Source organism: Bacillus sp. FSL K6-1560 (assembly GCF_038592935.1).
In the GTDB taxonomy this organism is placed as follows: Bacteria; Bacillota; Bacilli; order Bacillales; family Bacillaceae; genus Bacillus; species Bacillus subtilis.
The window spans coordinates 1,137,797-1,253,139 of the sequence record NZ_CP151946.1 but is presented as its reverse complement, the minus strand read 5'-3'; the positions used below and the strand labels follow the sequence as shown (position 1 = coordinate 1,253,139).

Below are 115,343 nucleotides of genomic sequence, written 5' to 3'. Positions count from 1 at the left end.
TTTCGTGTTAAAGTCATGCTCATCGATTGTCGGACTTAACCGAACTTCTTTTAAGTTAATGATTTTTTGATTCTTGCGTGCTTCTTTTTCCTTTTTCTGCTGCTCAAATCGGAACTTACCGTAGTCCATGATTCGGCAGACAGGCGGTTTTGCATTCGCTGCAACTAACACAAGGTCAAGATTTGCGCGGCCGGCGATTTCAAGTGCTTCCTGACGGGACTTGATTCCAAGCTGGTCGCCATTTTGTCCGATTAAACGGACCTCACGTGCACGGATACCCTCATTAACCAATTGATCTTTGCTAATAATGAGCCACCTCCATAGTTTCTTCGAATTGATTCACAACTCATTTTGAATGCATTTTGCAGGCAAACAAAAAGTGTGGGCATTATAAAACACCCACACTACGAACATCTGTATCAATAAAAATGTACGGTCAACCTGCCAACTACATGCATGTGTCAATCAGGTGAGAAGCGGGTGCTTCTGCTTGTGATTTATATTCAATTCAATAACTATTCTACACAATACCGGATCTTTAGTCAAGGACGACTTATCCGGAACAACTTTTACATTGTAACATGGGTTTTCTATGAGCGCAAGAGAGAAAAAGAAAATCTTTCATCCCCACCCAGAATGCAAAGAACCAACAATTCCCCCCTTATTTCGCAATTTACAACAAAACCACCGACAGGAAGAAATGTAAAACAAAGTTAATCTCTGACCGATATAAGAAGCAGAAGGGAGCCTGACACATGAACAAACTGATACAGCTTGCTTTATTTTTCACATTGATATTAACCGGTTGCTCGAATAGCAGCACATCTTCCGAATCAAAAGTCGAAACTGTTAAGACAACTGCAGCATTTCCTCAAAAGGGGCTGGAGAAAGAGCTAAAAAAACTAAAACCCGTTTCATTGGACATGAAGTTCGAGAGTCCACTTGCTACTGAGTTAGGAAAGCGGAAGGCAAAAGAAGAAGCTGAAAAGCAAAGACAAATCGCCGCAGAGAAAAAGCTTGAAAAAGAGCGGGAGGCGAAACGAAAGAAACAGCAGGAGGAAAAAGCAGAGAGACAGCGATTAGCAGAGCAGCAGGCGGCAGAGAATCAGCGATTAGCGGAAGCAAAAAGACAAGCTGAACTTGAAAGACAGCGGCAGGCAGCAATCCAAAAAGAGCAGAAAGCGAACGCTGAGAAAAAGCGGCAATCACAGGCACAACGGCAGCAGACCGAGGCACCCTCATCTAATAGTAAAAATCCACCATCTCCCTCGAGTCAGACAGATAAAACCATTCAACAGCCAGCTTCAGAGCTTCCTGATGACGATGGTTATGGTTATGAAGAACGAAAAAAGTGGCATGACGATCAAGTAGAATGGGGCATTAAACAAGGGTATATCGATCCCGAAGACGCACCATAAAATAAAAAAAGCCAAGGCATTCAGCCTTGGCTTATCCTCCGATCAGCTGCACGAACACAGGGATGACCAGAACCGTTACCACTCCTACTACGACAACAGCAATACTTGCCATCGCAGCTTCAACTTCTCCCATCTCAATCCCGACCGCTACACCAAGTGCATGTCCGGATGTTCCAAGAGCCAATCCTTTAGAAATCGGATTTTTCACTTTAAACACCTTCAAGAACAATGCTCCGAGCGCATATACGATGACAGCGTTAAAGATGACCGCAAAGGCTGTGATGTCGCTGATGCCCCCGATGCCTTTTGATAAAGGAAGCGCAATTGCCGTTGTAGCCGCCTGCGGAAGCATGCTTTTCATTACGGCCGAATCGAGATGAATGCCTTTAGCAAGCAAATAAACAATCGTGACAGAGCAGATAGAGCCGGCAATAATGGAGGCCATGATTTGCCACCAGTATTTTTTAAGCTTATCTCTTTGTTTGTACAAAGGAATTGCAAATGCGATCGTTGCCGGTTCAAGGAAAAACTTAATGATCTCTCCCCCGTTATTATAATCCGCGTAGGAAAAACCGCCGATTTTTAAAAATGCGATCCCCAGCACCATGGCAACAAACAAAGGAGTGAAAAGGAAGAAGCCTTTCGTTTTCTTAAATAAAAAGGTGCCGATGCCGAATGCAGCAAGTGATACGACAATCCCAAAATAAGGACTCATTGTGCTTTCCATGTGAAGAACCTCCTGTTTCCCTTAATGGTGAACGAGTTCGTTATTGTTCTGCGGGCTTTGCACTGTTTTTGTTTTCATGTCCGCTGCGGTTTTGCGTTTTCCGCTCAGCGACAGAATCAGCTGAGAAAACAATCCCGTAGCCCCCAGCAGAATAATCGTTGCGAGCAGAATGACAAGAACAATTTGCAGGCCGTATTGCTGCATCACACCAAGCGAATTCATAACAGATATACCTGACGGAACAAATAAAAATCCGATCAGAGAGGTTAAAGACGTTCCGAGCGTTTCCACTTGTTCCAGTTTAATGACTTTCAAACATAATAGGAGAAATAATAAGACCAACCCTACAACCGATGCCGGGATAGGTATTGGGACAATAGCGGCAATCATATTTGAAACCAGCATAATGACGGCAAAAATAAATGCTTGTGTTAAAAACCCGTACACTTTTTTAGCACTCATTTTCTTCACCTCTTTCTCTTTGGTACCCTCATTATAAATAAGAATCCCCTGTTATAAAGCGCTTACAAGATAACATGCCGAATAGCGTGTCTGAGTTGCAGAATCAAATGGCTGAAATGCAAAAAGCCGCCCATCAAATATGGAGCAGCTTTTTCAATTCCTTCGCATATGTCCGGCTGACCGGTATTTTCGATCCGTCTTTCATGATCAGATTATACGTTGAATTAAACCATGGCTGAATTTCTTTAATATATTCGGTATTCACGACAAAGCTCCGATGGACGCGGATAAAATCAGAATCCGGCAGCTTTTTCTCAATCACAACGAGTGTATCGCTGACCGTATAAGAATGATCGAAGGTTTTTACATTGACATGACCATCTTCTGTTCCGGCATAGATAATGTCCTTCGTATCCACAATCACAATCGATTCCCCCACAGATAGCGCGAGCTTGTGCTGGCCCGCATGGCTGTTTTGCTCTATTTCTACAATATCCCGATTGACTTTTTTATATTTTTTCAGCGTTTGCTGAATTCTTTCTTCATCGAAAGGCTTGGTTAAATAATCAAGAGCGTCCACCTCAAACGCTTTGAGCGCATACTGGTCATACGCTGTCGCAAACACAACAGCAGGAGGATGCTTCATTTTCTTCAATCGCTTTGCGATATCAAAACCGTTTTCTCCGGATAAATCAACGTCTAGAAACAGCAAATCAGGTTTTTGATCCATCATTTGGTCAAAAGCGGATTCGATATTTTCCGCTTCATTGATTTCCATTTCCTCATTGGTCCGCTTAAGCAAGTAAGCCAGTTCATCTCTTGCCAGCATCTCATCATCAACTATTAACACCCTGAGCATGTTCTTCTCCCTCTTTCATCTGTTGCATTGGCACTTGAAAGGAAACCTCTGTCCCTTTATGAACCTCACTGCTGATATGCAGTGCAGCCTGCTGTCCGAATAAACCGATCAGCCGCTGATTTAGGTTATAAAGCGCTGTACCGGTTCCCTCCTTAGACGGAAACGGTTTCTTTCCCAGTTCCGGCAAGACGTCCGGCGGAATTCCGCGTCCGTTATCCGCCACCTTCATATAGACGGATGCATCATCAGATAAGACACAGACTGTAACCTTGCATATGTCTTGTTTTTTCGGAAACGCGTGCCGAAGCGCGTTCTCGACAAGCACCTGCAAAACAAACGGAGGGATTTCAATCTGCTCCAGTCTTGTGTCGATCTTAAGCTCAATTTTATATTTCCCGGGAAAACGCGCCTGTTCTAATGACAAATAGGCGTTAAGATGGTTCAGCTCCTTTGAGAGCGGAATCAGCAGCTGTCTCGCTCCTTGAAGGTTTGAACGAAAATAAACACTGAGCTGCAATAGGAGCTTACGGGTTTTTTCAACATCTGTACGGCATAGCGCAGAAATCGTGTTGATCGCATTAAATAAAAAATGCGGATTCACCTGTGCTTGAAGCGCTTTAATTTCAGCATCCTTGAGAAGTTTGCTTTGCAGCTCTGCTTCCCCAAGCTCAAGCTGTGTCGAAAACAGCATGGCCAGCCCCTCGGCAAGTTCCTCCTCTACCTGACTCAGGCCTGCCGGGCTTTTAAAGTACATTTTCAAGGTGCCGATTGTATTGCCGTTCGATGTCAGCGGCAGAACAATTGCAGCGTGCAAAGGGCATTCAGCATGCGTGCATTCAATCTCTTCCTGCGAAATCGCCTTCATAATATGCCCTGTTTTAATCACCTTTTTGGACAGGCCGGTGATCAAACTTTTCGATGGGATGTGGTGATCCATTCCCGCACCGACATGCGCAAGGATCTTTTCTTTATCAGTGAGAGACACCGCATCTGTTCCTGTCAGCTTATGGATAATAGCCGCTACACTTTTACAGGAGTTTTCATTTAATCCTTGGCGAAAAAATGGAAGTGTCTGATCAGCAATCGTCAGCACTCGATGCGTTTCGAGAGCTCTTGCCTGTTCTTCCTTGCGAATGATCGCTTGAATAATAGACAGAAAAATAAAACTGCCTGTTCCATTGATGAGTATCATCGGAATTCCGATCATGCTGACAAGCTCCCAAGCGTCACTGAACGGCTTTGCCATCAGCAAAATAATGATCATTTGCAGTGACTCCATGCCGATTCCCACAAGAGCGGCGATACGCGGTGTCGGCATTCGATATCGCTTCGTAAAATACCGGCCGATCAAGCCTGCAAGAACACCCGCTAAAATAGATGATACGGCACAGCTTAAAGCCGTGCTGCCACCGAGTGAAAAACGATGCAGGCCCGACAGTATGCCGATCCCAGCCCCTACAAACGGACCTCCGAGAAGGCCCCCGATTTCCACGCCCAAAATACGGGTATTCGCGATAGAGCCCGATGGATCTATCGTAAACACCCAGTCATTGTTTACAATCATATTTCTTTGAATTTCGATGCCTGTATAATTGCTGATGATGCTGAAAAGAGAAAAAATTGAAATTAAAATCGCTTTTCCTTTATAGCCGTCCTGATTCTGAAGAGCTTGTCTGAAAAGTTTCGTATGGGCGAGAATAAACCCTAATATAACAATAATCCCCACTCTCTCCAGCATCATAATCATTAAATGAATCATTCATGTCACCTGTTCTTTCCGTTTTCATTCTAGCATGTTTTCGTTTTACGGCTGACTGTTTTTTTAAAATCGTCTGAAAACATATTTCACAAGGCTTTTATCTATTGTAAAATAAAACATGAGCCTTTTGGCAGAAAGATTTGAATCTGAAGCAGAGGAGAAGATCATGAAAGCCGTATTTTTTGATTTAGATGATACACTACTTTGGGACGAAAAAAGCGTCAGAACAACATTTGCAGAAACTTGCTTACAGGCGGAGAAAAAATATGGCCTTGACCCTGAGGAATTCGAAGCAGCTGTTCGCGAAGCGGCGAGAGAATTGTACATGTCATATGAGACGTATCCATATACAGTGATGATCGGCATTAACCCGTTTGAAGGACTGTGGTCCAATTTCTCAGAGCCAATCAGTGAAGGCTTTCAAAAGCTGAACAAGATTGTGCCGGAGTACAGAAGAAATGCATGGACAAACGGACTGAAAGCGCTTGGGATCGATGATCCTGCATATGGCGAATACTTGGGAGAGTTTTTTGCGGCAGAGCGCAGAAAACGCCCGTTTGTATATGATGAAACTTTTGCTGTACTCGATCAATTAAAAGGCAAGTATGAATTATTGCTTTTGACAAATGGCGATCCGAGTCTGCAAAAGGAGAAGCTTGCCGGCGTACCTGAGCTCGCTCCTTACTTCAATGAAATCGTCATCTCGGGCGCATTCGGCAAGGGCAAGCCGGATGTTTCAATTTTTGAACACTGCCTTAAGCTGATGAATATTGAAAAAGACGATGCCATCATGGTCGGCGATAATTTGAATACTGATATTTTAGGCGCTTCAAGAGCCGGAATCAAAACCGTTTGGATCAACCGGACTGATAAGAAAAACGAAACTGACGTAACGCCTGATTACATCATCAGCAGCCTTCATGATTTGTTTCCTATATTAGAGAAATAAAAAAGCATGATCTCTTCAAACGAGATCATGCTTTTTATTTTATTTTTTCGCTTCAGCTACTGCCTTTTTCACAAACTCATCAAGTGAAATGGTTTCAGAGTTCTGTTCTCCGTATTTACGCACGTTTACCGCTCCGTTTTCTGCTTCTTGGTCACCGACCACCAGCATGTACGGGATTTTTTGCATTTGCGCTTCACGGATTTTGTAGCCGATTTTTTCATCGCGGCTGTCGACTTCAACACGCAGGCCTTCACGTTGCAGGCGTTCCTGCACTTTTTTCGCGTAGTCTAAATGCACAGCCGGAGAAACCGGGATGACTTGGAACTGAACCGGTGCAAGCCATGTCGGCAGCGCGCCTTTGTGTTCTTCGATTAAGAAGGCAACAAAGCGTTCCATTGTTGAAACGACACCTCTGTGAATGACAACCGGACGGTGCTGCTTGCCGTCCTCACCGATGTATGTCAGGTCGAAACGTTCCGGCAATAAGAAATCAAGCTGAACCGTAGACAGTGTTTCTTCTTTTCCAATCGCAGTTTTCACCTGAACATCAAGTTTAGGGCCGTAGAATGCCGCTTCACCTTCTGCTTCGTAATAGTCGTGGCCGATTTCGTCCATTGCCTCTTTCAGCATGGATTGCGCTTTGTTCCACATTTCATCGTCATCAAAATATTTCTCTGTATCTTCCGGATCGCGGTAAGACAGACGGAATGTGTAATCACTTAAACCGAAGTCTTCATAAACATCCTGAATTAAACGGACTGTACGGATAAACTCATCCTTAATTTGATCCGGGCGCACAAAGATGTGTGCATCATTTAACGTCATTCCGCGTACCCGTTGAAGCCCTGACAGCGCACCTGACATTTCATAGCGGTGCATCGTTCCAAGCTCTGCAATACGAATCGGAAGCTCGCGGTAACTGTGAATGTCTTGTTTGTAAATCATCATATGGTGCGGACAGTTCATCGGACGCAATACAAGTGTTTCATTGTCCATTTCCATCGGAGGGAACATGCCTTCCTGATAATGATCCCAGTGTCCTGATGTTTCATACAGCTCTTTGCTGCCTAGCACAGGTGTGTATACGTGCTCATAGCCGAGGCTGATTTCTTTATCAACAATGTAGCGCTCGATGACGCGGCGGATTGTCGCGCCTTTTGGCAGCCAAAGCGGCAGGCCTTGTCCGACTTTTTGAGAGTTCGCAAACAGCTTTAATTCTTTGCCGAGCTTTCTGTGGTCGCGTTCTTTCGCTTCTTCTAGCATACGAAGATGCTCTTCAAGATCAGCTTTTTTGAAGAAAGCTGTGCCATATACGCGCTGAAGCATTTGGTTTTTGCTGTCACCGCGCCAGTATGCGCCTGCAAGGCTTAACAGCTTAAATTCTTTGATTTTTCCGGTTGAAGGAACGTGGACGCCGCGGCACAGGTCAAAGAATTCGCCTTGCTCATAGATCGAAACGGTTTCTCCTTCAGGAATCGCATCCAATAGTTCAAGCTTCAGGTCGTCGCCGATTTCCGCAAAACGGGCTTTCGCTTCTTCACGGCTGACTTCTTTTCGAACGATCGGAAGGTTCGCATTAACGATTTTTTTCATTTCTTTCTCGATTTTCGGCAGATCCTCCGGTGTAATCGCTTCGTCCATTTCTACATCGTAGTAAAACCCGTTTTCGATAACCGGACCGACGCCGAATTTAACATCCTTGTAGATGCGTTTAATCGCTTGAGCCAGCAAGTGAGCCGTACTGTGGCGCATAATTTGAAGACCTTCTTCTGAGCCTTCTGTAATGATTTCCACTGTACCGTCTTCATTGATCGGCGTTCTCAAATCGATTTCTTTTCCGTTCAGTTTTCCGGCTAATGATTTTTTCTTTAATCCCGGACTGATGGATGCCGCGATATCTTCTGTTGTTGTTCCTTTCGCAAACTCCTTGACTGCTCCATCAGGAAATGTGATTTTTACCATATCTGACATCTTTGTCACTCCTTTTTTTGCATATAAAAACCCCGCCCCCTATGAAAGGGACGAGGTTGAATAAACGGAATCGTGGTTCCACCCTTTTTTCCGCAAAGCCAATACGGCACCTGCGGCTCTAAGCTCTGTAACGGGAGTTCCCGTCAGCCATTACTGTTCCTTTTCAAGAGGTTCACAGCTGAAGTTCAAAGGCGGTAAAGCGAATGGTCCTTAGCTGGGAAGCTTGCAGCCAGGGCTTCCCTCTCTTTGAGCCGGTATCATTCCTTCGTGTCCTTATCAATACGTGTGTCTTTCTTAATCTCCTATGTATTATAAATTGTTCAATCCAAAAAATCAACACGATCGCGTTTCCTTTTTTTAAACCGACAGCCTTATATAGACAGGCTGCCGGCCCTCATCCTTCCGAGTGCTTCACCGGTATTTCTGCATCTGTAAAAGCATGCAGCGGGAGCATTTCCACTCTCTCTTGAAATACGTTTTGAATGGTCCTTGCCATCATGTGCTCGGGCTGGTCGGTATAAAGCACGACTTCATCAGGCGCAATGGAAATCAGCGGCGCGAGCAAATGAGAATCAATATACATAGGATGATCCCGGACAAATCTTCTGTCTATGTATTTCATTTTTTCCCGTTCCGGCACATAGCGCAGCTCCCATAATGTAAAGGAACCATCATGGACAATATGCACTTTTTTGATTCGCGGCTGTTTGGCGTTCACATAGTCTCTGAGTGTTTGAATAAAGTTTTGATATTCCTGTTCCATCTTATATTCATCAATCGCTGCTTCTGTAATATCTCTCAGCTGCTTATAGTATGATCCAAGTCGGAAGGTCTGAAAGGAGCGAATGTAAAATACTCCTTCCTCTAAACAGATCGTTTGGAGTTCATCCAAAATAGATTGTTTCCGTGAAAGCTTCAGCGGCTCAAACGGAAGATCGTCTGCTTCACCTTCAATAATACTGTGTGCGAGCTGAAGGATTTGCTGCTGTTCATCCTGGTCCGTGAAACAATAAGTTTCCTCAATCAATGACAGCATATGCTCGTCTTCTTTGCATTCCAAAAAAAATTTGACCAGAATCGGCTCCATAAAACGCTGAATAGGAAAAGCCGGATTCGCTTTTTCAATCCCGATTTTTCGTATGCCTTCACGGACAATGATATTGTTCCGATCGTCCGAATGCTGAATGAGATGTAAAAAAGCGGCTGCATCATGGTCATCTTCAAAGATTATTTCAAGCATGTTTGTCCCCCCTTACGGCATCTGTTACAAGTATATGGGGGATGTTTTTAAAATAGACGTAAAGGTCATTGGCAAATCTTAATTTGATTCTTGGAACAAGTTTTGCATTTTCTTTCTGAGGATGAATGGCAGCGAGATAAACACGATATACAGAGCTAGGACAAGAAAGAAAGCGGGCAGATTGCCAGCCAAAAAGCTCGCACCCAGCACATTAAGCGCAATCGTCCCAGGAATGATACCCACAGCCGTCGCCGCAAAATACGGCAGCGCTTTGACATTGGAAAGGCCTGCCGCATAGCTGACGAAATCAAAATTGATCGGCAGGATTCTCAAAAAAAAGATATAGAAAAATCCGTTATCCTCCATTTGCTTCTGTATGGCTTCAAGCCTTTCGTAATGCCCGTTCTTTTTCGCCGAAAACAAACCGGCCGCAAAAAACGAAACAGCTGAAGCGCACATCGAACCGAATAACGTATAAAGCGTGCCGAGAAGCGGGCCAAACGCAAGTCCGCCAGCTATTGAAATAACAGACACCGGAAATAAAACAAGTGGCCTGACGATGGATATCCCGATAAACATCAGAGGTGCAAAGACTCCGAACGACAATACCCATACCCTGATTTCTTTCGGCGATACATTCAAATACGTTTTATTTCCCCAATAGAGTAAACCAGCACCTGCAAGCATTGCCAGCCATTTGACAGCGGTTTTTCGTTTCATACCCTCAGTTCCTTCCCCTTTGAACCACAGCAATTATGGATGTCGGCGGTTTTCTCCGTCAAGGCGGATCGGAGCAGCCAAATATAATATCCGCTCCATTAATCTTGCAGCTTTTACTTCTTCTTTTTCTCCCCTCTGCGAATACGTAAAATGATGCTTCAGCTCGTCAGGTGAGAAATTAGAAGAAAAGAACGTTGGCAGCTGCTGGGACATTCTGTGCTGAAGCACCGTTCCGATGACTTCATCCCTTACCCAGCTTGTCATTGATTCTGCTCCGATGTCATCAAGCATCAATACGGGTGTGGTCTTTACCATATTGAGCTTCTCTTCCAATGTCTGGTCTTGCAGCGAATTTTTAAGCTCTCTCACAAATTCAGGCACATAGACAATCATGGAGGAGTACTCTTTTTCCGCCAGCTCATTGGCAATTGCAGCGAGCATAAACGTTTTTCCTACCCCAAATTTCCCGTATAAATATAATCCTTTCCCTTTTCCCGTCTCATTATAGCTTTTCAGGAAGTCTGTAACATGCTGAAACATCGCGAGCCTGCTCGGGTCACTGATATCAACTTGTTGGAACGTCGCTCCGAGAAGATCCTGCTGGATATACATGCTTTTCATAAGAGACTTTTGTTTCTTCTGCTGGTCGAGCTTCCGTTTGACTGGACATTCATAATACTCGATATCAATAGACCGCCCATTGACAACAAGTTTCGGATGGTAGCCCTCCAACAAATTGTTGCAGTTTTCATCTTCCGAACAATAGGAGCAATTCTTGCTTTGTTCAATATATTCATAAAGCTTATTTAAGCTCTTTTCGATCATTTTTTGGTCAATCACTTCTTCGTTTTCCTTCAAAAATGCTTGAACATCTTGATCTTTCATGACTTTTTCCTTCATTTGTTCAAGACGTTTTTGGAAATCCGGCCTGCCGGTTACGCCCTGCAGGGAACGGCCGATTGGTTCCATCTATTCCTTCACCCCGCATCTCTGTCTTTAATAGGCAGAGTATTTTTTCAGTTTTTGCATTTCTTCCATCATCTTTTTCTTCTGTTCTTCCAAATCCTGCGGATGCAGCTTCTGCTGTCCGGATTCTGAGTCAGACGCTGTTTCCTTTTCTGTCATCCAATCAGGAAGCTTTTCTTCACGAATCACTTTTTGGTTTCGTTTCGAAGACTTTGTTTTTCCTTCAGCCCATTCAAGATACTGGCGGTTTTCTTCTATTGCGAGCTTCATCGCTTCCCTGACCGTTTTTACCTTTTTGCGTGCCCAATGCGAAGCGATTTTTTGGATATAGTTTTTCGACAGCTTCATGTCGGTTTTCAGCATGACATAATAAATTAACACATTTGTGACGCCTGGCTCGAGCTTCTGTTCGAACATAATTTCTTCTATGATCTTCAGATCAGCTTTTGACGGCTCTGTTCCGTCAGCAATGTCCTGCAGAAGCTTCTTCGGGGAAATCGTCTCCAGCAATGCGATCAGCTTCCCATCCAGAGAATCCTCTTCTGCCGGTTTTTCGCCTTCACGCAGATGCACCGGCTGTGTTTTTTCCACCAAATCGGGCAGCTGTCCGTTTCTTTCAATTTGATACCAGTCGCTCGCCGCTTTTCTTAATGCCTCCGTCGTAATGACGTCACGCTCATCAATTGCGCTCATTACAACATTTTGCATTTGCAAAGGGTCAATTCCGTACAGATAAGAAAGCTTTTTGATTGTGTCCCGCACCTGCTGGGTCATCGCTTTTCTCGGTATCATCGTCTCAGAAAGTCCCGCTAAAAACAAATCAAAATCAAATACATCCTCCGTTATGGTGTAGGACGGAGACTGTCCGACAGAAGTATACTCGGACCCCTCGGCAAGCCTTACCGTTTCCTCCATATCGGATGTGAGCTTCCATTCACTCGGCTGCAGCGATTCAAACGCATGATTAAACGGACGCGTAATGTCCTTCGCATCTTCTGAAATGGCCGGGTGCGTAAAAAATTGTTTTAATTGCTGATATTTCGTTTTTCCGACTCTATTATACAGAAAAACATTCAGCATTCCGTCTTCAAAAAATTCATTCGGTCTGAGCGGCGGAAGGAGTTCATATATAAAGAGGCGCTCCTGCCGCTCGGATTCTTTCATATATACTTTCAGCAATCCGATGCCCTCGAGCTTCCCCTGTTCCTGATGGATCGTTTTTAAGTTGGACTGTGTCATCCCCATCAGCTGTCTATGTGTGGACTCTCCGCCCCACAGACGGTTTTGTTCAAGCTCTCCCCACAATGTCATATAAAGAGAGAATGCAACAGGGCCGATTAAGGGCTGGTACAGTTGTGTAATAATTTGTCTGTCAATATCCTGCAGCATCGATCTGCTTTTAACCACATACGGGTCTACAGGCAGTACATCTTTCCAATAGTCAGCCATACATTCTCAAACCTTCCGAATTTGTTTCTACCTTTCATTTTACACCGTTTCTTATATCTATCAAATGCCAATTTTGCACATGAGAAAAGAGCTAGAAGAATCCTCTTAGCTCTTTTAACGCTCTTTCTTTATTAAGTCTTTTAATTCGTCGATAAAGACGTTTATATCTTTAAACTGCCGATAGACGGACGCGAACCGCACATATGCGACTTCGTCAATCTTAGCCAGCCGGTCCATGACCATTTCTCCGACGAGCTCACTCTTCACCTCAGAGCAGCCTTGATTGCGAAGCTCTTTTTCAATATCAAAGCACATGTCTTCAAGCGTTTTGAGTGAAACAGGCCTTTTTTCACATGCTTTTATGAGGCCGCGCAGCATTTTTTCTCTGCTGAATTCCTCACGCACACCTTCTTTTTTCACAACGATGAGCGGGGTTTCCTCCACTTTCTCAAAGGTCGTAAACCGGTAGTGGCAGGATTCGCACTCGCGTCTTCGGCGAATCGACTTTCCGTCATCCACAGGCCGTGAATCAAGGACTCGTGTTCCGTTATGCTGGCATGAAGGACATTTCAATAAAATCAGCTCCCAACTATATCGTTCCCTGCAATGTATTTTCGGCAGCCTCCGCCTTTTAAAAATAGATGTGACAGCATCTGTCGGGAGAGCCGTTGTTAAATTTGTTTCTATAGCATTAGGTGGTTTGTGAAAATCTCCTTCTTATTTTACAAAAAAAATGAAAAAAGAAAAAGCTGACACTCTCGTTTCTTTATAAAAATAAAAGGAGCATAAGCTAAAAAGCGCATAATGGCTTTCTAGCTTCAGCTCCCTTTGTGTTCGCAATTTACTTTATAGTACTTTCGCTTGCGCCTGTTTAATTTGCACAGGCCCCATTCCTCTTGGTATTTCAATGTTTTCTCTTGTATCAGCATGTAATGCCTCTGCAATGTAATCAGCAGCGACATTAGGATCTAAGTCTCCACAAGTATAAACATCAATGCTCGCATATCCGTGCTCAGGAAAACTGTGAATCGTTAAGTGTGATTCAGAAATAATCACAACTCCGCTTACGCCTTGCGGTGCAAATTTGTGAAATGCAACCTCGCGCACCTCAGCACCTGATTTTAGAGCAGCATTTACAAACGTTTTTTCAATAAAATCCATGTCATTCAGCTTATCAAAATCGCATCCCCATAGCTCGGAGATAACGTGACGCCCCATTGTTTCCATAGTCATGGACCCCCCTTAACAAGAATTAAAAAGTGAAATTCCAACAACTGGGTCGGCCATTTACCACGGGGGAAAGTTAGTCCGGAGAGGTCCTAACCCTTTAAGTAATTCCGAAACAGTCTCAAGCAAGAAGTTCACGAAAAATAGTATACTGTGTTTAAGTCTAATTTGCAAGGTGCGTTTTTTCAGAAATATGTTGTTAAGGGTTTTTTCTTTAAAATGTGTCCATGACCTTATTTTATACAGCAGAAGGATGTTTCATTCGTGCCGCTACATGGCGGATCAGATCAACAACTCTGCAGGAGTAGCCCCATTCGTTGTCATACCACGCCAGCACCTTTACTTTCCTGTCTTCCATTACCATTGTTGTAAGCCCGTCAATGACCGCTGAATGCGGATTCGTATTATAATCAGTCGAAACGAGCGGTTCATCTGAGTAATCAAGTACACCGTACATCGACGTTTTGGCAGCGCGTTTAAATGCCTCGTTTACTTCTTCAGCCGTAACATCCGTTTTCAGATCAACAACGAGATCAACCAATGAGACGTTCGGAACAGGGACACGCAAGGCGAGGCCGTGAAGTTTTCCTTTCAGATGCGGCAGCACAAGCGAAAGCGCCTTTGCCGCTCCTGTTGTCGTCGGAATGATGGATTCACCGCAAGCCCGCGCCCGACGCAAATCTTTGTGCGGGTTATCAATATTTTTTTGGTCATTTGTATACGCATGAACTGTAGTCATCAGACCGCTCTCAATGCCAAACTCTTCATCCAGCACTTTTACAACAGGCGCAAGGCAGTTTGTCGTGCATGACGCATTTGAAATAATGACGTGGCGCTCAGCGTCAAATTGGTCCTCATTTACGCCCATCACAATGGTAACGTCTTCATTTTTTCCCGGAGCGGTCAAAATCACTTTTTTTGCGCCTGCTTCTATATGGCCCATCGCTTTATCTTTAGCATTAAACTTCCCTGTTGCTTCGACGACTATGTCAATATCATATTCCCGCCAAGGCAGCTGTTTTGGATCACGGCTGTTTAACAAAAGCACTTTCTTTCCATTTACGATCAGGCTGTCTTCACCAGCCACAACTTCTTTGTCGTATCTGCCGTGAATTGTGTCATACTTTATTAAATGAGCCAGCGTTTCTGCGGAATAGCTGGCGTTAATGGCCACTATTTGAATTTGATCGTCTAACATCGCTTTTCTAAAAACCATTCTTCCGATTCTTCCAAACCCGTTGATCGCTACTTTTACCTTCATGTTGGACACCCCTTATCAATTATGCCATCCTAATTTGTTACTATCTAAAATTAGTATAACACATTAAAACGAATTCGCCAGTACATATTGATAAAAATCAACGATTATAACGCTAATTTATGATGCATCTTATGTTTTCTTGCACAGAATATCAGGCGTAAGAACCAAAAAGCAGCCAGCGCTCCGCACTGACTGCCCTCATGCTTTATGATTCCTGTTTTAACTTATCATTGAGCACACTTTCTTCTAGCACAGAAAATGTATCCCCGTACACTCTGTTAATATGATTCGCTCCCCAAGCACACAGCATATCTAAAATTCCTTCTAAGCTGCGGCCGTATTCGCTGAGCTCATATTCCACTTTGGGAGGAACTTGATTATATACGATTCGTTTAATGACACCGTCCGCTTCCAGCTCGCGCAGCTGCTGAGTCAGCATTTTTTGCGTGATGTTGGGCATTAGGCGTTTTAATTCGCTTGTGCGTTTTTTTCCGTGCGTCAGATGGCATAAAATGACGCATTTCCATTTCCCTCCAATCACTTCAAGAGTCGCTTCAACAGAAATGTTATATTTTTTCTTCTCCATACAATCCATTCTCCTCACAGGCACCAAAAAGTGACTATAGCACTTCAAAGTACGTACTTTTATTTCTTAACGATATGTTTCATAATCACATTTGCCGGCTGATTTGAATCTGCTCTTTTTTATTTATATAGCTTACTCGGCAGAATTTCAATCATACAACACATCTTACAAAGGAGGAACATCATGACTTCAGCCAAAAGCAGTATTCCTGCACTACTGGCTTTGGCCGTAAGTGCATTCGCAATAGGGACAACTGAATTTATCAGTGTCGGCCTTTTGCCGCTCATTGCTGATGACCTGCATATTCCAGTCACGACAGCAGGATTAACCGTTTCCCTTTATGCGCTCGGCGTTACATTTGGGGCACCTATATTAACTTCATTGACCTCAAGCATGTCACGTAAGACACTATTGCTTTGGATCATGTTTATTTTTATTGCCGGTAATACGTTGGCAGCAACCGCTTCAAGCATCGGGATTTTACTAGCAGCACGTGTGATATCGGCATTTTCGCACGGTGTGTTTATGTCGATCGGTTCGACAATCGCAGCGGATATTGTCCCGGAGGATAAAAGGGCTAGCGCGATTTCAATTATGTTTACTGGCCTCACTGTGGCAACTGTAACCGGAGTTCCTTTTGGGACATTTATCGGCCAGCAGTTCGGCTGGCGTTTCGCCTTTATGGTCATTATCGCCGTCGGAATCATTGCTTTCATTACAAATGGCATTCTTGTACCGTCCAAATTACGAAAAGGGACGAAAACAACGATGCGGGATCAATTGAAGCTTGTGACAAACAGCCGGTTATTGCTTTTATTTGTCAGATACGGAGGAACATTCGTTGTGTTCACGTATCTGTCTCCCCTGCTTCAGGAAGTAACAGGCTTCAAAGCCGGGACTGTTGCAGTGATTCTGCTCGGATACGGAATAGCTATTGCTATCGGCAATATGATTGGCGGAAAGCTGTCAAACCGAAATCCGATTGCCGCTTTATTCTATATGTTTATCGTACAAGCAATTGTTCTATTCGTACTGACATTTACAGCCCCGTATCAAGCAGCAGGGCTCATTACCATTCTCTGTATGGGATTGCTGGCCTTTATGAACGTGCCAGGCCTTCAGGTGTATGTCGTCATGCTGGCTGAGCGTTTTGTCCCGAGTGCAGTTGACGTCGCATCCGCGATGAATATCGCTGCCTTTAATGCAGGGATCGCGCTTGGGTCATACCTTGGCGGTGTGATCACCGATTCAATCGGATTGATTCATACCGCTTGGATAGGCGGATTAATGGTGGTCGGTGCAGTCATTTTAACAGGCTGGAGCCGCTTGATGGAAAAACGAGATCGGCAGGAAGCCTGACAATTTTAAAGGAGGAAATGAACATGACAACACATTTACAAGCAAAAGCAACACTTCATAATGGGGTAGAAATGCCTTGGTTCGGCCTCGGCGTGTTCCAAGTGGAAGAAGGATCTGAACTGGTAAACGCAGTTAAAACTGCCATTGTTCACGGGTACCGCAGTATTGATACTGCAGCAATCTATGGAAATGAAGCTGGCGTTGGAGAAGGGATTCGGGAAGGCATTGAAGAAGCAGGCATTTCAAGAGAGGATCTGTTTATTACATCGAAAGTATGGAATGCGGATTTAGGCTACGAAGAAACACTCGCCGCATTTGAAACAAGCCTGTCCAAACTCGGTATGGATTATTTGGATCTATACCTCATCCACTGGCCTGTAGAAGGAAAGTATAAAGAAGCTTGGAGAGCGCTTGAAACGCTGTATAAAGAAGGCCGTATCAAAGCAATTGGCGTAAGCAACTTCCAAATTCACCATCTTGAAGATCTGATGACGGCAGCTGAAATTAAGCCTATGATTAACCAAGTGGAATTTCACCCGCGCCTCACACAAAAAGAGTTGATAAGATACTGCCAAAATCAGGGCATCCAGATGGAGGCTTGGTCACCTTTAATGCAGGGGCAGCTGCTGGATCACCCTGTATTGGCTGACATCGCTCAAACATATAACAAATCTGTCGCACAAATTATTTTGCGCTGGGATCTGCAGCATGGCATCATTACGATTCCTAAATCAACGAAGGAACACCGCATTAAAGAAAATGCAAGCGTATTTGACTTTGAATTAACGCAGGTTGACATGAACCGAATCGATGCACTGAATGAAAACTTGCGCGTCGGTCCTGATCCGGACAACTTTGATTTTTAATGGCAAAAAACACCGTTCAATATGAACGGTGTTTTTTGATTATGCCCAGCTGTTCATGATTTCATCAAGCTGCCTTTTGGTCTCTTCAAGCGTGCCGCTGTTATCAATGACTTGATCTGCTCTTGCTGTTTTTTCCTCTAAGGGCATTTGAGAGCGGATACGGCTGACTGCTTCTTCTTCCGTCAGCTGATTGCGCTTCATCAGACGTTCCAGTTGAAGCTCTTTTGTCACACTGACCACAATAATTTTATCAACCAATGATTCCAATTTGCTTTCGAACAATAGCGGGATATCCAATACAACAAATGCCTCCCGATTTGCAACGGCTTCATCACGGCGCTTGAGCATTTCCTGCCTGACTGCGGGATGAACAATTGCATTTAAAGCGAGACGTTTTTGTTCATTTGTAAATACCAGCGCTCCAAGCTTTTTTCGATCTATATCGCCATTTGAGAGCAGTATGTCTTCACCGAATTCGTCAATGATTTGCCGGTAGGCCGGCATCCCTTTTTCTACCGCTTGTTTTGCAATGATATCTGCATCTATAACTGTTATTCCTTTTTCAATCAGCATATTGGCTACCGTGCTTTTGCCGCTAGCTATTCCTCCCGTTAAACCAATGACTAAGGTCAAGAGATCCACTCCTTTTTACAATTTCCAGAGCCCAATCGTGATTAATAGAAGCCCCGGCAAAAACGCCATTTTATCGATCCATTTCCACTTAGACAGAAAATGGCCGGCATTGATTCCAATTGATACAAACAGCGAGCTCATGATTGCCACGGCGATGCTCATCACAATCGGCGAAAAACCAAGAATGGCTGCGCCTATACCTGCTCCAAAGGCATCAATCGATAAGGCAAATCCCAATAAGACCGCCTCAATTCCGTTGATCACACCCGATTTGTCGATATCCGCACTCATGGGTTTTCTCAAAATATGAATCACAATTCCTAATGACCGAACCTCTAAATTAAGCAGTGTTTTTTCATGCAATAGGTATTCTTTATCTTTTGCCGGTTTGAAAAATTGATACAGAACCCACGCACCGATTCCAACCAATATCAACCCGCCAAGCTTCTCCGTCACATATACAGGAAAAAACTTCGTGAGAAAGCTTCCGATCAGCATGGATATAAACATGACAGCACCGGAACAGCAGGCGATAACCAAAATCGCTTTAAACGGTATTTTCATTTTTCTCAATCCGTACGTAAATCCGACTGAAAAACTGTCCAAGCTGACAGCCAACGCCAGCAGCAGTATAGAAACCATTTGCATATCCGTTTCTTCCTTTCTGTTGGTGCTCTTGTATCAGATGTGAAATGCCCGGGATTCATCACAATCATATATATGGGAAAGTGAAAAATCCGTGTTTCGAAAATGGCATCCTCCATTCCAGAGTTACTGATATATGCACCGACAGCTTGGACGATGAAGCATTATGCTACTTTTTTTTCTGGCACTTTGCGCAAAAATGCGTGCCTCTTCCTCCAACGACAATTTTCGAAATCATCGTTCCGCAATTTTTGCATGGCTCGTCTTTTTTTCCGTACACAAAATGCTGCAGCTGGAACATTCCGATTTCCCCTTGGGAGTTGATATAAGAACGGACTGTGCTTCCGCCCGCATCAATCGCCTCCTGCAGAGTGTTTTTGATTTCAGCGTGAAGGGTTTTGATTGTTTTATCTGATAATTGATTTGCTTTTGTCTCGGGATGGACACCTGCTCTGAAAAGAGCCTCATCCACATAAATGTTCCCGAGTCCAACTACCGTTTTTTGATCCAGTAGGGCAGTTTTGACAGCGCGGTTTGTTTTCGCAAGCCGTTCTTTTAAATACGCACTTGTAAATTCTTCTGCATCCGGCTCCGGACCTAACTGAGAAAGCGGGAGCTCGCCCGCTTCTTCTCCCGGTTTAAATAAGTGCATGGTTCCAAATTTCCGCACATCCCTGTACCGGAGCTGGGTTCCATCCGTCATCGTGAATATGACATGCACGTGTTTATCGTCAGGCTCCTCGGCTTGATGAAGACCGTATTTTCCTTCCATTCGAAGGTGAGAAACCATAACATAATGATCTAAATGAAACAGTAAAAACTTTCCCCGTCTTCCGATGGACTGTATCGTTTCTCCTGCTAGTTTTCGCGCAAATTCCTCCGGTTCGGCAGGCCGTTTGATGATATTCGGCCATCTGATCTCTACCGATTTGATTGTTTTTCCCTTTACAAGCCCGGTCAGAGTGCGCCGGACCGTCTCAACCTCTGGTAATTCCGGCACATCCATCACTTCCTATCTCTGTTTATTTCGCATCGTACCAAGATGGGCCTGATGCAAAGTCCACCTTTAACGGCACATCTAATGCAAGCGCATGCTCCATCACTTCAGGAACAAGCTTTTCAAGAATTTCAATTTCTTCCTTTGGCGCCTCAAAAATCAATTCATCGTGTACTTGAAGCAGAAGCCTTGCTTTCAACTGTTTTTCTTTCAGCTTGGCAGCCATGTCAATCATGGCTTTTTTGATAATATCAGCGGCGCTTCCTTGAATCGGCGTATTCATGGCCGTCCGCTCCGCAAAACTTCGGATATTAAAGTTCCGGCTCGTCAGCTCAGGGATGTAGCGGCGGCGATGCATAAGCGTTGTTACGTATCCTTTTTGTTTCGCTTCCTGTACTGAATCTTCCATGTACGCTTTTACGCCTTGGAAGCTTTCCAGATAGCGGTCGATAAATGCTCCCGCTTCCTTCCGGGTAATGCCGAGGTTCTGTGACAGACCGTAATCGCTGATCCCGTAAACAATCCCAAAGTTGACCGCTTTCGCCTGGCGTCTCATCGCAGATGTCACTTCATCCTTAGCGACATGGAACACATCCATTGCCGTTTTCGTGTGAATATCCATATCATTTGTAAAAGCTTCGATCAGATTTTCATCCTTTGAAATATGGGCAAGCACCCGCAGCTCGATTTGTGAATAATCGGCTGCAAAAATGAGCCAGTCTTTTTCAGACGGCACAAAAGCTTGGCGAATTTTCCGCCCTTCCTCAAGCCTGATCGGAATGTTTTGCAGGTTCGGATCAGTCGAGCTGAGACGGCCAGTTTGCGTTAAGGCCTGGTTAAATCGCGTGTGCACTTTATGCGAATCCGGTCTCGTCACCTTTAAAAGCCCTTCGATATATGTTGATTGAAGCTTGCCGATTTGTCTGTACTGTAAAATATAGTCGACAATATCATGCTTGTCAGCCAGCTTTTCAAGCACATCGGCAGACGTAGAATAGCCTGTTTTCGTTTTCTTTACGACAGGAAGGCCGATCTTTTCAAATAAGATGACGCCTAGCTGTTTCGGAGAATTGATGTTAAACGGCTCTCCCGCAATCTCATGGATTTTTTCTTCATATTCCTTCAGCTTCGCACCCAGTTCTTCACCCATCCGTTTTAAACGGTCAACATCGACCTTGACGCCAGTTGATTCCATTTCGCCAAGAATAAGCGCAAGAGGCATTTCCAGCTCTTCAAACAGTTCAAGCTGGTCGTTGTTTTCCAGCTCCTGAACGAGCTTTTCCCGAAGGCTTTGAATCGCTAACGCTTTTCGGCCAAGGTGCTCAGACAGTACGTCTTCAACCGGCACTGCCCGTTTTGCTCCTTTTCCATAAACTGATTCATCACTTGAAACGATATGCAGGCCGTAATCCTTAGCCACACTCGCAACGTCGTCATATGAATTGCCCGGGTTGATGATATAAGCCGCAAGGAGCGTGTCAAACTCGGCTCCTTTCAGCTCAATGCCCTGCCAGCGCAAAGCGACAACTGCCCGCTTGCTGTCGAAGACCCATTTCTTCTGCTCGTCATTTTCCACCCATTCTTTAAACACCTCAGACTCAACGGCAATGTCTTTCGGAATGAAATAAGCTCCCGTTTCATTTACGATCGAAAATCCGAGGATTGGCTCTTCATGATAATTATCGCCAATCTGTTCAACGACAAATGCGGATGGAGAAACCAATATATCGCTTGTCACGTCTGTGACTGTTTTGACATTAATGTCTTCCAACGATTGATCCTGTTCTGCTTCTGCACTGTCTTCTCCAAGCCGTTCAAGAAGCGTGTTGAAGCCAAGATCTTTAAACATGGCAATGACCTGTTCACGATTAAAGCCTTGATATTCCAGGCCGGAAACAGATACCTCAATCGGAGCATCCGTCATAATTGTCGCAAGCTCCTTGCTCATCAATGCCTGATCCTTAAACTCCTCAAGCTTTTCCTTCAATTTCTTTCCGCTCACCTCGTCAATGGACTCCAGCAGCTTTTCAACCGAATCAAATTGTTTTAAAAGCTTAATCGCAGTCTTTTCTCCGACGCCGGGCACACCCGGAATATTATCTGAGGAATCGCCCATCAGACCCTTCATGTCAATGATTTGTTCAGGCGTAAGCCCATATTTCTCTTTGACATGCTCCGGTGTGTAAAATTCAACATCGGTAATTCCCTTTCTCGTAATGGCAACTGTCGTTTTGTCCGTTGCCAGCTGGGTTAAATCCTTATCTCCTGAGAAAACCTTAACTTCAAATCCGTCTTTTTCAGCCGATTTGGCCAGTGTGCCGATAATATCATCCGCTTCATATTGTTCCAGTTCATAGCGGCTGATCTGGTAGGCATCAAGCAGCTCGCGGATAAACGGCATTTGTTCGGAAAGCTCAGGCGGGGTTTTCTGTCTGCCGCCTTTATATTCTTTAAATGTGCCGTGACGAAATGTTGTTTTCCCGGCATCAAACGCAACCAGCATGTGCGTCGGTTTTTCATCCTCAAGCATTTTCATCAAAATCATCGCAAAGCCGTATACAGCATTCGTATGAACACCTTTATCATTGCTTAACAGCGGCAATGCAAAAAACGCCCGGTAAGCCAGACTGTTTCCGTCTACAAGCACTAATTTTTTTCGTTCCGTCATTCAATTTCCTCCTAAGAAGCCTCAGGCTTCCATTCATCTCTTACATAGTCATTAGCTCCTCTTATTTTAACAAAGTTCAATTTGAAAGGAAAATACGTGAACTATAAGAGAAGACACAAAAAAGGACGGGAACACAAATAGGTTCCCGCCGTCAAAATTGGCTCCTTGGATGAAGGGGTTCTACTACATCCTACCAGCATAGGTTTAACAGTGCATGAAGATATTGTTAAACCTTTGTAAACATTAGGCGGACTTTTCAGCGGCCCGTTTCAGCGTCACGGTAAAGACAGTTCCCCGTCCAAGCTCGCTTGTGACATCAATTTTCCCTTCATGAGCCTCTATTAAATGCTTGACAATCGCAAGGCCCAGCCCTGTTCCGCCCGAATTCCTGCTTCTGTCTTTATCTACGCGGTAAAAGCGTTCAAAGATTCGCGGAATTTCTTCTTTCTGAATTCCGATTCCAGAATCGGCAACCTCAATCTGAATGTCTTTTTCTCTGGGTTTTACATTGATAGCCACGGAGCCCCCCTCAGGCGTGTACGTTAACGCATTGTTTACGAGATTAAGAAATACCTGTTTCAGCCTGTACGGGTCACCAGATACATATTGAGGGTCTTTCGGGACATTCAGGTGCAAGGAGATGCCTTTCTCATCCGCTTTATGCTTCAGAAGCGTTTCTATCTCACCAAGCATTTTGGCCGGTTCAAACGTTTCGATACTGAGCGTGAAATTTTGCTGCTCGATTTTTGAGAGATCGAGCAAATCCTGAACCAAAGACTGAAGCCTTTCGCTTTCCTTAAGAATAATAGAGAGAAATTCAGAAAGCGCCTCTTTGTCCTCCATCGCCCCATCCAATAACGTCTCCGTAAACCCTTTTATGGACGTAATCGGTGTTTTCAGCTCATGAGAAACATTGGCCACAAAATCCTTCCTCATCTGCTCTAATTTCTTTGTTTCCGTCATGTCATGGAAAACGAGCACAATTCCTTTCCATTCATCGTCCGGCCCCATAATCGGAACGCCGTCCACTTCAAAATAACGCCGTTCTATTTTGATCGGAAGTCTTAACAGCTTGCATTTCTTTGTCTCCGTCATAAAAATGTCTTCGACAAGCTGGATCACTTCTTCATGTTCAAATGCATCGTGATAAAGACGGCGCAGCATATGATTCGGATTGATATGAAACTGCTTGGCGTAAGATCTGTTTACGAGATTAATAAAGCCTCTTCCGTCGATCATAATCAGCCCGGAGCCAATGTTTTCAATGACTGTCAGCAGCCGATCCCGCTGCATTTCCTGCGTTCGCGTCATTTCCATCAGATCAATGGCAAGGCTGTTCATCGCATGTCCTAGCTTATCAGAACGCCTAATATAGCCGCCGTACGTCCGTGCATCGTAGTTGCCCTTAGAGAGTTCTGTGGCTACATTTGTCGCTGACTCAATTGACCTTTTATAACGTGAGGTCATGCTGGAATAAAAATAAACAATGACGATAAATGCGATACAAAGACTGGCCGTCAGCATCCCCCACAATTCGCCTTTTAAGCCGTCGCTTTTTTCAGAGGCGGAAAGTAGCACATATCCTGTTTTTTCCCCTTCGCTTCTAAGTGAAAGTCCGTAATAAAGCTTGTTATCTGTTGTTGACAGAATCCCCTCATGGCCAGAAACAAGCGCCTGCACCTTTTGGGAATCAGCCGCTCTCCCGTTTGACTCATACAGCACCTTGCCGTCTGTATCGATAACGGATGCGCTCACATCAAGCGCGCCGCCTGCATCTTTAATGATTTTCTCATTTGCTTGATTATTCAGATTGCCGGCATCAAGAAGCGAAGCCAAGTATTTTGCTTCTTTTTCAATGTGTTCCTCTGCTTTCCTTTGATCAGATGTCTCAAAAAGCTGCTGTAAAAACAGCCCGAGAACACAAAACACCAGAATCATACAGACAACGAATACAGAAAAAAGGCGCACACGGTATTTATTCATTCATTTTTGGCTCCTCCAGTTTATACCCCAATCCCCTAATCGTTTTAATGTAGATCGGTTTTTTGGTATTGTTTTCAATTTTGTCGCGAAGATGGCTGATGTGCACATCAACAATTCTCGTATCTCCGGCAAAATCATAATTCCAGACTGCGCTCAGCAGCAGGTCTCTTGTCAGAACTCTGCCTTTATGTCTGCCTAAATAGAGCAGCAGTTCGAATTCTTTCGGTGTCAGTTCAAGCTGACTTTCTTTAAAGTACGCTTCATAATGATCAGGCAGGATTTTCAGATCGCCAATTACGATCTGGCCTTCCATTTCATCGTTCTTCATCTCACTAGAGGGCGCAGCTATTTCCGAACGCCTTAAAATCGCTTTGACTCTCGCATTTACTTCCCTTGGACTGAACGGCTTGGTCATATAATCATCAGCACCGAGCTCCAGCCCTAATACTTTGTCGAATTCCTCATCCTTCGCTGTCAGCATTAAAATGGGAAACATCAGTTTTTGCTGTCTCAGCTGCTTGCATACTTCGATTCCGTCCAATTTTGGAAGCATCACATCAAGCACAATCAAATCAGGCTTCTCTGTTTCCGCTTTTTTGAGTGCTTCTTCCCCATCCGAGGCGGTAATGACATCATAGCCTGACCGTTCCAAATTGTACTGTAAAAGAGTAACAATAGATTCTTCATCATCCACAACTAAAATTTTCTTGTTCATGCTGTGCCTCCAGTATTATAATTCCCCGACATCCTATTTCTCTATTTTATGTCATCTTAACATGTTTCATGATTTTATTTTAGCGAAAGCAGGACATTCCGACAATTCGCCTTTTACATCATTTTTAAAAGAAATAAAGATGTATATGATAGCGCTTTCATTTATAGTAAAAAGAGAAAGGCTGTATTAAGCAAGCCTTTCTCTCTTTTTATTAGGATAATACTTTCATGACATTTTTGACAGATTCAACTGATTTATTCAGCTGCGCTCTTTCATAGTCTGTCAGTTCAAGTTCAATGATTTGCTCAAGACCGTTGCCGCCTACAATTGTAGGAACACCAAGGTAGATGCCTTCATAGCCGTATTCCCCTTCAAGATAAGCAATTGTAGGAAGGACGCGACGCTGATCTTTCAAGATCGCTTCGACCATTTCTGTCAGAGAAGCCGCAGGCGCATAATACGCGCTTCCGTTTCCAAGAAGATTCACGATTTCGCCTCCGCCTTTTCTAGTGCGCTCCACAATTGCGTCAATCCGTTCTTTCGGAATAAGAGTTTCAAGCGGGATACCGCCAGCATAAGAATAACGCACAAGCGGCACCATATCGTCACCGTGTCCGCCGAGTACGAAACCAGTCACATCTTTCACTGACAGGTTTAATTCCTCTGCCACAAATGTTCTGAATCTTGCCGTATCAAGCACACCGGACTGGCCGATTACACGCTCTTTAGGGAAGCCTGATTCTTTGTACACCGCGTATGTCATTGCATCAACAGGATTTGTCAGCACCACAATAATAGAGTCAGGAGAATATTTCACGATTTCCCGGGTAACGCTTCTCATAATCTTTTCGTTTGTAGAGACCAAATCATCTCTGCTCATACCAGGTTTTCTTGCGATACCGGCTGTAATGACAACAATGTCAGAGCCAGCTGTATCCTCGTAATTGGATGTTCCCGTAATTTTTGCGTCAAAGCCTTGAACCGGGCTTGCTTCAAGCATATCAAGCGCTTTTCCCTTTGTCGGGTTCTCCAATTGCGGAATGTCAACAAGAACAACGTCTGCCAGCTCTTTTTGAGCGATTAAAAATGCAGTTGTAGCTCCGGTAAAACCTGCTCCGATAACAGAAACTTTTTTACGAGTATTTCCCATGTCTCTCTTCTCCTTTATGGCTAGTTTTAGGCTTTTTCCTTGCTTAGTCCATGTTTTTGATCAGTTCTTCTCCGAACTCTGAACATTTCACTTCAGTCGCCCCGTCCATTAATCTAGCAAAATCGTAAGTTACGACCTTGGAAGCGATTGTTTTTTCCATAGATTTGATAACCAAATCAGCCGCTTCGTTCCATCCTAAATGCTCAAGAAGCAGAACGCCTGAAAGAATAACTGAAGATGGGTTTACTTTATCAAGGCCTGCATATTTAGGAGCCGTTCCGTGCGTCGCCTCGAAAATCGCATGTCCTGTTTCGTAGTTGATGTTCGCTCCAGGAGCAATGCCGATTCCGCCGACTTGCGCAGCAAGAGCATCAGAAATGTAATCTCCGTTCAAGTTCATTGTCGCAACGACATCAAACTCGTTTGGACGCGTTAAGATCTGCTGAAGGAAAATGTCAGCAATGCTGTCTTTGATAATGATTTTTCCTGCTGCTTCCGCTTCGCTTTGCGCTTTGTTGGCAGCGTCTTTTCCTTGTTCTTCAGCAATGCGGTCATATTGAGCCCATGTGAAGACTTTATCTCCGTATTCTTTTTCAGCAAGTTCATAGCCCCAGTTTTTGAAGGCGCCTTCTGTGAACTTCATGATGTTTCCTTTGTGAACAAGCGTTACAGATTTGCGGCCATGCTCGATCGCATAATCAATGGCAGCTCTGACCAAGCGGCTTGTTCCTTCTTCTGAAACAGGCTTAATGCCGATACCTGATGTCTCAGGGAAACGGATTTTGTTGACGTTTAACTCATTTTGAAGGAAGCTGATAAGCTTTTGCACTTCTTCAGAGCCTTTTGCATACTCGATGCCTGCGTAAATATCTTCTGTATTTTCACGGAAGATGACCATATCAGTATCTTCAGGGCGTTTTACCGGTGACGGCACTCCAGTAAAGTATCTTACAGGTCTTAAGCAGACGAATAGGTCAAGCTCTTGTCTGAGCGCTACGTTCAAAGAACGGATACCGCCGCCGACAGGTGTCGTTAACGGGCCTTTAATCGCGATGAAATATTCGCGGATCACATCTAATGTTTCAGCAGGGAGCCACTCACCTGTTTTATTATAAGCCTTTTCTCCGGCGTAAACTTCTTTCCATGTAATTTTCTTTTCGCCTTTGTATGCTTTTTCTACTGCTGCTTCCAAAACCTTCGAAGCCGCGTTCCAAATATCAGGACCGGTTCCGTCTCCTTCGATAAATGGGATAATCGGGTTGTTTGGTACGTTTAATACTCCGTTAGAGACTGTAATTTTTTCACCTTGTGCCACAATAAAAACCTCCCAGTATGTAATTCATATTTAGAAAACATTTTATTTTTCTTATATAGAAAATAAAATGATTTTTCCTAACATTCAATTTAAAGTGTAACCCAATTTTGATGTTCTGAACAAGAGGCTAACCTCATTGACGCAAGCCAGCCTCCAATGGTTCTTTAGGCTCTTTCTTCAATCGGAACGAATTTTTGTTTGTCAGGGCCTGTGTAATCTGCCCGCGGGCGGATCAGACGGTTGTTGTCATACTGCTCAAGAATATGAGCGAGCCAGCCGGACATTCTGCTTACAGCAAAAATCGGTGTAAACAAATCATGGTCAATACCGAGGCTGTGATATACAGAAGCCGAATAGAAATCAACGTTAGGCGGAAGCTTTTTCTCTGATGTGACGATGTCTTCTATAAGAATCGACATCTCATACCATTTGCTTTCGCCTGTCAGGTTGGTCAGGCGCTTGCTCATTTCTTTCAGATGCTTCGCGCGCGGATCACCATGCTTATACACACGGTGGCCGAATCCCATGATTTTTTCTTTCTTTTCAAGTTTAGCGCGGATGTACGGCTCAGCGTTTTCCACTTCACCGATTTCTGTCAGCATTTTCATAACGCCTTCATTCGCTCCGCCGTGAAGAGGCCCTTTCAGCGCGCCGATTGCTGCAGTAATGCCTGAATAGATGTCAGAAAGTGTTGCGACGCAGACCCTCGCTGTGAACGTTGACGCGTTCAACTCATGGTCAGCATGTAAAATCAATGCTTTGTTGAAGGCTTCAACCTCAATTGGTGAAGGCTCTTCACCGTTTAATGTGTAAAGAAAATTCTCCGCAATACCGTAATCTTCTCTCGGTTCAACAGGCTCAAGACCCCTGCGAATTCTGGAAAACGCTGCAACCAGGCCAGGCACCTTTGCCTGAAGGCGGATCGCCTTTCTGTAGTTGGCTTCCGGGTTCATGGTATCAGCCTCGCTGTCAAGCAGGCCTAGTAATGAAATTGCTGTCCGAAGAGCAGCCATGGGATGAACATTTTCGAGGGAATAAGATTTGAAGTGCTCAATAATTTCTTGCGGAACGGCAGCTTCCTTTGCAAGCTGCTGCTTTAACTCTTCAAGCTCTTTTTTGTTTGGCAGCCTTAGATGCCAAAGCAAGTAGATGATTTCTTCAAAACTTGCATTCTCTGTCAAATCATCGATATCATACCCCACATATGTAAGGGTATCATCAATAATAGAACTAACAGATGATGTTGTTGCTACAACCCCTTCAAGACCGCGTGTCGCTGTCATATATAACATCTCCTTTTCAATAAATTTCCCCTTTAAGAGTGTTGTAAAAACATGAGGCTTACTTAAAAAGCACGATGCAAGTATTTCTCTCCCCCAAAAAGAAAATGCTTACATTTTACTGGCTGCTGGAACTAAAACCCTTTGCTTATGAAAGAACATAACAAATTCTTATAAGCTTATTTAAGTTTAAGCCTATTCTCATTATAAACAATAATCAGACATTTGTTAAATGTTTACCTATAATTTTTTTTTTCATTCTGTGATTTCCCCGAAAAAACGCCTTTATTTGCGGGTTTTTGCATAAAAAAAAAGCGGCTTTCAGGCCGCTTTTTTTTATGAAGTGAACAGTTTTACGATCTGCATGGCTAAATAAGCAATCCCCGCTCCGATCAGCGGTCCCACCGCAACTCCTCCAAAAAGCGCGACTGCAAGAATGGTCCCGATCACGAGAGCAGTTGTAATATGCGGATCATTTTCAAGCAGGGTCAGGCCGTTTTTTGCAATCAGCGCCACTGCGATCCCCGCTCCAAGGGCGATCCATGCGTAGGAAGACCGCATTGCTTCTCCAAGCTGCCTAAATCCGATTTCTCCCGTGGCAATCGGGACAAGAACGGCGATGGTAATAATGGTCACACCCCAGTTAATACCTTTTGACTGGATGGTCGGAAATAATTTCTGATCAAGCCCAACGATTTTGATGATCAAAAGGACTGATACAGCAAAGAGCAATGATTGGTTTTTTGCGATAAGTGCGATAGCCAAGAGTAAAATTAAAAATAAATTCGCTTGTGTAAACACATGCCATCCCTCCTTTAAGATGAATGTATTCATATTCAGCAACAGCGTGAATACATATAAAAAATAGGACATGCTGACGAGAGGAGGACCGTTTTCGTGAATCAATCTTATATCACTATTTTTTTCAGAACCCTCTTTGTCATATCAATGACCGCAGGGTCGATAGCTGCGGCCTATTATTCGTTTCCGTTAACTTATCCGTTCCTGATCGCCCTTATTCTTTCATCAGTGATTCATCCTGTTGTCGATTATTTGGACAAAGTGACAGGATTCCCCCGAACGATAAATGTTCTGGGCGTTCTTGCTTTTTTTCTGCTCGCAGCCTTCGGCGTCCTTACCATTCTGGTAGCCGAAATCGTAACGGGAACAGCCTATCTAGCAAAAACGCTGCCTCCGCATATCAGCACGTTTATTTCATATTGCGAAAAATTGTTTACAACACATATTCAGCCGCTCTATAACGAGTTAACTCTTTTGTTTCAAGAATTGGAAACGAACCAGCAGGCTTCCATCGTCACTCATATCCAGACACTCGGTGATTCTGCCGCTAAAAATGCCGGGCTCCTGCTGTCCCACATTCTAGAGATGATCCCGAGATTTTTCGCTCTTCTTCCCAATACGGCGGCGGTTCTGATTTTTTCTCTTCTGGCAACCTTTTTTATGACAAAGGATTGGCATAAGCTGAAAGCCATGCTTGTTTTAATTCTGCCGGATCGTGTGACAGCTAACAGCAAAGCAATCAGCAGCGAATTAAAAAAAGCAATGACTGGTTTTATCAAAGCACAAGCCGTCCTCGTTTTCATCACGATGGTGATTGTATTTATCGGCCTTTCTCTCTTAAAGGTTGAACACGCCGCAACAATTGCTTTTTTAATCGGGCTTGTAGATCTTCTCCCTTACTTAGGTGCCGGCTCCGTATTTGTGCCCTGGATTTTGTATTTATCGATTACGGGCCAGCTGCCCCAAGCGATCGGAATTGGTATCCTGTACCTCGTCGTTCTTATTCAGCGGCAGCTGACAGAGCCCAAGATACTAAGTAAATCTATCGGGATAGATCCGCTGGCAACACTCATCGCCCTGTTTGCCGGCTTTAAATTATTCGGGTTTTTAGGACTGATTGCGGGACCGGCTGTACTCGTCATCATCCAAGCTTTCATCACTACAGGCGCATTAAAAGAAATATGGTCCTATATCACCGTTCAGCAAAAATAAAACGGCAGCCGTTTTTTTCATGGCTGCCGTTTTTTATTTGATGATGATCCGCTTATTCTTCGACATTCCTCTCAGCCATTTGAACAGAATCGGCTTACACCAGCCGCGGGTAAACGGGATAAGAAGACAGGCGCCGGCCAAATCTGATAAAAAGCCCGGAAGCATCAGCAATAGACTGCCAATGAAAATGCACAGACCGTCAGCAATCGCTTCCCCCGGCATTTTGCCATATTGAAGATCACGCTGAACCTTATAATACACTTCGGTTCCTTGTTTTTTTGCAGCTGCTGCGCCGATAATGCCCGTCAGAATCATGAATAGAACTGTCGGTAAAATGCCAATCAGCTTGCCTAAAAATAGGAATATGCCGATTTCTATTGCCGGAAACACAATAAAAAGCAAAAACAAAAATCTCATATCCAAGCCCCCCACACGTGTAACACGTTCTGTTCAACAAAAGGCATGATAAAGAGAAAAGGAAGGGATTCCCCTTCCGTTTTCACCTGTAATTAAAGAACGCTCGCACGGCCTTGATAGACTGCACCTCTGGAAGCGTCAACTGTAATATCCTGGCCATCTGTCAAAATAGATGTCGCATTTTCCAGACCCACGATAACCGGGATGCCAAGGCTTAATCCGACTACCGCCGCATGGCTAGTCAAACCGCCTTCTTCTGTAATAAGAGCAGACGCTTTTTCAAGGGATGTAATCATATCACGGTCAGTGCTTTTGGTAACAAGTACCGCACCGTCAGTCATTTTTTGCTCAGCTTCTTTTGCATTTTGTGCAACGACAACCGGACCGTAAGCTGATTTGCGTCCAATGCCTTGGCCTTTAGCGATGATATCACCGACAGTATGAACCTTCATTAAATTCGTAGTGCCTGACTCACCGACAGTGCCTGCTGTAATAACGATAAGATCGCCGTGTTTTACAATTCCGCTGTTCAATGATTTTTGGACAGCATCCTCAAGCATCTCATCTGTTGAGCTCGCATTTTGGCCGCTTTCCGCGAATACGCCAGATACGAGGGCAAGCTTTCTGGAAATAGAGTCATTTACAGTAACCGCAACAATCGGAGCCTGCGGACGGTATTTTGCAATCATACGTGCTGTATGGCCGCTTTCTGTCGGCGTTACGATCGCAGCAGCATTCAGGTTAATCGCCGTATGCGCGACAGATTGTCCAATTGCGTCTGTAATTGTCATGCCCACTTGATCTCTGCGTTTTGAGAGAATTTCTTTATAATTTAAAGCTTCTTCAGAACGGGACGCGATGTTATGCATTGTTTGAACTGCTTCAACCGGATAGCTTCCGGCAGCAGTTTCACCAGATAGCATGATCGCATCTGTTCCGTCGAAGATCGCGTTTGCAACGTCACTTGCTTCCGCACGAGTCGGACGCGGGTTGCGCTGCATGCTGTCAAGCATTTGTGTTGCTGTAATAACAGGTTTGCCCAGCGCGTTGCATTTTTTGATCAGTTCTTTTTGCACAAGCGGCACTTCTTCAGCTGGAATTTCCACACCTAAGTCTCCGCGTGCAACCATTAAGCCGTCAGACACTTCGAGAATCGCATCGATGTTGTCAACGCCCTCTTGGTTTTCGATTTTAGGGATGATTTGAATATCCTGAGCGTTGTGCTCTTCAAGAAGCTCACGGATTTCGAGCACATCCGTAGAACGTCGAATGAAAGATGGTGCGATGAAGTCTACTCCTTGCTCAATACCGAAAACGATGTCTCGCGCATCCTTTTCAGTAATACCCGGAAGATTGACACTTACGCCCGGTACGTTAACACCTTTTTTATTTTTGAGTGTTCCGTTGTTTAATACTTTTGTTTTGATTTCGCGTTTAGCGGCATCTACATCAAGTACCTCAAGACCGATAAGGCCGTCATCTAACAGAATCGTTGAACCTTGTTCAACGTCATGGACTAAACCTTCATATGTCACTGAAATTTTATCTGTTGTTCCTACAACCTCGTCCATTGAAATAATGAGCTCTTTGCCTGTTTCAAGCTCAATACCGCCGTTTTCCATTGTATGTGTGCGGATTTCAGGACCTTTTGTATCAAGCAGAATTCCAACGTTTTTGCCAAGTTTTTTACTTGCTTCGCGGATATTTTTAATTCTTGCACCGTGTTCCTCAAAATCTCCGTGAGAAAAGTTTAATCGAGCCACGTTCATTCCTGACTCCATTAATTTCGTAAGCATTTCAATACTTTCACTTGCCGGACCGATGGTACAAACAATTTTAGTTTTTCTCATTTGGTTCACTTCCTTCTGAAATCTTCAGCCTTCAGCTGTACATTAGATAGACAGTTCTTTTGAAAGCTGATACATGTTTTGCTCAACTGTGTGTTTTGTCTCAAGTATTTCTATAATATCATGGTCTACAAGCTTATTGTTTTGTATACCTACACAGCGTCCGCCTTTTCCTTCAAGCAGCAGTTCAACTGCATATGCGCCGAGACGGCTTGCTAACACACGGTCAGCAGCACTCGGAGAACCTCCGCGCTGGATATGGCCCAATACAGATACCCTAGTTTCAAGATTTGTTTCTTCTTCAATGCGTTTCCCGAATTCAACACCGCTGCCTACACCTTCGGCAACAATAATAATACTGTGCTTCTTGCCGCGTTCGTGGCCGCGTTTTAAGCGGGCAATGATTTCGTGCATGTCATAGTCTGCCTCAGGGATTAAGATCGATTCCGCGCCCCCTGCAAGACCGGCCCACAATGCGATATCGCCGGCATGACGACCCATTACTTCGATTACATATGTACGTTCATGAGAAGTCGCTGTATCGCGAATCTTATCAATTGCGTCAATTACTGTATTTAAAGCTGTATCGAAACCGATTGTAAAATCAGTGCCCGGAATGTCATTATCAATTGTACCCGGTACACCTACACATGGAAACCCGTGTTCCGTTAATTTTTTCGCACCCATATATGAACCGTCTCCGCCGATAACAACAAGGCCTTCAATACCAAGCTTCTTCAAGTTTTCTATCCCTTTTTCACGGCCTTCAACTGTTTTGAATTCAGGACATCTTGCCGTATAAAGCTTAGTTCCTCCACGATGTATAATATCGCCTACTGATCCGAGTTCAAGCTTTTCAATCTTTCCGCTGATCAATCCCGCGTATCCGTTGTAAATACCGTAAACTTCAACGTCATGATAGATCGCTTTTCTGACTACTGCGCGAACTGCTGCGTTCATTCCCGGGGAATCCCCGCCGCTCGTTAATACCCCTATACGTTTCATTCTCCATTCACCTCAGCAACATATATGATTAAACATAACATGATCATTGCCCTAAAAACAATGAAAAGGGATCTCCATCCTCCCTATGAAACCTTACCTATTATACAATTAAATAAATTGTTTTTAAATAAAATTTAAGGAATGTCACAAAAAATAAACGTGAGCCAAAGGCTTCACGTTTATTTAGTTTACCCCGATATATTGATCTTCAACCGAGACTTTGCCAATTGCTTTATATTTTTCATAGCGCTGCTGAACTAATTCTTCTTCGCTCAGCTTCAGCAAAGTTTTTAACGATTGTTTAAGGGTTTCGTCCATATAGCTTGCCTGCAGCTTCACATCATGGTGCGCTCCGCCTTTTACTTCTTTAATCATATGATCTATAATACCTAATTCTTTTAAATCCGGCGCAGTGATTTTCATTGTTTCTGCTGCTTTTTTAGCAAGACTGGAGTCCTTCCATAAAAGTGCCGCGGCACCTTCCGGAGAAATAACAGAATAAGTAGAGTTTTCCAGCATATGCAAGTGATTCCCTACACCCAGACCAAGGGCTCCGCCGCTTCCGCCTTCACCGATGACGATGCAGATAACAGGCACTCGAAGGCCGGCCATCTCAAACAGGTTTTTGGCAATAGCTTCACTTTGTCCTCTTTCTTCAGCTGCTCGTCCAGGGTATGCCCCCTTCGTATCAATAAAACAGATAATTGGCCTGTTAAATTTGTCAGCCTGTTTCATCAGACGAAGCGCTTTTCTGTAGCCTTCTGGATGCGGCATCCCAAAATTGCGGACTAGGTTTTCCTTCGTGTCTTTGCCGCGCTGATGCCCGATTACCGTTACAGGGAGGCCGTGGAACTTCGCAATCCCGCCGACAATGGCTTCATCGTCCCCGTACGCTCTGTCTCCGTGACATTCAAAAAAGTCGGTAAACAGGTGTTCGATATAATCAAGAGTTGTCGGACGGTCCGCCAGACGCGCGATTTGAACCCGGTCCCATGGCTTCAGATTTTTGTAAATATCATCCTGAAGCTTAGCGAGACGGTCTTCGAGCCGTTCGATTTCCGCACTTAGATCCATATCGGAATCTTGGGTGAATTTTTTTAGTTCGGCGATTTTGGTTTGCAGTTCAATCACCGGTTTTTCAAATTCTAATCTTGGAGCCACTCAATGTCACCTCCTGTTTGATGCATATCCAGCAGATTTTCTAACGTTTTTTTCATATCGTCACGATGAATAACCGCATCAAGCTGTCCATGTTTTAATAAAAATTCAGCCGTTTGGAAGTCCTCAGGCAGTTTTTCTCCTATTGTCTGTTCAATAATCCGTCTTCCGGCAAAACCAATCAACGCGCCAGGCTCAGCGAAATTGTAATCGCCAAGGGATGCAAAGCTTGCTGATACGCCCCCGGTAGTCGGATGCGTCATTACTGAAATAATAAGACCCTGTTCTTCACTGAACAGTTTTAACGCAGAGCTTGTCTTAGCCATCTGCATTAAACTTAATACGCCTTCCTGCATTCTAGCGCCGCCTGAAGCCGTAAAAATAATAAACGGAACTTTATCAGCTTTTGCTTTTTCAATCGCAAGCGTGATTTTTTCACCGACGACTGAACCCATGCTGCCCATTCTGAATGAAGAATCCATGACGGCGACTACAGCCGGGTGTCCGCCGATGGTGCCCTTGCCTGTCACAACAGCCTCGTTTAAGGATGTTTTCTCGCGATCTTTTTCAAGCTTTTCCAGATATCCCGGGAAACCAAGCGGATTTTCCGAGAGCATTCCCTGATTGAATTCCTCAAAGGATTTTTCATCCATCAAGCTTTCGATACGCTGTTTTGCGTTCATTGGGAAATGATAATCGCAGTTCATGCATACCCGCATATTTTTATCCAACTCTTTAGTGAGCATGATTTTTTTACACTTAGGACATTTTGTCATAATGCCTTCCGGAACATCGTGCTTCGCTTGATCAGATGGTACGGAAGCATACTTTTTCTTTTTCGTGAATATATCCTTTAACAAATGATTACCTCCCTTTTGTGAAGGGTTCTCTTCACCGCATGTCATCAAACAGATAGACTTGCTAATAACTTTACCGAAACTATTGTACTTTTTTTGTCAAACGCTGTCATCCTCAATTCGACAACTTTTTATTCGATGACGTGCTCGGAAAGGCTTGTATGAAATCAGATAAGGTGTTGAAACGACAAGGTTGACAGCGTATTCAAAAATAATGTTAAACCCGGCTGAAATTTTTTTAAGGCTAACCCCCTAAAAAAATTTCAGCCGTCAGTTTAACTTGAGAACAGCGCGCCGGTCTCCGCCAACGCGCTGCCATTTTTGGAATGAATTAAAATTATTCACCAATAATCGTAAGTTTTCTTGTTTTTTCTGCGACTTCCTCAGGGTCAACAGTGATTCTTGCAACACCTGTTTCCATCGCAGCTTTTGCCACAGCCTTCGCAACAGCAGGCGCAACACGTTTATCAAACGGTGCAGGGATGACATAGTCTGCGCTAAGCTCATCTTCTGAAACCAGTGAAGCAATGGCTTCAACCGCTGCGATTTTCATTTCCTCGTTAATATGAGTGGCACGCACATCAAGCGCTCCGCGGAAAATACCAGGGAATGCAAGAACATTGTTTACTTGGTTCGGGAAGTCAGAACGGCCAGTTCCGATAACGCTTGCGCCGGCTTCACGCGCATCTTCCGGCATGATTTCCGGATTTGGATTTGCCATTGCAAAGATAATCGGATCTTTTGCCATGCTTTGAACCATCTCTTTTGTTAACGCGCCTGCTACAGAGACACCGATAAATACGTCAGCATCAACGATGACATCTTTCAGAGAACCGTCTTTGCGGTCTTGGTTCGTGAACTTCGCCACTTCATTTTTGACATCGTTCATGCCGTTCGGGCGCCCTTCATAAATGGCCCCTTTGGAATCGCACATCACAATGTCGCGAACGCCATAATGATGAAGAAGCTTGATAATCGCAATGCCAGCCGCACCCGCGCCGTTTGCGACAACTTTAATGGATGACATGGATTTTCCAGACAGTTTCAGCGCGTTCACAAGACCTGCTACGGTTACAATGGCAGTACCGTGCTGATCATCATGGAAAACCGGGATGTTTGTTTCTTTTTTGAGGCGCTCTTCAATGATAAAGCAGTTCGGCGCTGCAATATCTTCAAGGTTGACGCCGCCAAATGTCGGTTCCAGCAATTTTACAGTTTCAACGATTTTATCAACATCGTTTGTGTTTAAAGCAATCGGGAACGCATCTACGCCCGCAAAGCTTTTGAAAAGAACTGCTTTCCCTTCCATAACAGGAAGCGCCGCTTCAGGGCCGATGTTTCCAAGGCCAAGTACAGCTGTACCGTCAGTTACAACTGCTACCATGTTCCCCTTCATTGTATAATCATATACTTTGTTAATGTCTTCATGAATATCCTTACACGGTTCTGCAACACCCGGAGAATACGCGAGGCTTAGATCTTTCGCATTTCTGACCTCTACTTTTGATTTAGACTCCAGTTTCCCCTGGTTGACTTTATGCAGGTGTAATGCTTCTTCTCTTAATGACATTCTCCTAAACACTCCTTATGGATATTTTTTGATTCGTATACTGCTGCGTTGATTGCTGCATTCTGCGGAGTAAATCTATCTGAATATTTAAACAGGATCACATAATTGCTCCAATTGTATAACAAAAAGCGAATCGTTACCACTGTTTTAAAACGACGTTTTTTTGACCCAACAGCTCTTTTAAGCGATATAACACCTGGTGATCTGCATTGATATGGAACGACTCAGGTAGCTTAATCGTCTGTTTTTGCCTTTCATAATAGAGATAAACGCCTGTTTCCCCTTTATGCTCCAGCAAAATGCGCTTAATCTTTGCCAGGATCTCCTGGCTGTGCTGACTGCTTTCTATTTTTATATAAACCGATGGCGCTTTTTCTGCATCCATATTTTCTAATAATTCTGCCCGGGACATGATGAATTGGATCTTATCTTGTCTAACTTCACATTTCCCCGCAGTGAACAAAAGAGCGCCTTCTCTTAAAACGGGAGAAAGCTGTCTGAATTGTTCAGGGAAGACTACGGCTTCCATCTCGCCGGTTTCATCACTGAGCGTTAAAAACGCCATGTTTTGACCTGTTTTCGTCCGAATCGTTTTGATCTTCGACAGCAGAACGCCTAGTGAAAGCTGCCTTTTGACTGCCCGCTGAGCCTGCAGAATGGAGACTGCTCCTTGCGCAGTGAGCTGTTTTCGGAAGGCGGAGAGGGGATGATTTGAAAAATAAATGCCAAGCGTTTCCTTTTCAAACGCAAGTAAATCCACCAGAGGAAGCTCCTCCGTCTCCACATACTTCGGCTTAATTGAAAACGATTCATCTAAAAACAATCCCATTTGGTCATCGTCCGCGGCGAATAGCTCAGCATGTTCCAAAGCAACATCAATGGATGCGAGCAGCGTGGCCCGGTTTTGGCCGAATTCGTCCATCGCACCAGAAAAGATAAGTGCTTCAAGCACTTTGCGATTTACGCTTTTTGACGGCACGCGAAAGCAGAAATCGAAAAGATCTTCAAATGGTTTCTCTTTTCTTGCTTTATATATATCTTTGACTGCTGAGACGCCTACACTTTTTATTGCGCGGAGGCTGTATCTGACAGATCCGTTTTCAACTGTAAACGGAAAACTGCTTTTATTCACTGACGGAGGAAGGATACGAATCCCGCTCCCCTTTGCTTCGTAAAGATATTGAGAGATTTTATCCTCATTGCCAATGACGCTTGTCAGCAATCCGCACATAAAATATAACGGATAATGAGCTTTCAAATACGCAAGCTGGCACCCGATCATGCTGTATGCCACCGCATGGCTTCTGTTAAAGCCATAGTTTGCGAATTTGACGATTAAATCGTAGACCTCATTTGCAGTGTCTACAGAATACTCCTTTTTTAAGCACCCTTCAACAAAATGGCTTCGCTCTCTGTCCAGGATTTCTTTTTTCTTTTTGCTGACCGCCCTTCTCAATAGGTCCGCTTCGCCTAAAGAAAACCCCGCCATACGGGAAGCAATCATCATAATTTGTTCCTGATACACAATGACGCCATATGTATCTTCCAAAATGCTCCTTAAATCTTCATGAGGATAGTGAACAGGCGCCCGGCCGTGTTTACGGTCGATAAATAACGGAATATTTTCCATCGGACCCGGCCGGTACAGTGCATTGACCGCCACAATATCTTCTAGGCCCGAAGGTTTCAGCCGTTTCAAGACGCTTCTCATCCCTGCAGATTCAAGTTGAAAAATGCCTGTCGTATCCCCTTTTGACAGCAAGGAGAACGTTTTGTCATCGCTGTAGGATATACTTGAAAGATCTATTTTAATATTTTCTTCTTTTTCAATCATTGAAGTGATGGATTCAATAAGTGTCAGATTCCTCAAACCTAAGAAATCCATTTTTAAAAGGCCCAAGTCTTCAAGATGGTCCATCGCGTATTGCGTTAAATAGATCCCTTCATGCCCTTCTTGAAGCGGAACAACATCTGTTAACGGTTCTTCACTCAGGACAACGCCCGCTGCGTGGGTTGATGCATGCCTTGGCAGCCCTTCTATTTTCCGGGCAATTGAATAGACTTGCTGAAGCAGGCTTGACTCCCGAAGCCGCTTATCCAGCTGCGGTGACTGCTGTCTCGCTTCATCCAGCGTCATTCCCGGTCTTGAAGGAATGAGTTTTGCAAGCTGATCTACCTCCTTCGGGCTGACGCCGAATACTCTGCCGACGTCCCGGAGCGCCGCCTTTGCCGCAAGTGTTCCAAAGGTGATAATCTGTGCGACGTGCATTGCACCGTATTTCTGCTGAACATATTGAATGACTTCATCCCTTCTAGTATCGGGAAAGTCAATATCAATATCCGGCATGCTGACGCGTTCGGGATTTAAAAATCTTTCAAACAGAAGGTGATGCTTAATCGGGTCAACATCTGTGATATACAGCACATATGCCACAAGAGAACCTGCCGCAGAACCTCTTCCCGGTCCTGTAACAATCCCTTTTTCATGGGCGTGCTTCATAAAATCCCACACGATCAGAAAGTAATCGCTGAACTTCATCCGCTTGATGACATCAAGCTCATATTGAAGACGGTGAAGGTATCGTTCATTAGGCTTGCCGAAACGGCTGCGGAGTCCCTCCATACAGATATCCGTTAAATAATCATCAGCGGACGTTCCGTCTGGGGTCGGAAAAGACGGTAGACGGGTCTGCCCGAGACTGACGTCAACCCGGCATTGTTCCGCGATCTCTACAGAAGCTTGCAGTGCCTCGGGATGCTCTCGATAAATGTTTTGCATTTCTTCGAGTGGTTTCAAATCGAGATCAGGCAAATCTTCAGCGGGTGCATCCGTCAGTTTTTCTCCCGCTTTAATCGCTTTCAAACAACGATAGGCAGCCTTATCTTCCTTCCTTATGTAATGCACATCGCCTGTGGCCGTAACAGGGATACCCGTTTCTTCTGACAGCTTTAGAATCTGCGCAGACAAAACTTGATTCCCTTTAAAAGGCTGATAGGAGAAATAAAAAGCTCCCTTTCCGAATATAGACTGAAATTCCAGCGAGGCTTGAGCAGCCTGTTCGAACAGCCCTCCTTCAAGAAGCGTTTCAATATATCCTTTTTCGCCGGGCGTTATTGCGATAATCCCTTCTCGATAACTGTGAAGCCATTTCGGCTTCAGTCCGCCTTTTGATTTAGATTGCAGAACGCTGCTGATTTTCAGCAGGTTTTGATAGCCTGTATTTGATTTTGCCAGCAGGACGAGCGGGTATGCTTCAAGCTCGCTGTCATCTGTAAAAACAGAAGCCGTCAAACCGATTATTGGGTTGATCCCTCTCGCCTTGCAAGCTTTATAAAATTGAATAGCTCCGTACATGACATGATCATCTGTCAGCGCCAAAGACGCATATCCGAGCCTGTCAGCTTCACTGACGAGCTCTTCCACAGCCGCGGCGCTGTTTAGCAGGCTATAGCCGCTATGCACTTGCAGGTGAACAAAAGACATGCTATCACCTCTTTCTCATTACGATTCATTTCTTCCCTCATTATAAGGCCGGTTTCCAAAAGAAACAAATGTTCTTTTTTGACTCATCATCATACTTGTCCTGAAAGCTCAATATGATATAAAAGGTGAGGTGATAAAGATGGATCAGGAAGCAGGATTTATGGTGAATTTTATCAATAGCTACTTCATTGCGTTAGGGGTGCTGATCGGGGGCGCACTCATTGGAGGGCTCGGAGCATACTTGGCAGGCGAACCTCCGCTTACAGCCATTACAAAGCTTGCCAACCGGTTAAAAATATGGGCGCTTGTCGCAGCTATCGGAGGCACCTTTGATGCGGTATACAGCTTTGAACGCGGCATACTCGAAGGCAATACGAGAGATATCTTTAAACAGCTTCTTTTAATTATTTCGGCCATGGGGGGCGCGCAAAGCGGCTGGCTTATTATATCATGGCTGACCCAGGAGCATCTTTCTTCATGAGGGTCCCCCAGCATTACAAAAAACCGGGATGGCAGCGTTTTTTCGCGGGAATGATGTGCGGGGCCGTAATCAGCTGGTTCTTTTTCCTGTTTACTTACGGAACATTCCAAGAGGAGCAGGTCAGCCTCATCGAAAAGCAAAAAGAGCATGTAAAAGACTTGAACAATCAAATTTCGATCTATCAGGAAGACCTCCATAAACTGAATGAAGATAATAAAAGAAAACTGCTGATTCAAAGCGTCAGCGTCAAATTGCTGAATGGGGATAAATATAAAATATCACAGCCGGATAAAACGAAATTCGAGGAGCATGTAAAGGATGATATTTCAGAGGTGATTACAAAAGACATAGAGAGCGTCTATCAAACAAAGGATCTCTTGAAGCGGACAATTGAAAATAAAGTCTATATGATCAATGAAAAAAAATACGAGGCAACCGTCAGAGAATTGATTATTTATACGAGGCTGACAGTGGAACTTGAAATATCTTTCGCCACATAATTATGGATTTTTTTTAAATTCTCCAAACTTCTGTCGCTTTTTCCCATTCTTTTTTATAAACTATATGTGAGGCTTAATGGCGAAAGGAAGGAGGAAGGGAAATGGAGGTTTACAGTGACCGTCAGTTAGCAAAAGATCAAGCAGCCCGTCTCAGACAAGGTTTTTCTGCATATGCCGAAACAAACTCACTCGCTTCCCTCATCAAAAAAGAACTTCAATCACACAATCTCCAAGTCTACGAGGACCTTACTGATTTCGGCTGCTGGTTCATCCCCGTCACAGATGAACACTAAGAGAGAGGGTCTCCCCTCTACTCGTGTTCTTTACATAATGTTTCCAGATCAGCTAAAATCCGATCAGCTTCATCCCAGCTGTAAATAGAGGCGCCTGAAGCTAACGGATGCCCTCCGCCGTTATATTTCCGGGCAAGTCCGTTAATGACAGGCCCCTTCGAACGGAATCTGACTCTGATTTGATCGTCTTCTTCTACGAAAAACACCCAGGCGCGAATACCTGAGATATTGCCGAGCGTCCCGACAAGCTGCGACGCTTCAGAAGCCGTTGTGCCGAATTTTTCAAGCGTATCCTTTTTGATGAAAACAGAAGCCGCCCCGTTTTCGGACAAAGACACATTTTGAAAGATAAAGCCATTAAGCTTCACCACATTCAGTTTTGTTTCATACAATTGATTAAATAACTCTGAGGAAGAGAATGGATACTGAATGAGCTCGCCTGCATATTTTAATGTTTTTTCCGTGGTATTCGGAAATAAAAAGCGTCCGGTATCTCCAACAATGCCGGCGTAGATCAGCTCTGCCGCTTTCGTATTCAGCTTCCAGCCGTGCTCTTTTCCTTCTAAATACAGCTCGTAAATCATTTCACTTACTGAGCTGGCGCTTGTATCGACCCAGAGAAGGTCACCGTATGGATCTTCGTTCGGATGGTGGTCGATTTTCATTAGTTTGGCGCCTGAAGGATAACGCTGATCGTCGATTCTTTCCTGATTTGCCGTATCGCAGACAATGACAAGTGCGCCTTCATATGTTTCATTGTCCACCTCATCAAGGGAATATAAGAAAGAGAGGGACGGTTCAGGCGTGCCGACCGCAAAAATATTTTTTTCAGGATATGTTTCACGCAGGATTTCCGTAAGCCCGCACTGTGATCCGTAGGCATCCGGATCAGGACGCACATGTCTATGTAAGATAATCGTGTCATATAATGATATGGTTCTGATCAATTCTGTTTTCATTTGATACTCCTTTATTGTTTTTATTCATTAAATCACATTCTCTGCCGACGGAAAAGAAAAATAACGTCAAAACCAAGCCCGTTTTTGTATAAAATGGGTTTGTAAACTTTTACGATGGAGGATTTCATTTATGCTGGTTCTTGTTTTTTTGATTGGGCTTTCCGCCTGCTTTTATGTGTACTATAAAGTAAAAGGCGTACGGGCAAAGCCATCTTTGGCAAAAGAAATATGTTCAGCAAAATCAAGCATGGCCTTAGGGTCACTAGTCCTGTTCTACGGGCTCAACCAAATGATATTATTCCATTCAGTATTAACGTTAGTAATCGGCGGTATCTTTATCGTCATAGGAGCAGGAAGCGCTTGGGCAGGTTATAAAGCCTTCAGGCATTACAATCCCCTTCACGCCAAAGAAGCTGAAAGAGATCACGCGTAAGGGGCGCCTGAACGTCCCTTAGCTTCTTTCCATCAGCTGAACCATCAGCATCGCTTTAGACACGATATGACCTTGGCTGTGCACTTCCACTTCCATTTTCCCAAACTTTCTGCCAGCCTCCAAGATGCGAGGTTTGACTTCGATGACTGATTCCATCTGCACAGGCTTCAAAAAGAAGATGGTGATGCTCTCTATGACGAGTTCGCCGCGTTTTTTCGAGCGCAAAAATCGGTTTGCCGCTTGCGTCAAAATGGTCGTAAATACGCCATAAGAAATGGTTCCAAGCTGATTTGTCATTTGCGGCGTGACTTCATACTCGTAAACCGTTTGATCTTCTTTATCATCACCCTCATCTTTAAACCCCCTTGAAACGATATCATCAAGCTTCTCCCCGACCTGCGGCTGCTTTTGAATCATTTGAAGAGCTTTCAATACGTCTTGGCGGCTGATCATGCCGATGAGTTTTTGGTGGCCGTCAGTGACGGGAAGCACTTCGATCCCTTCCCATACCATCATTTGCGCAGCTGAAGCGACAGATGTTTTCCCAATAACCGTGACGGGATTTTTGGTCATGACTTTTTCTATAGATGCATTTCGGTCATGGCCAGCAATATCTTTTGATGTCAGAATGCCATGGATTTTCATTTGATCGTCGACAACCGGGAAGCGTCCGTGCCCCGTTTCAAAATTTTTCTCATACCATTTTTCAAGTTTATCCTTAGGCGAAAGATATACCGTGCGGTCAGCAGGTGTTAGGATGTCCTCCACCAAAACAATTTCTTTTTTGATCAGCTGGTCATAAATTGCCCGGTTAATCATAGCGGCAACTGTAAAGGTGTCATAGCTCGTGGATAAAATCGGCAGTTCAAGCTCATCTGCCAGCTGCACAATGCTGTCATCCGTGTTAAAGCCCCCGGTCACCAATACGGCCGCGCCCGCTTCAAGCGCCTGCCTGTGTGCATTGATTCTGTTTCCGACAATCAAAAGATTCCCCGCTGCGGTGTAACGCATCATCGCGTCAAGCTCCATCGCGCCGATGACGAATTTATTCAATGTCTTATGGAGCCCTGCCCTGCCTCCGAGCACTTGTCCGTCTATAACATTTACAACCTCTGCATAGGTAAGCTTTTCAATGTTCTCTTTTTTCTTTTGTTCAATTCTGATTGTGCCCACACGTTCAATCGTGCTGACAAACCCTTTATTCTCTGCTTCCTTGATCGCTCTGTACGCGGTTCCTTCGCTTACTTTCATTTCCTTTGCAATTCTTCGGACAGAAATTTTTTCACCGACAGGCAGTGAATCGATATACGTTAAAATTTGTTCATGCTTCGTTGCCAAGCCTTTCACCTCTAAGGACAGTCTTCTTGTTTTTATTATAAGGTTTCAAAGGATTTATACGCAATGAGGCTGGAAAATAAAAAACCATCTCCTAGAGATGGTTTCACGGTTTAAAGCTCGATCGTCTCACCGACCGACATGACTTTGCCGACTCCGCCCGGCAGGCTGTCAGCGAATGCTTCTGGGTCTTGTTCGATGACCGGGAATGTATTGTAATGCACCGGCACGACCTGTTTTGCGCGCAGCCATTCAGCGGCAAGCTTGGCGTCTTCAGGCCCCATCGTAAAGTTATCGCCAATCGGCAGGAAAGCAAGGTCGATATGATTCAATTCGCCAATGAGTTTCATATCAGAGAAAAGAGCCGTATCGCCCGCGTGGAAAATCGTTTTATCTTCTACAGTCAGCAAAATACCGGCAGGCATGCCTGTGTAAGTGATCGTTTTGTTTTCTTCATCTGTGATGGCTGATCCATGAAAGGCCTGTGTAAGCTTCACTTTTCCAAAATCGAACTGGCGGGAGCCGCCAATATGCATTGGATGAACATTCAAGCCTTTCCAGCCTAAGTACACAGCGAGCTCGTTCGGGGCTATAACCAACGCGTTATTTTGCTTGGCGATTTGTTCAGTATCACCGACATGGTCATTGTGGCCGTGCGTTAGTAAGATGACATCCGCTTTTACATCCTCCGGCTTTATATCCGTTAATGAATTCCCTGTTAAAAACGGATCAAAAATAATATGATGGTCCTTCGTTTCCACTGTGATTACAGAATGTCCGTGATATGTCACTTTCATTTCTTTCACCTCGTCACATGATTTTGATTTTTTTATTTTCCCTTTTTAAAAAGCTGAAAAACTTATGTTGTTTGATTCTTGTTAATGACATTGAGGCCTCCAGTGGCTTCAATGACAGTCCCTGTCACAAGGTCTGAGTTCTCCTCACACAGGAAAGCGATAATCCGGGCGATATCCTCGCCTGTACCGGATCTTCCTATCGGCGTTTTTTCTTTGCCGATTCGCATTCTGGCTTCCTCTATCGATGCTTCTTTCATGTCGCCGACAATGTCTCCCGGGCAAACCATGTTGGAGGTTATGCCGAATTCGGCTTCTTCAATGGCAATTGTCTTCGTCAAAGAAGCCAAGCCCACTTTCGCAGCGCCAAATGCCGATCGGTGAAGCCAGCCGGGCGCGTGAGCCGCACCTTGGAATCCGTACGTAATGATGCGTCCAAATTGCTGTTTTCTCATAACAGGAATAACCGCTTTGAATAAATGAAAGACGGCGCTTAAATTTCCTTCCAGCATGCCATACCATTCATCATCAGTATAATCGGCTAACTTTTTACGTTCAAATATGTATGGTCCCGCGTTGTTAATCAAAAAGTCGATCCTTCCGAAGCGGTTTAAGGCAGCCTCTGCAATACGCAGCAGATCTTCTTTTTTGGTGACATCACCTTTTACAAATTGCAGCCGGTCAAGACAATCGGGACAGGCTTCCTTCAGGCGGCTGACTGCCTCCTCATCCTGTCTGTAATTGACTGTTACTGAATACCCCTTTGCAAGCAACGTTTCAGTCACTTTGCGGCCTAAACCCTTCGAACCGGCAGTAATTAAAGCATGTCGCACATGAATACCTCCCAAAGCAACGTCGCCGCTTTCAATAAAGTGTTTCTTCTTCTACTTTACTATAAAAGGCTTGCAATATCACTTTTTACACTTTGGCATACAAAAAAAGCTGTCTGTACAGACAGCTTATTCTGCAGGAGATGAAGACTCCTGATCAGGCATATCGACATAACCGCTTTGATATGCTTCTGAAATGAGCCTTGTTGTCTCCTGGCTTTCTTGTTCATCATAAATATAGCGTTCCGGTTCTTTTTTCATCATTCTGCCTCCCATCATTATAGAGGTAGGTTGGCTATAATGACGGGATTTTATGAAGGAAATTTTAACAAACTCCTGCTGCCACGCAAGCTTTCGCTTTTTCAAGCGCCTGCTTTACCTGTTTGAATCCGGTGCCCCCGGCGCTCATTCTTTTTTCAACTGCGTAGTAAGGGTCTAACACAGTGTAAATATCTTCTTCGAATAGTGTGCTCGCCTGCTGAAACTCGCCAAACGGCATATCGCTTAAATAGATCCCTCTTTCGATGCATGTGTACACAAGTTTCCCGACCACTTCATGCGCTTCTCTGAACGGCATTCCTTTTTTAGCTAAATAATCGGCCAGTTCCGTCGCATTTGAAAAGTCTTGTTTTGTCGCTTGCTTCATGACGTCTTTGTTTACAGTCATTGTTTGGATCATGCCTGTGAAGATTTGCAGGCTGCCTTCCACCGTTTTCACCGTGTCAAACATGCCCTCTTTGTCTTCCTGCAGATCTTTGTTGTAAGCGAGCGGAAGTCCTTTCATGATCGTAAACAGACCCATCATATCGCCGTATACGCGTCCTGTTTTGCCGCGGATCAGCTCCGCCATATCAGGGTTTTTCTTTTGCGGCATCATGCTGCTTCCTGTTGCGTACGTATCGTCAAGCTCGATGAATTTAAACTCCTGCGAGCACCATAAAATGATTTCTTCAGAGAAACGGGATAGGTGCATCATCAGCATACTGCTGTTGCTTAAAAACTCCAAAATGAAGTCTCTGTCGCTGACGCCGTCCAAGCTGTTTTCATAAATGGCATCAAAGCCGAGCAGTTCTGCTGAATAATCACGGTCAATTGGGAAGGTTGTTCCCGCGAGCGCCCCGCAGCCGAGCGGAGATTTGTTAATCCGCTTCATCGAATCCTGAAAACGCTCCTTGTCGCGCTCAAGCATCCAGAAATACGCAAGCAGATGGTGAGCGAATGAAATCGGCTGGGCGCGCTGCAGATGTGTGTAGCCCGGCAGAATCGTTTCAACGTTCGCTTCCGCCTTTTCAATCAGCGCACTTTGGAATGCCTCAATCAGCTCGATGATGTGGCCGACATGATTCTTCAAGTATAAATGCATGTCAGTCGCCACCTGGTCATTCCGACTTCTGCCGGTATGCAGCTTGCCGCCAAGAGGACCGATTTCGTCAATGAGCATTTTCTCAATGTTCAAATGAATATCCTCATAATCGACTGAGAATTCCAATGTTCCCTCCTCTGCTTTTTGCAAAAGGGTATTCAGGCCCTCTCGGATTTTCAGCTCTTCTTCTGCTGTCAGAATACCGCATTTTTTCAGCATGGCAGCATGTGCGAGAGACCCTGTAATGTCTTCAGCAACTAAATGTTGGTCAAATGATATGGACGCGCCGAACTCGTCGACCCATTTTTCCGGTGTTTTTTGAAATCGGCCTCCCCAAAGCTTCTTCATGCTTTAATCTGCTCCTTCTTTTTCACGATGCTGTTCACTTTTGTCGGAAGTCCCCAAAGCTCGATAAATCCAATTGCTGCATGGTGATCAAATGCATCGTCTTTTGTATATGTTGCAAGTTTTTCATCATATAGAGAGTATTCTGATTTACGTCCTTCTACAATTGCATGGCCTTTAAACAGCTTCACGCGGACAATGCCTGTGACATGCTTTTGCGTTTCTTTTAAGAAAGCGTGCAGCGCATCTTTTAACGGCGAGAACCATAAGCCGTTGTAAATGATCTCTGACATTTTTTGCTCGATGATCGGTTTAAAGTGGGCTACCTCTTTCACCAGTGTCAAATCTTCTAATTCTTTATGCGCTTTGATCAGTGTCATCGCACCAGGGCATTCGTATACTTCCCGGGATTTAATGCCGACGAGGCGGTTTTCCACGTGGTCGATACGTCCGACACCGTGCGCCCCCGCCATTTCATTCAGCTTTAAGATCAGCTCAGAAAGCGAGTAGGAAACACCGTCAATGGAGACAGGCACGCCCTGTTCAAATGCAATTTCAATCACTTCCGGCGTGTCCGGCGTTTTTTCCAGCGGAGCTGTTAAATCGTATGCACCTTCTGGCGGCGCCGCCCATGGATCTTCTAAAATGCCGCACTCATTGGCGCGTCCCCAGAGGTTTTGGTCGATAGAATACGGGCTGTCAAGATTGATCGGAATCGGAATGCCGCGGCTAGCCGCATATTCAATTTCTTCTTCACGTGACCACTGCCATTCGCGAACCGGCGCGATGACTTCAAGATCAGGGTTTAATGATTTAATGGAGACTTCAAAACGAACCTGGTCATTTCCTTTCCCTGTGCATCCGTGGGCAATCGCCTGTGCATCTTCTTTTTCCGCAATTTCAACCAGTTTTTTCGCGATCAGCGGTCGAGATAATGCCGAAACAAGCGGGTATTTTCCTTCATACATCGTGTGGGCCTGCAAAGAAATAAGCGCGTAGTCCTGTGCAAATTCTTCTTTTGCATCGATCACGTAGGAGTTTGTCGCGCCGACTTCAAGCGCTTTCTGCTGAACAAATGCCAAATCTTTGCCCTCACCGACATCCAGACAGCAGGCGATTACATTATATCCTTGCTCCTGAAGCCATTTTATTGCGACGGAAGTATCAAGACCCCCTGAGTATGCTAATACGACTTTTTTCTGTTCTGACATGATAAAATTCCCCTCTCAACCGTGTTTCTATTTTGTATAAAAATAAATTATATTTAATAAAAATACATTTTGTATGTATACACTTTAACAAGTACGTTTCGTTTTTTCAAGCCTTTTATAAAAAAAACTTCACCTAAATTTCAGGTGAAGTTTCGTAGTATTTATTCATTTACTTGTCTTTTCTGATTTCTCTGACCACATGCGCAAGTTCGGGAATAATCAGCTTATTCATTGCCAGCTTTACCGCGCCGCTTGAGCCTGGCGTTGAGAAAACAGCGGTATGCTGAATGACGCCGGCAGTTGCTCTCGACATGATTGCGGCAGAGCCGATATCCTCTGTATAACTCAGCATCCTGAATATTTCTCCAAAGCCGGGCAGTTCTTTCGAAAACAGCGGCGTTATGGCTTCAATTGTGACATCCCGATCTGCTATGCCTGTCCCTCCGTTTAAGAGTACCGCGTCTGTCTGTTCATCCATGCAACCCGCAAGCACTGACCGCTGCAAAGCATCCTTTTCGTCTTTTACAATTTCATATGCAGAAATGTGATGACCGGCTTCTTCTAAAAATGAGATCATCAGCTTGCCGCTTTTATCGGTTTCCTCTGTCCTCGTGTCACTGACAGTAATCACTTTGCACCGAACGATATCGGGAGCTTCTTGTTTATGCTCTTGAACGCTCATTGGCCCACCTCTTTTATGTTTTCTGTCTGTCACTATCATGCATCAATAAAAAAGCACATTCAAGAGAATGTGCTTTCATGCAATTTATTTTGCTAAACGAACAACGTCGCGCGCAATCATGACTTCTTCATCAGTCGGAATGATCATGACTTTTACTGGAGAATGCGGATAGCTGATGAAAGCTTCCTCGCCGCGCACGTTATTAAGCGCAGGATCCCAGTATACGCCCATGAATTCTAAACCGCGAAGAACGCGTTCTCTGACTTCCACACTGTTTTCACCGATACCGGCAGTAAAGATGATCGCATCTACACCGCTCATTCTTGCAGCGTAAGAACCGATGTATTTGTGGATTCTGCTTGCGAATACTTCAAGAGCCGTTTCCGCGCGCTCATTTCCTTCTTTCGTTGCTTCGACGATGTCACGAAGATCGCTTGAGAAACCGGAAATGCCGAGCAGTCCGCTTTTTTTGTTTAATGTATTCAATACTTCGTCAGCCGTTTGGCCTGTTTTCTCCATGATGTATGGAATCAGGGCAGGGTCGATGTTTCCAGAGCGTGTACCCATTGCTACACCGGCAAGCGGCGTAAAGCCCATGGATGTGTCAATTGATTTTCCGCCTTCAACAGCCGCAATACTTGCTCCGTTTCCAAGGTGGCAGGAAATCAGGCGCAAGTCTTTTAACGGACGGCCGAGAAGCTCTGCCGCACGCTCAGTTACATATTTATGTGAAGTGCCGTGGAAGCCGTATTTACGGATGCCGAATTTTTCATAGTATTCATACGGCAAGCTGTACAGGTAAGACTGCTCAGGCATTGTTTGGTGGAATGCCGTATCAAATACAGCTACCGCAGGAACATTTGGAAGCACTTCTTTGAATGCTTTAATTCCAACGATATTTGCCGGATTGTGAAGCGGTGCCAATTCAGAAATATCTTCGATTTCCTTAATGGTTTCATCCGTTAATAAAACAGAATCGCTGAATTTTTCTCCGCCGTGAACGACACGATGGCCAATTCCGTCAATTTCATTCAAGTCTTTAATAATGCCAAATTCCGTTAACTTATTCAGCAGCATTTTAACAGCTACCGCATGATCCGGAATATCAGTTACTTCTGTATTTTTTTCGCCGTTCACAGAAATTGTGAATACGCTGTCGGCGATACCGATTCGTTCAACTAAACCCTTCGTTAAAACGGTTTCTGAAGGCATTTCGAAAAGCTGAAATTTCAAAGACGAGCTTCCTGCGTTAATTGCAATAATTTTGGACATGATTGACGCTCCTTTATACTCTGTATCAACAACTTCGTTTTTCGTACTTTTTTTCCCGGTGAATATCAACATCTTCTCCGAAAAATATCTGACTTTTCCATTTAAACATTGTCATGTCGGCTTTTCAAGTCAACTTGCGTATTGATAACGCTTACAATAAGAAGTCGTTATTTTCAGACACATTCCCTATAGGTTTTGTATTGATGAACGCTTACAATTTGCGGTTTTTCCCTCTGTATTTTGTGTTTCAAAGCTGGATTCAATTCGTCAAGTCCGGTCTTCAAAAGCATAAATAAAAGCAGCTTAGGCATCGACCTCATACGGCTGCCTAAGCTGCTTTTAAAACACTTACTTTTCTTTTTTAAACCATTCATCAAATTGAGCCATCATATCAAGCATCGCCTTTTGATTGGAGAAAGACGGAAGATTCGCAAGCAGAATTTGCCCCGGCGCTTTCGTATTCTCTCCTTGTTTCTGAAGCACAAGGATGCTTTTGGCATGAGCTTCGTCTTTAAAAATAGATTTTGGCAGCTGCAACAGTGCGTTGATATGAACCTTATCTTTGAAAAACTGTTTCAGCTTGCCGCTTTGGGAGCTCTCAAACAAATGATTCGGAATCATAAAAAATAAGTAGCCGCCCGGTTTGGTATGCTTGACGCTCTGTTCAATAAACAGATGATGAGCGAAGGAATGGCCTTCGTCAGCTTTGAGCTCAAACGCTTCTGCTCCTTCGTCATTCGGATAATAGCCGACTGGCAGATCACAAATGACCGTGTCAACTGGATCGATAAACAACGGCTCAAGGCTGTCTTGGTGGAAAAGCTCAAGCTCTTTTTTCAGAAGGTTCGCTTGGGCATAGGCGATCTTCAAGAGCACATCATCAATTTCAATGCCAAAGCTGTTTGCCGTTTTTTCAGACAGCTGGTTCAGCACGGTAAACAGAAGGTTCCCAGTTCCCAAGGCTGGATCAAGAATGGTCAGTTCCTTTTTGTCCGCCATAAACTTATTCACCAAATAGCTGATGAAAAGCCCGATCGTATCCGGCGTCATCTGTCTGTTTGGATGGGAGATATCTTTCATTCCTTTAAGGACGGCAAGCTGAAAAGCCTTGCGTACCCACTCATGCTCATACGTGCCGAATTCCGCTTTTTCAAGCAGAGCCTGAAGTTGTTTGGTTTTCTGATCAGCAGGCAATTTCAGCTGATCCGTTTTTTCAAGAAAATACATTTCTCCTGCTTCGGCCAGCGCCTCTATATATGAAATCTGCAATTCATTCTTTATCATAATCGCGGCTTCGTTTAACAGCTCATACACCGCACCTACATGGTCTTTTTGCATATTGTGTTCCTCCTTGCCATGAAAAAAGCTCCGGCGGCAGCCTGGAGCTTTTTTCCCTGCTTACTTCACTAATGCCTTAGCAGCCTCAATTGGCTTTTCATAGTTCGGGTGGTTTGTTGCTTCGCTTACATATTCAGCGTAAACGACTTTTCCGTTCTCATCAAGGACAAATACGGAACGAGCAAGCAGACGAAGTTCTTTAATATACACACCGAACGCTTCGCCAAATGACATATCTCTGTGGTCAGACAGTGTTTCCACTTTGTCAATTCCGTTAGCGCCGCACCAGCGCGCTTGCGCGAATGGAAGGTCTGCACTGATTGTGTAGACGTTGACCTCTCCAAGCTTTGCAGCTTCTTCGTTAAAACGGCGTGTTTGTGCATCACAAACACCTGTATCAATTGAAGGGATAACAGAAATAATCGTTACCTTTCCTTTCATGTCAGCTAACGATTTTTCTTCAAGGCTGTTAGTCAGCACTGTGAAATCAGGAGCTTGATCTCCTACCTTCACTTCTTGTCCGACAAGTGTAACCGGACCGCCTTTGAATGTAATTTCAGCCATTATAATTCCTCCCTTTTGTATGTATGTCTCTATCATAGTAAAGTTTCCTGCAAACTGCAAAGTTTATGCCAAAAAAAAGTTAACTGCGGCCAGCGCAGTTAACCTTTTTTAATAATTCATATTGTTCATTTGGTTTTGATTTTGGCCCTGGCCTTGGTTCTTATTATTTTTCTTGAACATTTGCTGGATGCGTTCGAGTGTTTGAGGGGCTGCGTCTAAAATTTTCTCTATTAAATGGGTATTTTCATCTAAATGAAGCATTCTGATGCCTGTCGATCCGACAATTAAAAACGCGATCGGCGTAATGGACACACCGCCCCCGCTTCCGCCTCCGAAAGGAAGTTTCTGTTCTCTTGTCTCATCGTCTTCCGATTTCTTTTCGGCCGGCTTTCCGCCAAACTCGCTTCCGCCTGCGGCGAATCCGAATCCAACTTTAGAAACAGTTAAAATCACACTTCCATCAGGCGTTTCTACTGGATCTCCGATGATGGTGTTAACATCAATCATTTCCTTCAAGTTTTCCATTGCGGTTTTCATTAAACCTTGGATGGGATGGTCTGCCATATACGCTTCCTCCTTAAACTGATGAATCATTCTTTGAAGTCATTCTAGCCGACGGATTCTTCTTTAATACGGATAGCTCCCGTCCGTATTTGACGAATTTGAAAGCTGCAAGCATAGCATGTCCAAAGCGAAAAAAGAATATACACTGAAAATGGGTCTTGGAAACAGGGACTTGAAACGACGGGATCACCTCATAGACAGGTTTATTCACAAAGTCCAGGTGGTCGTAGAGCATTGCTGCGATACCGCCCTTCACACCCCATACAGCACCTGTTAACACACCTGTCACTGCCGCGTCCTGAATTCCGATTACTGTAACCCATTCTAGTTTTGTGATATGTAATTGCGCGAGAAAAGACGCGCTGATTTTCCGCAGTCTGGTGACCTGATGCAAAAGCATTTCGATTTTATTAATGCTTTGCTGCACATCGTTTTGTGTAATTTTTTTCTTTCCGCTGCTTTTTTTCATTTTAGATTCAGTTTTTTGTTTGATATCCACTGTTCCGTCTTCTTTGTTCACCTTAATCGCCGGGATTGTTTTTTTGATCCTTATAAGGCCAAACAGCGCCGTAATCTTCAAGGTCAATTTGTCATTATCATCGGCATGAAGATACTCCAGCGCGACATGGATTTTCATTCTGAGAAGCAGTACGATCCCTATGAGAATAAGAATGGCTGTCAGTACATACACCATATTCTTCACTTCCTCTAGGAGCATTATCGCCAATTCCTAAAAAAATAAACCCGGACGGAGGTCCGGGTTATCGGTTATTTGCGGTATAATTTTTCATGCACCACGGTGGTATCCGCGATGTAATCATGAATCCCTTGTTTTGTAGGTGAAAAGGCAACAACGATATATAAAATCCAAATCTTATCAATATACCGTCCCACCACTTCACGAAAAATCACTGTACTCCATGTCAGCTTGCTATCTCGCTTCACAGAAACCACTTTAAGGCCGAACACCATTTTACCAAGCGTCTGCCTGAAGTATTTAGTCATGAGTGCGAAATAGGCAAGATACACAATAAGCGTTGTCACACTGTAAGCCGAGAAGGTAAACATGCCGGATGTTTTCGGCAGATCCAATACGGTAAAGAGGGGAGAAACGAGCAAATGGTTTAATCCCCATATCACGAGCCAATCAAGCAGGAAAGCCCAGAAACGAACCCAAAAGCCAGCATAGGCATGTGTCAGCTGCTCCGCTTCTTGCGGGCCTTTGATGTCATTGCGCTCTAACTCTTCATATGTCGCGTCCATTATTGTTCCCTCCTACTTCGCATAGAGATACATCATTCTCGGCGAACCGGATTGCGATAGAATTTCTCTCATATTCAAAAAATCAATTTCACTTTTAAACATTTTGTTCGCGCCCATGGAAAACAGTGAGCCTAATCCGAAGCTTTCCTCATAAGAAATGACAGAGGCGTTTTTCAAATCCTTGTGATCCTTTTTCATGGCCGTAATGGTATCGTCATAAAAACCAAGCTCATCAACGAGGTTCAGTTTTTTCGCCTGCCGTCCGTCATACACGCGGCCGTCCGCAATTTTCTTTACCTCTGCTTTCGGCATGCTGCGCCCTTTTGAAATGACATCAACAAAGCCTTCATACGAATTATCAACCATCGATTGCATGATGTTTTTTTCTTCTTTCGTCATCTCACGGGAAGGAGACATAATGTCCTTATGGGCCCCGCTCTTAATCGTTTCAAAAGAAATGCCAAGCTTGTCGGCAAGCTTTGAATAATTGACGCTTTCCATAATGACGCCGAGTGACCCGGTCAGGGTTTCCGGTGTCGCAAAAATCTTATCAGCCGCTGTTGAGATGTAATAGCCTCCTGATGCTGCCATCGAACCCATTGACACGTAAATCGGTTTTTTCGTTTCTTTCTTGATTTCTTCCAGTTTCTTATGTATTTCAGCACTTTCATACACTCCGCCACCCGGAGAATTCACCTTCAGAACGATACCTTTGACCGTCTTGTCATCTTTTGCGCGCTCAAGGTTTTTTAAGAACGTTCTGTGGTTATATCCGTCTGCACCAAGCAGACTGCTTGAGTCCCCATTATCCTGAATGGTGCCGCTGACCTCTAATACGGCAATTTTACTTGAGAGACTGCCGTTTTCCAGCGTCTTTTCCTGCGATTCATCCGTCAGTGATGTGAGATCCGTTTGAGCGCCTTTGACGCTTTCAAAGAAACTCATAGAGATGCTGACGATAATAGACACGCCGAAAATCCCCAGAGCAATCACTAATGCAATCCATCTTTTTGCATTCATTTTTTCTCCTCCTTTTTCCTAAACTCTCTCATTATACGATTCAATATGAAAAATGTTTCACTTCATGAAAAAGCTCCGGCTTAACGGGCTGCCGGCAAACGTGGTACACTTATGGCCAAAGGTATTTTATCACAAATACTGGATGGCAGAAAAACTTAAATATGACAGCAAAGGGGAAATGGGATATGACCGATCAACGCCGTAATGTTTATTTTTTTCACAAACAGGATCAGGAAACGAACGAACAAGCCCGCTCGTTAACACAATTAGCGGAAGAGCATGGATTTACCGTTGTGAACCAGCACTCAGACGCCAATATTATCGCTAGCATTGGCGGGGACGGCACATTTTTGCAGGCAGTCAGAAAGACGAATTTTCGTGACGACTGCTTGTACGTCGGCATTACCAAAAAGGGGAAAGCTCATTTATATTGCGACTTTTATAGTGATGAGCGAGAAAAAATGGTCGATGCAATGACGTTTGAACAAATTGAAGTGAGAAAATACCCGCTGATTGAAGTGACAGTGGACCACGCCAGTCCTTTTCACTGCTTAAACGAGGTATCCATCCGCTCAAGCATCATCAAAACCTTTGTGATGGACGTGCTGATTGACGATCTGCACTTTGAAACATTTAGAGGTGACGGGATGATTATCTCAACGCCTACAGGCAGCACCGCCTATAACAAATCTGTTGCAGGAGCGGTTGTTGATCCATTGCTTCCATGCATGCAGGTATCAGAGCTTGCATCCCTTAACAATAATACCTACCGGACACTCGGCTCGCCATTTGTCCTCAGCTCTGACCGAAAGCTGACCCTTCGTGTGGTGCAGGACGGCAACGAACACCCAATCATCGGCTTGGACAATGAAGCACTCAGCACGAGAAATGTGAAAACGATCGAAATCAAACTGTCTAATAAGAAAATCAAAACAGTCAAATTAAAGGACAATTCATTTTGGGAAAAAGTGAAGCGTACTTTTTTATAGAAAATAAAAGGACAGGCTGCTGCCTGTCCTTTTATGATTTCTCATATACAATCTGGCCGTTAATCACGGTTTTTTTAATATCTAAAAGATGAAGCTGTGCGGGGTCAATGGCAAACGGATCACCACTGAGAACTGTAAAATCCGCGTCATAGCCTTCCGCAATTTTCCCGCGTGACTTCTCTTTATAAATGATACCGGCGCTACCTTCTGTATAAAGCTTTATCGCTTCATATACAGGTAAACATTCACTTTCATTATAGCTTGGCCCGTGCTCATGACTGCTTTTCCTGAGGACCGCGGACTGGATCCCTAGAAGCGGGTCAACAGGCTCAATCGGGGCGTCTGAACCGCCCGCGCATAAAATGCCTTTAGATATGAGGGTTTTCCAGGCAAATGCAGTCTTCATCCGGTCTTTTCCGAGACGGTCAATGACCCACGGAAAGTCGCTTGCAACGAAATGCGGCTGAAGATCAAGTGCGATCGGCATGCGTGCTGCTCTCTCGATTAATTCGTTATCAAGCACTTGGGCATGAATAAGCCGATCATGCCGGCCGTTTTTGGGCGGATGCTTTTCAATTGCGTTCAGCACTTTTTCAAAAGCAAGATCTCCGATTGCATGAACAGCAACCTCCATCCCTTTTTCTCTCGCTTTGCGAATGAGCCGGCCAAGGGTTTCGTCATCGTGAACCTGAACACCATTTGTTGATGGATCATCCTGATATGGTTCTTTCAACAAAGCCGTTCTCCCGCCAAGCGCCCCGTCCGCAAAGATTTTCATCGCACCGAACTCCACATAAGGGCCGGACGGCTTATCCAGCTGCTCCCATCGATCGACCGCTTCATGATGAACGAGCAAATGGCAGCGGAACGGATACTTTCCGCCAGCGGCAACTTTCTCATAAGCTTTCATCGGCACCGAAACATCACCATAATAGGACAAGTCTTCCGAATGACCGCCCGTCAGGCCTTTTGTCCAGCAATCCTTTATTGCAGCCGTTAATGCCTCATCAACATAGTGCTGGGAGACTGGCGGGACAGCCTTCAGAATCAAATCCTGCGCCTTATCAAACAGGAGTCCTGTCGGCTCGCCATTTGCATCTTTTACGATGACTCCGCCGTCAGGATCAGGAGTATTTCTTGAAATTCCCGCTGCTTGAAGAGCCGCAGAATTGACAGCTATTGCATGCCGGCATATACGCTTGAGCAAGACGGGCCTGTCAGGAAACAGGCGATCAAGATCATGCTTAGTCAAGTAGTCAGGTGTCTCAAACTGATTTTCATTCCAGCCTTCTCCAATGAGCCAATCGTTTTTAGGAAGCTGCCGCTCTCTTTCCTTCGCAGCCTGTAAAATTGAATCTTTCGACGTCAGTGCGGACAGATCGAGCTGAAGCTGTTTCTCACCGTGGCCGATCAAATGTAGATGGCTGTCAACAAAACCGGGGAACATCACTGCTCCGTTAAGGCTGATTTCTTCTGTTTCCGGCGACCCGTACTTTTCCTTCAAACGTTCATAGCTGCCGGTGCCTTTTATGACACCATCCTCAACATAAACTGCCTCAGTCCGATCGCCTTCTTTGAGCATCGTATAAATGAAACCGCCGTGCCATATCGCCTTCATTCACGTTCACTCTCTTTCTTTATGCCTTTTTATTGGCTTTGAGCTGTTCTTCACGTTTTCTTAATTCCACTCGTCTGATTTTTGCAGAAGCCGTTTTCGGCAGACTTTCCACAAATTCAATTTCTCTAGGATATTTGTATGGAGCGGTAATCGTCTTCACATGGTTTTGCAGCATTTTGACAAGCTCATCACTGCGTTTTTCATGATTTTGCAGGACAACATATGCCTTTACAATGGAGCCTCTGATTTCATCAGGGCTCGCGACAACAGCACATTCTTTTACTTCTGGGTGCTTAACAAGCGCGTCTTCCACCTCGAAAGGCCCGATCGTATAGCCGGAGCTGATAATAATATCGTCATTTCGGCTTTCAAACCAGAAGTAACCTTCCTCATCTTTTCTTGCTCTGTCTCCCGTTAGGAAATAATCGCCGCGAATTTGTGTTTTCATTCTTTCCGGATCTTTAAAATACTCTTTAAAGAGCGCAGGCGTACTGAGGTGAACAGCGATATCGCCAACCTCACCAGGTTTGCAGATTTCACCGTCTTCATTTATGATCTCCACCTGATTTCCCGGTGTCGGCTTTCCCATGCTTCCCGGTTTAATAGGCGTATCTTTCAAAACACCAACCAAAAGCGTGCTTTCTGTTTGGCCATATCCGTCCCGTACCTTAATGCCAAAGTGCTTTTGGAAAACATCAATGACTTCACGATTGAGCGGCTCACCTGCGGAAACAGCGCTGTGCAGGGCAGAAAGATCAAAACGGTCCAAGCCTTCAACCTTCGCCATTAAGCGGTATTCTGTCGGCGTGCAGCAGAAAACATTGATTTTGTAGCGATTTAAAAGCTCTAGATATTTTTCTGCTTTGAATCTGCCGTGGTACACAAAACCGGTTGCTCCGCTGCCAAGCACCGCTAAAAACGGACTCCATACCCACTTTTGCCAGCCAGGGGCAGCAGTAGCCCAGACGATATCCTTTTCAGAAATATCAAGCCAAGCGCCGGCAGAAGTTTTTAAATGAGCAAATGCCCATCCATGTGTATGTACAACACCTTTCGGCTGACCTGTTGTCCCGGATGTATAAGATAAGAAAGCCATATCATCTCTTGTTGTGTCAGCTGTTTTAAATTGGCTTCCGTCCGCTTCAATTGATAAGAGGTTTTTCCAGCCGGCATCATTTTCACCAATAGACAGTGTAATCAGTTTGTCAGTCGTACTGACATCCCGGAAAGCGCCAATAAATTCTGAGTAGACGATAGCGCCTTTTACCTCTGCATGTTCAATCCGGTATTCAAGATCTTTCGCGCGAAGCATTTCGGAGCACGGAATGACAACCATTCCTGATTTCAGGATAGCCAAATAAACAGCATAGGCTTCAAGCACCCGCGGTACCATTACAATCAGCTTGTCTCCCTTTTTAAATCCAAGATCAGCTAAGGCCGCTCCGATTTTATTTGTTTCTTCCATCAGCTTTTCATACGACCAAGATTCTTGCTTGCCCGACTCGTCCTCCCACAGAAGAGCGGTTTTTTGTCCAGCAGCACTGAACTTTTCCATTTCATTCACTAAATTATATTGCACAGGGGCAATTAAATCTTCACGTTTTAACACGAACAACTCCTCACTTTCTCCACCCATTATACATAAATACAGGCTCTTTCCGTAAGGATATGCCTAAAAGCAACCTCTGTAAACATAGATTTTATAGGCCGCTGGTCCTTTTTTATATGTAAAAAATGAAAAAGAGTGGGGATACCCCCACTCCTAAGCCATTATGTGAAATTGTAAATTAGAATTGTCCTCCGCCCATGTTTTGTTGAGCAAAAGATACAAGACGTTTTGTGATCTCTCCTCCAACAGAACCGTTAGCGCGAGAAGTTGTGTCTGCTCCAAGGTTTACACCGAATTCAGAAGCGATTTCTAATTTCATTTGGTCGATCGCTTGAGCAGCTCCTGGTACTAAAAGGTTGTTGCTGTTACCTGAGTTATTGTTAGCCATGTGTCTCACCTCCTTGTGAGTATAGAATGTGTCAAAACACATGGCTTCATTCAGAAAAACTTTGGTAATTGTATACAGGAGCTGAAAATTGATTTAAAAGAGTTCAGCGAATTTATCGTTAGCTTCTTGTTCGCTATACAGGGTCATTGTCTCAATGTTATCTACCGCTTCTTGAATATACGGCTCGAAATCAACAAAGCTTTCAAAGTGTTCAATTTTCTCTTTTTTAGGGCGTGTTTTCGGGCTTAGCGGTGTAAAGATCGTGCAACAGTCTTCAAACGGCTGAATGCTTGTCTCATATGTGCCAATTTCCCGTGATTTTTCGATGATTTCTGTTTTGTCCATGGCGATTAGCGGACGCAAAATCGGTGTTGACGTCACCGCATTAATTGCATACATGCTTTCAAGCGTTTGGCTCGCTACCTGACCGAGGCTTTCTCCCGTAATAATGGCAAGCCCGTTTCTCTTTTCTCTGATTCTGTCGGCTATCTGAAGCATGAGGCGGCGGGTTGCCGTCATTGTGTAATTTTCAGGAATTTGTTTTTGGATGAGCTCTTGCGTTTTTGTAAATGGAACAATATGAAGTGTCATGCTTCCCCCAAAACGGGACAGACATTTCGCCAGATCCATTACCTTTTGCTTTGCGCGCTCGCTTGTGTATGGCGGACTGAAGAAATGAACAGCTTCTACCGACAATCCCCGTTTCATCGCATAAAAACCGGCCACAGGGCTGTCAAAACCGCCAGAAAGCATCAGCATCGCTTTTCCTGCTGAACCAACTGGCAGCCCGCCTGCACCTTTTTCATCACGAATTGTCAAAAATGTTGCTTCTTCCCTGATTTCGATTCTGAGCGGGATGTCTGGGTTGCGAACATCGACCGTCAATCCTTCTGTATTTCGCAAAATATGGCCGCCGATTTCAGCGTTCATCTGGTTTGTATCTAATTCAAATTGCTTATACGCTCTCTTTGTCGCGACTTTAAACGTATCACCTGGTTTATACTGATCTTTGATAGCCTTTAGTGCGGTTGCCTTAATATCATCAAGGCGGCTGTCACATTTAATTGCCAGGCTGAAGCTTTGAATCCCAAACACTTGCTTTAAATGAGGAAAAAGAGCCTCAGGATCCTCTCCATTTAATGTAATCGTCATACGATCCCTGTTGGAAAAGTATTTTAAATTCGGATAGTCTTTCAAAACGAGTCTGATGTTTTGTTTTAAGCGCTCAATAAAGCTTTTTCTGTTTTTGCCTTTGGTCGAAATTTCCCCAAAACGAATTAATATATGATCGTAATTCATGTTCTACCTCATCATTTTCCTTAATTTTTTGATGCCAGGACGAAGCGCGTTCATAAACGGTTCTGCCACATCGCTTGTCTGGCTGTAATTTAAACTGATTCTGATGCTGCTTCCGGCAATCTGCTCTCCTTTGCCCATCTCTAAGAGAACCTTGCTGGGCTTATGTTCTTTTGCCGAGCAAGCCGATGTTGTGGAGACGAAAATATCCTGTTCCTCAAGCATGTGTAAAAGCACTTCCGCTTTAATCCCCGGTACAGAGAAATTAATAATGTGCGGCGCGCTATTCATTTGAGGCGTGTTGATAACGACGCCCTCAATTTCACTCAGCCTTTTCATAAACAATTCCTTTGCGGCAGTCATCGTGTCAAGCCGTGTGTCAAAATCAGCAGAGGCAAGATTAATGGCCTTGGCAAGCGAAACCGCTCCAGCAGTATGTTCTGTTCCGGCTCGTATGCCTTTTTGCTGAGAGCCTCCCGTTATGAGCGGAATAAGGGGTGTTCCCTCTTTTACAATAAGTGCGCCTGTCCCCTTTAGGCCGTGAAATTTATGCCCCGAAATTGAACATAGATCAATGCCGGCCTTTTCAATTGCCAAGGGCACTTTATAGATGCCCTGCACATAATCGACGTGGAACAAAATGTTCGGGTGCTTCTTCAGCACTTCCCCTGCCGCTTCAATCGGCTGCACGGAACCGACTTCATTGTTCACATGCATCATGCTGACAAGCACGGTATCGGGACGGATGGCTGCTTTTAGATCTTCAATAGAAACAAATCCGTCTTCATTCACAGAAAGATAAGTGATATCAAACCCGAACAACTCTTTCAGCTGTTCTAACGATTCCGTAACGGATGGATGTTCAATAGAAGTGGCAATGATATGTTTGCCTGTTTTTATCTTTGACAAAGCCGCTCCTTTTAAAGCCGCATTATTGGCTTCTGTGGCGCCTGACGTAAATACAATATCATATTTTTTTAGGCCTAAGGACCTTTTGATTTGATTTTTGGCTGCTTGAAGCAGCTGTTCCGTTTCGGCTCCATATCGGTGCAAAGATGAAGGATTGCCAAAGTATCGGCTGCTTGTCTGTTCATATACGTTCAAGACTTCATCGTAAGGCTTAGTCGTTGAACTATTATCTAAATATATCATCTTTTTTACTCCTTTATGAAAGCGGTACAAGGTATGATATTTATGTTACCATAACAAAATTTAATAGAAAATTACGAAAAACTAGTATTGACTTCTAATTTTTTTACCATATAATAAGATTTGTTCGTTTCGTCATATTATCTGACAATTAATTGACAGAATATTTTAACATAATTATTAGGAGGATTTTTTCATGAAACACTCACTGCCTGTCAAAGATACCATTATTATTGGTTTCATGCTATTTGCGTTATTCTTTGGAGCAGGAAATATGATTTATCCGCCGGAACTTGGACAAGCAGCCGGACACAACGTCTGGAAGGCCATCGGCGGATTTTTACTGACAGGGGTAGGCCTGCCGCTTCTCGGCATTATCGCCATCGCATTAACCGGTAAGGACGCTAAAGGCCTTGCTGACAAAGCGCACCCTGTTTTCGGCACAATCTTTACTGTCGTGCTTTATTTATCAATCGGACCATTATTCGCCATCCCGAGAACAGGAACTGTTTCATATGAAATTGGCGCTGTTCCGTTTTTGACTGGCGTACCAGAAAGACTTTCTTTATTAATTTTTACACTTATCTTTTTCGGCGTTACGTACTATTTAGCGTTAAACCCATCCAAGGTTGTCGATCGAGTCGGAAAAATTCTGACTCCCATCAAATTCACAATTATTTTAATCATTGTTCTCAAAGCCATCTTCACGCCGATGGGCGGATTGGGCGCCGTGACAGAAGCATATAAAGGAACACCGGTTTTTAAAGGATTTTTAGAAGGCTATAAAACAATGGACGCACTTGCTTCAATTGTATTTGGCGTTGTCGTTGTAAATGCTGTAAAAAGCAAAGGCGTTACACAGTCTAAAGCTCTTGCTGCAGCCTGCATTAAAGCAGGTGTGATTGCCGCTTTAGGGCTGACTTTCATTTATGTCTCCCTTGCTTATTTAGGTGCAACAAGCACAAATGCCATCGGTCCTGTTGGTGAAGGAGCTAAAATTTTATCTGCGTCTTCCCATTATTTATTCGGTTCATTAGGCAACATCGTACTCGGAGCAGCGATTACAGTCGCATGTTTAACAACAAGCATCGGCCTTGTCACATCTTGCGGCCAATATTTTTCAAAACTTATTCCGGCATTATCATATAAAATTGTCGTTACGATTGTCACGTTATTCAGCTTGATCATTGCGAATTTCGGACTCGCGCAAATTATCGCGTTTTCTGTTCCTATTTTATCAGCTATCTATCCACTTGCCATTGTCATTATCGTTCTTTCCTTCATCGATAAGATCTTTAAAGAAAGACGCGAAGTGTACATCGCTTGCTTGATCGGTACAGGACTTTTCAGTATTTTAGACGGTATCAAAGCAGCCGGTTTTTCACTTGGATCTTTAGATGTGTTTCTAAATGCGAATCTTCCTCTTTACAGCCTCGGCATCGGCTGGGTGCTTCCAGGAATCGTCGGAGCGGTTATCGGCTATGTGCTGACCTTATTCATCGGACCATCCAAACAGCTTAATGAAATAAGTTAATGTCACAGAACGCCTGCGTTATTGCGCAGGCGTTTTGTAATGAAAAAAAGAGCCTGCTCATTACACTGCGGGCTCTTTTTCATGGTCGTGATTATCTAAGCGGATATGTCAGCTTTGATTTTTTCAACTGCACCTGGCGCAGCCTTTTCCACAGCGGCAGCTGCAATTTCATAAGAGTCGTCATAATCAAAAGCATAAAAACGTCTTTCCGCTTCTTTCAGCTGTTCAGATAAAATGTGATTTTGGCTTCTGAACCGGTTTCCGAACTGAATGATTTTTTCAATGAGGATGACCTGCTCGACAAGTTCCTCTGATTCCCGGCTTGCCCTGTTGACGATATCTTCTGCTTGCTTCAAATGGGCTCCGGCTTCTTCCATATTTAATGGAAGTTCGTTTAGTTGATTGACTGTTTCTTGAATATGATGATGCGCGTTCTCCAGCATCTCTTGAATATGGCTCGGAATGCCTGGAATGTTGCTAGTCTTCAGCAGTCTTGCTGTCTCAGAAATTGTTTTTTTCAAATTGCTGAGCGTCTCCCTCGCCTGAAGCTCTTCTTTTCTCAGCGCTTGCAGGTTTTCACGATACTCGGCATGCTCTTTTTTCACTTCTTCAATTTGCTTCTCTATTGAAGCAACTTCTTCTACTAAAAGTGAGTAGGCGACATGCTCTGCATCGAGCTTATCTTTAACGGATGATAGCAGCTTCCCAATTTCATCAAGGCGCTTTTCAAAAGCCTGCTGTTTGCCGAGCTCACCGGCTGTCAGCCTGTAGCTTTCCTTCACCAGCTCAGTTTCCGCCTTCGTATGCTCTTTCTCTTCTTTAAGCTTGTCGTAAGCAATAATCAATTCAGGCATTTTGCTTAGTACGGATTGACCGGCTTCAACTTCGCCCTCCAGCTGCTGATAAACAGATTGAATATTTTCGTCAATGAGCTGCAGGATTGCGGACGCTTCATCAATATCCAGCTCAGTCATCAGGACATGTTCCGCTCGTTTCAGCTGGTTTGACAGATTTTCTAATTCCTTATCAAGCTGGATATGCTCAAGCTTGTACCCTTTTTCTTTCATTTCGCCATAGCCATCCTTGAGCTTTGCAATCTGTCCGGGCACCGTCTGTTTACAGTCAGCTAACAGCTTCGGCACATCATCTATGTATGACTGAAGCCGTTCAAGATTGCGGTCCTGCTCAAGCAGTACTTTTCGTGCAGTAATATAGTTTCCGCCTTCTGTTTCTTCTTCAAATTGTTTGATGCCGCTCCAAATTTCGTCCAGATCCTTTTCAAGGCTGTCATAAAGCTCCCCGTAAAGGTGGCTGTAAGCCAGCAGGTTTTTTCGAGATTTCGAATAGCGCTCCCTCACCTGTTCAATCTCTTCACGGCTCTTTTCCTCACTTGTGACAAGATCGCTGATTTCCCGAAGAATCTTTTCAATGCTTGATTCAGCCGCTGTCAGCAGGTCGTCGATATGAACGAGCACTTGATTGGCCTTTTTAAACCGGTATTTGTCTGCATTTTCCTCGGCATCATAAAGGAGCTCTTCAACTTTCGGCATGTGGGCTGTGACAATCTCGTCCCATTCTTCACGCCACTTCTCAAAGAACTCTTCTGTCTGACCCGTCATTTTTAAATGTTTTATTTTAGACATTTCTTCCACGATCGACCGATTCAGAATTTCAATCTTCCACGATTCCAGCCGGTCGATTTCGGCGTAGATTTTTTTCCTGAAAAAGTAGCCTGCTGCAAACAGCGCAAGCAGTACAATTAATAATCCAATGACAAACTCCATAATGAGCCCCCTTGCTGTTTACCTTAATCTGTCAGGGTGTTTTATTTATTCAGAAAGATTTCAGGATATGTATTGAGAAAAACTGTCGTTTTCATTGTTATTATGATACCATGTAACAAACATTTTTTGACCAGAAATCAAAAACTTTTTGTGCAAAATCGGCAGGATTTGACTATTTTTTCATGGGGTGACATCAATGCAAAAGCGAGACGGACATATTCACACACCATTTTGCCCTCACGGCTCCAATGACACACTCAGACAATATGCAGAAGAAGCCTTAAAAAAAGGGTTCGAATCGATTACTTTTACCGAACACGCCCCATTGCCGCCCTCTTTTACCGATCCCACGCCGCTGAAAGACAGCGCGATGGCGCAAGCTTCTTTGGAACGCTATATTCATGAAATTTCCGGATTAAAAAAAGAATATCGCGGACAGCTTAGCATACGGACAGGGCTTGAAGTCGATTATATCGCTGAATTTGAAGACGAAATTACATTATTTCTGGACACATACGGGCCATATTTAGATGACAGCATCTTATCCGTTCATTTTTTGCGCACAGACTCTTCCTATCTATGCCTTGATTATGACGAGCATACCTTCAAAGAGCTGATTTCAGCCTGCGGAAGCATTGAAGCTGTATACGAACAATATTACCGGAGTGTCTATTCTTCCATTGTAGCATCTCTCGGCGTTTATAAGCCAAAAAGAGTCGGTCACATCACACTCGTCCAAAAATTCATCAAGCTGTTTCCATACAGCATGTCAGAGCATATTCGCGGCCTCGTTTCCCTGTGCCTGAATGCCATTGAAGAAAACGGGATGGAGCTCGACTTCAATACTTCCGGCTTAAGAAAAATTTACGCTGGCGGTATTTATATCGAGGATTGGATGCTGAATGAAGCGAAGCAAAAGAAGATCCCGCTTGTGTTTGGGTCTGATGCCCATCAAGCGGGAGATGTCGGATATGCGTATGAGGCGTTTTTGGAACGGTGCTAGTTGGTGAGCGCCACGTCTCCTGTCCGGAAGACGCTTCTGATCCAAATCTTGATTTCTTCAAAATACATTTTATAAAAATACGGCTCGTGCGGCTGCATGTAGAGTACTTCTGAAATATATTGAGGCTGGAGATAGGGCATCATCAAGAGAGATTTTAATTGGAGAATAAAATGAGGCAGCGGCAGCGTTAAATATTCACGCTGTTTTTCTCCTTCCTCAATGATCAGCTGGAAGATATACTTTTCCTTCATTAGATATGTCGACATAATTTCCCTGATTAATGTGGAGTCAATTGTGACTTCCCGGTAGACAAAACGAGTTAATTGACGATGATTATGCTGATAGGATAAAATATCGAAAACCAATTGAAGAAGCTGTTCCTGCGTGCTTTGAGAAGAGATATTGCTTGCCGCTGTTTCAAGCGTTTTGCTGTAGCCTTCGTAAAACTCTGAAACTAAGTGTTCCATCAAGCCTCCTTTGCCTTTAAAATAGTAGGAGATGTGCGCAACATTTACATCAGCTGACTTTGCAATTTCACGGACAGACGTGCCAGAAAATCCTTTTTGGTTAAAAAGCATGACAGCAGATTCAATAATTTTGTCTTTGGTGCTTACTTTCATACGGCTCACTCCTTCCTCTTGATACTATTCAAGCAGAAAGCCGCTGTTCCTGTAAGAACTTATCGACAAATGCCGGCAGAAAAGCCGGAACTTTGTTTTATATTATAGAAAAAGTGAGGGTTTTCCATGTTCCATGTCGAAAAACAATCTGGAGATAAAGAAAAGGGCTATCAGCTTCTGCTAAAACAGCTCGAAGCCATGACCGAAGACGAAACAGATCAAATAGCTAACTATGCAAATGCCTCAGCACTGCTGTATCATTCGCTGCCTGAAGTCAACTGGGCGGGTTTCTATTTTGCCAAAGAAGAGGATGGACAGCTTGTGTTAGGTCCGTTCCAAGGCCTGCCGGCATGTGTTCGGATTCCTTTCGGCAGAGGGGTTTGCGGCACAGCGTACGCAAACGGAAAAGTGGAACGTGTTGAGGATGTAAACGCGTTTCCGGGACATATCGCCTGCGATGCAGCGTCTCAATCAGAAATTGTGCTTCCGATTCGTGTAGACGGAAAAATTGTCGGCGTCTTAGACATCGACAGCCCAGTGAAAAACCGTTTCGACGAAATTGATGAAAAATACTTAACTCAATTTGCCGAAACGCTAGAAAAAGCGTTAGCGCAGTAATATAAAAGCCCAAAACTGATATCGTTTTGGGCTTTTTTTATTTTATTGAGTCATGAACCATCAAGCAGTTTTTCCCGCTCCGTTTCGCGCTGTAGAGCGCTTCGTCTGCCTCATGCACAAGCTCTTTCAGCGATTTTCTTGTTTCTGTCGTCCAGCAGGAGATACCGCAGGAAATGGTTACCTCGGGTTTCGTATTTTTTCTGACCGCGTAAACCAGTCGCTCGGTAATCCGTTTCCCCACTGCAACCGGCACATTTGGCAAATAAATCGCCAGCTCCTCGCCTCCCCAGCGGGCACCGACATCATGCTTTCGGATGTTGCTTTTAATCACTGAAGCGACTTGAATTAAAATCTCGTCCCCAGTCTGATGGCCGTACGTATCATTTACATTTTTAAAATTATCAATATCAACAAGAATAAAAACACCCTTTTGGTGGATTTTCATGCTGTATTGAATTTTTTCATCTAAATACACTCGTGAATACAGTTCAGTCAGCTGATCTGTTTTCACAAGGTGCTCAAGACGGTCGCGAAGCATTGAATTGGTTACAGCCAGTGTCGCGTGATGAATCAGCGCCTGAAACAGCTTGTACATTTCAAATGTAAAAGCGTACAGCTCCTGTTTCAATAAAACCGCAAAGCCCAGAAGCCGGTCGTTTTGAATCATCGGAGCAGCCATCAGCGAGCCGTACCCCGCCTTCCCAAAAACAGACTGGCCATTCCCGATGAAAACCCCTTTTTCACCTTCATACAGCTTTTCTTTCAGCTCATTATAAAAATCTGACGGTTTCGCTTCTTTAAAAAATGCTGTGCTGCCTGGAAGCAATGTTAGGTTTTCAAAATGGTCTATATGAAAAAATCCCACTTCTTCTGCCTGAAACGATTCTGCCATTCTCACAGCCAGATCATTCATTGTATCAGTCAGTGTCAGCCGCTGATTCAGGCGGCGTGATGTTTCATTAATCAATTCCAAATTTGCGATGCTTGCTTTGGATTGTTCGTAGAGCTGGGCATTTTCAAACGCTTTTCCCGCCGCGTTTGCTAACAGCGACATTTCATCAAGGCAGGCATCAGTAAGAAAGCTGTCACCCGTTCCCTCAGCCTTCAACACCCCGTATGTGCCCTGCTGTCCTTTGATCGGAATATAGGCGACAGATTCATTTTTCCGCAAAATGTCTCCGGACAAATACACTTTGAGCGCAAAGGAATCGGATTTTTCCCCTTCCATATACAGCTCTTTTGCAGGTATCCCTAAACATTGGTCTTGATCGTGCGATATAAATAAAGAAAACTCAAAAAGAGAAAATGTGCTGGTCAAGCTTTCTAAAAGCTGCTTCAGCACATCTGTCTGATCAAGCAGTGAATGGAACAGCTCTGTCATTTTGTATATCTTTTTTTGGTAGATCGTTTTGTTATAGAGTCTTTCCTGTTTCATCGACTGGTTTAAAAATGAAGCAACCACGTCCGGAAGCCCTTCAGGAATCTCTTCATCCTGCCTGCACGCAAGATGAAAACGCCTGCCGGAGCCGTCCTCAATCAGATAACATGAAGCGTTTATTTTTGAAGCGGAAAAACGCGCTTCACCATCTGCCAATTTTGTCACAAAGCCTGATGGTGACGGTGTAAGCGAAACACAAAGGGTTGAAAAATAGGTTTGAATAGCCGAAGTCAGCCATATGAAAGAGTCGGTGAATGTGACTTTTTCAGATTTGGTTAATAAAAAATCGAGCATATGATAATGAAAGGCGGATAATTGATCTTTAGTTTGTTCTACCATATTTTTATCACCTAAAAGTTTACCACTAATTTTTGTTTATTATATCATAAACGGTGAAGCAATAATGGAGGAATGGTTGACTTCAAAACAAATAAATTATATAATGACCTTTGTGTGAAATATTGCAGCCTTTTTGTTCAGCTTCTATGTTTTCATTTTGTTCCTTATCAATAAGGTGTATCGTGTAACTCTCTGCTGCTGGAGCGAGGATACATGAAAACAAAATGTGCATGGTCGAATAGAGCAGACGGTTTTTATTTTCCACAAAAATAAAACCAAAGGAGGAGTCACATTATGGCTCGCTATACAGGTCCATCTTGGAAACTGTCCCGCCGTCTAGGAATCTCTCTTAGCGGTACAGGAAAAGAATTAGAAAAACGCCCTTACGCTCCAGGTCCACACGGTCCAGGACAACGTAAAAAATTATCAGAATACGGTTTGCAATTGCAAGAAAAGCAAAAGCTTCGTCACATGTACGGTGTAAACGAACGTCAATTCCGCACTTTGTTTGACAAAGCTGGCAAACTAGCTGGTAAACACGGTGAAAACTTCATGATTCTTTTAGATTCTCGTCTTGATAACGTTGTGTACAAGCTAGGTTTAGCACGTACTCGCCGTCAAGCTCGCCAATTGGTTAACCACGGTCACATTCTTGTAGACGGAAGCCGCGTTGACATCCCGTCTTACCTTGTGAAACCTGGTCAAACAATCGGTGTTCGCGAAAAATCAAGAAACCTTTCTATCATCAAAGAATCTGTTGAAGTGAACAACTTCGTTCCTGAATACCTTACTTTCGACGCTGAAAAGCTTGAAGGTACTTTCACTCGTCTTCCTGAGCGTTCTGAACTTGCTCCGGAAATTAACGAAGCGCTTATCGTTGAGTTCTACTCTCGTTAATCGTTTTAAAAACCCCTGCCGCTATGCGGTCGGGGTTTTTTTATCGTCTGTTTCGTCATTCGCCTCTTGCTGGCCAACACTATCTTGCGCCTGCTGATCCCAGTAATCCTGCTGCAGCCGTTCTTTTGCAATCGTACACATGAGATTCACACTTTAGCGCTCCTTTCATTTAAAAGGTGGTGATTGGTCGTGTTTGCCCTATCTAATATACTCTTTTCCTTTCATTCCTATGCGGTAAACAAAAAGATCCTTTGCCTTCAGTGGCAAAGGATCTTTTTCTTATTTATACGTCACAAGGAAGTATTTTTTCTTCCCGCGGCGCAGAACAGTAAATTGATTTTCGATACGGTCTTCTGCTGATAGAGTATAATTTATTTCCGTCTGGCGTTCGCCGTTAATGTAAACAGCTCCATTTTGGATGTCTTCACGCGCTTGGCGTTTAGAAGGAGATAATTTAGATTGCACCAACACATCTACAAGTGAAAGCTCTTGGGTGCTGTCAACTTCCATAGAAGGAACATCTTTAAAGCCTACCTTTACATCTTGAGCGGAAAGCTCTTTAATATTGCCGCTGAACAGCGCTTGGGAGATGTTGATGGCTTGCTCCAGCGCCTCGCGTCCGTGAACAAGCGATGTCACTTCTTCTGCCAGGCGTTTTTGCGCTTCACGTTTTTCTGGCGCCGTTTCTGTTTTTTCAGCGTACGCTTCAATTTCCTCTTTTGAAAGGAACGTAAAGTATTTCAAGTATTTGACAACGTCACGGTCGTCTGTGTTGATCCAGAATTGATAGAATTCATATGGCGATGTTTTTTCTTTATCAAGCCAGATCGCACCGCCTTCCGTTTTTCCGAACTTCGTGCCGTCTGCTTTTGTGACAAGCGGAATCGTAAGACCGAACGCTTTTGCTCCTTCTTCTTCCGATTTTCTGATCAGTTCAAGACCGGCTGTGATGTTGCCCCACTGATCGCTTCCGCCGATTTGCAGTTTACAGTTTTTGTCTCTGTAAAGATTTAAGAAATCATAAGATTGAAGAATCATGTAGCTGAATTCCGTGTACGAGATGCCGGATTCAATTCTTGAGCTGACCGTATCTTTTGCCAGCATGTAATTGATGCCGAAATTTTTACCAACGTCACGAAGGAAATCGATCACATTCATTTTGCCGATCCAGTCAAAGTTGTTCGCGATGACAGCTGGGTTTTCTGCTGCTTCAAAATCTAGAAATCTGGACAGCTGGTTTTTGATTTTTTGGGACCATTCGGATACGATGTCAGCAGTGTTTAATGTACGCTCTGCTTTTTTTCCGCTTGGATCACCGATGAGGCCCGTCGCGCCCCCCACAAGCGCAATCGGATGATGCCCTGCAAGCTGAAAACGGCGAAGTGTTAAAATAGGCAGCAGGTGTCCGATATGCAAGCTGTCTGCTGTCGGGTCAAAGCCTGAGTACAAGCGGATTTTTTCTTCATTCAGCTGTTTATTTAACCCTTCTTCATCTGTCATTTGCTGAATCAATCCGCGGAAGGATAAGTCTTCAAGTAAGTTAGTCATAAGATAAAGCTCCTTTTTTGATTAAAATAAAAAACGCCCCTTCGTTTACACGAAGGGACGATTGATTATCGCGGTACCACCCTACTAATAAGAGAATGCAAACATTCGTCTTATCACTTTGCCTGATAACGGATCAGGTCCGTTCTTTCACTACTGAAAGCCTGGCCGGCTTTGTTTGCAAAAGCGGTTCATGAGTGTATTCGATATATCCGTCTGTGCTGATTTTCACCGGCCATCAGCTCTCTGGAACGTAAGGATATTCTACTTGTCTCAATCTTTACCTTTTCATATGAAGCTATATCATTTTTAACATAAATAAAATCCTGTGTCAACGCCGCCTTTTAATCCTCCATTGTTGACAGATCTCCAGCCGGCAGATTAAGCTCCCATGCCTTCAGCACGCGCCTCATGATCTTTCCGCTTCGGGTTTTCGGAAGCTTATCTTTAAATTCGATCTCACGCGGAGCCGCATGGGCTGCAAGACCCTGCTTTACAAATAGGCGGATCTCTTCTTTCAGTTTATCAGACGGCTCAAATCCTTCCCTGAGTGCAATAAAAGCTTTAATGATTTCTCCACGCACCGGGTCAGGCTTTCCGATTACGCCTGCTTCTGCAATAGCCGGATGTTCGACAAGCTTGCTTTCCACTTCAAATGGGCCGACGCGCTCACCGGAGGTCATGATGACGTCATCAACTCTGCCTTGGAACCAAAAGTATCCCTCTTCATCCATGTAAGCAGAATCCCCAGACACATACCAGCCGCCCGGCATGAAATACGATTCATACTTTTCAGGGTTATTCCAAATGGTATGCATCATGGAAGGCCAGCCCTTTTTGATGGCGAGATTGCCCATTCGGTATGGCGGTAGCTCGTTGCCTTGATTGTCAACGATCGCTGCCTCTACTCCTGGAATCGGCTTACCCATTGAACCCGGTTTAATATCCATGCAAGGATAGTTGCAGATGAGCTGACTGCCCGTTTCTGTCATCCACCATGTATCATGAATTCGTTTGTTAAAAACTTTATGTCCCCATCTGATGACTTCCGGATTTAGCGGCTCACCGACACTGAGCACATGCCGGAGTGAAGTTAGATCATATTTCGCAGCCATTTCATCTCCCGCACCCATCAGCATCCGAAAAGCGGTCGGCGCGCTGTACCAGACATTGACGCCAAGCTGTTCAATCGTACCATACCAGCTTTCCGGGCTGAAACGTCCACCGACGATGACATTTGTCGCTCCGTTCAGCCACGGTGCAAAAATGCCGTATACCGTACCTGTCACCCAGCCTGGATCAGCCGTGCACCAATAAATGTCTTCTTCCTTTAAATCAAGGACCCACTTTCCTGTTTGATATTGCTGAATCATCGCTTCATGGACATGCAGCACGCCCTTTGGCGTACCAGTGGAACCTGATGTATAGTGAAGCAGAAAGCCGTCTTTTTTATCCATCCATTCGATATCCAGTCTTGTGCTTTCCTGTTTCGCTGCTTCATCATAATTGATGATATTCGTGCCGCTCTCAGCCTCTCCCCCGACTACGAAGACATGCTGCAAGTGAGGCAGTTTGTCTACCGGTATTCTCTCCAGCAGCTCAGGTGTTGTGACAACAACCTTTGCCTCACTGTTTTCAAGCCGGTCTTTCACCGCTCCCTCCATAAATGCTTCGAACAGCGGCCCGGCGATGGCGCCAATTTTGATTGCGCCAAGCATAATAAAATAAAGCTCGGGTGATCTCGGCATAAAAATAAAAACGCGGTCCCCTTTTTCCACATTTCCATACCGTCTCAGCACATTCCCGGCTCTGTTTGATTCTTCCTTCATTTCTTTAAATGTGTATTTTTCATCCCTTTTTGCGTCTTTATAATAAAGCGCTACTTTGTTTTTTCGAAACGATTCGGCATGGCGGTCAATCGCTTCATACGCCGCATTCAGTTTCCCTGTCTCATGCCAAGAGAAATGTTTCTCTGCCTCGGCCCAATCAAAATGCCGGTACGTTTCTTCATAGTTTTTTAAGTTATGATCCCCCTCTATTGCTGGTAACGCTTTCAAATTCATGCCCAAACATCCCCCTTTGCTGAAGTTGTCACAATTATTATAGTATATATTCATATTCTTCTCAATTTTTAAAATATAAACCATGTTGAAAACGCTTTATAATTTGGTATTCTTAAAGAAGGCATGTATTTTTGATAAGAATTGATGGGACGGTGAATTAGTGGAACATCATAAAACATACCATTCAGCAAACATCAAAACAGCAACCGGCTCTTTACTGATAGAAGGGCCTGTCTCTCCAGAGGATTTGGCAGGTTATGAGTTTCATAAAGATTTAACCGCATTTCGCCCGCCTCGCGAGCAGCATGAAGCGCTAGTCGACATTGCAGGCCTTCCCGAAGGGCGCATTATTATTGCCAGAGACGGCCGAACCATTGTCGGCTATGTCACGTATTTATATCCTGACCCGCTCGAAAGATGGTCTGAAGGAAATATGGAGGATTTGATTGAGCTCGGAGCCATCGAAGTAGCGCCGGACTATCGGGGATGCGCTGTCGGAAAGACGCTCCTGACCGTCAGCATGATGGATGAACAAATGGAAAACTACATTGTGATGACGACAGAATATTACTGGCATTGGGATTTAAAAGGGATGAAAAAAGATGTGTGGGAATACAGAAAGATCATGGAAAAGATGATGAATGCAGGCGGATTGGTCTGGTTTGCAACGGATGAGCCGGAGATCAGCTCCCACCCTGCAAACTGCCTGATGGCCCGCATTGGAAAAAACGTCAGCCAAGAATCAATTGAGCAATTTGACAGGCTCCGTTTTTATCATCGTTATATGTATTAACTGACACTGGCAAAGGGGAAAAAATAATGATTGTTGAGCAAATCATGAAAAGAGATGTCATTACATTAACGAAGACGGATACGCTTGAAACAGCAATATGCAAACTGAAGGAATTCCATATCAGGCATCTGCCTGTTGTAGATGAAGAACGACACGTGATCGGCATGATTACAGACAGAGACATGAAACAGGCCAGCCCGAGTATTTTTGAAGAAAACAAACGAAGCCTATTTCTCACACGAAGCGTAGATTCAATTATGAAAAAGGATGTTGTCTGCGCCCATCCGTTAGATTTTGTCGAAGAAATATCAGCCGTGTTCTACGAGCATGGCATCGGCTGCCTTCCAGTGGTACACCATCAAAAGTTAATGGGCATTTTAACAAAAACCGATTTGCTGCGGACGTTTGTCAAATTGACAGGCGCTGACCAGCCGGGATCGCAAATTGAGATAAAAGTAAACGACATCACCAAAAGCCTCGCTGAGATCAGCAGTCTTTGCCAAGACCTTCAAGTGAAAATATTAAGCGTGCTTGTTTATCCGCATGACGATCCCGGTGTAAAAGTGCTTGTCTTCCGTGTAAAAACGATGAATCCGCTGCCGTTTTTGCAGGCATTACAAAGAAATGGACACCACGTCGTATGGCCGTCAGAGCAAAGGGACCTGCTATGAGAGACAGTGTATTTATCTATTCTCCATCCTACCAAACCTATATGTTTCATCAGGAGCATCCCTTTAATCAGCAGCGGGTTCTGTTAACATATGATTTGCTTAAGACGATCAATGCCTTTGATGATGGAGACATTGTCACCCCCAGACTCGCTTCAGAAGAGGAGCTTTCCCTTGTCCACACGGACGATTACATTCAGGCCGTAAAGCTTGCGGGCGCCGGAAAGCTTCCCGCTGAAGAAGGAGAAAGCTACGGGCTCGGCACTGAAGACACACCCGTCTTTGCCGGCATGCACGAAGCGGCATCACTCTTGGTCGGCGGCACTTTAACGGCCGCAGACTGGGTCATGTCAGGACAAGCCCTGCATGCGGCAAACCTTGGCGGAGGGCTTCATCACGGCTTTCGTGGGAGAGCTTCAGGGTTTTGCATATATAATGACAGCGCTGTGGCGATTCAATATATCCAGAAAAAATACAGATCCAGGGTACTTTATATTGATACCGACGCCCACCACGGGGACGGTGTGCAATTTACCTTTTACGATAATCCTGACGTATGCACGCTGTCCATTCATGAAACAGGAAGGTATTTATTCCCTGGAACCGGTCAGATCCAAGAAAAAGGCAGCGGAAAAGGATATGGCTATTCCTTTAATATCCCGCTTGACGCTTTTACAGAGGATGATTCTTTTCTTGAGGCTTACCGGACAGCAGCTTCAGAAGTCGCCGCTTATTTCAAGCCCGATGTCATTATCAGCCAAAACGGCGCCGATGCCCATTACTACGACCCGCTGACGCATTTATCAGCAACAATCAATATATACGAAGAAATCCCCCGTCTTGCACACACTTTGGCTCATCAATATTGCGGAGGGAAATGGATTGCAGTCGGAGGCGGCGGATATGATATTTGGCGTGTCGTGCCCCGCGCCTGGGCCAGAATATGGCTTGAAATGAAGGGAATTGACCCGGGACACGAGATCCCGCCGGAATGGATTGCTAAATGGCAAAAACAATGCCCCGTGGCCCTTCCGTCGAGCTGGAGCGATCCGGCTGATTTATATCCTCCGATTCCCCGCAAGCCTGAAATCACAGAAAAAAATGCCCAAACTGTCAGCAAAGCATTATATGCGATACGTTCTGAACAGCAAAGAACAAAGTAAAAAACGACCTTTACGAAGAGGTCGTTTTTGATTTTTTTATCACTATTTCCACACGCCGATTTTCCTTCATGTGTTCATTTGTCTTGTTATCCTTCACCGGCTTTGTATCCGCATAACCGACAGCAATAAAGCGCTTGGAGGGAAGCTTCTCTTTAGACGTGAAGTATTGAATCACTCCACTTGCCCGTGCTGCTGATAGCTCCCAGTTCGACGGGTATCGGTATGTCGAAATGTTTCGGCTGTCTGTATGCCCCTCCACCTGAATGTCATTTGGAATTGTTTGAAGAAGAACGGCAATTTGGTGAAGAAGTGTTTCGGCATTTTTCAGCACCTTTGCCTCACCTGTATCAAACAGCACAGCCTCCTGAAGAACGAGCACGACACCGCGTTCATCCCGTTTGGCTGTCATTTGGGCCTTTAAATGATTGTCTTTTATATATGTATTTACTTTCTTGAGAAGCTGATCCTGCTGATCCTCTTGCTTCTTCGTATCAGATGGGGATGTATTCTTTTTTTCTATGGATGTTTGGTCCGGCTGAAGCCCGTTGCCTTCCTTCTGGATCGAGTCCACTGCCGCTTTAAATTTTTGCAGATCGATTTGGGACATCGAAAAGAGTAAAATAAAGAACACAAGGATCAAGGTGATCAAATCTGTAAAGGTTACCATCCAGCTGGATGAAGATTGACTGTTTTTTCCGCTTCCATTCCTTCTTTCAAAACGTTCTCTTCTAAGCTTCATGTACAGATCCCTTTTTTGTTTTTACTTGTTTTGGCTGCTTCTGCCATTCTTCCCGTGAGCTGAAAACGACCAGCTGGCTTTCAAGGTTGCGCGGGTTTTTTCCGGATTGAACACCGATAATCCCTTCCACCATTACCTGCTTGATAAAAATTTCACTTTCTGTTTTCTCTTCAAGCTTAGCCGCGATCGGGTTGAAGACCATATTTGCCAGTAATGAACCATATAAAGTCGTCAGAAGCGCAATGGCCATGTTTGGTCCGAGCATATGCGGGTCATTTAAGTTTTTAAGCATCAGCACAAGCCCGACGAGTGTTCCGATCATTCCCCACGCCGGAGCGAATTCTCCCGCTTTTTCAAAAACTCGCCGCCCTTTTCGGTGCCGTTCCTCCATTGCTGCGATTTCTGAATCCATGACGAGCCGAATCGTTTCTTCATCCCAGCCGTCAATCGCTAAAAGCAGCCCTTTTTTCAAGAATGGATCTTTGATTTCCCGAGCCTGATCATCCAATGATAAAAGCCCGTGTTTTCGCGCGTGATCGGAAAGGGAAACAAAGGTTTTCACAAGATCTTTCACATTGTCTTCCTGGCGGATGAATGCCTGCTTTAACACAGAGGGCGCTTTTTTCAGCTCTCTTGGCGGAAAACTGATAAAAACAGCGGCGCAAAGTCCCCCTGTTACGATGAAGAAAGAGGTCAGATCAAGAAAAGAGCGGAAACCGCTTACTCCAGATCCCGAAATAATCCCGATAACAATAATAATCGTTCCTAACACAAATCCAACAGGTGTAAGATAATCAAAACGTTTCATCATTTCTCCCCATGAAAAAAGCAAGAATTCACCATAAAGGTGAAGCTTGCTCTTTGTTTTTTCTTATGACTTGGTTGACTTTCTTAGCTCTATACGGTGCGGCAGTTCGACGATATGCTCTTCAACCGGCTCTTTATTCATGAGCTTCGTCAGCAGTCTCATCGCAACGGCGCCGATATCATATGTCGGCTGAACAACTGTTGAAAGCTGCGGACGAACCATGAGGCTTAATCTTGTATTATCAAAACCGATAATGTCGAGATCCTCCGGAATGGATAAGCCCTGATCCTGAGCGGCATGGATAATGCCGAGTGCCATTTCATCAGTTGCAGAAAGAATGGCTGTCGGTTTTTTATCCAGGCTCATCAGATGCTGCAGTGCTTCGAGTCCGGAATCATATGTGTAATCCCCTTCAGCTACAAATTGTTCATTAAACGGAAGGTTCGCTTCTTCAAGCGCACGTTTGTAGCCTTGGAGTTTTTTTGAACGGTTGATCGGTTCTGCCATTGGTCCGGAAACGAATGCGATGTCTGTATGTCCTTTATCAACCAAAAGCTTCACAGCATCATAAATCGCCTGTTCGTAATCGATAGCGACTGACGGTGTTTCCTCCTGCTCTTCTACAGAAGCGGCAAGTACGATCGGCACTGGGGAACGCTTAAATTCCGCCACATGCTCGTCCGTAATGTTTCCGCCCATAAACACGATGCCGTCCACTTGTTTGCCGAGCATTGTGTTTAACAAATGGAGCTCTTTCTCCATGTTTTGGTCAGAGTTGCTCAAAATAATATTGTATTTATACATTGTCGCGATATCTTCAATTCCGCGTGCAAGCTCTGAATAGAAAATGCTTGAGATATCGGGAATGATGACACCTACAGTTGTTGTTTTTTTACTTGCCAGCCCTCTTGCCACCGCGTTTGGACGGTAACCGAGACGTTCAATGGCTTCCAAGACTTTTTTCCGCGTTGTCGGTTTTACATTCGGGTTGCCGTTCACGACACGGGAAACGGTTGCCATGCTTACATTAGCTTCTCTCGCTACATCGTAGATCGTAATATTGCTCATCCTAAAACCACTCCTTTTACTGGATACACTTATCCTTATCTATAGCATAAACACTTTATGTAGAGAAATGTCATAATGTCCGAATTTATGTCGTTTATGATTTGTAAGCGTAAGTCAGTAGTGTACATTATTTTTCATTATTCATCAAATTAATTACTTCTCATGAAATTATACACGTTTTTATAGATGATGAAAACGTATACTTGGTTTTTATAACTAAATAAACGAGAAAGCATAAAAAAAGGCCGCAGGCGCGGCCTTTTGGATTGTTCAATTAAGCGTTGACTTTCACCATTGGCTTCAGTTCATTCAGCCATTTTTCGAATTCAGGAATCGCCATTTGCTGAGCAGAGTCAGAAAGTGCGACTGACGGATCAGGGTGAACCTCAGCCATTACGCCATCTGCACCGATCGCTAAAGCGGCTTTAGCTGTCGGAAGCAAGAGGTCACGGCGGCCTGTTGAATGCGTAACATCAACAAAGACTGGCAAATGCGTTTCTTGTTTCAAAATCGGCACAGCTGAAATATCCAGCGTGTTTCTCGTTGCTGTTTCATATGTTCTGATTCCGCGCTCACAAAGGATAATTTGGTCATTTCCTTGTGACATGATGTATTCAGCAGCATTGATGAATTCAGAGATCGTTGCAGCCAGACCGCGCTTCAGAAGCACTGGCTTTTTCACGGCGCCGGCCGCTTTCAGCAATTCGAAGTTTTGCATGTTGCGCGCTCCGATTTGAATGACATCAATGTAGTCCAGCGCTTCTTCGATATGAGCCGGAGTTACGATTTCACTGATAACCGCCAGATCAAATTCATCCGCTACACGTTTTAAAATTTGAAGGCCTTCAACACCAAGCCCTTGGAAATCGTATGGGCTCGTACGAGGCTTAAAGGCTCCACCGCGCAAAATTTTAATCCCTTGTTTTTTCGCAGCTGCAGCGACTTCAGCTACCTGCTCATAGCTCTCTACCGCACATGGGCCGACAATGAATCTTTGCTGGCCGTCTCCGATTTTTTCGCCTTTGATATCAACAATTGTATCTTCAGGTTTTTTCTTGCGGGAGACAAGCAGCGCTTTGCTGTGATCTTCTTCCTGAAGCTCTAAACCGGCTTTGAATATCTCTTTAAAAATGTGCTGGATGGTTGAATTTTCGAACGGCCCGTCATTGTTTTCAATGATATTGTTTAACATTGTGCGTTCTCTGACAGGGTCAAATCGGTTGACACCCTGTGCTTCCTTCGCTTTACCGATCTCTTTTACAACATTTCCGCGTTCGTTGATTAGTTTTAAAATTTGTAGGTTTAATTCGTCTGCTTTCTGCCTTAAAAGCTCTAACTCTGTGTTGCTCATTTTTTTCATCCTTTCCCTGCACATTCATTTTTTATTTTGTAGTTATCATGCATCTTACTATAAGTAATTCCAAATGGAAATACTGAAATACAAAAAATTTTATAAAAACTCTACTTTATTACCCAAACGCTTTTAAGTGATAAAGTAATCTATGAAGCTATCCTACATGATGTGAGGGCAATGTTCAAGGGTTTTTTACAAAAAAAAGCGCCAGATGATATCTGGACGCTTTTTTCTATGACAAATGCTGCTCAATAGCGGCTTCTGTAATTTGTGAATGTGAGGTATGCCATTTCACTTCACCGTTCTGGATGATGAATACCTGAGGGCTTTCATGCTTGACCCCATATGTTTCTGCAATGAAATTGGACAGCGGCCGGGCTTCTTGTACTTGAAGATAGTAAGCCGGCACATCCTCATGCTGATTTGCAAAGGCATCAAACTCATGAAATGCTGCCTGGCTGATCGGGCATGTGGTGCTGTGTTTAAAGAAGACGAAAGCGCCTTCCTGTTCTGCAATCCGTTTAAATTCTTCCTCAGATTGAATAAGCTGTTTAGCCATGACTCAAGCTCTTCCTTCCCTGCTCAGCGATTCAACTGCTCAGCCTGTTTTTGTGCATCTTTCAGTTCGTCTTTTACATCTTCTTTCGTCTGGAGGACTTGATCTTTTGTTTCATCAGCTGCCTGCATCGCTTCTTCCCGCATATCTTTCATTGCAGTCGATGAATCCGTTTTGTCAGATTTGGAACGGTCTCTTAAATCCTTTACCTTGTTCATGATCTGCCCAGACTGATCCGCTACAAGCTGTGTGATGTTGGAAGTTTTGTCTTTTGCGATGCTGACATATTGCGTGCCTTTTTCCTTCGCATCTGCCGTCATTTTATCAGTTTTGTCCCGTAAGGCAACAGCCTGGCTGCCGAGATCGTCGCGAAGTTCTTTGCCTGATTTAGGCGCTAGAAAAAGAGCTGTAGTGGCACCGATGATTCCCCCGATTAAAGTTCCGATTAAAAAATCTTTACTATTAATTCCATCTTTGCTCATCATTATTCCTCCTCTTAGTATTTTTTTCTCTTACAGGGCTGATTTTTTCTTTTGCTTCCATTTCTCCCAAATTTCCATTGCTGCTTGACTCCATGTGACAACTTGATTGATCTTATCTTGATTTTCTCTAACTGATGCCGATACAGACCCTGCCGCTTGTTTCATGGATGTATTGAACTGCTGTACAGAAGCTCCCACTCCTTGAACAGCATGAACGACCGTGTTCAGCTTTTCTGATTTTTCCTGAATATCTTCAGCCAGGCGGTTGGTCTTATGTAAAAGCTCGGCTGTTTCAGTTGTGATGCCCTTCATTTGTCCCTCCAGCCCTTCAAGAGTGGATGCGACGTTTTTTAGTGTCAGCTGCAATGACTTCAATGTTTTAGACAAGTAGATCACTAATACGAGAAATGCAACTGCGATGAGTGCAACGCTCAAATAAAGAATAATAATCATCTCAAACCTCCTTGCTGCAGGATATACTGCTGTTTACCCGTTTTCTTCAATCATAAACATGTGTACTGGGCTGTATACATACTATTCTCCGTTATGTAAGAAAATCCTTTAATAAGCTTTCCCATCAGATAAATAAAAAGCAGTGAGATCACTGCTTTTTATTATGCCATGACGTTTTCGTAGGCTCTCATATATTTTTGGATATCTCCTGCTCCCATGAAGATGAGAACGGCTTTATCATGAGCTTTTAAAACAGATGTGTCATCTTCTTCAATCAGCTTGGCATTATGAATTTTTCCCTGGAGATCGCCGATCGTCAGCTTTCCGGCATTCTCACGGGCTGAGCCGAAAATATCGCATAAATACACACAGTCAGCGCCGCTCAGGCTTTCTGCAAATTCGTCAAGGAACTGTTGCGTCCGTGTAAATGTATGAGGCTGAAATACCGCGACAATTTCCCGATCTGGATACTTCTGTCTTGCCGCCTCGATTGTCACTTTTATTTCTGTCGGATGATGGGCATAGTCATCAATCAGCACTTGATCCCCAAGCTGCTTCTCATTGAATCTGCGTTTGACGCCCCCAAAGGATTTGAGAGCATGCTTAATGATGCTGGAATCAATTTCTTCATAATGGCATAACGCAATGACCGCCAACGAGTTTAATACATTGTGGTGGCCGTACGCAGGAATATAAAACGTATCATAGAACGTATTGCGGACAAAGACATCAAAAGTTGTCCCTTCCGTGCTTTTTACGATGTTTCTGGCTTGAAAATCATTTTCTTCCCCCGTGCCGTAATACACAACCGGGACGTTTGCATGGATTTTCGGCAGATGCTCATCGTCTCCGCAGGCAATAATGCCTTTGTTGACTTGAAGAGCCATCTCTTGGAAAGCGTCAAATACATCGTCAATGCTTGAAAAGTAATCAGGGTGATCAAAATCAATATTCGTCATAATCGCGTAATCTGGCTGATAGCTTAAGAAATGGCGGCGGTATTCGCACGCTTCAAACACAAAGTATTCGCTGTTTTCATTTCCCTGGCCTGTTCCGTCTCCGATTAAGAAAGACGTCGGTTTTGCGTTTTGGATCACGTGAGCCAGCAGACCCGTAGTCGACGTTTTGCCGTGTGCGCCCGTAACGGCAACACTCGTGAATTTTTTCATGTAGTCGCCTAAAAACTTATGATAACGTATCACCGGAATTCCCTCAGACATCGCTTTTTCTATCTCAGGATGCGTGTCTGGGAATGCGTTTCCGGCGATGACTGTCATGCCGGGTTTAATATTTTCCGCGCTAAAAGGTAGAATCGTAATATTTCTTTTTTCAAGCGCTGTTTGCGTAAAAATAAATTTTTCGATATCCGATCCTTGGACAGTATATCCATTATCATGAAGTATTTGGGCAAGCGGACTCATACCGGTCCCTTTTATTCCAACAAAATGATAAACAGTCATAATTGTACCTCCAACAAACGTCTATCTGTTCCCCAGTATATGACGCTCATTTCAATTTGCGACCGCGGCGGCTGAAAAGCCTCCCTTAGCGGCGTATTTTATATGTTTTGTTATGTTTAGTATCAGGTTATTTCTTTCCGATTAAACCCAGATATCAAGATTTGTCTATGCACAGCTGCTGTAAAGCGGCACAGCTGCTGTAAAGCGGCATAGCTGTTAAATGCTCTAAACACTATCATACCATGTTTGGTGTGAAAATGAACCCATATTATTCGTTTATTAAATCACTTGCTGTGATCAGCACCTCTCGAGGCTTGCTTCCTTTTGCCTCAGAGATCATGCCTTCCGCTTCCATCATGTCGATCAGCCTTGCCGCACGATTGTAACCGATTCTGAATCTTCTTTGCAGGCTTGAAGTGCTCGCACTGTTTTGCTCTACAACAAACTCACACGCTTCGTAAAACAGTTCGTCCTCTTCTTTCAGGGCTGATCCTTGTCTTACGAGCTCTTCTTGTTCAAATAAATAGGTCGGCGGCATTTGGCTTCTGACGTGGGAAACGACGCGGTCGATTTCCCGGTCTGACACAAAGTTACCTTGCAGACGGACCGGTTTTCCCGATCCGTTTTCCAAAAAGAGCATATCCCCTTTTCCGAGAAGCTTTTCTGCACCGGCTATGTCAATAATTGTTCGGGAATCAACCTGGCTTGAGACAGAAAAGGCGATTCTCGTCGGGATATTCGCCTTAATCAGACCTGTTATGACATCGACTGACGGACGCTGAGTTGCGACGAGAAGATGGATACCGCACGCTCTGGCTTTTTGGGCGATCCGCGCAATGCTTTCTTCCACATCGTTTGGAGCCACCATCATCAAATCTGCAAGCTCATCAATAATGACAACTAAATATGGCAGCTTTTCACCCATTTGGTGTTCAGCGGTTAATTGATTAAAGCGGTCAATGTCGCGGACACCTGAATGGGCAAAAAGCTCATAGCGGCGCTCCATTTCCTCAACGACCCATTTCAAAGCAGCTGTAGCCGCTTTAGCGTCAGTAATGACCGGGCTGACGAGGTGAGGAATTTTATTGTAAGGGGCCAGCTCTACCATTTTCGGATCAATCAGCAGCACCTTTACCTCACTCGGGTCAGCTTTATAAAGCAGGCTGACTAAGATTGTATTGATGCATACGCTTTTTCCGGAGCCTGTAGCGCCGGCAATCAAGCCATGCGGCATTTTCTTCAAGTCGATAACAACAGGATTTCCTGAAATATCTAATCCCAGCGCAGCTGTGAGCGGTGACTTGCTTGTCCTGAAAGCTGAGCTGCGAATCATTTGGCGCAAATCAACCACCTTGCTCGTGCGGTTCGGCACTTCAATTCCGATCGTGTTTTTCCCCGGAATCGGCGCTTCAATCCGAATATCTCTCGCTGAGAGACTGAGTTTAATATCATCGGACAAGTTGGTGATTTTATTCACCTTTACACCCGGTTCAGGATGCACTTCAAATCTCGTGACAGACGGACCCTGGGTTACATGGACCACATTGGCGCGGACATTGAAGTTTTTCAAGGTCAAATCAAGAAGCTGACGCTGTTCTTCGATCCACGCAGCATCATCTTGAACCTGCGCTGGCGGGACATCAAGCAGTGCAACATTCGGAAATACATAGCTGCCGCGGCGCTCCTCTGCTTTTTGCTGTTTATGCGTATCTCTTTTCAGCATCATCACATTAAAAGGAACGGATGGCCCTTTTTGAGAAGATGCGCTTTGTTCAGTCCTTTTCTCCTGTACACCAGGCCTTTTTTTCGGCTCTTCTGAAGCTTCGCGAGGTTTGTCTGCGCGAATTTCCTGCCCGTTTTCAAGAGTTGCAGTAAACGGTTTGGATCCCTGCTCCAAGCGTTCAGTTTTCTCAAGCTCTGTATGGCTGTCTGGCTGAACATCTATCTTCGTTTCCTGAGCCTCTCCCAGGGTGTCATAATGATTATTTATTATGCTTTCTGATGGCTCTTCTGATTCTTTTTCCACAGTTTCTGCTTGAGCCAGAGCCTCTGATGAATACTCATGATCAGTAAATAAAGGCTCTTCCTGACGAATGTCCATTTGTTCTTCTTGAACGAACGGGGACTCAGCACCTTCTGCCGCGTTTTCATGGTGATTGTATACTGGGCTGTCTGACGGCTCTTTTGCTTTTTCATCCTCAGATACTGACTCAGTCTGAGATTCAGGAGCTGTTTGCTCTTCATCAAGTTCAGCGGAGAAAACAGGCTCTTCAATTTTCTCTGGCTGCTGCTCCCTTTGTTCTTCCTTAGCCGTTGCAGGCTCTTCGCGGCCTACTTCACTGTCTGAAAGCCCTTCAGCCGCCGTATCTGTGAGCATCTCAGGCGGTGTTTGCTCTTCGGCATGTTCAGCTGGGAAGGAAGGCTCCTCTTCTTCCGGCTGTTGAACGCCTGACTCAAATGGCACTTTGTTACCTGACGGCTCGGCTGGCCGTTTCGCCAGCGCCTCATCATTCTCCGCATCCTTTCTGTTTAAAACGCCAGAAGGCTGTTTTTCAAATTGGGTATCCGGGAAGAAAGGACTTTCTTTTTTGGAATGCGCCTGTGTGTCTGAAGCAGGATAGCCGCGTTCACGTTCGATCTCTTCTGACAGCAGTGTTACCTTCTCTTTTACCGATTTATCCGGTTCGTTCAATGTTTCAGAAGGCTTTTTCGGCACATCCTTTTTAACAGATGGTTTTTGATTGAATCCATAGACAGGCGAAGGGATATTTGTCGGTTTAAACGGTTTCTTCGCCGGCTCTGCTGCTTGATATGTATGCTGCTCTTCTTCATTTCTGGGACGCTCTCTGTAAGGTGCAGCACTTGGACGAGGCGCGGATTTCGGTTCGTCCGATGGTGTGCGGCGCCTTCTCAGGTCATGATTTTTGTATCCGTCAGGCACGACTGGAAAACGGAATTTGCCTTTTGGATATTCATAATATATTTTAGGATCTTCCAATCTTTTTAATTGTCCTTCAGGATGATGTACTTCTTGTTGCTGCGGAATTTGAGCGGGTTTTGTCTCCCGTTCAGCATCCTCTTCGCTTTCGCCTAAAAACAAATCAAAAAATTTATGAAGCCAACTCATAATTTATCTCTAACTCCCTTATAGTTTTCTGGGACGGTTTTTAGTATACCACTGCTGGTCGGCCCAGAAAAGATTAAGCTATCAGCAGAAACAAAGCCGCTAAACAAGGGCTTAGCGGCTTTTCACATGATTCGTTTTTTTTGGCGGATTTATGGGAGTCTAAAACTGAAATGCGTCTCCCGCCTCATAGTCTCCTTCTAACACAAGGATTCCTTTTTCAGCAGGGGCATCCGGCAAATCAAGCTCTTTCGCTGAGCAGATCATCCCGCTTGACGGAACGCCGCGAAGCTCTGCATCCTTAATGACAAGTCCGCTAGGCATCACAGCACCGACTTTGGCAACGACAACTTTTTGGCCTTGGTCAACGTTAGGCGCGCCGCAGACGATCTGAAGCGTTTCTTCTCCTACGTTGACTTTACATACGCTTAATTTATCCGCATTCGGATGTTTTTCTTTTGATTCTACATACCCCACAACAAACTTCGGAGATAAATCAACGACTAATGTTTCTTCAACGCCGTTTCTGTTTAAAATCTCATTCACATCTTGCACGAATGTTTCTGAGAGCGCAACAGGGCCGTTTTCATCAATGGTCAAGTAAGAAGACGCGTTGAAAATGTTGAAGCCCGTTGTTTCTTTTGTTTCGTTATTGAAAATTTTGACGACGTCGCCGTGTTTTTCATAGCCTAATTGTTCGCGTGTCACATCTTGAAGAGAGATCAGGAGCGTGTCTCCCACACCTTCTTTATTATAAAAAGCGTTCATAAGTAAAAATCCTTTCTAATCCTTTTTCGGACGGCTTTTCGCCAGGATAAACACCGGTTCCAGCTTTCCTTCATTGTACAAAAATGAAAGGGCGGTAATCGGGACGGTGCCGCCTGCAAAGAAGCTCATCGACATTTGTCCTAGAATATCATACCCCGATTCATTCCGGATGTCAGCAAGAATCAAAACGTCCTGATGAGGAACAGAGATCGCCAGCTCCCCTTCTGCATGCTGCTTATACTCATTTAAGATCGCTTCGTTCAAAATCCGGCTTGCATCGTATCCGTCGTTTGCCCTGAAGAAATAAAAGTAATTGCCGGCAACCGTATCCTCTTTGACAACCGTCGGCAGGGAACGGAGATTAAATGCGGCCGTCTCTCTGATCCGCTCTTTTGTCCAGTTTTCTTTCTCAAGCATGCGCTGGTCAATTAAACGGTAGGTTTTCCCGAGATCTAGCGCGTAATAAATTCTTGTCTCTGCGGTATGATCGTCATAAATGAGCGGGATATCTTCGCTGGACTTGTCCGGGAAGGAAGTCGAGCGGATGACCGGATAAATGCGAGTTTCTTTCCCGGTCATTTCCTGAGCCTTCCCTTCCATTGCCGTCATCGCTTCGGAGACATAGTACACGATCTCATCAATGGCTTCGTCTTTTTTCAGTTCCCATTTTGCAATAATCGGCGGCAAATCGAGTGTAATCCCTTTTTTAGTCGTTTGATCCTCAACACGGAGGGTGTCTTTTTCTCTGTCAAACAGAAAGGAGCGATTCTCGTGCTGAAGGCGCTGCTTCAGTATATCTGACAGCTTCCTTGAGGTCATTTTCAAACCGATGTCCTCCTTTACGCTTTAGCGAGAGAGTCTGTTAAAAACTGTTCAATTTCTTCTTTTGTTTTGCGGTCTTTGCTCACAAAACGATTTACTTCTTTTCCTTCATTAAACACCACAAAGCTTGGGATACCGTAAATTTCCCACTCTGCACATGTATCAATGAATTTGTCACGGTCTACGTAGTAGTAGGTGAATTCAGGGAAATTCGCTTCCAATTCAGGCAGGAAAGGCTCTACAAAACGGCAATCCGGGCACCAATCGGCTGAAAACATAAATACAGACCAATCATCCTTTACCGCTTTTTCCAGCTCTTGAGTTGATTCAATTTTTTTCATTTCATATCCCTCCAGTTGTTTATGTTCTTACATGTTTTTTATCGATACTCGTCCATTTGGATCATACCAAACTGCTTGAGGCAAAACCACTTATATGCAACGAATGAATATGTAAGATTGGCTTTCCCATTATCATTATCATATTTTATTTGCATTATCAAGTTCGTTTCGTTTAACATCGTGTACATGAGGGTAAAATTTACAGATGGACATACATAAGGAGGGATTTTTATATGGAGTTTATCGTCTATTTAGCAGGAGAAATCCACAGCAATTGGCGCGAGGAAATTAAAGAAAAAACAAAATCACTGAAGCTCCCGATTACGTTTGTTGGCCCAATGGAGAATCATGACCGCTCAGACAATATTGGTGAAGAAATTATGGGCGTACAGCCAAATGCCGTTTTAAAGGATGACAAAGCCTCTGACATCAACAACTTCAGAACCGCCGTCCTGATGAATAAAGCAGACTTTGTGATCGCCCTGTTTGGCGAAAAGTACAAACAGTGGAACACGGCAATGGATGCATCATATGCGATCGCAAAAGGAAAACCCCTGATTATCATCCGGCCGGAATCGCTCCACCATCCTTTAAAAGAGCTTTCCAATAAAGCGAATATTACGGTTGAAACCGTTAACCAAGCCATTAAGGCCCTTTCCTATCTATTTGAAACAGAATAAGAAAAAAGCTTGTCGATCCGAGCTTACTGCTCGTTCAACAAGCTTTTATGAAACCTACATATTTTCTTTAATCGCATCCACCGTCTGCTTATCGCAGGCTGTTACAAGTTTGATGAGCATTTCTTTAGCAGCAGCATAATCATCAATATGAATGATAGAAGCGTTTGTATGAATATAGCGGGAACATATTCCGATAACCGCTGACGGCACACCGCTGTTCGAAATATGAACCTTGCCTGCGTCTGTTCCCCCGCCGGATACAAAATATTGATATGGAATATCATGCGTTTCAGCCATATCAAGAACGAATTCCCTCATTCCGCGATGCATGACTGTCGTTCTGTCAAGAATGCGCAGCAAAAAGCCTTTTCCAAGCTGGCCGAATTCATTTTTGTCTCCGCTCATATCGTTTGCCGGGCTGGCGTCAAGGGCGAAAAACAAGTCCGGTTTAATCATATGAGAAGCCGTCTGCGCGCCCCTTAGCCCTACTTCTTCCTGAACCGTTGCACCCGCATAGAGTGTATTCGGAAGCTCTTTACCGTGTAATTCCTTCAGAAGTTCAATGCTTAAGCCGCATCCATATCTGTTATCCCATGCTTTTGATAAAATTTTCTTTTCATTCGCCATCGTCGTAAACGGACAAACAGGCACAATCTGCTGTCCCGGTTTAATGCCGATTTTGATGGCGTCTTCCTTATCATCCGCTCCAATGTCGATCATCATGTTTTTGATATCCATCGGACGGTTTCGCTGCGCATCTGTCAATAAATGCGGCGGTATGCTTGAAATCACACCCGGAACCGGCCCGTTATCTGTTTGAATTTCAACCCGCTGCGCAAGCAAAACCTGGCTCCACCAGCCTCCGAGCGTCTGGAATCTGAGCAGCCCGTTGTCTGTAATGGATGTCACCATGAAGCCGACTTCGTCCATGTGCCCGGCTACCATAATTCTCGGTGCGTCCTCTGCGCCTCGTCTGACTCCGAAAACACTTCCCAGTCTGTCCTGAACGATGTCATCGGCATATTTGGCTAGCTCCTGCTTCATAAAAGCACGAACCTGATGCTCATTGCCCGGCGCGCCGGGAAGCTGCGTCAGTGTTTGGAAAAGCGCTTTCGTTTCTTGATTCATGTTTTCCCCTCATTTCTATGTAGTCCTTTTATTTTATTAGAAACAATGAAGTTTTCCAAGCACCCTGACCCAATCTGCTCGATCAGCCGCGTATTGCTTAACAGGATTTGGCTGTTTCTGTATAATGAAAAGTACGATCAACCAGGAGGTGCTTTATTTTGAAATTGCGTCATCTTCTTTTAGGAGCAGGACTTGGAATTTGTACGGCTGTCGTTGTGAAACAATATGTGATGAAGCCTTATATTTCTTCAGAAAAAGCGCTTCGAATTGTAAAATCTGCTTTTAAGCAGCGGGGCCCGATTGACGGATCATGGATTTACACCCAGCCGGAGCCTTACAATATTAACGGAGAAACGGTACAGGTATACAAAACCGGCATTACACGATCAGCTTTCGGAGAATTAGAACAGTATGAAGTCATGGTGGATGCGAAAACGGGAGAAATTGTTGATGTCATTGATACAATCGCCTCTTAACACCGGACAAGCAAAAAATAGAAGCCGCTGCCTATGCAGCGGCTCTTTTTTATTATATCGCGCGAATCGGTTTGTATACCGGATACCACATCGCATCCTGCACTGCCTGTATAATGTCTTCAGGCTCTTCCGTAGCGACGCCTTCCTTTATTGCAGTTTTTGCAACTTCAACAGCAACGGTTGCCGAAACAGTGCGCAAATCTTCAACTTTTGGAAGCATCGGCGCGCCAGGCACCCCGACATTGACCATACCTGCGATTGCCCGGGCACATGCTTCAAACATGCCGTCGGTAATTAATTTTGATTTTGTAACAATCGTTCCAAGACCGAGACCAGGGAAGACAAGCGCGTTGTTTGCCTGCCCGATATGATACGTAACTCCGTTATATTCAACTGGCGGGAACGGGCTTCCTGTCGTGATCAGCGCACGGCCTTCTGTCCATTCGATTAAATCCTCCGGTTTTGCTTCAGAAAGGGTTGTCGGATTTGACATTGGCAAAATCGCCGGCCGTTTCACATGTGACGCCATTTCTTTTACAATTTCTTCAGTGAAAGCGCCGGAAACTGTAGATGTGCCGATCAGGATCGTTGGTTTCGCCTGCCGGACCACTTCAAGAAGATCAATGCCTCCGCCGTCTCCGTTCCGCTGATAATCCTTCACTTCATCAGCCGAACGGGCATACGGCTTTTGGAAATCAAGAAGCTGATCCATATCATCTGTTAACAGCCCGTTTCTGTCTATGCACCAGAAGCGCTTGTATGATTCTTCTTCACTCAGTCCCTCGCGCACCAATGCTTCCCGCAGCTGTTCGGCAATTCCGATTCCTGCCGTTCCCGCTCCGAATATAACAACTCTATGATCCCTCAGCGGAACTTTAGACGCTTTTGCACAGGATAAGACTGCGGCCAAAGAAACAGCGCCAGTTCCTTGGATATCATCATTGAAGGTACACACTTTATCTTTATAGCGTTTCAAAATGCTTCGCGCGTTTTTCGCCCCGAAATCCTCCCAATGCAGCAATGCATTCGGAAATGTTTCTCTCGCCAGCGCAACGTAGTCGTCAATAAATTGGTCATAGCGTTCGCCGCGCACTCTGGAATGCTGGTTGCCGACATAAAGCGGGTCGTTCAAGAGGCTCTCCTGATTTGTCCCCGCATCTAAAACAACAGCCAGCACTCTGCTCGGATCAATGCCCGCAGCCGCTGTATAAACCGCCAGCTTGCCAATAGAAATCGCGATTCCTCCGACGCCCCAGTCACCGATTCCTAAAATTCCTTCCGCATCAGTGGCAACAATTAAATCGATCGTATCGCTTTGATCTTTATACTGTTTAAATGCTTCTTTCATACCGTCCGGGTCATCGATTGATAGATAGAGCCCTCGTGGTTTTCTGTATTCATGGCTGTATCTTTGGATTGCCGTTCCGACTGTCGGTGTGTAGACAATCGGGAGCATTTCCCCTAAATGGTCATTTAACAGGCGATAAAACAGCGTTTCATTCCGATCGTGCAGCGCCGTTAAATAGACATTTTTGCTCAAATCGTCAGGCTGTGCGGAATATTGTTCATACGCTCTTTTCGCCTGATCATCAATTGTTAATACCTTAGGCGGCAGAAAGCCTTTTAAACCAAGTTCTTTTCTTTCTTCCTCAGTAAAAGCGACACCTTTGTTCAAAAAAGGAACAGAGAGCACTTCAAGGCCTCTTAATGTTGTTTGAATGTCTCCTTCGTTTGTTACTCTGAATTGTTTCACCCTGCCTCTTCCTTTCTGAGCATAATTAGTACTAGGTTTGCATTATTAGCCGGAAAACATGCAGGGTAAACATAAAAATATGCTATTGCTTCATTCGCTTGACTGAATCTTTGATGCTTCCGTCCTCCTCCCATTGAAGGGCGCGATACTCGGCATCATGATAAAAAATAAACCAAGCGTCTTTTTCTGCTGCGAACGCCTGCCATTTCTGCTTTTGCGGGATAGAGGTCATCGGATAATCATCGTAAGCCAGCACCCATAGCGGATTGCGGTGGGCATGTGTCGGCATCAGATCTGCCATATGTACGGCAGTTTCACCCACATCCTCGCATATCAGGACACTGTGTCCGTCGCTATGGCCTCCGGTGTGATGCATTGTAATACCCTCTGTGATCGTTAAGGTGTCTTCAAAGGTTTTGACTTGGCCAGCTACAGCCTCCCAATTTTCTTTCCAATACGTATTTTTCGACCTGATATTCGGATGGCGCATTTCGTCCCATTCAACAGCAGATGTATAAATCACTGCATTCGGAAAGACAGAGACGAGCCGTTCACCTTCATACTCCGTTAAACCGCATGCATGATCAAAATGAAGGTGTGTCATTGCGATCACATCTATATCGGCAACCGTTAATCCGAGTGCAGCTAATGAGGGTTTCACATTCGACTCTTGTGTCACGCCATAGTTTCGTTTTTGTTTATCAGTCAGCTTGCCGGACCCAATTCCGGCATCAACGATGATATTGAGCCCATCCTTTTGAATCAAAATAGGGTCTGTCCTTAGTTCAATCTGGTTTTTTTCATTGACTGGATATTTTTTAGACCAAAGCGGCTTTGGCACAACGCCGAACATGGCGCCTCCGTCCATATGCGTCACGCCTCCGTCAAGCCAGGTCAACGTGATGTTTCCAATTTTCATTGTTTCCATTTTCATCCCCCCTGTCATCATGGTAGCAAACGGTCCATAAAAAAAACAGACTCCTGTCAGAGTCTGTCTTTACGTTCTCCATTCAACCTCAGCCCGATAGATCGGCTGGCCGAGTGCAGAGAATTTTTCTTCATATTCTGTCATAATATTGCCTTCCAGATTGCTGTTATGCAAATCGAGACTGACGTATGTCAGCAGGAGGCCGTACTCAGAGAAGCTCTTCAAAGAGTACTCAAACAAACCTCGGTTGTCCGTTTTAAAATGAATCGATCCGCCTTTGCCCATTACTTCTTCATATTTTTTGAGGAAGTGGGAATATGTCAGGCGGCGTTTTTCATGCCGTTTCTTCGGCCAAGGATCAGAAAAGTTCAAGTAGACCCGTTTCACTTCCCCCGGCACAAACACATCCGTCAGCGTGTCCGCATCTATATTCAGAAGCTTTACATTCTGCGCTTCGCTGTCTTTTACTTTTTGGACGGCTGTCACGATGACGCTTTTAAATAACTCAATACCAATATAATTGATGTCGGGATTTTGTTTGGCCATACCAGAAATAAATTGGCCTTTTCCTGTACCAACCTCGATATGGATCGGATTGTCGTTGCCAAACACTGTGTTCCATTTCCCTTTATAATCAGCAGGATTGCTGATGGCAATATCTGCGTTTTCAGCCAAAAAGTCATCAGCCCAAGGCTTGTGGCGCATTCTCATATGATTGACACCTCTATCTATTATTTCGACTAACAACATACCATGAATTAAAAAGACCCGCAAGCTCGTTTTTCCAGTGTATCTCTCTTAAGGCCGAGCGCATAAAAAAAGAGGGTCCCGTCTGCTGGAACACTCCTTTCACATGTATAAAAACGCTCTGTTTTGAACAATTTAACCCGTATGATACTGAAGGGATGTGTACCGTTATGGGTTTACATTATGAGCATCAAGTTCATTTATTGAAGGATATATTGACTGACCATCAATTGGACTGCTGCGGAACAGTCGCAGAGTACGAGCAGCTTGAGCGTGTGATTAAATCACTGATGGCAAACACCGAGCTTGATTCAAATTTCAAAAACGTGCTTGAAGATGTTTACCGCTACAGCCAATCAGGAATATCGTCCAAATCCATCGACTCACACATACAAGAGCATCAGAACAGCCTGTCTCAATGGGTAGAGCAAATGGATTCGTATTCCTGATTAATCAACAATTCGTTTCATGAGGATATGCAGCTCTTCCATTGCATCATGAAATTCCTTATCATTGCCTTTTGCTTTATGCCAGGCAATGAAAGTAATTGTTTCAGATAACACATACCAAGCCATTCGCAACCGAAGGCTTTCTGTCAGCTCTATGCCGTACATGCTCAGCCAGCTCTCCCAAGCTGGCTTTTCGACGTAGTGGTACAGCAAAGGTCCGAGGTCCATCGCCGGATCAGCGATCATGGCGCCGTCCCAGTCAATTAAATACAGCTGGTTGTCTTCAGACAATAGCCAGTTATTATGATTGACATCACAATGGCAAACGACTTTCTCACCGAAATGCACTTCATGCAGGTGTTCTTCCAAATACTTGATCCCTTCTTGAATCAGCGGCGAAGATTGCTGCACAGCAAATACAGCCTGCTTCAGCTGAGACAAAAGAGCCCCCGGGTTCAGCGGTTCTTTTCCAAGTCTCTTCAGCATGTCCAGCAAGGCTTTTGATGTGTGTATTTTACGAAGCAATTCAGCAACGGGCCGTCCGCTCATGTCTTTAGGCTTCAGCTCTCTGCCGGTCATCCAGTGCTGGGCCGTAATGACGTCCCCATTTTCCATCCGTTTTGTCCAAACCAGCTTCGGAACAATGCCTTCGGCGGATAAAACAGCTAAAAAAGGTGAGCTATTACGTTTTAAAAAAAGCTGCTGCCCGTTATGTTTCGCATAATATGCATCTCCTGTAGCTCCTCCGGCGGGGAAGATCTCCCAATCGCTACCTAGTAATTGTCCCAACCAGTTCATATCAATGTTCAACCCATCATTTCTTAAAATATTTTAGAATTAAGGCTAATCGTTTCTAGTCTATCCAGCGAATGCCTTTTTCGTACGAATCGTATAAAAATAAAAAAGACAGCTATTGAGAGTCTCATATGCTAATCAATAGCCGTCCTTTAAATTTTAGCGCTATAGCACAAACTTCGTCAAGCAAAACTCTTAAGATCTGATGCTAAATATAAGATAACCGTTCCGATGCCGTTTACTGCAACCGTTTTCTTGATTTCTGCCGGGTCTTCCTGAAATCCTGATGGATCACATAAAAGCCGATAAGGTATGTCGTTTGGCAGCCTCCACTCGACGGAGTCTGGACTCGCGTGATGGATAACAATGATATCTTTCCATTCGTCAACCTCGTCAAGATCATAAAGCCTGTATGCGATAAGGTGTTCTTTTAGCGTCAAGCATTCAAGATGGCGCCGGATGTCTGCAGCGGACCTAAGACGGAATGCAGGATGCGCTTTTCTCAGCGAGATCAGCCTGCGGATATAGTGAACATCTTCTTTGAATGTTTCACGGCGATCCCAGTCGAGCTGGTTGATGCTGTCACTGGATTGATAGCTGTTTTCCACTCCCTGCTTCGTCCGGAAAAATTCCTGGCCGCTGTGAATAAACGGCACCCCTTGGGCAAGCAAAATAATCGCGGCTGCAAGCCTTTGCCTGCTTCGCTTTCGGCTGTCATTTTCTTGAGGAAGCGCGAAGCTCATTTTATCCCAAAAGGTGTGATTGTCGTGTGATTCGACATAATTGATGGACTGGCTTGGTTCCGGAACAATCGGTGCTAATGCCTTCCATCCGGAAGACCCGGCAATTCCATGCATCACAGCTTGTGCTGATTCACTGCCGCCAAGCGCAAACCCTGCTGCCATAAGGTGAAAGGTGTTCCCTTTTACAGCGTCACGAAACATATCATTAAAAAAACCGATGCCCGGCATTCTTGGCGCGTTCGCCAAAGCAGCTTTCTGTTCATGCGGCAGCGGTGTAGCCAGATCCCACCCTTCACCAAAAAGCAGGATTCCGGGCTTTGCCTTAGTTGCTTTCTCTTTCATATAAAGCACGGTGTCAATATCTAAAATGCCGAGGAGATCAAATCGGAAGCCGTCAACATTGTATTCTTCAAGCCAATAGACCACGCAATCCGCAATGAATTTTCTCGCCATCCTTCTTTCTGATGCAATATCATTGCCAACGCCGGTGCCGTTTGATGGCATCCCACATTCGTCGTGCCGGAAAAAGTAACCGGGCACTGTCTTTTCAAAGGAGGAATTCTCCCTCTTATACACATGGTTAAAAACAACATCCAGAATGACTCGCAGACCGTGCTGATGCAGGGTATTGATCATTTGTTTCAGCTCTGTTTTTCTCGTTTGAGGATCATGAGGATTTGAGGCATAGCTTCCCTCCGGGGCAAAGAAATGAAGCGGGTTATATCCCCAATTGTATGCATCAAGCGGCTTCTCTTCATCAACTCCGGCAAAATCATTCACCGGCAGAAGCTCCACATGTGTCACACCAAGCTCTTTTACATACGCCAGTCCCGAAGAACTGCCATTTGCGGTTTGTGTATCAGTTTCCGTTAATGCTAAGTATTTTCCCTTGTTTATCATGCCGCTGTTTTCATGGATGGAGAAGTCGCGAAGGTGCGTCTCATAGATGACGGCATCCACAGGGTGTGAGAATGGTTTAAGAGGAGCAGTCCATTTCATTTGATCCGGGCGCAAGACGACGCCCTTCTCTCCATTTACAGTCACAGCCTTGGCATACGGGTCAACGGTTTCCATCCATTCTGAATTGTTGCAGATGCAAAACAAATACTCATATCCGTGAAGGTCACCTGTGACCGTAACGGCATAGACGCCTTTTTCCAACCGAGTCATTTGGAATGTGCGCCCGCTTTTATTGGGGTATGAAAGCTTGACAGCAGCTGAGGTTGCAGCAGGCGCCCATACTTTAAATACGGTATGATCCGCGGTATAAACGGCGCCCAGCTCTCCGTCATAATAAAATTCGTCATCAAACGCAGCCGTCCGGATGACCGCGCCAATTTGGAGATCCGTTTTGTGGCCGCTGGATGCTCTGACGCAATGGATTTTTCCAAATGTCACAGGATGGTCGGATACGCAGACGTACTTGTATTTTGCTTCAAGGGAGTATTCCTCCCTGACAGCCAGAGGAAAAACTGTTGTTTCTGTCTCAAGCCGAAACGGCGGTGTCATGATTCCCTTTTGTTCAGCAGGAATCAGAACAGTAATGATATTCATGTCATCGACATACGCTTCGAAGCTGCGGCGGATGCTGACCATCGGAAGCTCTCTCCTTCAAACACGTTTATGTTTTGATCCTTAGGGGTGAAGGACTAGAAGCCAGACGAAACGGGGTAGTGCCCATGATTTCTCCGTCAGCATGGAACGGGATTTTGTCCTTCGTGTAAAATGTAATGTCCTTCGCTTTAAACATCGTAACGCCATCCATCTTTGTATGTTTTCCAAATGCCATGAGACATAAAAGCCAATATTTTTTCAAAAACGGCTGGTTTTCAACGATTACAATATCAAATGTCTTCTCGCGCGGATTTGCTAGGGGCGCCGCCTTCATGCCTCCCCCGTAAAACGGATGGTTGGATACAACGGCAAACCAGACATCATGAAATTCGCGCGTCTCGTCTTCCGTCGTACAAGCTAACGTAAACGGCTTAAAGGTTGCCGAAGCGTGAAAATGAGAAAGCGGATACACCAGAAATCGAAGGCGGAGAAAAAGAAAAACCCGTCTCAACGGAAATTCCATCGCCTTTTTATTGACATATGCGTCAAACCCGATCCCGATATGATTCATAAAATAAAGAATCTGTGATTTATCCTGAAGGAAATTGACGCTCCCTAAATGAAAGGTTCTTGTTAACGGGCGCTTTACCTTCTTGATTTCCTGTATCAGATCGATTTTTTTAATAGAGAATCCTCGCGAAAAATCATTATATGCGCCCGCCGGCACAAAGCTCAGCTCAATATCGTCAACATCTTTCAGCCCGTTGACAACTTCATGCATGGTTCCGTCTCCGCCAATGACGATCAGGCGCTTCAGCTTATATTCCTGTATCGTTGAAATCTGTCTGGCGAGCACCTCGGCGTGTCCCGGATGTTCAGTTAAAAATGAACGGTGCTCAACCTTTCGTTTGATCAATTCTTTTTGAATGGACTTCCAAACACGCAGGCCGTTTCGATGTCCTGCTGTCGGATTAATAATAAAAAACCAATGGCTCATCTTTCTCACCTGCTTATGTTATGAGAAAACCGCTCAAATCGTTCTCTTTTACTCCAGCCACTCCTGTCTGCGATAGGAGTCAGACATGCAGTAAGACAATAGAGCCTTTGCAGCCTTTACCTGATGATGTTTGATCGGAGCAGTGTTTTTCTTCTGCCGCTCAATCCATTCTTCCGCGCTCCGCTTATCCGCTATTTCTAAGCCGTATGGCGGCTCCGGGTAATCGATGTACGACGTTCTGCTCAGAAGCAATTTTCGAACCGGAATCTCAGCCTGTTTTTCCTTTACGATCTTTGACACAACCGAGTCCGTACGAAACAGGCTAAGCCCTGGATTTAACACTGATGCAGTCTGAGAGGCTGTTTTCTTGTCCCAAAAACGATTTTTAGACCCTATGTAGACACTGTCTTCCTCAGCCTCTAAAAAAGAAACGCAATAAATTTCCAGAGGAGAAATAATCACAATGCTTAATTCAACCGCCGCCTGCTGAATTTTCAGCACAGGCTTATACATAATAAAATAAGAATCAGGCAGCTGCTGGGTCAGATAACGCAAAATGCGGTCCTGCTTCACCTGGTTTGAGAGTTGAGATATTTCTGAAAGAGTAGAGCTTGCCCATTTGAGCTGAAAATCATATAAATGTCTTTTATAAAAAGAAGCAAGCGCCACCCTGCTCTTCGGGAGCCTTACATGAATATCTTCTTCGTCCTCAAACCATTGGTGTCTCTCTTCTTGTATATCGGCTTTTATCTCTTCTTTTCTTCTTTTCAATGAAAATTTTTTTCGTTTCTGCACCGGTTCCGGTTCTTCAGCACTGGCTTGCCTTTCTTCATGCTGTCGTTCCGCTGCTTCTACTAGTGAAAGCCAGCGCTCTTTTTTCAGACGTACAAACTGGTTGATATAATGGTACGGATCAAGCTCATATCTTGATATATAATCATGAATTTTGATGATTTGTGCCATGTTTGTTTCTCCACTCCGCAATGAATTAAGATAATTGAAATTTGAATATTTCCTCGTATTTTGGTGATTGGTTCAAGTGTATTTGAAAGAGCGAAAATCGTTCAGCCATCATCGAAACTTCGCCGCTTTCAAACGGAACATGAGCTGGAAATCCTTCTTCGCCTGTCCATTTTCTTGCCAGCGTCATATGAGGATGATACGGTCTTTTTTCCACTTGAAAGCCGGCCTGAAGTACAGCCTGCTTCGTATGTTCCCGCAGTCTATCAAGCGTTTTGTTTTTCTTTGGCTCCAGATGTAAAACGCGCGGCCTTCTGCGGTCGCCGAATACATCTATCTTGTCAAACTCAATTGAAAATGGGTCAATTTCTGAAGCAATCTCTGCTAGCGAAACTTCAAGCTTCTTTATTTGTGTCTCATCCGCCGCTCCGAGAAAAATTAACGTGATATGATAGTCAAGCGGGTGCACCCATTTTTGAAACGTCAATACCGGTTCGTTTTTCGCAGCCTGGTAGATCGGATTTGCAATTCCCTCAGGTATGGGAACACCGATGAAATAATGAGGCCGTATATCTGGCATCCGTCTGACACTCCCTTCTTTGACAGCTATTATTTTATCAATAAAGAGGCTGTGCGGATAGAGGAACAGTGTATGAAAACACTCTCGCACAAACGTTTATTATGTTAGGATATTATATGACACTTGTTTTATTCAGAAAGGAATGACAATGTTGAAAATCGTTGCAAACACAGCTGATCTGATAGGAGATACACCGCTAGTGAGATTGAATCGGCTTCAGCCGGAAAATGCGGCACAAGTCTATTTAAAGCTTGAATTTTTCAATCCGAGCGGCAGTGTGAAAGACAGAGCCGCTTATCAAATGATCATAGAAGCTGAACAAAACGGTTTACTCAAGCCGGGATCAGTTATTATAGAGCCGACAAGCGGAAATACCGGAATCGGGCTCGCCATGAATGCGGCAGCACGCGGATATAAAGCAATCTTAGTTATGCCTGATACGATGACGAAGGAACGGATCAACCTACTTAAAGCTTACGGTGCAGAGGTTGTATTAACTCCCGGAGAGGAAAGAATGCCGGGCAGCATCAAAAAAGCGAAGGAGCTTGCCGAACAAATTCCGAACAGCTATATTCCAATGCAGTTCGATAACACTGCTAATCCTGATGCGCACCGGAAAACAACAGCGCCTGAAATCGCCCGGGCAATAGAGGAAATCGGAAAACCGCTCGGCGCTTTTGTAGCCTCCTCTGGAACAGGCGGAACCATTACCGGAACAGGTGAGGCGCTCAAAGAGCTTTTTCCGGATATCACGGTTCATGTTGTTGAGCCAGCGGGTTCGCCTGTATTATCCGGCGGAAAACCTGGCGCGCATAAACTTGTAGGAACGAGCCCAGGCTTTATACCGCCGATTTTAAATGAAGACGTTTATGATGAAATTATCAAAATCTCTGATGAAGACGCGTATACGACGACAAGACGGCTTGCTGCTGAAGAAGGAATTCTTGTCGGTCCTTCATCAGGCGCTGCCTGCTTCGCGGCAATCGAAACAGCGAAACGCCTCTCTCCTGACAAAGTTGTGGTCTGCATGACAGCTGATACAGGAGAACGGTACTTATCAACTGATTTATGGTCATTTATTTAAAAAAAGGACTGGCTTCAGCAGAAGCCGGTCCTTTTATTTTGCAAGCTCGTAAATGGCCTGAGCATATAACGCTGTCGATCTCAGCAGGTCATCAATTTCGATATATTCATCCTTTTGGTGTGCGCTGTCAGGACGTCCGGGGAACAGCGGGCCGAACGCGACACCGGCTTTTAAGGATCTCGCATATGTCCCCCCGCCGATTGAGATTAAGTCAGCTTTTTTACCCAGCTGGCCTTCATAAACCTTTTGCAGGGTTTTGACTAACGGATGATCTGCGGACACGTGATGCGGCTTGCTGTCTTTGAATTCTCCCAGCTCAAATTCAGATGCGCTTTCGAATGCATCGCGGATCACTTTGCTTTCAGCTGTCACAGGATAGCGGATATTGATCCCGAGCTCGCCTCCTTGCCCTTCTTTATAGCGCAGTGTTCCGACATTTAATGTCAGCTCACCGCTGATTTCATCCTCACAGTCGATGTCCAGTTTTTTTCCTCTTGTATCACCTGAGAACTTATCTGTCACAACTTGCACAAACCGCTTTCCTGCATCGTCAAGCTCAGTCTGCTGGAGAAATTCGCACAATAAAATACCAGCATTGATCCCATTGTTCGGTTCCATCGCATGGCAGGAAAGACCGTACATACGCAAAATGAGCTGTCCGTTCTCTATTGCAGCTTCCCCTTTTTGGTCCGTCGTGCGGAGCATGTCTTTAAATGAAGACAGAATCTCTTCATTTTTCGGCCCTTCAATGACAGCTTCCGCAGCATCAGGCACCATGTTCAAACGAAGGCCTGATTGAAACGAGACAAGCACTGCCTTTGGTTCTGCTTGATTTGGACGGTGTGGAATAAGTAAAGAAGCATCGATGATCCCTTTTTCCGCATTAATGATCGGAAAATCGGCGTCAGGCGCAAAGCCCATTGTTGGCATTTCTTCATGCTTGAAATAATGCTCTACGCATCTCCAATCACTTTCTTCATCTGTTCCGATAATCATTCTGACTCGCTTGGACAGGGGCAGATTCATGTCTTTCACGATTTTCAGCGCGTAGAATGCCGCCATTGTCGGGCCTTTGTCATCAATGGCGCCCCTTGCATAAATCCGTCCGTTGCGGATTTCAGCTGAAAATGGATCACTCGTCCACCCATCTCCCGGCGGCACGACGTCAACATGGCAAAGTACGCCGATAATGTCATCGCCCTCCCCCCATTCAATATGACCTGCAAAGCCGTCAAGATTTTTTGTTGTAAAGCCTTCTTTTTCTCCAAGCTCCAGCAATGAAGTCAGGCTGGCGTTTACCCCTTCTCCAAACGGTTTACCGGGTCCGGCGGTTGTTTCGTCCATGACACTATTGATTCTCAAAAATTCCTGCGTATCACGAATTAAATCCTCTTTTTTTCTGATCACTTCAACTTCCCAGTTCATAATGATCCCCTTTCCGCAAGAAATGACTTGCAAAAACCAAATAAAACGAATAATATTAATGGTGTTTTGTTAAAACGTTCGTAATTGGAGGATACTATGTTTCATCTAAAAGAGCAGCAAACATCCATAAAGCAAGAAATCATAGCAGGGCTGACGACCTTTTTCACAATGGTCTATATCGTCGTGGTCAATCCGGTCATTCTGGCTAACGCCGGGGTTCCTTTCGACCAGGTGTTCACCGCAACGATTATTGCCTCCATTGTCGGAACGCTGTGGATGGCCCTGGCAGCAAATTATCCGATTGCTATTGCGCCCGGCATGGGCTTGAACGCTTATTTAGCCTTTCATGTCGTAAGCGCAAGCGATGGCGGCATCACGTACGCAACAGCTTTCAGCGCAGTATTTACAGCAGGGGTTCTCTTCATTATTCTATCGTTAACGCCTTTAAGAAAACAACTTATAGAAGCGATTCCAAACAATTTAAAATACGGGATCACAACAGGGATCGGGCTGTTTATTGCTTTTATCGGTTTGCGTCAAGCGGGCATTGTGGCAGCTGATGAGTCAAACCTGGTCACTCTCGGCAATCTGCATTCACCTGGTGTTATCTTAACACTGGTTGGCCTTTTGATCAGCGTGGTCCTGATGGTGCTGAATGTAAGCGGCGCTTTATTTATCGGAATGGCAGCTACCGCTTTGATCGCCTTTTTCACCGGTCAGCTCCATTTTTCAAAGGGATTTATGTCACTTCCTCATTTGCCGGAAGGATTGATGATCTCAAATCCATTTACCGCTTTTGGCGATGTCATTCATCACGGCCTGTACGCTGTCGTCTTTTCTTTTCTATTAGTCACCATTTTTGATACGACAGGCACGATGATCGGAGTTGCCGAGCAAGCCGGGCTGATGAAAAACAACAAGCTGCCTAACGTGCGAAAAGCGCTGCTTGCTGATTCAACAGCGACGACAGTAGGAGCTGTTTTCGGCACAAGTCCGACGACCGCATTTATCGAATCTTCCGCCGGTGTCGCAGCCGGGGGAAGAACGGGGCTTACGGCTTTGACTGTGGCTGTGATGTTTGCGGCTTCAATGTTTTTCAGTCCGCTTGTCAGCGCCTTGTCCGGTATAGCCGCCATCACCTCGCCTGCTTTGATTATCGTCGGCAGCTTGATGATGGGCTCGGTTTCCAATATGAATTGGAAAGAGATGGACGAGGCATTTCCAGCGTTTCTCGTCATTCTGGCCATGCCTTTGACATCCAGCATTTCTACAGGAATTGCGCTTGGCTTTATTTCATATCCGATCGTAAAAGCGGCGCGGGGAAAATGGAGAGAGATTCATCCGCTCGTCATCGTTTTCGCCATTCTGTTTTTCATCCAGCTGTTTATTTTATAACATAGACCAAAAAACCCAAACGTCGTCGTTTGGGTTTTTTATGTAAACAATAAAGAGACAGCGGCCGCTAAAAAACAACAGGCGGCAAACGCATAGTGCAGGATGTTGATACAGTTTTTTCTGGCCCGATAATATTCATCACTTTCCTTATCGGTGCCAATTAAAAAAGGGGCATCCATGACCTTGTCAAAAATAAGCGTCAGGATATAACGGCAAACCCCTGTATATACCAGCAGCGCAATCACCTTCAGCCAAATTGGGGAAACAAATATGAGAACGGTGAAAGCTGACAATAGCATGTACATCTGCCTCGCATACTCGCCATTCCTCAGCATGACTTTAAAAAACAATTCCTTATAGCCTGTGCAGATCGTTCGTCTTTTAAATATCCTTTTTGAATTTCGGTATAATAACGGTTTTCTTCTCATCCTGTCTTTTACTTTTGGCATTCCCGCCTCCTGACTCATCATCATCACAAGTCCTGCAAGGGCAAGCCTGCTTTTTTTCTCTTCAGTCACCTCAGCTTCAAAAGCCGTGAACGAAGCCGTCTTTTTCAAACTGCGGATAACTGAGAAAAGCAAAAATAAAATGCCAAAAAGCGCAAGCAAGTGCCACTGAGTCAAAACAATCAGGATAGCAGAACCAGCAAAAAATATAGCTCTGACAAAAATATCGCCAATCCATCTCGAAATGGAGTGCGGCTTTCTGATCCTGTCTTGCTTTAAGGATAAAAAGAATGTATGAAGGCCAAACAAATAACACAATAGAGCAGTGCTTTCTGCGAATGTGATGTGAACAGAATGACTGATCAAGGGAAGGACAATAAAAAAGAGAAGCAGCCATTTAGCCATCGTGACGAGAAAAGAATACAAAAGCGCGTACCGTTTGAGCTGATAGATGATTTCTTTCTTTTGCAGCAAAAACACTTTGTCCGCTTCCATTAAAAATGTACGAATCGAGCCTGTAAACATGATCAGCCCACACACAGCGTACAGCCATCTCCACTCCGCCACTTCAGACCACTCATAAAGAAGACCTCTTCCATTCATCAAATCAATATACTGATAGATGACAAAAGCAATCGCCGGCAAAACAATATAGAGAGCGACTGTCCAGTCAATGACCGCATGCAACACTTTAAACTGATACTTGTAATAGTCAAACAGCCTTCGAAAAAAGAGCGTACGCCCGTTCATGGCCGATCACCTTGAACTGCCTTATAAAAACAGTCAAGCAATGACTGCCCCTCTAATCCGGTCTTGTCCTGAATATCTTTTAACGTGCCTTGGAGAAATAATGAACCTTTCTCAATCATATAAAACCGGTCACAGATTTTTTCCGCGGTATCGAGTACATGCGTGCACATAAGAATTCCGGCTCCACGTTCTTTTTCAGCCTTAAGCATGTCCACAAAGCGTTTCGTCGATATCGGATCAAGGCCGATAAACGGTTCATCAATCACATACATATCCGGCTTAGAGAGAAAGGCCTGGATAAGCATTAGTTTTTGCTGCATGCCCTTCGAAAAGGTGACAGGCAGCTCATGTTTGACATGATCAAGCGAAAACGTCTGCAGCAGGCTTTGGGCCCGATGCGCAAATTCTCTCTCTTCAATGCCGTGGAGTGTGCTGATCAGATCCAAATGCTCCCACAGCGTCAGTTCTTCGTAAAAGGACGGATGCTCCGGAATATATGCAAATGAACAGTCGTTCCAGGCAATATGCCCTTTAAAATCTTCTGAAAGGCCGAGTATCGCCTTGATTGCGGTGCTTTTTCCGGCGCCGTTAGCTCCGATCAGTCCAACTAGTTCCCCTTTTCTGACTTCCAGAAAAACATCGGTGAGCACTTTTTTTCGGCTTGTATACCCGGCCTGTTCTATTGAAGCTTCAAGCAAATTTGTCAAAACTCACCCACCTCCAAAATTTACTACGAAACAGAATAAAAAAAGTTTCTTTAACCATAATAATATTGAGCCGAAATACATAGTAATCCAACAAGGATGGCTGCCCAACGCGAATTGGAAAAAATTAATAGGAGTTATCCCTAGATTCATCACTGCAATATCGTGTATAATGAGGGCGAATTATTTTAACAATTACAGATGTCTGCCTTTGTTGCTATTTCGTACGCAGTTGATAGTCGTGAGTTGTGGTTAGTCAAGTCCATCCGATCTTATGATAGGGAGTGGTTTTTTGAAACCTTCAACAAACCGTATGCTAACTCGAATCAAATCAGTTTACATGTTTATCCAAGAAAAAGGTCTTGTGACAACACAGGAACTGGTTGACGAATTCGGCATTACACCTAGAACGATTCAAAGAGACTTAAATGTGTTGGCATATAATGATCTTGTTCATAGTCCAAGCCGTGGCAAGTGGGAGACAACGAGAAAGAAAGTAAAGATTACCTCATAAATTGAAAAATTACATAGGGCCGCCTGAGAGCGGTCCGATAGATAACAGGGCGAAGAAACTGCTGAGCCTTGTTTTTGTGTGCTTATAAATAAAACCCCGCATTCAGTATGCGGGGTTTTTGTCATGCTTGCGGCTCATTGAGCAAATGAAGCTCTTCCTCTGTCAGCTCACGGTACTCTCCGGGTGCCAGAGCGGGATCTAGGGAAACGCGTCCCATCGAAAGCCGCTTCAGATAAACCACTTCATTGTCGACTGCCTTTGCCATTTGCTTGACCTGATGGTATTTTCCTTCTGTAATTGTCAGGTATATCACGGTATTGCCACTGTCGTTTGTTTTGATTTCCGCTCTTGCCGGCTTTGTTTTATAGCCGCCCTCTATGTAGACACCTGTTTCCAAATCGGAGATGTCTTCCCGAGAAATCTGTGATTTTAAATGGACTTCATACGTTTTTGGAACATGCTTTTTAGGAGAAAGGAGCCGATGTGCGAGCTGGCCATCATTTGTGAGCAGCAAAAAGCCCTCTGTATCTTTATCAAGCCTGCCGGCTGGAAATGGCTCAAATCTCATCTCCTCCGGCGTCAGCAGATCGACCACTGTTTGCTGCCGGCTGTCCTCAGTCGCCGACAGCACGCCCTGCGGTTTATTCATCATAAGATAAATGAACTCTCGATAATCAACCGGTTCCCCGTATACGGTCACCTCCTGCGTATCAGGATCAACGTGCGCCTTTACATCTTTGGCAGGTTTGCCGTCGATCATCACGGCTCCAGCCTTTACAACGGCTTTGACTTCTTTTCTGGAACCATACCCGCTGTTGGCAAGCAGCTTATCAAGTCTCATTCCCAATCTCTCCTTTATAAAAGAAAGCCCGCAGCATGCGAGCCCTCAGTTTCATCATATCTAGTTCATCAGCCTGCATGTCTGCCTTTCCTTAAGAAACCTGGCAAACGGCGGCCTAAAATTTTCTGTAAAAATCCTAATCGGTAGCCGCAATACAGGTAGACAGCTCCGCCAACAGCGGCCGCGATCACCACAACAATCGCAGCTTGCAGCTGGCCATCCTGATAGGAAATAAAGAAGCCTAATACCCACTGCACGATTTTCACGGCAATACCCATAATGGCTGATAAGACAAGCATCAAAACAGTTCGTTTAACTAGTATCTTATACGAATAGCCTGCATGGCGCTTAATCATGATAAACCCATATAAAAGTGAAGCGATATATCCAAGCGCCGTCGCTAAAATCGCTCCGTCAGCCTGCATCAGCTTGATCAGCGGAACATTCAGCACAAGCTTGATCACGACACCGATCACAAGGCTGACAACCGCAAATTTTTGCTTATTGATGCCCTGCAGAATGGCTGCGTTGACTGTAAACAAAGAGAACAAAATCGCGACTGGCGAATACCATAGCAAAATGTTTGCCCCCAGTTCAGGATGAAGGCTCTCTGACCCGTAAAAGAACGTATACGTCGGTCCTGACAATAGAGAGATCCCGACAACAGCCGGAATAATTAAAAACAGGATCGTCTGCATCGTTTGATTAATCTGCTGATTTAACAGCTTATAGTTTCCGCTTGTAAACGATTCAGTAATCGTTGGAATTAATGTCAGTCCGAAAGCAGTTGCTAGGGAAACCGGGATCATCACGAGCTTCTGAACATACAGGGTTAGAATCGCAAGCATGTCTTGGCTGATGGCTTGATGACCGGCTTCAATCATCGCTTTGTTAAACGTATTTGTATCAATATAGTTATACAAAGGGATGGCTAGTCCGACAAAAACGTACGGAGCAGCATAGCTGAACAGCTCGAAAAACATTTTTTTGTAGCTTAGGTTTGCTGTCGGACCCGTATTCGGCATCATCGCCAGCAGGCTGCCCTTCCGTTTGTTCCAATAAATATAAAGCACGACCAGCCCACCGAAGGCACCGATCAGCGCTGCGAAGGTTGCATAGCCCACAGCGATGACAAGGCCGCCGTTGAAAACCTTCAAAATCAAGAATGTCGCACTCAATAGAAAGATGATGCGGACAATCTGTTCAACGACTTGGGAAACAGCTGTCGGACCCATCATTTGGTGCCCTTGAAAGAATCCGCGGACAAGGCTCATAATCGGTACGACCAAAAGCGCTAAGCTGACCATGCGGATGACATAAACGACATGATCAATTGTCAAGCCGTTATTATCCTTGCCTCCCAGCGATATTTCCGCAAACATCGGAGCCGATAGATACAGAATGAAAAAGGCTATCATTCCTGTGACGAGCATAACCGACATGCCCGCCTTGAGCATTTTCCTGCTTGTCTCATAATCCCCTTTTGAATTATATTTGGAAACAAATTTAGAAACAGCGGCCGGAAAGCCCATCGTAGCAATATTCAAAAATAAAGTGTATTGGTTGTATCCGTATTGAAATAATGCACCGCCTGTCGCCCCGACCATAATGCTGAAGGGAATTAAATAGACCATCCCCAGAATCCGCGATATATATGTACCGAGCGTTAATACAAACGTGCCTCTTAACAGTTTGCTTGACATGTTTCTTCATCACCATTTTCTACGAAGATTCAACTTTTCTATTTTACCACAACTGGGCATTTAGACGGTAATAAATACAAAAGCAATCCTGTGAACATTCATGTCCGCGGCAAAAGACGTTTAAGGAGCGGCTTTCTTTCGCTATAATAGTACTGCGGACGGGGGTGTCCGCACACGAAATGAAAAGAAAGTTGATGATAAAGATGAAACAATATGACGTAATCGTAATCGGCGGAGGCCCTTCAGGCTTGATGGCTGCGATTGCAGCAGGAGAACAGGGCGCTGGCGTGTTGCTGATAGATAAAGGAAATAAATTAGGACGGAAACTCGCGATTTCCGGGGGCGGCCGCTGTAATGTGACGAACCGCCTTCCTGTGGAAGAAATTATCAAGCACATCCCCGGCAACGGGCGTTTTTTATACAGCGCGTTTTCTGAATTTAATAATGAGGACATTATCAAGTTTTTTGAAAACCTCGGCATTCAATTGAAGGAAGAGGATCACGGCCGGATGTTTCCTGTGACCGACAAAGCCCAAAGTGTCGTTGACGCGCTGTTAAACAGGCTGAAGCAGCTCCGCGTAACAATCAGAACGAACGAGAAAATTAAATCTGTTATATATGAAGATGGACAGGCAGCAGGGATTGTGACGAATAATGGCGAAATGATCCATAGCCAGGCAGTCATTATCGCTGTAGGCGGTAAAAGCGTGCCTCATACCGGAAGCACGGGAGACGGCTATGAATGGGCTGAAGCCGCGGGCCATACCATAACAGAGCTGTTTCCGACAGAGGTTCCCGTCACTTCTGGCGAACCGTTCATTAAGCAAAAAACACTTCAGGGCTTATCACTAAGAGATGTAGCCGTCAGTGTGTTAAATAAAAAAGGCAAACCGATTATCACACATAAAATGGACATGCTGTTTACCCATTTCGGCCTCTCAGGACCTGCCATTCTCAGATGCAGCCAATTTGTCGTAAAAGAGCTGAAAAAACAGCCTCAAGTGCCGATCAGAATCGACTTGTATCCGGATATCAATGAAGAAACGCTTTTCCAAAAGATGTATAAAGAACTGAAGGAAGCACCGAAAAAAACCATTAAAAACGTGCTGAAGCCTTGGATGCAGGAGCGCTATCTCCTATTCCTGCTCGAAAAAAACGGCATCTCTCCGAACGTATCGTTTTCTGAGCTGCCGAAGGATCCTTTCAGACAATTTGTAAGGGACTGCAAGCAGTTTACTGTCCTCGCAAATGGCACACTGTCGCTTGATAAGGCATTTGTCACGGGAGGCGGGGTATCTGTAAAAGAAATTGACCCGAAAAAAATGGCTTCTAAAAAAATGGAGGGGCTTTATTTTTGCGGTGAAATTCTGGATATCCACGGCTACACAGGCGGATACAATATTACCTCCGCCCTTGTCACAGGCAGGCTTGCAGGGCTAAATGCCGGGCAATACGCCCGTTCTTAATCATTACTCTTTAAATCTCTTGCCGCCAAACTCACATTTGAACATTCCCCGCATTCATGTTAGGGTGAGACTTGTTTTGTTTCACCTGATTGCGGGGTAATTTTAAGAGAGGAATGAGCTGCCATCGTACGACCATACTAAGCCTGCGAGCAAGATATAGGCGTACACAAAAAATTAGAGGGTGAGAAATGTTGAAACATATATCTAGTGTATTTTGGATTGTGATTGCAATCACAGCTGCAGCTGTATTATGGGGTGTTATTTCTCCTGACAGCCTGCAAAATGTGTCTCAATCGGCACAAGCATTTATTACCGATTCATTTGGTTGGTATTATCTTTTAGTTGTCTCTTTGTTTGTCGGGTTTTGTCTCTTTTTGATTTTCAGCCCGATCGGAAAAATCAAACTCGGAAAGCCTGATGAAAAACCGGAATTCGGGTTATTATCATGGTTTGCCATGCTGTTCAGCGCAGGCATGGGAATCGGCTTAGTATTCTACGGTGCGGCTGAACCGATCAGCCATTACGCAATTAGCTCTCCATCAGGTGAAACAGAAACCCCCCAAGCCTTCAGAGATGCACTCCGCTATACGTTTTTCCACTGGGGTTTGCACGCTTGGGCCATTTATGCCATTGTGGCATTATGCATTGCCTATTTCCAATTCCGCAAAGGCGCGCCCGGATTAATCAGCAGCACACTGTCACCGATTCTCGGGGATAAAGTAAACGGACCGATCGGAAAGGCCATTGACTGTATTGCAGTTTTCGCCACTGTTGTCGGGGTGTCAACAAGTCTTGGTCTTGGCGCAACCCAAATTAACGGCGGTTTGAATTACCTGTTCGGCATTCCGAATGCGTTTATCGTCCAATTGGTTTTAATCATTATTGTGACAGTGCTCTTTTTACTTTCTGCGTGGAGCGGACTCGGAAAAGGAATTAAGTATTTAAGCAACACAAACATGGTATTGGCCGGATTGTTAATGTTGTTTATGCTCGTTGTCGGTCCTACAGTGCTGATCATGAACTCATTTACAGATTCTATCGGACAATACATTCAAAATATCGTTCAAATGAGCTTCAGACTGACACCGAATGATCCTGAAAAACGCGAATGGATTAATAGCTGGACGATTTTCTATTGGGCATGGTGGATTTCCTGGTCTCCATTTGTCGGCATTTTCATCGCCCGTGTATCCAGAGGCCGGACGATCCGCGAATTTTTAATCGGCGTCTTGGTGACACCTTGTATTTTGACATTTCTATGGTTCTCCATTTTCGGCGTATCAGCCATGGATCTCCAGCAAAAAGGCGCGTTCAATGTAGCAAAGCTGTCCACTGAAACGATGCTGTTCGGAACACTTGATCACTATCCGCTGACAATGGTGACATCGATCCTTGCATTGATTCTGATCGCAGTATTTTTTATCACGTCTGCAGATTCAGCTACATTCGTGCTGGGCATGCAGACGTCGTACGGTTCTTTAAATCCGGCGAATTCTGTGAAACTCAGCTGGGGCATCATTCAGTCCGCCATGGCGGCTGTGCTCCTATATTCCGGAGGGCTTGCCGCTTTGCAGAACACAGCAATTCTGGCAGCGCTGCCGTTTTCTATCGTTATCCTGCTGATGATTGCCTCTCTCTATCAATCGCTCTCAAAAGAAAGAAGAGAGATCAAAAAAGCGGAGAAACTCGATAAACCGAGAAGTCCAAGAGTGAAAAAAGCATATTAACAAAAAAGATCTTTCCGTGCCTGCGGAAAGATCTTTTTATTTGCGATATAAGATAAGGGCGGAAAAACAGTAAAGCTGCTCGCCGTCTGGGTCGCACGCGGCCGAAACCGTATATTTGATATCAATCAGCTGCTCCTCCGATATCCCTTTTAAAAATGAATTGATTTCCGTCTGTAAGTCTTTTTCATGCTCTTCATCAAATACCGCTACCTTCAGCATTTTATCCGCTCTCCTTTCTCTATCAATCTATTCCGTTTGGAACAGCCTTATGATAGAGAAATGATGATTATCTCGTTTCCGGATAAAAAGCTTTCCGTATATGGGATTCCCTCTGTGGCTCGCCGCCTTGCTGCTCCACTTTCAGCAGCACGGCATAAACAATCCGCATATGGCAGTAGCTGATAAGGCTGACGCTGAAAAAAGGGACAATGCCGGGCAGGTACGCAAGCAAGAAAAAGAGAGCAACAGTCAGCGCAAGCATAGTAAGCGTATATTGCAAATACGCCACACTGAGCAAGAGCGAAAATTTCACATACAGACGTTTTTTCCAGTCAAAATGGACAAGCAGCGGAAACACATAAAAAAGCATGGATACGAACAAAAATCCAAATATCATAATGGCGAAGCGCAGGATGTGCAGAAGGAAATGACTTGGATAAATGAAAACCAAATCAATATAAATGATCACTCCGATGAGCGCCAGAACAGCGCCGATCAGATTCGAACGAAAAAATTCACCCTTGTATTCCTGCCAAAACGTTTTGAGCACCGGAACGTTGTCCTGCCCCTGGATCCACTTCCGCATGACAGCAAATAAAGCCGCGGTCGCGGGCATAATGCCAAACACACCGAGACCGAGCAACGTAAAAAACAGCCACAGCAAGTTTGTATACGCAAATCTCATGATCCATTCGCAAAAACGCAGCATCCGTCCCAGTGAGCCATCATGTTCCATGGCGCCCCTCCTTTTTTGCATTATACATTCTGCATCTGAAAAAGCTCTTTCATGCCGATCGGCTTCTTTTCGGCAACCGAGCGCCACATTCCCTCACCAACCGCGATGGAGTAGGCTCCAGCTTCAGCCCCGGCTAAAATATCATAGCGGCGCAGCGGGTCTTTCCCTAAAAAAAGATCCTCAAGCAAAAGCGGATCACCTCCGCCATGCCCCCCTTCATTTTTGACTACTTGTATCGTCTGCTTTGATTC

General features: G+C 44.5%; 112 protein-coding genes, 1 pseudogene and 2 other annotated features (2 of these 115 running past the window's edge). Of the genes and pseudogenes, 25 read left to right on the top strand and 88 right to left on the bottom strand.

The features are described from left to right. Positions 1–309: the 5' portion of a translation initiation factor IF-3 gene (gene infC / locus NYE22_RS06645; protein ID WP_010886591.1), read on the bottom strand. Its footprint begins 213 nt before the window's first position; only the first 309 of its 522 coding nucleotides appear in the window; it begins with the start codon at positions 307–309; its stop codon lies off the left edge, out of view. Positions 310–367: 58 nt separating this feature from the next. Further along, positions 368–498: a sequence feature (ribosomal protein L20 leader region), on the bottom strand. Between the two features lie 257 nt (positions 499–755). Between infC and NYE22_RS06640 the strand changes: the two genes are divergently transcribed. Next, a complete protein-coding gene (locus NYE22_RS06640) occupies positions 756–1,418 on the top strand; it encodes a hypothetical protein (RefSeq protein WP_032726368.1) in 663 nt (220 codons plus the stop codon). Positions 1,419–1,449: 31 nt separating this feature from the next. Here the strand turns inward: NYE22_RS06640 and lrgB are convergent, their stop codons facing one another. From lrgB to lytS, 4 genes are all read right to left on the bottom strand, one after another. Beyond that, on the bottom strand, positions 1,450–2,145 hold the full coding sequence (lrgB, locus tag NYE22_RS06635) for an antiholin-like protein LrgB (RefSeq protein WP_003229482.1): 696 nt from the start codon (positions 2,143–2,145) through the stop codon (positions 1,450–1,452). 21 nt (positions 2,146–2,166) lie between these two features. After that, positions 2,167–2,607 (bottom strand): antiholin-like murein hydrolase modulator LrgA, encoded by a 441-nt coding sequence (gene lrgA, locus NYE22_RS06630; protein WP_014477620.1) that lies wholly within the window; start codon positions 2,605–2,607, stop codon positions 2,167–2,169. 133 nt (positions 2,608–2,740) lie between these two features. Next, a complete protein-coding gene (gene lytT / locus NYE22_RS06625) occupies positions 2,741–3,466 on the bottom strand; it encodes a two-component system response regulator LytT (protein WP_019712907.1) in 726 nt (241 codons plus the stop codon). After that, the gene (gene lytS / locus NYE22_RS06620; RefSeq protein WP_041851083.1) at positions 3,444–5,225 is read right to left on the bottom strand and encodes a two-component system sensor histidine kinase LytS; all 1,782 of its coding nucleotides are present in this window, start codon (positions 5,223–5,225) and stop codon (positions 3,444–3,446) included. Before lytS ends, lytT begins: the two co-directional genes overlap by 23 nt. A gap of 166 nt (positions 5,226–5,391) precedes the next feature. Here lytS and NYE22_RS06615 point away from each other — a divergent pair, with 166 nt between their 5' ends. After that, positions 5,392–6,174, top strand: coding sequence for an HAD family hydrolase (locus NYE22_RS06615; RefSeq protein WP_032726370.1), 783 nt, complete (start codon positions 5,392–5,394; stop codon positions 6,172–6,174). A 39-nt stretch (positions 6,175–6,213) separates the two neighbouring features. Here the strand turns inward: NYE22_RS06615 and thrS are convergent, their stop codons facing one another. From thrS to NYE22_RS06570, 9 genes are all read right to left on the bottom strand, one after another. Then, entirely contained in the window at positions 6,214–8,145 is a 1,932-nt protein-coding gene (thrS, locus tag NYE22_RS06610; RefSeq protein WP_014480529.1) for a threonine--tRNA ligase, read from the bottom strand. 394 nt (positions 8,146–8,539) lie between these two features. Next, on the bottom strand, positions 8,540–9,385 hold the full coding sequence (gene ytxC / locus NYE22_RS06605; RefSeq protein ID WP_021480288.1) for a putative sporulation protein YtxC: 846 nt from the start codon (positions 9,383–9,385) through the stop codon (positions 8,540–8,542). 78 nt (positions 9,386–9,463) lie between these two features. After that, a complete protein-coding gene (locus tag NYE22_RS06600; protein WP_032726573.1) occupies positions 9,464–10,105 on the bottom strand; it encodes a TVP38/TMEM64 family protein in 642 nt (213 codons plus the stop codon). Between the two features lie 33 nt (positions 10,106–10,138). Then, a complete protein-coding gene (gene dnaI / locus NYE22_RS06595; protein ID WP_014480531.1) occupies positions 10,139–11,074 on the bottom strand; it encodes a primosomal protein DnaI in 936 nt (311 codons plus the stop codon). Positions 11,075–11,101: 27 nt separating this feature from the next. Continuing rightward, positions 11,102–12,520, bottom strand: a complete 1,419-nt coding sequence (gene dnaB / locus NYE22_RS06590) for a replication initiation membrane attachment protein DnaB (protein ID WP_120028463.1) — start codon at positions 12,518–12,520, stop codon at positions 11,102–11,104. Between the two features lie 114 nt (positions 12,521–12,634). Next, positions 12,635–13,093 (bottom strand): transcriptional regulator NrdR, encoded by a 459-nt coding sequence (gene nrdR, locus NYE22_RS06585; protein WP_003223586.1) that lies wholly within the window; start codon positions 13,091–13,093, stop codon positions 12,635–12,637. 273 nt (positions 13,094–13,366) lie between these two features. After that, positions 13,367–13,747: an adenosylmethionine decarboxylase gene (gene speD, locus NYE22_RS06580; RefSeq protein WP_003223584.1), complete on the bottom strand. Its 381-nt coding sequence runs from the start codon at positions 13,745–13,747 to the stop codon at positions 13,367–13,369. 238 nt (positions 13,748–13,985) lie between these two features. Continuing rightward, a complete protein-coding gene (locus NYE22_RS06575; RefSeq protein WP_072173604.1) occupies positions 13,986–15,008 on the bottom strand; it encodes a glyceraldehyde-3-phosphate dehydrogenase in 1,023 nt (340 codons plus the stop codon). Positions 15,009–15,213: 205 nt separating this feature from the next. Next, positions 15,214–15,594 (bottom strand): winged helix-turn-helix transcriptional regulator, encoded by a 381-nt coding sequence (locus NYE22_RS06570; RefSeq protein WP_021480292.1) that lies wholly within the window; start codon positions 15,592–15,594, stop codon positions 15,214–15,216. Positions 15,595–15,777: 183 nt separating this feature from the next. Here NYE22_RS06570 and NYE22_RS06565 point away from each other — a divergent pair, with 183 nt between their 5' ends. Further along, complete coding sequence (locus NYE22_RS06565; RefSeq protein ID WP_342412396.1) at positions 15,778–16,953, top strand: MFS transporter; 1,176 nt, start codon at positions 15,778–15,780, stop codon at positions 16,951–16,953. Between the two features lie 23 nt (positions 16,954–16,976). Next, on the top strand, positions 16,977–17,819 hold the full coding sequence (gene ytbE, locus NYE22_RS06560) for an aldo/keto reductase YtbE (protein ID WP_124072863.1): 843 nt from the start codon (positions 16,977–16,979) through the stop codon (positions 17,817–17,819). A gap of 39 nt (positions 17,820–17,858) precedes the next feature. Here ytbE and coaE read toward each other — a convergent pair whose 3' ends face one another. From coaE to NYE22_RS06510, 10 genes and pseudogenes are all read right to left on the bottom strand, one after another. Continuing rightward, positions 17,859–18,452 carry a dephospho-CoA kinase gene (gene coaE, locus NYE22_RS06555; protein WP_064911657.1) on the bottom strand — a complete coding sequence of 198 codons (594 nt, stop codon included), beginning with the start codon at positions 18,450–18,452 and terminating at the stop codon, positions 17,859–17,861. Positions 18,453–18,467: 15 nt separating this feature from the next. Then, a pseudogene (ytaF, locus tag NYE22_RS06550) lies at positions 18,468–19,118 on the bottom strand (sporulation membrane protein YtaF); the annotation flags it as partial. A gap of 148 nt (positions 19,119–19,266) precedes the next feature. Beyond that, positions 19,267–20,097 (bottom strand): DNA-formamidopyrimidine glycosylase, encoded by an 831-nt coding sequence (gene mutM / locus NYE22_RS06545; RefSeq protein WP_015714500.1) that lies wholly within the window; start codon positions 20,095–20,097, stop codon positions 19,267–19,269. Between the two features lie 22 nt (positions 20,098–20,119). Continuing rightward, entirely contained in the window at positions 20,120–22,762 is a 2,643-nt protein-coding gene (gene polA / locus NYE22_RS06540) for a DNA polymerase I (RefSeq protein ID WP_064670916.1), read from the bottom strand. A 243-nt stretch (positions 22,763–23,005) separates the two neighbouring features. Further along, positions 23,006–24,745, bottom strand: a complete 1,740-nt coding sequence (gene phoR, locus NYE22_RS06535) for a sensory box histidine kinase PhoR (protein ID WP_342412395.1) — start codon at positions 24,743–24,745, stop codon at positions 23,006–23,008. Beyond that, positions 24,738–25,460, bottom strand: coding sequence for a two-component system response regulator PhoP (phoP, locus tag NYE22_RS06530; RefSeq protein WP_003229442.1), 723 nt, complete (start codon positions 25,458–25,460; stop codon positions 24,738–24,740). The genes phoR and phoP overlap by 8 nt, the downstream gene beginning before the upstream one ends. Positions 25,461–25,671: 211 nt before the next feature. Then, positions 25,672–26,610, bottom strand: coding sequence for a malate dehydrogenase (gene mdh / locus NYE22_RS06525; protein ID WP_003237775.1), 939 nt, complete (start codon positions 26,608–26,610; stop codon positions 25,672–25,674). Positions 26,611–26,653: 43 nt separating this feature from the next. Beyond that, positions 26,654–27,925: an NADP-dependent isocitrate dehydrogenase gene (gene icd / locus NYE22_RS06520; protein WP_003229433.1), complete on the bottom strand. Its 1,272-nt coding sequence runs from the start codon at positions 27,923–27,925 to the stop codon at positions 26,654–26,656. A 164-nt stretch (positions 27,926–28,089) separates the two neighbouring features. After that, positions 28,090–29,208 carry a citrate synthase gene (gene citZ / locus NYE22_RS06515; protein WP_064670914.1) on the bottom strand — a complete coding sequence of 373 codons (1,119 nt, stop codon included), beginning with the start codon at positions 29,206–29,208 and terminating at the stop codon, positions 28,090–28,092. Between the two features lie 333 nt (positions 29,209–29,541). Next, positions 29,542–30,006 carry a DUF441 domain-containing protein gene (locus tag NYE22_RS06510; RefSeq protein WP_342412394.1) on the bottom strand — a complete coding sequence of 155 codons (465 nt, stop codon included), beginning with the start codon at positions 30,004–30,006 and terminating at the stop codon, positions 29,542–29,544. 96 nt (positions 30,007–30,102) lie between these two features. On the opposite strand from NYE22_RS06510, the gene ytvI reads away from it, so the two are divergent. Further along, a complete protein-coding gene (ytvI, locus tag NYE22_RS06505) occupies positions 30,103–31,218 on the top strand; it encodes a sporulation integral membrane protein YtvI (protein WP_004399115.1) in 1,116 nt (371 codons plus the stop codon). Positions 31,219–31,251: 33 nt separating this feature from the next. Here ytvI and NYE22_RS06500 read toward each other — a convergent pair whose 3' ends face one another. From NYE22_RS06500 to dnaE, 7 genes are all read right to left on the bottom strand, one after another. Then, positions 31,252–31,635 (bottom strand): FxsA family protein, encoded by a 384-nt coding sequence (locus NYE22_RS06500; protein WP_342412393.1) that lies wholly within the window; start codon positions 31,633–31,635, stop codon positions 31,252–31,254. A gap of 92 nt (positions 31,636–31,727) precedes the next feature. Beyond that, positions 31,728–33,485 carry a pyruvate kinase gene (pyk, locus tag NYE22_RS06495; protein ID WP_024573339.1) on the bottom strand — a complete coding sequence of 586 codons (1,758 nt, stop codon included), beginning with the start codon at positions 33,483–33,485 and terminating at the stop codon, positions 31,728–31,730. Between the two features lie 42 nt (positions 33,486–33,527). Beyond that, positions 33,528–34,487, bottom strand: a complete 960-nt coding sequence (pfkA, locus tag NYE22_RS06490; RefSeq protein WP_003237788.1) for a 6-phosphofructokinase — start codon at positions 34,485–34,487, stop codon at positions 33,528–33,530. A 183-nt stretch (positions 34,488–34,670) separates the two neighbouring features. Next, positions 34,671–35,648: an acetyl-CoA carboxylase carboxyl transferase subunit alpha gene (gene accA / locus NYE22_RS06485; RefSeq protein WP_003229417.1), complete on the bottom strand. Its 978-nt coding sequence runs from the start codon at positions 35,646–35,648 to the stop codon at positions 34,671–34,673. Next, positions 35,633–36,505, bottom strand: a complete 873-nt coding sequence (gene accD / locus NYE22_RS06480) for an acetyl-CoA carboxylase, carboxyltransferase subunit beta (RefSeq protein ID WP_024573337.1) — start codon at positions 36,503–36,505, stop codon at positions 35,633–35,635. The genes accA and accD overlap by 16 nt, the downstream gene beginning before the upstream one ends. Before the next feature lie 334 nt (positions 36,506–36,839). Next, the gene (gene maeB / locus NYE22_RS06475; protein WP_014664951.1) at positions 36,840–38,072 is read right to left on the bottom strand and encodes an NADP-dependent malic enzyme; all 1,233 of its coding nucleotides are present in this window, start codon (positions 38,070–38,072) and stop codon (positions 36,840–36,842) included. A 136-nt stretch (positions 38,073–38,208) separates the two neighbouring features. Further along, complete coding sequence (gene dnaE / locus NYE22_RS06470; protein ID WP_077671522.1) at positions 38,209–41,556, bottom strand: DNA polymerase III subunit alpha; 3,348 nt, start codon at positions 41,554–41,556, stop codon at positions 38,209–38,211. A gap of 139 nt (positions 41,557–41,695) precedes the next feature. On the opposite strand from dnaE, the gene ytrH reads away from it, so the two are divergent. From ytrH to NYE22_RS06455, 3 genes are all read left to right on the top strand, one after another. Continuing rightward, positions 41,696–42,037, top strand: coding sequence for a sporulation membrane protein YtrH (ytrH, locus tag NYE22_RS06465; RefSeq protein WP_003229410.1), 342 nt, complete (start codon positions 41,696–41,698; stop codon positions 42,035–42,037). Then, on the top strand, positions 42,034–42,537 hold the full coding sequence (gene ytrI, locus NYE22_RS06460) for a sporulation membrane protein YtrI (protein ID WP_003229408.1): 504 nt from the start codon (positions 42,034–42,036) through the stop codon (positions 42,535–42,537). Before ytrH ends, ytrI begins: the two co-directional genes overlap by 4 nt. 101 nt (positions 42,538–42,638) lie before the next feature. Next, complete coding sequence (locus NYE22_RS06455) at positions 42,639–42,830, top strand: hypothetical protein (protein ID WP_003229407.1); 192 nt, start codon at positions 42,639–42,641, stop codon at positions 42,828–42,830. A gap of 17 nt (positions 42,831–42,847) precedes the next feature. Here the strand turns inward: NYE22_RS06455 and nrnA are convergent, their stop codons facing one another. Continuing rightward, complete coding sequence (nrnA, locus tag NYE22_RS06450) at positions 42,848–43,789, bottom strand: bifunctional oligoribonuclease/PAP phosphatase NrnA (protein WP_004398971.1); 942 nt, start codon at positions 43,787–43,789, stop codon at positions 42,848–42,850. A gap of 130 nt (positions 43,790–43,919) precedes the next feature. Between nrnA and NYE22_RS06445 the strand changes: the two genes are divergently transcribed. Next, complete coding sequence (locus NYE22_RS06445; protein WP_003229401.1) at positions 43,920–44,222, top strand: YtpI family protein; 303 nt, start codon at positions 43,920–43,922, stop codon at positions 44,220–44,222. Between the two features lie 18 nt (positions 44,223–44,240). Here NYE22_RS06445 and NYE22_RS06440 read toward each other — a convergent pair whose 3' ends face one another. From NYE22_RS06440 to sppA, 15 genes are all read right to left on the bottom strand, one after another. Further along, positions 44,241–45,560: a CBS domain-containing protein gene (locus tag NYE22_RS06440; protein ID WP_004398641.1), complete on the bottom strand. Its 1,320-nt coding sequence runs from the start codon at positions 45,558–45,560 to the stop codon at positions 44,241–44,243. A gap of 110 nt (positions 45,561–45,670) precedes the next feature. Next, positions 45,671–46,354: a metal-dependent hydrolase gene (locus NYE22_RS06435; protein ID WP_003245964.1), complete on the bottom strand. Its 684-nt coding sequence runs from the start codon at positions 46,352–46,354 to the stop codon at positions 45,671–45,673. 62 nt (positions 46,355–46,416) lie between these two features. Continuing rightward, positions 46,417–47,184: an SDR family oxidoreductase gene (locus NYE22_RS06430; RefSeq protein ID WP_038827975.1), complete on the bottom strand. Its 768-nt coding sequence runs from the start codon at positions 47,182–47,184 to the stop codon at positions 46,417–46,419. Positions 47,185–47,310: 126 nt separating this feature from the next. Further along, positions 47,311–47,445: a hypothetical protein gene (locus NYE22_RS06425; protein ID WP_004399018.1), complete on the bottom strand. Its 135-nt coding sequence runs from the start codon at positions 47,443–47,445 to the stop codon at positions 47,311–47,313. Between the two features lie 61 nt (positions 47,446–47,506). Next, a complete protein-coding gene (gene argH / locus NYE22_RS06420) occupies positions 47,507–48,892 on the bottom strand; it encodes an argininosuccinate lyase (RefSeq protein ID WP_072175312.1) in 1,386 nt (461 codons plus the stop codon). Continuing rightward, on the bottom strand, positions 48,889–50,100 hold the full coding sequence (locus tag NYE22_RS06415) for an argininosuccinate synthase (RefSeq protein WP_003229357.1): 1,212 nt from the start codon (positions 50,098–50,100) through the stop codon (positions 48,889–48,891). Before NYE22_RS06415 ends, argH begins: the two co-directional genes overlap by 4 nt. Before the next feature lie 169 nt (positions 50,101–50,269). Continuing rightward, positions 50,270–50,782, bottom strand: coding sequence for a molybdenum cofactor biosynthesis protein B (locus NYE22_RS06410; protein WP_120028476.1), 513 nt, complete (start codon positions 50,780–50,782; stop codon positions 50,270–50,272). An 84-nt stretch (positions 50,783–50,866) separates the two neighbouring features. Continuing rightward, on the bottom strand, positions 50,867–52,054 hold the full coding sequence (locus tag NYE22_RS06405) for an acetate kinase (RefSeq protein WP_003223511.1): 1,188 nt from the start codon (positions 52,052–52,054) through the stop codon (positions 50,867–50,869). Between the two features lie 173 nt (positions 52,055–52,227). Beyond that, the gene (locus NYE22_RS06400) at positions 52,228–52,431 is read right to left on the bottom strand and encodes a hypothetical protein (protein WP_123372909.1); all 204 of its coding nucleotides are present in this window, start codon (positions 52,429–52,431) and stop codon (positions 52,228–52,230) included. Continuing rightward, positions 52,403–53,392, bottom strand: a complete 990-nt coding sequence (locus NYE22_RS06395) for an N-6 DNA methylase (protein WP_003229346.1) — start codon at positions 53,390–53,392, stop codon at positions 52,403–52,405. The genes NYE22_RS06400 and NYE22_RS06395 overlap by 29 nt, the downstream gene beginning before the upstream one ends. 60 nt (positions 53,393–53,452) lie before the next feature. Further along, on the bottom strand, positions 53,453–53,956 hold the full coding sequence (tpx, locus tag NYE22_RS06390; RefSeq protein WP_021480309.1) for a thiol peroxidase: 504 nt from the start codon (positions 53,954–53,956) through the stop codon (positions 53,453–53,455). A gap of 108 nt (positions 53,957–54,064) precedes the next feature. Next, positions 54,065–54,520, bottom strand: a complete 456-nt coding sequence (gene ytfJ / locus NYE22_RS06385) for a GerW family sporulation protein (RefSeq protein ID WP_003223504.1) — start codon at positions 54,518–54,520, stop codon at positions 54,065–54,067. A 13-nt stretch (positions 54,521–54,533) separates the two neighbouring features. Further along, on the bottom strand, positions 54,534–55,214 hold the full coding sequence (locus NYE22_RS06380; RefSeq protein WP_342412392.1) for a DUF2953 domain-containing protein: 681 nt from the start codon (positions 55,212–55,214) through the stop codon (positions 54,534–54,536). 74 nt (positions 55,215–55,288) lie between these two features. Next, the gene (locus NYE22_RS06375; RefSeq protein WP_014480553.1) at positions 55,289–55,783 is read right to left on the bottom strand and encodes an RDD family protein; all 495 of its coding nucleotides are present in this window, start codon (positions 55,781–55,783) and stop codon (positions 55,289–55,291) included. 12 nt (positions 55,784–55,795) lie between these two features. After that, positions 55,796–56,803 carry a signal peptide peptidase SppA gene (gene sppA / locus NYE22_RS06370; protein WP_021480310.1) on the bottom strand — a complete coding sequence of 336 codons (1,008 nt, stop codon included), beginning with the start codon at positions 56,801–56,803 and terminating at the stop codon, positions 55,796–55,798. A 185-nt stretch (positions 56,804–56,988) separates the two neighbouring features. Between sppA and NYE22_RS06365 the strand changes: the two genes are divergently transcribed. After that, positions 56,989–57,792, top strand: a complete 804-nt coding sequence (locus NYE22_RS06365; protein ID WP_038827973.1) for an NAD kinase — start codon at positions 56,989–56,991, stop codon at positions 57,790–57,792. Between the two features lie 31 nt (positions 57,793–57,823). Here the strand turns inward: NYE22_RS06365 and NYE22_RS06360 are convergent, their stop codons facing one another. The 5 genes from NYE22_RS06360 to NYE22_RS06340 all read right to left on the bottom strand — a co-directional run bounded on the left by NYE22_RS06360 (position 57,824) and on the right by NYE22_RS06340 (position 63,855). After that, positions 57,824–59,410: an amidohydrolase gene (locus tag NYE22_RS06360; RefSeq protein ID WP_342412391.1), complete on the bottom strand. Its 1,587-nt coding sequence runs from the start codon at positions 59,408–59,410 to the stop codon at positions 57,824–57,826. A gap of 19 nt (positions 59,411–59,429) precedes the next feature. Beyond that, the gene (locus tag NYE22_RS06355; RefSeq protein WP_038827971.1) at positions 59,430–61,019 is read right to left on the bottom strand and encodes an acyl--CoA ligase; all 1,590 of its coding nucleotides are present in this window, start codon (positions 61,017–61,019) and stop codon (positions 59,430–59,432) included. A 178-nt stretch (positions 61,020–61,197) separates the two neighbouring features. Further along, positions 61,198–61,407 (bottom strand): alpha type acid-soluble spore protein SspA, encoded by a 210-nt coding sequence (gene sspA / locus NYE22_RS06350; protein WP_003223491.1) that lies wholly within the window; start codon positions 61,405–61,407, stop codon positions 61,198–61,200. A 93-nt stretch (positions 61,408–61,500) separates the two neighbouring features. After that, positions 61,501–62,706, bottom strand: coding sequence for a tRNA uracil 4-sulfurtransferase ThiI (thiI, locus tag NYE22_RS06345; protein WP_342412390.1), 1,206 nt, complete (start codon positions 62,704–62,706; stop codon positions 61,501–61,503). Between the two features lie 3 nt (positions 62,707–62,709). After that, positions 62,710–63,855 (bottom strand): cysteine desulfurase family protein, encoded by a 1,146-nt coding sequence (locus tag NYE22_RS06340; RefSeq protein ID WP_038827967.1) that lies wholly within the window; start codon positions 63,853–63,855, stop codon positions 62,710–62,712. A 193-nt stretch (positions 63,856–64,048) separates the two neighbouring features. Here NYE22_RS06340 and brnQ point away from each other — a divergent pair, with 193 nt between their 5' ends. Next, positions 64,049–65,386, top strand: a complete 1,338-nt coding sequence (brnQ, locus tag NYE22_RS06335; protein WP_003229322.1) for a branched-chain amino acid transport system II carrier protein — start codon at positions 64,049–64,051, stop codon at positions 65,384–65,386. A gap of 95 nt (positions 65,387–65,481) precedes the next feature. Here brnQ and ezrA read toward each other — a convergent pair whose 3' ends face one another. Then, a complete protein-coding gene (gene ezrA, locus NYE22_RS06330) occupies positions 65,482–67,170 on the bottom strand; it encodes a septation ring formation regulator EzrA (RefSeq protein ID WP_003229320.1) in 1,689 nt (562 codons plus the stop codon). Positions 67,171–67,366: 196 nt separating this feature from the next. On the opposite strand from ezrA, the gene hisJ reads away from it, so the two are divergent. Next, a complete protein-coding gene (hisJ, locus tag NYE22_RS06325; protein ID WP_072173620.1) occupies positions 67,367–68,173 on the top strand; it encodes a histidinol-phosphatase HisJ in 807 nt (268 codons plus the stop codon). On the opposite strand, the gene refZ is transcribed toward hisJ, so the two are convergent. Continuing rightward, complete coding sequence (gene refZ, locus NYE22_RS06320) at positions 68,170–68,793, bottom strand: transcriptional regulator RefZ (RefSeq protein WP_014477663.1); 624 nt, start codon at positions 68,791–68,793, stop codon at positions 68,170–68,172. The genes hisJ and refZ overlap by 4 nt on opposite strands. A gap of 126 nt (positions 68,794–68,919) precedes the next feature. Here refZ and NYE22_RS06315 point away from each other — a divergent pair, with 126 nt between their 5' ends. Beyond that, entirely contained in the window at positions 68,920–69,411 is a 492-nt protein-coding gene (locus tag NYE22_RS06315) for a GAF domain-containing protein (protein WP_015714522.1), read from the top strand. A 37-nt stretch (positions 69,412–69,448) separates the two neighbouring features. On the opposite strand, the gene NYE22_RS06310 is transcribed toward NYE22_RS06315, so the two are convergent. Then, positions 69,449–71,188, bottom strand: coding sequence for a diguanylate cyclase (locus NYE22_RS06310; RefSeq protein ID WP_342412389.1), 1,740 nt, complete (start codon positions 71,186–71,188; stop codon positions 69,449–69,451). A 294-nt stretch (positions 71,189–71,482) separates the two neighbouring features. On the opposite strand from NYE22_RS06310, the gene rpsD reads away from it, so the two are divergent. Further along, positions 71,483–72,085: a 30S ribosomal protein S4 gene (gene rpsD, locus NYE22_RS06305; RefSeq protein ID WP_003229304.1), complete on the top strand. Its 603-nt coding sequence runs from the start codon at positions 71,483–71,485 to the stop codon at positions 72,083–72,085. A gap of 21 nt (positions 72,086–72,106) precedes the next feature. Here rpsD and NYE22_RS06300 read toward each other — a convergent pair whose 3' ends face one another. The 3 genes from NYE22_RS06300 to acsA all read right to left on the bottom strand — a co-directional run bounded on the left by NYE22_RS06300 (position 72,107) and on the right by acsA (position 75,693). Then, positions 72,107–72,235 carry a hypothetical protein gene (locus NYE22_RS06300; RefSeq protein WP_015714524.1) on the bottom strand — a complete coding sequence of 43 codons (129 nt, stop codon included), beginning with the start codon at positions 72,233–72,235 and terminating at the stop codon, positions 72,107–72,109. 129 nt (positions 72,236–72,364) lie between these two features. Beyond that, entirely contained in the window at positions 72,365–73,633 is a 1,269-nt protein-coding gene (gene tyrS, locus NYE22_RS06295; RefSeq protein WP_014480566.1) for a tyrosine--tRNA ligase, read from the bottom strand. 50 nt (positions 73,634–73,683) lie between these two features. Beyond that, positions 73,684–73,920 (bottom strand) — a binding site (T-box leader). Positions 73,921–73,974: 54 nt separating this feature from the next. Further along, positions 73,975–75,693 (bottom strand): acetate--CoA ligase, encoded by a 1,719-nt coding sequence (gene acsA / locus NYE22_RS06290; protein WP_004399030.1) that lies wholly within the window; start codon positions 75,691–75,693, stop codon positions 73,975–73,977. A 160-nt stretch (positions 75,694–75,853) separates the two neighbouring features. Between acsA and acuA the strand changes: the two genes are divergently transcribed. The 3 genes from acuA to NYE22_RS06275 are packed head-to-tail and all read left to right on the top strand — an operon-like array spanning position 75,854 to position 78,317. After that, the gene (gene acuA / locus NYE22_RS06285) at positions 75,854–76,486 is read left to right on the top strand and encodes an acetoin utilization protein acetyltransferase AcuA (RefSeq protein WP_003229296.1); all 633 of its coding nucleotides are present in this window, start codon (positions 75,854–75,856) and stop codon (positions 76,484–76,486) included. 26 nt (positions 76,487–76,512) lie between these two features. Next, positions 76,513–77,157, top strand: a complete 645-nt coding sequence (locus tag NYE22_RS06280) for an acetoin utilization AcuB family protein (protein ID WP_064670898.1) — start codon at positions 76,513–76,515, stop codon at positions 77,155–77,157. Further along, entirely contained in the window at positions 77,154–78,317 is a 1,164-nt protein-coding gene (locus NYE22_RS06275) for an acetoin utilization protein AcuC (protein ID WP_015714526.1), read from the top strand. The genes NYE22_RS06280 and NYE22_RS06275 overlap by 4 nt, the downstream gene beginning before the upstream one ends. 10 nt (positions 78,318–78,327) lie before the next feature. Here the strand turns inward: NYE22_RS06275 and motS are convergent, their stop codons facing one another. The 13 genes from motS to NYE22_RS06210 form a co-directional block, all read right to left on the bottom strand. After that, on the bottom strand, positions 78,328–79,056 hold the full coding sequence (gene motS / locus NYE22_RS06270) for a flagellar motor protein MotS (protein ID WP_003229290.1): 729 nt from the start codon (positions 79,054–79,056) through the stop codon (positions 78,328–78,330). After that, on the bottom strand, positions 79,046–79,864 hold the full coding sequence (gene motP / locus NYE22_RS06265; RefSeq protein WP_014477672.1) for a flagellar motor protein MotP: 819 nt from the start codon (positions 79,862–79,864) through the stop codon (positions 79,046–79,048). The genes motS and motP overlap by 11 nt, the downstream gene beginning before the upstream one ends. Positions 79,865–79,927: 63 nt before the next feature. Next, positions 79,928–80,932: a catabolite control protein A gene (gene ccpA / locus NYE22_RS06260; protein ID WP_003229285.1), complete on the bottom strand. Its 1,005-nt coding sequence runs from the start codon at positions 80,930–80,932 to the stop codon at positions 79,928–79,930. A 274-nt stretch (positions 80,933–81,206) separates the two neighbouring features. Next, the gene (locus NYE22_RS06255; protein ID WP_003223454.1) at positions 81,207–82,283 is read right to left on the bottom strand and encodes a bifunctional 3-deoxy-7-phosphoheptulonate synthase/chorismate mutase; all 1,077 of its coding nucleotides are present in this window, start codon (positions 82,281–82,283) and stop codon (positions 81,207–81,209) included. 235 nt (positions 82,284–82,518) lie between these two features. Beyond that, positions 82,519–82,845, bottom strand: a complete 327-nt coding sequence (ytxJ, locus tag NYE22_RS06250) for a bacillithiol system redox-active protein YtxJ (RefSeq protein ID WP_014665009.1) — start codon at positions 82,843–82,845, stop codon at positions 82,519–82,521. 23 nt (positions 82,846–82,868) lie between these two features. Further along, positions 82,869–83,324: a YtxH domain-containing protein gene (locus NYE22_RS06245; RefSeq protein ID WP_032722351.1), complete on the bottom strand. Its 456-nt coding sequence runs from the start codon at positions 83,322–83,324 to the stop codon at positions 82,869–82,871. A gap of 30 nt (positions 83,325–83,354) precedes the next feature. Beyond that, positions 83,355–83,777: a DUF948 domain-containing protein gene (locus NYE22_RS06240; protein ID WP_003229276.1), complete on the bottom strand. Its 423-nt coding sequence runs from the start codon at positions 83,775–83,777 to the stop codon at positions 83,355–83,357. A gap of 161 nt (positions 83,778–83,938) precedes the next feature. Continuing rightward, positions 83,939–85,237: a UDP-N-acetylmuramate--L-alanine ligase gene (gene murC / locus NYE22_RS06235; protein WP_003229274.1), complete on the bottom strand. Its 1,299-nt coding sequence runs from the start codon at positions 85,235–85,237 to the stop codon at positions 83,939–83,941. A gap of 268 nt (positions 85,238–85,505) precedes the next feature. Beyond that, a complete protein-coding gene (sftA, locus tag NYE22_RS06230; RefSeq protein WP_342412388.1) occupies positions 85,506–88,364 on the bottom strand; it encodes a DNA translocase SftA in 2,859 nt (952 codons plus the stop codon). Between the two features lie 159 nt (positions 88,365–88,523). Further along, the gene (gene ytpR / locus NYE22_RS06225; RefSeq protein ID WP_003229269.1) at positions 88,524–89,129 is read right to left on the bottom strand and encodes a YtpR family tRNA-binding protein; all 606 of its coding nucleotides are present in this window, start codon (positions 89,127–89,129) and stop codon (positions 88,524–88,526) included. 15 nt (positions 89,130–89,144) lie between these two features. Then, positions 89,145–89,954, bottom strand: a complete 810-nt coding sequence (locus NYE22_RS06220; RefSeq protein WP_009967991.1) for a DUF1444 domain-containing protein — start codon at positions 89,952–89,954, stop codon at positions 89,145–89,147. Positions 89,955–89,968: 14 nt separating this feature from the next. Continuing rightward, positions 89,969–90,292 carry a thioredoxin family protein gene (locus NYE22_RS06215; RefSeq protein ID WP_003229265.1) on the bottom strand — a complete coding sequence of 108 codons (324 nt, stop codon included), beginning with the start codon at positions 90,290–90,292 and terminating at the stop codon, positions 89,969–89,971. 38 nt (positions 90,293–90,330) lie between these two features. Beyond that, positions 90,331–90,447: a hypothetical protein gene (locus tag NYE22_RS06210; protein WP_004399150.1), complete on the bottom strand. Its 117-nt coding sequence runs from the start codon at positions 90,445–90,447 to the stop codon at positions 90,331–90,333. Between the two features lie 78 nt (positions 90,448–90,525). Between NYE22_RS06210 and NYE22_RS06205 the strand changes: the two genes are divergently transcribed. Beyond that, positions 90,526–90,972: a YtoQ family protein gene (locus tag NYE22_RS06205; protein WP_003229263.1), complete on the top strand. Its 447-nt coding sequence runs from the start codon at positions 90,526–90,528 to the stop codon at positions 90,970–90,972. Positions 90,973–91,026: 54 nt separating this feature from the next. Here the strand turns inward: NYE22_RS06205 and NYE22_RS06200 are convergent, their stop codons facing one another. After that, positions 91,027–92,100, bottom strand: coding sequence for a M42 family metallopeptidase (locus NYE22_RS06200; RefSeq protein WP_014480574.1), 1,074 nt, complete (start codon positions 92,098–92,100; stop codon positions 91,027–91,029). Between the two features lie 158 nt (positions 92,101–92,258). On the opposite strand from NYE22_RS06200, the gene NYE22_RS06195 reads away from it, so the two are divergent. Continuing rightward, entirely contained in the window at positions 92,259–92,576 is a 318-nt protein-coding gene (locus tag NYE22_RS06195; protein ID WP_014477682.1) for a PepSY domain-containing protein, read from the top strand. 52 nt (positions 92,577–92,628) lie between these two features. Here NYE22_RS06195 and NYE22_RS06190 read toward each other — a convergent pair whose 3' ends face one another. The 3 genes from NYE22_RS06190 to trmB form a co-directional block, all read right to left on the bottom strand. Further along, positions 92,629–94,329: an NAD-dependent malic enzyme gene (locus NYE22_RS06190; RefSeq protein WP_160244726.1), complete on the bottom strand. Its 1,701-nt coding sequence runs from the start codon at positions 94,327–94,329 to the stop codon at positions 92,629–92,631. Between the two features lie 82 nt (positions 94,330–94,411). Then, positions 94,412–95,257, bottom strand: coding sequence for an MBL fold metallo-hydrolase (locus NYE22_RS06185; RefSeq protein WP_172861580.1), 846 nt, complete (start codon positions 95,255–95,257; stop codon positions 94,412–94,414). Between the two features lie 69 nt (positions 95,258–95,326). Further along, complete coding sequence (gene trmB / locus NYE22_RS06180) at positions 95,327–95,968, bottom strand: tRNA (guanosine(46)-N7)-methyltransferase TrmB (protein ID WP_153256978.1); 642 nt, start codon at positions 95,966–95,968, stop codon at positions 95,327–95,329. 206 nt (positions 95,969–96,174) lie between these two features. Here trmB and NYE22_RS06175 point away from each other — a divergent pair, with 206 nt between their 5' ends. Next, complete coding sequence (locus NYE22_RS06175; RefSeq protein WP_003237926.1) at positions 96,175–96,453, top strand: YtzH-like family protein; 279 nt, start codon at positions 96,175–96,177, stop codon at positions 96,451–96,453. Here NYE22_RS06175 and NYE22_RS06170 read toward each other — a convergent pair whose 3' ends face one another. The 5 genes from NYE22_RS06170 to thpR form a co-directional block, all read right to left on the bottom strand. Continuing rightward, a complete protein-coding gene (locus NYE22_RS06170) occupies positions 96,454–97,251 on the bottom strand; it encodes a phosphotransferase family protein (protein ID WP_009967993.1) in 798 nt (265 codons plus the stop codon). Between the two features lie 179 nt (positions 97,252–97,430). Beyond that, positions 97,431–99,587 (bottom strand): type I pullulanase, encoded by a 2,157-nt coding sequence (pulA, locus tag NYE22_RS06165; protein WP_342412387.1) that lies wholly within the window; start codon positions 99,585–99,587, stop codon positions 97,431–97,433. A 25-nt stretch (positions 99,588–99,612) separates the two neighbouring features. Then, complete coding sequence (locus NYE22_RS06160; RefSeq protein ID WP_342412386.1) at positions 99,613–100,542, bottom strand: YegS/Rv2252/BmrU family lipid kinase; 930 nt, start codon at positions 100,540–100,542, stop codon at positions 99,613–99,615. A gap of 48 nt (positions 100,543–100,590) precedes the next feature. Next, positions 100,591–101,505, bottom strand: coding sequence for a hypothetical protein (locus NYE22_RS06155; RefSeq protein WP_003229241.1), 915 nt, complete (start codon positions 101,503–101,505; stop codon positions 100,591–100,593). A 25-nt stretch (positions 101,506–101,530) separates the two neighbouring features. Further along, positions 101,531–102,082, bottom strand: a complete 552-nt coding sequence (gene thpR, locus NYE22_RS06150) for an RNA 2',3'-cyclic phosphodiesterase (RefSeq protein WP_021480324.1) — start codon at positions 102,080–102,082, stop codon at positions 101,531–101,533. A gap of 148 nt (positions 102,083–102,230) precedes the next feature. On the opposite strand from thpR, the gene cysK reads away from it, so the two are divergent. Further along, on the top strand, positions 102,231–103,166 hold the full coding sequence (gene cysK / locus NYE22_RS06145; protein ID WP_003229237.1) for a cysteine synthase A: 936 nt from the start codon (positions 102,231–102,233) through the stop codon (positions 103,164–103,166). A gap of 33 nt (positions 103,167–103,199) precedes the next feature. On the opposite strand, the gene pepV is transcribed toward cysK, so the two are convergent. Continuing rightward, positions 103,200–104,591, bottom strand: coding sequence for a dipeptidase PepV (pepV, locus tag NYE22_RS06140; RefSeq protein WP_021480325.1), 1,392 nt, complete (start codon positions 104,589–104,591; stop codon positions 103,200–103,202). 96 nt (positions 104,592–104,687) lie between these two features. Between pepV and pbuO the strand changes: the two genes are divergently transcribed. Then, positions 104,688–105,986, top strand: coding sequence for a hypoxanthine/guanine permease PbuO (gene pbuO / locus NYE22_RS06135; protein ID WP_003229234.1), 1,299 nt, complete (start codon positions 104,688–104,690; stop codon positions 105,984–105,986). Between the two features lie 38 nt (positions 105,987–106,024). On the opposite strand, the gene NYE22_RS06130 is transcribed toward pbuO, so the two are convergent. Both NYE22_RS06130 and NYE22_RS06125 read right to left on the bottom strand, forming a co-directional pair. Then, positions 106,025–107,182, bottom strand: coding sequence for an ABC transporter permease (locus NYE22_RS06130; protein ID WP_172850156.1), 1,158 nt, complete (start codon positions 107,180–107,182; stop codon positions 106,025–106,027). Beyond that, positions 107,179–107,889, bottom strand: a complete 711-nt coding sequence (locus NYE22_RS06125; RefSeq protein WP_015714539.1) for an ABC transporter ATP-binding protein — start codon at positions 107,887–107,889, stop codon at positions 107,179–107,181. Before NYE22_RS06125 ends, NYE22_RS06130 begins: the two co-directional genes overlap by 4 nt. 289 nt (positions 107,890–108,178) lie before the next feature. On the opposite strand from NYE22_RS06125, the gene NYE22_RS06120 reads away from it, so the two are divergent. Continuing rightward, positions 108,179–108,400 carry a DeoR family transcriptional regulator gene (locus NYE22_RS06120; RefSeq protein ID WP_003152337.1) on the top strand — a complete coding sequence of 74 codons (222 nt, stop codon included), beginning with the start codon at positions 108,179–108,181 and terminating at the stop codon, positions 108,398–108,400. Positions 108,401–108,521: 121 nt separating this feature from the next. Here NYE22_RS06120 and NYE22_RS06115 read toward each other — a convergent pair whose 3' ends face one another. Together NYE22_RS06115 and murJ are read right to left on the bottom strand one after the other, a co-directional pair. Further along, positions 108,522–109,241, bottom strand: a complete 720-nt coding sequence (locus tag NYE22_RS06115) for a pseudouridine synthase (RefSeq protein WP_085187272.1) — start codon at positions 109,239–109,241, stop codon at positions 108,522–108,524. Between the two features lie 68 nt (positions 109,242–109,309). After that, positions 109,310–110,944, bottom strand: a complete 1,635-nt coding sequence (murJ, locus tag NYE22_RS06110) for a lipid II flippase MurJ (protein WP_014480588.1) — start codon at positions 110,942–110,944, stop codon at positions 109,310–109,312. A gap of 203 nt (positions 110,945–111,147) precedes the next feature. Here murJ and NYE22_RS06105 point away from each other — a divergent pair, with 203 nt between their 5' ends. Both NYE22_RS06105 and opuD read left to right on the top strand, forming a co-directional pair. After that, complete coding sequence (locus tag NYE22_RS06105; RefSeq protein WP_072173641.1) at positions 111,148–112,410, top strand: NAD(P)/FAD-dependent oxidoreductase; 1,263 nt, start codon at positions 111,148–111,150, stop codon at positions 112,408–112,410. 188 nt (positions 112,411–112,598) lie between these two features. Beyond that, positions 112,599–114,137, top strand: coding sequence for a glycine betaine transporter OpuD (gene opuD / locus NYE22_RS06100; RefSeq protein ID WP_003229220.1), 1,539 nt, complete (start codon positions 112,599–112,601; stop codon positions 114,135–114,137). A 36-nt stretch (positions 114,138–114,173) separates the two neighbouring features. On the opposite strand, the gene NYE22_RS06095 is transcribed toward opuD, so the two are convergent. The 3 genes from NYE22_RS06095 to NYE22_RS06085 all read right to left on the bottom strand — a co-directional run. Next, positions 114,174–114,356 (bottom strand): sporulation protein Cse60, encoded by a 183-nt coding sequence (locus NYE22_RS06095; protein WP_003223398.1) that lies wholly within the window; start codon positions 114,354–114,356, stop codon positions 114,174–114,176. A 67-nt stretch (positions 114,357–114,423) separates the two neighbouring features. Next, a complete protein-coding gene (locus NYE22_RS06090; protein WP_342412385.1) occupies positions 114,424–115,092 on the bottom strand; it encodes a YesL family protein in 669 nt (222 codons plus the stop codon). A 20-nt stretch (positions 115,093–115,112) separates the two neighbouring features. Next, on the bottom strand, positions 115,113–115,343 hold the 3' end of the coding sequence (locus NYE22_RS06085) for a Gfo/Idh/MocA family oxidoreductase (RefSeq protein WP_161621741.1). The gene runs 1,056 nt beyond the window's last position; only the last 231 of its 1,287 coding nucleotides appear in the window; its start codon lies beyond the right edge, outside the window; its stop codon occupies positions 115,113–115,115.

Bases quoted from the DNA above. Each gene is read 5' to 3' on its own strand.
- rpsD (WP_003229304.1), top strand. From the start codon at position 71,483: ATGGCTCGCTATACAGGTCCATCTTGGAAACTGTCCCGCCGTCTAGGA.
- NYE22_RS06455 (WP_003229407.1), top strand. From the start codon at position 42,639: ATGGAGGTTTACAGTGACCGTCAGTTAGCAAAAGATCAAGCAGCCCGT.
- NYE22_RS06200 (WP_014480574.1), bottom strand. From the start codon at position 92,100: ATGAATCAAGAAACGAAAGCGCTTTTCCAAACACTGACGCAGCTTCCC.
- thpR (WP_021480324.1), bottom strand. From the start codon at position 102,082: ATGCCAGATATACGGCCTCATTATTTCATCGGTGTTCCCATACCTGAG.
- NYE22_RS06095 (WP_003223398.1), bottom strand. From the start codon at position 114,356: ATGCTGAAGGTAGCGGTATTTGATGAAGAGCATGAAAAAGACTTACAG.
- lytS (WP_041851083.1), bottom strand. From the start codon at position 5,225: ATGATTCATTTAATGATTATGATGCTGGAGAGAGTGGGGATTATTGTT.
- pulA (WP_342412387.1), bottom strand. From the start codon at position 99,587: ATGGTCAGCATCCGCCGCAGCTTCGAAGCGTATGTCGATGACATGAAT.
- NYE22_RS06280 (WP_064670898.1), top strand. From the start codon at position 76,513: ATGATTGTTGAGCAAATCATGAAAAGAGATGTCATTACATTAACGAAG.
- NYE22_RS06240 (WP_003229276.1), bottom strand. From the start codon at position 83,777: ATGATTATTATTCTTTATTTGAGCGTTGCACTCATCGCAGTTGCATTT.
- NYE22_RS06090 (WP_342412385.1), bottom strand. From the start codon at position 115,092: ATGGAACATGATGGCTCACTGGGACGGATGCTGCGTTTTTGCGAATGG.
- tyrS (WP_014480566.1), bottom strand. From the start codon at position 73,633: ATGACTAACTTACTTGAAGACTTATCCTTCCGCGGATTGATTCAGCAA.
- hisJ (WP_072173620.1), top strand. From the start codon at position 67,367: ATGCAAAAGCGAGACGGACATATTCACACACCATTTTGCCCTCACGGC.
- pepV (WP_021480325.1), bottom strand. From the start codon at position 104,591: ATGAACTGGGAAGTTGAAGTGATCAGAAAAAAAGAGGATTTAATTCGT.
- NYE22_RS06445 (WP_003229401.1), top strand. From the start codon at position 43,920: ATGCTGGTTCTTGTTTTTTTGATTGGGCTTTCCGCCTGCTTTTATGTG.
- NYE22_RS06410 (WP_120028476.1), bottom strand. From the start codon at position 50,782: ATGAGCGTTCAAGAGCATAAACAAGAAGCTCCCGATATCGTTCGGTGC.
- maeB (WP_014664951.1), bottom strand. From the start codon at position 38,072: ATGTCATTAAGAGAAGAAGCATTACACCTGCATAAAGTCAACCAGGGG.
- nrnA (WP_004398971.1), bottom strand. From the start codon at position 43,789: ATGAAAACAGAATTGATCAGAACCATATCATTATATGACACGATTATC.
- NYE22_RS06310 (WP_342412389.1), bottom strand. From the start codon at position 71,188: ATGGTAGAACAAACTAAAGATCAATTATCCGCCTTTCATTATCATATG.
- NYE22_RS06160 (WP_342412386.1), bottom strand. From the start codon at position 100,542: ATGAGCCATTGGTTTTTTATTATTAATCCGACAGCAGGACATCGAAAC.
- refZ (WP_014477663.1), bottom strand. From the start codon at position 68,793: ATGAAAGTAAGCACCAAAGACAAAATTATTGAATCTGCTGTCATGCTT.
- NYE22_RS06275 (WP_015714526.1), top strand. From the start codon at position 77,154: ATGAGAGACAGTGTATTTATCTATTCTCCATCCTACCAAACCTATATG.
- NYE22_RS06395 (WP_003229346.1), bottom strand. From the start codon at position 53,392: ATGCAAAAAGACCATGTAGGTGCGGTGTATGAGCTGTTAAACGAAGCC.
- thiI (WP_342412390.1), bottom strand. From the start codon at position 62,706: ATGAATTACGATCATATATTAATTCGTTTTGGGGAAATTTCGACCAAA.
- ytrH (WP_003229410.1), top strand. From the start codon at position 41,696: ATGGATCAGGAAGCAGGATTTATGGTGAATTTTATCAATAGCTACTTC.
- NYE22_RS06255 (WP_003223454.1), bottom strand. From the start codon at position 82,283: ATGAGCAACACAGAGTTAGAGCTTTTAAGGCAGAAAGCAGACGAATTA.
- NYE22_RS06315 (WP_015714522.1), top strand. From the start codon at position 68,920: ATGTTCCATGTCGAAAAACAATCTGGAGATAAAGAAAAGGGCTATCAG.
- ezrA (WP_003229320.1), bottom strand. From the start codon at position 67,170: ATGGAGTTTGTCATTGGATTATTAATTGTACTGCTTGCGCTGTTTGCA.
- lytT (WP_019712907.1), bottom strand. From the start codon at position 3,466: ATGCTCAGGGTGTTAATAGTTGATGATGAGATGCTGGCAAGAGATGAA.
- trmB (WP_153256978.1), bottom strand. From the start codon at position 95,968: ATGAGAATGCGCCACAAGCCTTGGGCTGATGACTTTTTGGCTGAAAAC.
- NYE22_RS06600 (WP_032726573.1), bottom strand. From the start codon at position 10,105: ATGAAACGAAAAACCGCTGTCAAATGGCTGGCAATGCTTGCAGGTGCT.
- speD (WP_003223584.1), bottom strand. From the start codon at position 13,747: ATGGAAACAATGGGGCGTCACGTTATCTCCGAGCTATGGGGATGCGAT.
- NYE22_RS06340 (WP_038827967.1), bottom strand. From the start codon at position 63,855: ATGATATATTTAGATAATAGTTCAACGACTAAGCCTTACGATGAAGTC.
- sppA (WP_021480310.1), bottom strand. From the start codon at position 56,803: ATGAATGCAAAAAGATGGATTGCATTAGTGATTGCTCTGGGGATTTTC.
- citZ (WP_064670914.1), bottom strand. From the start codon at position 29,208: ATGACAGCGACACGCGGTCTTGAAGGGGTTGTAGCAACAACATCATCT.
- dnaI (WP_014480531.1), bottom strand. From the start codon at position 11,074: ATGGAACCAATCGGCCGTTCCCTGCAGGGCGTAACCGGCAGGCCGGAT.
- pfkA (WP_003237788.1), bottom strand. From the start codon at position 34,487: ATGAAACGTATAGGGGTATTAACGAGCGGCGGGGATTCCCCGGGAATG.
- acsA (WP_004399030.1), bottom strand. From the start codon at position 75,693: ATGAATTTGAAAGCGTTACCAGCAATAGAGGGGGATCATAACTTAAAA.
- NYE22_RS06380 (WP_342412392.1), bottom strand. From the start codon at position 55,214: ATGGTGTATGTACTGACAGCCATTCTTATTCTCATAGGGATCGTACTG.
- ytxJ (WP_014665009.1), bottom strand. From the start codon at position 82,845: ATGGCTAAACAGCTTATTCAATCTGAGGAAGAATTTAAACGGATTGCA.
- NYE22_RS06360 (WP_342412391.1), bottom strand. From the start codon at position 59,410: ATGAAGGCGATATGGCACGGCGGTTTCATTTATACGATGCTCAAAGAA.
- NYE22_RS06170 (WP_009967993.1), bottom strand. From the start codon at position 97,251: ATGAACTGGTTGGGACAATTACTAGGTAGCGATTGGGAGATCTTCCCC.
- ytrI (WP_003229408.1), top strand. From the start codon at position 42,034: ATGAGGGTCCCCCAGCATTACAAAAAACCGGGATGGCAGCGTTTTTTC.
- NYE22_RS06425 (WP_004399018.1), bottom strand. From the start codon at position 47,445: ATGATGAAAAAAGAACCGGAACGCTATATTTATGATGAACAAGAAAGC.
- NYE22_RS06130 (WP_172850156.1), bottom strand. From the start codon at position 107,182: ATGAACGGGCGTACGCTCTTTTTTCGAAGGCTGTTTGACTATTACAAG.
- pyk (WP_024573339.1), bottom strand. From the start codon at position 33,485: ATGAGAAAAACTAAAATTGTTTGTACCATCGGTCCGGCAAGTGAAAGT.
- NYE22_RS06565 (WP_342412396.1), top strand. From the start codon at position 15,778: ATGACTTCAGCCAAAAGCAGTATTCCTGCACTACTGGCTTTGGCCGTA.
- tpx (WP_021480309.1), bottom strand. From the start codon at position 53,956: ATGGCTGAAATTACATTCAAAGGCGGTCCGGTTACACTTGTCGGACAA.
- ytbE (WP_124072863.1), top strand. From the start codon at position 16,977: ATGACAACACATTTACAAGCAAAAGCAACACTTCATAATGGGGTAGAA.
- mdh (WP_003237775.1), bottom strand. From the start codon at position 26,610: ATGGGAAATACTCGTAAAAAAGTTTCTGTTATCGGAGCAGGTTTTACC.
- NYE22_RS06405 (WP_003223511.1), bottom strand. From the start codon at position 52,054: ATGTCCAAAATTATTGCAATTAACGCAGGAAGCTCGTCTTTGAAATTT.
- opuD (WP_003229220.1), top strand. From the start codon at position 112,599: ATGTTGAAACATATATCTAGTGTATTTTGGATTGTGATTGCAATCACA.
- phoP (WP_003229442.1), bottom strand. From the start codon at position 25,460: ATGAACAAGAAAATTTTAGTTGTGGATGATGAAGAATCTATTGTTACT.
- dnaB (WP_120028463.1), bottom strand. From the start codon at position 12,520: ATGGCTGACTATTGGAAAGATGTACTGCCTGTAGACCCGTATGTGGTT.
- NYE22_RS06575 (WP_072173604.1), bottom strand. From the start codon at position 15,008: ATGAAGGTAAAAGTAGCGATCAACGGGTTTGGAAGAATCGGAAGAATG.
- NYE22_RS06435 (WP_003245964.1), bottom strand. From the start codon at position 46,354: ATGAAAGTGACATATCACGGACATTCTGTAATCACAGTGGAAACGAAG.
- NYE22_RS06500 (WP_342412393.1), bottom strand. From the start codon at position 31,635: ATGAGATTTTTGTTTTTGCTTTTTATTGTGTTTCCGGCAATAGAAATC.
- argH (WP_072175312.1), bottom strand. From the start codon at position 48,892: ATGAAGAAGCTTTGGGGAGGCCGATTTCAAAAAACACCGGAAAAATGG.
- lrgB (WP_003229482.1), bottom strand. From the start codon at position 2,145: ATGGAAAGCACAATGAGTCCTTATTTTGGGATTGTCGTATCACTTGCT.
- NYE22_RS06105 (WP_072173641.1), top strand. From the start codon at position 111,148: ATGAAACAATATGACGTAATCGTAATCGGCGGAGGCCCTTCAGGCTTG.
- NYE22_RS06210 (WP_004399150.1), bottom strand. From the start codon at position 90,447: ATGCAAATAAAATATGATAATGATAATGGGAAAGCCAATCTTACATAT.
- sspA (WP_003223491.1), bottom strand. From the start codon at position 61,407: ATGGCTAACAATAACTCAGGTAACAGCAACAACCTTTTAGTACCAGGA.
- NYE22_RS06215 (WP_003229265.1), bottom strand. From the start codon at position 90,292: ATGAAAAAAATTGAATCAACTCAAGAGCTGGAAAAAGCGGTAAAGGAT.
- murC (WP_003229274.1), bottom strand. From the start codon at position 85,237: ATGACTGTTTATCATTTTGTTGGAATAAAAGGGACCGGTATGAGTCCG.
- lrgA (WP_014477620.1), bottom strand. From the start codon at position 2,607: ATGAGTGCTAAAAAAGTGTACGGGTTTTTAACACAAGCATTTATTTTT.
- NYE22_RS06570 (WP_021480292.1), bottom strand. From the start codon at position 15,594: ATGGAGAAGAAAAAATATAACATTTCTGTTGAAGCGACTCTTGAAGTG.
- NYE22_RS06115 (WP_085187272.1), bottom strand. From the start codon at position 109,241: ATGAGACTTGATAAGCTGCTTGCCAACAGCGGGTATGGTTCCAGAAAA.
- NYE22_RS06245 (WP_032722351.1), bottom strand. From the start codon at position 83,324: ATGAGCAAAGATGGAATTAATAGTAAAGATTTTTTAATCGGAACTTTA.
- phoR (WP_342412395.1), bottom strand. From the start codon at position 24,745: ATGAATAAATACCGTGTGCGCCTTTTTTCTGTATTCGTTGTCTGTATG.
- cysK (WP_003229237.1), top strand. From the start codon at position 102,231: ATGTTGAAAATCGTTGCAAACACAGCTGATCTGATAGGAGATACACCG.
- ccpA (WP_003229285.1), bottom strand. From the start codon at position 80,932: ATGAGCAATATTACGATCTACGATGTAGCGAGAGAAGCTAATGTAAGC.
- polA (WP_064670916.1), bottom strand. From the start codon at position 22,762: ATGACGGAACGAAAAAAATTAGTGCTTGTAGACGGAAACAGTCTGGCT.
- ytpR (WP_003229269.1), bottom strand. From the start codon at position 89,129: ATGAACGCTTTTTATAATAAAGAAGGTGTGGGAGACACGCTCCTGATC.
- thrS (WP_014480529.1), bottom strand. From the start codon at position 8,145: ATGTCAGATATGGTAAAAATCACATTTCCTGATGGAGCAGTCAAGGAG.
- motS (WP_003229290.1), bottom strand. From the start codon at position 79,056: ATGAAGCTTAGAAGAGAACGTTTTGAAAGAAGGAATGGAAGCGGAAAA.
- sftA (WP_342412388.1), bottom strand. From the start codon at position 88,364: ATGAGTTGGCTTCATAAATTTTTTGATTTGTTTTTAGGCGAAAGCGAA.
- motP (WP_014477672.1), bottom strand. From the start codon at position 79,864: ATGAAACGTTTTGATTATCTTACACCTGTTGGATTTGTGTTAGGAACG.
- NYE22_RS06175 (WP_003237926.1), top strand. From the start codon at position 96,175: ATGGGTTTACATTATGAGCATCAAGTTCATTTATTGAAGGATATATTG.
- NYE22_RS06375 (WP_014480553.1), bottom strand. From the start codon at position 55,783: ATGGACGCGACATATGAAGAGTTAGAGCGCAATGACATCAAAGGCCCG.
- murJ (WP_014480588.1), bottom strand. From the start codon at position 110,944: ATGTCAAGCAAACTGTTAAGAGGCACGTTTGTATTAACGCTCGGTACA.
- ytfJ (WP_003223504.1), bottom strand. From the start codon at position 54,520: ATGGCAGACCATCCCATCCAAGGTTTAATGAAAACCGCAATGGAAAAC.
- NYE22_RS06415 (WP_003229357.1), bottom strand. From the start codon at position 50,100: ATGTCAGAACAGAAAAAAGTCGTATTAGCATACTCAGGGGGTCTTGAT.
- NYE22_RS06365 (WP_038827973.1), top strand. From the start codon at position 56,989: ATGACCGATCAACGCCGTAATGTTTATTTTTTTCACAAACAGGATCAG.
- NYE22_RS06640 (WP_032726368.1), top strand. From the start codon at position 756: ATGAACAAACTGATACAGCTTGCTTTATTTTTCACATTGATATTAACC.
- NYE22_RS06185 (WP_172861580.1), bottom strand. From the start codon at position 95,257: ATGGAAACAATGAAAATTGGAAACATCACGTTGACCTGGCTTGACGGA.
- ytxC (WP_021480288.1), bottom strand. From the start codon at position 9,385: ATGCTTGAAATAATCTTTGAAGATGACCATGATGCAGCCGCTTTTTTA.
- NYE22_RS06155 (WP_003229241.1), bottom strand. From the start codon at position 101,505: ATGGCACAAATCATCAAAATTCATGATTATATATCAAGATATGAGCTT.
- NYE22_RS06205 (WP_003229263.1), top strand. From the start codon at position 90,526: ATGGAGTTTATCGTCTATTTAGCAGGAGAAATCCACAGCAATTGGCGC.
- brnQ (WP_003229322.1), top strand. From the start codon at position 64,049: ATGAAACACTCACTGCCTGTCAAAGATACCATTATTATTGGTTTCATG.
- NYE22_RS06615 (WP_032726370.1), top strand. From the start codon at position 5,392: ATGAAAGCCGTATTTTTTGATTTAGATGATACACTACTTTGGGACGAA.
- dnaE (WP_077671522.1), bottom strand. From the start codon at position 41,556: ATGTCTTTTGTTCACCTGCAAGTGCATAGCGGCTATAGCCTGCTAAAC.
- pbuO (WP_003229234.1), top strand. From the start codon at position 104,688: ATGTTTCATCTAAAAGAGCAGCAAACATCCATAAAGCAAGAAATCATA.